This window comes from Streptomyces sp. NBC_00154, from assembly GCF_026342835.1.
Taxonomy (GTDB): Bacteria; Actinomycetota; Actinomycetes; order Streptomycetales; family Streptomycetaceae; genus Streptomyces.
Window position 1 is genome coordinate 7,434,993 of sequence record NZ_JAPEMI010000001.1, and the last position, 113,415, is coordinate 7,548,407.

Genomic DNA, 113,415 nt, shown 5'->3' on the forward strand with positions numbered 1-113,415 from the left:
TCCTCACCAAGGCCGGCTCCACTCTCCAATACCGAGAGCCCGAGGGCCTGGCGATCTACCGCACCGACGCCGGCGAGGCCCGCCTCTTCATCGGCTTCGCCACCGGCGTGGAGGGCGACCGGCGCTCCAGCATCTTCTACAAGAACGCGCTGGTCTGAGCAGTGTCCGCCCGGCGGCCGGTCGCCTGCCGCCGGGCACCAACCCCCGGTCAGACATCCCGGGCGACCGGCAGTCGTCCGAATATCTCCGTCGCGGCACCCGACGACACCGGACCTGACAACCCACTTTGCTCCTCACGGTGACGCGGACCCGACGTGACAGGGCAGAGCGCGAACGAGGGGCGCTCGAAGCACCGGGACGCGTCCCCGACAACCGTGAACGACGGCTGTGACCAGTAGACCGCCGACCGTCACCGCTCGACCCCCACCGTCCACCCTGGGTCTCGGCCGAAACCATCTTCACCAACAACGACGCCGTGCCCCGCACCTTCTGGCTGGGCGGCGTACTCGACCACGACGGGGCAGGCCAGCGCAGCGGGGTAGCCGGACACGGCACCATCACCGCGTCCGCCCCCGCGGACTTCACCCCGGCTCAACCGTGGATCGGCATGACCGGTTCGGATGCCCAGACGTACGGCCTGCTCTACAACGAGCCCGGCTTCACCGTGCCGTGATCTTGTCAGCGTAAGGGCCACCCTGATCAGTGCCTTGGGCCTGAAGCAACGGCCGGCACGCAGGAGGGAGGGCCAGTAGTCCGAAGAGCACGCGGACGCCGTGCCCTGGGTTCCGCCGGATCTCTGCGTGTGTGCCGTGAGCGATCGTTCGTCACCGGGAGACTCCGGCGCGGCTCGACGGTTTCGCGCGGAATCGCGTGCGGCCTCTGGACAACGACGCCCCATGCGGCCACGATGATGGCGACTCCATACGGTATGCAATCTACAGTGTGTGGTTGTGCAGGCGTGATGACTGCCGTCGTCGCGCAGGATGTGCGCGTGGGGGGCCGGCCCCCCACGCGACCGTGTTCCTCTCTAGCCAACCCGACGACATGACGCATCAGCGAGGTGAGGACGGCCATGGCAAAGGCACTGGAAGGCATCCGAGTTGTGGACATGACGCACGTGCAGTCCGGGCCCTCCGCTACCCAGCTTCTCGCGTGGCTCGGCGCGGACGTCATCAAGGTGGAGGCGCCGACCGGCGACATCACGCGCAAGCAGCTGCGCGACCTCCCGGACGTCGACTCCCTGTACTTCACGATGCTCAACTGCAACAAGCGGAGCATCACCCTCAACACGAAGACGGAGCGCGGCAAGGAGCTGCTGACCGAGCTGATCCGGCGCTCCGATGTGATGGTCGAGAATTTCGGGCCGGGCGCCGTCGATCGGATGGGGTTCACCTGGGAGCGCATTCAGGAGATCAACCCGAAAATCGTCTATGCCTCCATCAAGGGTTTCGGCGAAGGGCCGTACACCAACTTCAAGGCGTACGAGGTCGTCGCGCAGGCCATGGGCGGGGCGATGGCAACCACCGGGTTCGAGGACGGGCCGCCGCTCGCCACCGGCGCGCAGATCGGCGACTCGGGGACCGGCATCCATGCCGTCGCCGGCATTCTGGCTGCCCTCTTCCAGCGGGAGAACACCGGGCGTGGGCAGCGCGTGAACGTGGCCATGCAGCACGCCGTGCTCAATCTGTGCCGGGTGAAACTGCGGGATCAACAGCGGCTCGCGCACGGTCCGTTGGCCGAGTATCCGAACGAGGACTTCGGGGACGAGGTGCCACGCTCCGGGAACGCCTCCGGCGGCGGGCAGCCCGGATGGGCCGTGAGGTGCGCTCCCGGCGGGCCCAACGACTACGTGTACGTGATCGTGCAGCCGGTCGGCTGGCGGCCGCTGAGCGAGCTGATCGGGCGGCCCGAGCTGGCAGATGACCCCGAGTGGGCGACCCCGGAGGTGCGGCTCCCGAAACTCGGCAAGATGTTCCAGCTCATCGAGGAGTGGACCTCGACGCTCCCCAAGTGGGATGTCCTGCAGAAGCTCAACGCCCACAACATCCCGTGCGGCCCGATCCTCTCCACCAAGGAGATCATCGAGGACGCCTCGCTCGTCGCCAACGAGATGGTCGTCGAGGTGTCGCACCCGCAGCGCGGCTCGTTCGCCACCGTCGGATCCCCGCTCAAGCTCTCCGATTCCCCCGTCGACATCATCAGCTCGCCCCTGCTCGGCGAGCACAACGAAGAGGTCCTTGTCGGGGAACTCGGCCTAAATTACGAGGAGTTGGCCCAGTTGCGGACCGGCGGGGTGATCTGATGCCGCTCGGACCGGCCGACGGTGTGTTCGTGCGTACGTGCTGTCGCCACGGCCGCCGTCATGGCCACGCCGGTCGGCGTCGGTCGCGCGCTGCGCACCGCGTTGTGTCCCGGATCCACGGGTATCCGCACTGCGCCGCCCGTACTGACCGTATGACCTCAGACTGAGGCGTCGGCCCTCATCGTGCCCGCGGCGGCGGACCCCGTCCGCCGCCGCGGCGCGGGTGCGAGGCCGGACGGTGTGTTCTCAGGCGCCCCCTGGCACCGTCCGGCCCGCCCACCCGGCGTCATCCCACCTCGCAACGGCACAGTGGACCGGCAACGCGAAGCCATGAGTGCCACCGTGAACCCCGTCGATGACCCGTTGCACGATCGCACCAGCATGCGGTGCTCACCATCCGCGAGGTCGTCAACTTCCTTGGCCTGCAGGGCAATAAGACATCGGCAGGCCCAGGGCCGCAGTGCGCCCTACGCACGTCCATAGCAACGTGCGGAGCGACCGCGCCATCGGGATGCCGCGGCCACTATCGACGCGCGCTCAGCACGGAGATCGGCCTCACGCCGCCGAGCCTGCGCGGTCTCGACTCCGTGGAAGCGATCCGGTCCCTGCGCAAGGGGGCTCAAAGTCTTCCTCGGGGGCGAGGGCGCCTTCGTCCGAGCGGCCCCGGGCAGCGAGGTGCCTGAACTGGCCCTGCGGCGCTCCCGCATGGCGGCCCGTCTCTCCATGACGGCCGGCGGGTCGTCCTCGGGACGCGTGGCACGACGGGGTGGAACGCCGGGCTTGCGGGTTTCGGCTCGTCGGCCGTCCGACGCCGCGCGGGTCGACGGCCGCGTCCGCGTACCGCCCGGAGCCCCTGCGTTGGTGCCGCTGGGCGGCGTCGCCGACCTGAGCAACACCCCGACGCCCCAAAGGAGATCGTGGTCCGATGGGGGCCCGCGGCGGTCCGACGCGGCGTACGCGGACCTCCGCGTGACATCCGGGCGAGAAAGACGGAGTACGGCCCCTAGACAGAGCGGCGACCCGTCTACAGAATACGGTCTACTCCATATCGTATGCAAAGCCTCTGCGTGTGGAGTGGATCACTGTTCCCGTCGTCGTGGAGGGGGTCGCACATGTGGTGACGCGAAGTCAGGACTCGTGAGCGCACGCGCGCTCCGGGCCGGGCCAGGGTGCAGGGAACCCAGCCGGCCGTGGGGTGAGTCGCGGGGCGGGCTGGTCCTGACGGCACATGAGAACCGGACAGGGGGCGCTGACCAGGGTTCTGCGACGTAGGGGAAATGGCATGACGACAACTGACATCTCGTCACACATTCCGTACAGAGAGGTGACGGACCGCAACGGCCGCGTGTACCGGCTCGGTGAGACCGACCGGGACATCATGCGGAGACCGCGCTGGACCATGGTGCTCTTCCCGTGGATCGGCATGATGGGCATCAGCTCGTCGGAGTACGCGTTCACCTCCGCCGAGGAGACCCTGCACGACGCGCACTTGTGGGCCAGCGGCCACATCTTCTGGCTGATGGGGGTCTGGATCTTCTTCCAGGCAGCCGTGGCCTTCCCGGCCGGGCAGCTCCGCGAGAGCGGGAGACTGCCGGCCAGGAGCGCGATGATGCTCGGAGCGCTGGGCACCCTGCTCGGCTATCTCTCGCTGGCGTACGCACCGCATGTCATCGTCGCCTACTTCGGCTTCGGCATGTTCAGCGGCATCGGCGCCGGACTCGTCTACGCGACCTGCGTGAACATGGTCGGCAAGTGGTACCCGGAGCGCAAGGGCGGCAAGACCGGCATGGTCAACGGCGGTTTCGCCTATGGCTCGGTGCCGTTCGTGTTCCTGTTCACCTCGTACATGGATCTGTCCAACTACCAGGGTGTACTGGTCTCCGTCGGGGTCATCTGCTGTGCGGCCGTCGCGGTCGCCGGCTGGTTCTTCAAGGACCCGCCGAAGAACTGGTGGCCCCATCACGTCGATCCGCTGAAGGTCTCGGACGACCCGCGGATCGTGCGGTCGCTGGCCAAGAACCCGCCGGCGGTCAAGCAGTACACCCCGCGTGAGGCGGCCCGGACCCCGGTGCTGTGGATGATGTGGTTCTGCCTCCTGTGCACGGCGGGCATCAACATCTTCGGTATCGCCATGCAGGTGCCGTTCGGCAAGGAGATGGGGTTCGCCGGCGGCATCGTGGCCACGGCCATGTCGCTCAAGGCGATCGTGAACGGGACCGGCCGGGGTGTCATCGGCTGGATCTCCGACCGGTACGGACGCCGCAACACGCTGATCATCGTCTGTCTGGTCCTGGGATCCGCGCAGTTCGGGGTCTTCTTCTCCGGCGACATCGGCTCGATGCCGTTCTTCCTGTTCTGCTCGATGGTCTCCGGCTTCGGTGGCGGCGCCATCTTCCCGCTGTTCGCGGCGATGACCGCGGACTACTTCGGTGAGAACAACAACGCCTCGAACTACGGAATGGTCTACAGCTCGAAGCTGATCTCCGGCCTGGTCGGCTCCGGCGTCGGAGCCCTCGTGGTCGGTGCCTGGGGCTACGGCGGTGCCTTCGCCCTGGCAGGCAGCATCGGGCTCGCCTCCGCGGTACTTGCGGTGTTCCTGCGGGCACCGGGCCGGCCGAACCAGGGGGACGTCCGCACGGCCACGGGCGCGGCTGCGAGGGAGGCGCTCTGAGTAGGAGGTTCGGCCCCGCCGCGCGCGGGGCAGATCCGGGGTGTCCCCGCGCGGCGCCCCCCGTACCGGTCCGCCCGCGTTTCTGACGACCGCTTCTGGTCTCCCTTCTGTCGCCCCGGTTCGCCGGGGCGACAGCATTCTGCCCGGCTCCGTTCTGCCCGAGCATCGACCCTGAGAGGCGACCGACCATGTTGACTTCGACACCTTCCGGTGCACGCCCGTCCACCGGTTCCCCTGGCCAGGAATCGGTCATCGACTCCCTGGTGCGGGCCAACCGCGCCTACGCCGACGCGTTTCGCGACCCCGGAATGGATGCCCGTCCCGTCCTCGGAGTGGCCGTCGTGGCCTGTATGGACGCCCGAATCGACCTGCACGCCGCGCTCGGACTCGAGCTGGGGGACTGCCACACCATCCGCAATGCTGGTGGAGTGGTCACCGACGACACCATCCGCTCCCTCACCATCAGCCAGCGCGCCCTGAACACCCGAAGCATCGTCCTCATCCACCACACGGGGTGCGGCCTGCAGACGCTGACCGAGGAGTTCCGGTACGAGCTGGAGCGGGAGGTCGGGCAGCGGCCGGCCTGGGCGGTGGAGTCGTTCCAGGACGTCGACCAGGACGTACGGCAGTCGATGCGGCGAGTGCATACGTCGCCGTTCCTGCCGCATACCGACGACGTGAGGGGCTTCGTCTTCGATGTGGCGTCGGGGCTGCTGAGGGAGATCTCGGACCTCGACTGAGAGTCCTTGCATCCACGCGACTTTGCGTCGTTCGAAGGGGAGTCGGGTGGCCGGGGCCGTCCGATACGTAGCGCCGCGGGGAACAATGGCATACTGTATGCAATGCAAGCCAGTGCCTCGCCGATCCGCGATCCGCGGCCGAGGCCATCGGGACCGCCCGCCCGGGGCGGATCGGACATCGCACCTGAGGGGGCGCCCCGTGTCGTATCCCAGCGCACTGCATGACGTCCTGGACCACGTCATCGCTCCGGCCGGCAAACTGGCGTACCAGGAAGGGAAGTTCCCGCGTGCGGCGGTCACGGCGCTCGGCCGGGCCGGGCTCCTCGGGCTGACCTGTTCGGCCGAACCCACCGGTGGCGGAGCCGACTTGGCGCGAGCTGCCGAGGTGGTAGCCCGGGTCATGCCCGTGTGCCCGGCCACGGCCGCGGTGCTCCAGTCCCACTACGCGGCGGCCGCGGTGGTCGAGGCGTACGGCGGCCGGTGGCTGCGGGGTGAGGTCGCGGCCGGCCGCCACCTGTGCACCCTCGCAGTGGTGGAGGACGGCGCCGGGGGAGCGGTGCGCTCGACCGCGCGGCGTACTGGAGGCGTGGTGGCACTGCGGGCCCGCAAGCGTGATGTGGTAGCCGCAGGTGAGGCGGACAGTTATGTCTGGTCGTCTGTCGCCTCGGACGGTGGCCTGACGCTCTGGGGCGTGCCGGCCCATGCTCCCGGCCTGTTCGTTCCGGCGCGCGCCACCGGGGCACCGCTTGCCAGCGCCACGTCCACGGTGGTCGCCGACCCGGTGCGCATCCCGGCCGAGGCGATACTGGGGGCGGACGGCGAGGGTTTCAAGATTCTGTTCGGCGCCGTGCTGCCGTGGCTGCTCGAGCTGTGCGCCGTCGTCGGGTCCGGCGCGGTGCACCCCTCGCTGGGCGCGCTGGCGCGATCCGCTTCCGGGACCGCGCGCTCCGGCGACGGTCAGGCGTTCGCGGCCTCCGCCGCGATGGCTTTGCGGTAGGTGCGGGTGCGTTCGGTGTGCTTGCGCATGATCTCGCCGGCCCGCTCAGGGTCGCCCTTTGCGATGGCCTCGATGAGGCGGGCGTGTTCGTTCCAGGAGCCCTTGGAGCGGGAGTTGGCGATCGGGGTGTAGTACCAGCGCACCTTGCGCCCCACCTGTGTGATCAGCTCGGCGAGCACGTCGTTGCCGCCCACGGATGTGATGTATGTGTGCAGGGCCGTGTTCGCGGCGACCAGGCGGTCGGTCGTGCTCTCCGTCAGTGCGTCCAAGCCTTCTTGCTGGAGCTGCCACAGGCGCTCGATGTGCTCGGGCTTGGCGTGACGCGCCGCCAGTTGTGCGGAGTAGGTCTCCAACACTGTGCGGACGTCGAGGAGTTGGGTCGCCTCCTCCTGTGTGGGGGTGTGCACGAACGCGCCTTGAGCGGGCCTGAGGTCGACCCAGCCGTCCCTGTGCAGGCGCTGGAGCGCCTCGCGCACGGGCTGCCTGCTGACCCCCAGTTGCTCGGCGAGATCCGATTCGACCAGATGCTGGCCCGATTTCAGGGTGCCGCTGATGATCAGCTCTGCCAGGGCATCGGACACCGCCTGGCGCAGCGGCGCCGGGCGGGCGACGCGTCGGGCGGAGTCAGCCGTCAGGCCTTGGCGCATGGTTCTCCTGTTCCGCCCCCGAGCTCACCGAGTCGGTGGCTGTCCCGGCCGTTACCCCCGGGCGGACCGCGCGGCGGTCCATTCAGGATACAGGTTTTCGTATGCAGTGTGGTGTCCCGTGACGGCCTTGCGTGATGTCCCACCGAGGCGGAGGGTGATCGCGCATTGGATCAACGCAGCTGGCCAACAGCGGAGTTGACCGTCCTTCGAAGCAGATCGGCAGGCAACTCCATGTGGGATTCTGTATGCAAAAAGCTTGTATGCATCAGGGTTGCATGCTTCGCTAGGACTGTTTCGCCCCTTGCGCCGTGCGTGCGAGGGGAGGTCGAGGTGCCCCTGTGAACGCGAACCGTGGTGCTCGGACCGGACCCCCAGGTGCCCGTGCCCGTACCCCTTCCACGGCCCTGACGAAAGGCCGCACGACCATGAAGATCCGGACCAGTGATCCGACGGTGGAGCAGGTGGTGAGGAAGATCGCCGACGCCCATCGCGAGCAGCGTGGCGCTCTGTTGCCGATCCTCCACGCCGTGCAGGCCGAACTGGGGCATGTGCCCAAGGAGGCCGTACCGGTGCTCGCCGACGAGCTCAACCTCTCGCGGGCCGACGTGCACGGAGTGGTGAGCTTCTACCACGACTTCCGCGACGAGCCCGCGGGCCACCGTACCGTCCGAATCTGCCGCGCCGAGGCCTGCCAGGCCCAGGGCGCGGGGTATCTCGTGGAGTACGTACGGCAGATGGGGCTCACCCTGGGCCGGACCGCCGAGGACGGTTCGGTCACCGTCGAGCAGGTTTTCTGCCTCGGCAACTGCGCCCTCGGCCCCGCCGTCGAGGTGGACGGACGTATGCACGGCCGGGTGGACACGGAGCGGCTCGGCGCACTGCTCCACGGAACCGACCAGACGCGGCGCGACGGCGTCGGCGCCACGCCCGACGAAAGTGAGGCACCCCGGTCATGACCCAGCATCCCGCACAGCCCCATGTGCGGATCTACGTCCCCCGCGACTCGGCAGCCCGGTCCGTGGGCGCCGACGAGGTGGCCGCCACAATCCAACAGGCCGCCGACAGTGCCGACGTGGCCATCGATCTCGTACGCACCGGATCGCGCGGCATGCTCTGGCTCGAACCGCTCGTCGAGGTCGCCACCGAGCACGGGCGTATCGGCTACGGTCCGGTGACCCCCGACGACGTTCCCGCACTGCTCGCCGCCGGCCTGCTGGACGGCGACGAGCACCCCCTGCGCCTCGGCCCGGTGGACGAACTGCCGTGGCTGGCCCGGCAGAACCGGGTCACCTTCGCGCGCGTCGGCGTCATCGATCCGCTCGACGCCGACGACTACCTGCGCCACGGCGGTCTCACAGGGCTGCGGACCGCGCTGAAGCTCACGCCCGCCGACGTGGTCGCCGAGGTGACCGACTCGGGCCTGCGTGGGCGCGGCGGGGCGGGCTTCCCCGCAGGCATCAAATGGAAGACCGTCCTCGACTGCCCGGGCGAGCTGAAGTTCATCTGCTGCAACGCCGACGAGGGCGACAGCGGAACCTTCGCCGACCGCATGCTCATGGAGGGCGACCCGTTCCTGCTCATCGAGGGCATGACGATCGCCGCGCACGCCGTCGGCGCCCGCGAGGGCTACCTCTACATCCGGTCCGAGTACCCCGACGCGGTCGCCACGATGCGCGCCGCCATCGACATCGCCCGCGAGCGTGGCTGGCTCGGCACCTCGGTCCTCGGCACGCCGCTCGACTTCGATCTGCATGTGCGGGTCGGCGCGGGCGCGTACATCTGCGGCGAGGAGACCTCCATGCTGGAGAGCCTGGAGGGCAAGCGCGGCATGGTCCGCGCGAAGCCGCCGATCCCCGCGATCGAGGGCCTGTTCGGCAAGCCGACCGTCGTCAACAACGTCCTGACGCTTGGCACCGTACCCGTCGTCCTCGCCCAGGGCGCCAAGGCGTACCAGGAGCTCGGTGTGGAGCGCTCCCGCGGCACCCAGGTCTTCCAGCTCGGCGGCAACATCGCCCGCGGCGGCATCGTCGAGACCGCCTTCGGTATCACGCTGCGCGAACTCATCGAGGAGTACGGCGGCGGCACGCGGTCGGGCCGGCCGGTGCGCACCGCGCAGGTCGGCGGGCCGCTCGGCGCCTACCTTCCGCCCTCGTCGTTCGACCTGCCGATGGACTACGAGGCGTTCGCCGCGGCCGGGGCGATGGTCGGACACGGCGGCATCGTGGTCTTCGACGACACCGTCGACATGGCCGCCCAGGCCCGCTTCGCCATGGAGTTCTGCGCGGCCGAGTCCTGCGGCAAGTGCACCCCGTGCCGGGTCGGTTCAGTGCGCGGCGTCGAGGTGATCGACAAGATCGTGGCGGGGGAGCAGAGGGACGAGAACCTGGCACTCCTCGACGACCTGTGCGAACTGATGACCGAGGGCTCGCTGTGCGCGATGGGCGGACTGACCCCGCTGCCCGTGCGCAGCGCCCTTGCTCACTTCGCGGACGACTTCCTCGGGGAAGTCGCCGCCGACACGAGGACGAAGGGCACGGCATGACACTGCTCAAGGAACCCGATCACGGCACCCCGGAGCGACCGGGGGAGGCCACGGTGGCGCTCGAGGTGGACGGCATACCGGTGAGCGTGCCGGAGGGCACCTCGGTGATGCGTGCCGCCTCGCTCGCCGGCGTCGACATCCCCAAACTGTGTGCCACCGACTCCCTGGAGGCCTTCGGCTCCTGCCGGCTGTGCGTGGTCGAGATCGACGGCCGGCGCGGCACACCCGCCTCCTGCACCACCCCGTGCGCCGACGGTATGCAGGTGCGCACCCAGACACCCAAGGTGGAGAAACTGCGCCAGGGCGTCATGGAGCTCTACATCTCCGACCACCCGTTGGACTGTCTGACCTGCCCCGCCAACGGCGACTGCGAATTGCAGGACATGGCGGGCGTCGTCGGACTGCGCCAGGTGCGCTACGGCTACGAGGGGGAGAATCACCTCGACGCCGAGAAGGACACCAGCAACCCCTACTTCGACTTCGACGCGTCCAAGTGCATCGCCTGTTCCCGCTGCGTTCGCGCCTGCGGCGAGATCCAGGGCACATTCGCCCTGACCATCGAGGGACGCGGGTTCGACTCCAAGGTGGCGGCGGGCGCGGGGGAGTCCTTCATGGACTCCGAGTGCGTCTCCTGCGGAGCCTGCGTGCAGGCGTGCCCCACGTCCACGCTCCAGGAGAAGTCGGTCGTCGACCTCGGCATGCCCACCCGCTCGGTCCTCACCACCTGTGCGTACTGCGGCGTCGGCTGCTCCTTCAAGGCCGAACTGCGCGGCGACGAACTCGTCCGCATGGTGCCGTACAAGGACGGCGGCGCCAACGAGGGCCACGCGTGCGTCAAGGGCCGCTTCGCCTTCGGCTACGCCACGCACCCCGACCGCGTCCTCAAGCCCATGGTGCGCGAGAAGATCACGGACCCGTGGCGAGAGGTCGAGTGGGACGAGGCCATCGCCACCGTCGCGCGCCGGATGCGGGCTCTGCAGGACACGTACGGGACGGGCGCGGTCGGCGCGATCACCTCTTCGCGGTGCACGAACGAGGAGGTGTACGTCGTCCAGAAGATGGTCCGCGCCGCGTTCGGCAACAACAACGTCGACACCTGTGCTCGCGTCTGCCACTCGCCCACCGGATACGGGCTCAAGCAGACCTTCGGTGAATCCGGGGGCACCCAGGACTTCCGCTCGGTCGCCGAGGCCGACGTCATCATGGTGATCGGCGCCAACCCCACCGACGGACATCCGGTGTTCGCCTCCCGGATGAAGCGCCGGCTGCGCGAGGGCGCCCGCCTCATCGTGGTCGACCCGCGCCGCATCGACCTCGTACGCTCGCCGCACATCGAGGCCGACCACCATCTGCAACTGCGACCGAGCACCAACGTGGCCGTGGTCAACGCCATGGCGCACGTGGTGGTCACCGAGGCGCTGGTCGACCAGAACTTCGTGGCCGAGCGGTGCGAGGGCTACGAGGAATGGGCCGCGTTCGTGGCCCGCCCCGAGAACAGCCCCGAGGCCGTCGAGCCGGTCACCGGGGTCCCGGCCGACGAACTGCGCGCGGCCGCCCGGCTGTACGCGGGCGCACCCAACGGGGCGATCTACTACGGTCTGGGCGTCACCGAGCACAGCCAGGGCTCGACCATGGTCATGGGGATGGCCAACCTTGCGATGGCGTGCGGGAACATCGGCCGCGACGGCGTGGGCGTCAATCCGCTGCGCGGCCAGAACAACGTCCAGGGCTCCTGCGACATGGGCTCCTTCCCGCACGAACTGCCCGGCTACCGGCATGTCTCCGACGACGCGGTGCGCACCGTGTTCGAGGACCTGTGGGGCACCGCCCTGCTGCCTGAGCCGGGGCTTCGCATCCCCAACATGTTCGACGCGGCCATCGACGGCTCCTTCCGCGGCCTGTTCGTCCACGGCGAGGACATCGCGCAGTCCGACCCGAACCTGAAGCATGTCACCGCGGCCCTGGAGGCGATGGAACTCGTCGTCGTCCAGGACTTGTTCCTCAACGAGACCGCCAAGTTCGCGCATGTGTTCCTGCCCGGGGCGTCGTTCCTGGAGAAGGACGGCACCTTCACCAACGCGGAGCGCCGGATCAACCGGGTGCGCGCGGTGATGGCGCCGAAGGCGGGCAAGCACGAGTGGCAGATCGTCACCGAGATCGCCACCGCCATGGGGTATCCGATGGCGTACGACCACCCGAGCCAGATCATGGACGAGATCGCCGCGGTCACCCCGACCTTCGAGGGCGTCTCCTTTGCGCTGCTCGACAAGCTGGGCAGCGTCCAGTGGCCGTGCAACGCCGAGGCGCCCGATGGCACACCCGTCATGCACATCGACGAATTCGTCCGCGGCAAGGGCAAGTTCGTCGTCACCTCGTACGTGCCGACCAATGAGCGCTCCACCCGCCGCTTCCCGCTGGTGCTCACCACCGGGCGCATCCTCAGCCAGTACAACGTCGGGGCGCAGACGCGCCGCACAGGCAACGTCGCCTGGCACCCCGAGGACGTACTGGAACTGCACCCGCACGACGCGGAGGACCGCGGGATCACCGACGGTGACCTGGTCACCTTGGCCAGCCGGGTCGGCCGCACCACGCTGCGCGCCCTGGTCTCCGACCGGATGCCGACCGGAGTCGTCTACACGACCTTCCACCACCCGGTCACCGGGGCCAACGTGGTGACCACGGAGAACTCCGACTGGGCGACAAACTGCCCGGAGTACAAGGTGACGGCCGTCCAGGTCGCCCTGGCGCCGCCGGGGCATGAAAGGGCCACGGCGGCCGGCAAGGCCCCCGTGGGCGCCCTGACGGCGGGAGACTGACAAACATGGCCACCACTGAGCCGTCCGAGTGCCGCATGGCCAATGACATCGCCTTGAACCTCGCCCATCTGCCCACGGCGCAGGCGGCCACCGAACTGGCCGGACACATCGGCAGGTTCTGGGACCCGCGGATGCGCACCAGGCTCCGCGCGCTGGTGGACTCCGACGCAGCCGGCGTGCACCCGCTGGTCGTCGAGGCGGTGAAGCTGCTGCGCTGACGGTGGAGTTGAGGGTACGGCCCGCTGCGGCGTGATGCAGCGGGCCATGTCTCGTGCAGCCCCGTGGGGATCCCCCGCGGGGTCCTTCGGCATGCCCGGAACCGGCCGTCCCGTTCCGCTGCGCCGCGTAACTGCACTGCTCCCAAAGGTAGTTGGGTAATGCACTGGTCAAGCTTCATGCCGCCCCACTGGACACACGATTTCAGCACTCCATACCGTATGCAATCACCGATCAGGCTCCCTGCGCCGTGATCGGCAGGTCAGTTGTCTGCCACACCTCGCCGCGGCCCCGAACCCGCCGCGCCGAGGCCGAACCACCAGGTCACCGCCTGCACGCCGGCGGACTCCGGGATGCCGCCCCGGACCCGTGACGCGCCGACGGCGTACCCCCTACCCGCGCCCGGCAGGAGTCCGGGCGCGCACCGTGGAGGGGAGTCGCTTTCACCCACCGCACGAAGAGCAAGGCCCCAGGGGGCGCACGCCAAGCTCTTTTTCAGGCAAGGGAAGGCACACATGTCAGAAATACCGCAGGCGACTTCCTCCTCGTACCGAGAGGTCGCAGATGCCAACGGACGCGTCTACCGCGTCGGGGAGAGTGACCGCTCCATCCTGGGCAGGCCTCGGGCGTGGATGGTCTGGCTCCCGTGGATCGCGATGATGGGCGTCAGCGTTTACGAGTACGGCTACAGCTCGGCGGAGTCGACCCTCGAGCACGCCCATGGCTGGACCCTCACCGAGGCCTTCTGGATCGCCAGCATCTGGGCGGTCTTCCAGGCGGGCATCGCCTTCCCCGCGGGCAGGCTCCGGGAGACCGGAAAGCTCTCCGCCAAAACGGGCATGCTTCTCGGAGCGGTACTGTCCGGGCTCGGCTTCCTCTCCATCGCCCACGTGTCGAACCCAATCGTGGTGATACTCGGCTACTCGGTGCTCGGTGGCGCCGGCTCCGGACTTGTCTACGCGACCTGTATCAACATGGTCGGCAAGTGGTATCCGGACAACAAGGGCGCGCGGACCGGCTTTGTCAACGGTGGATTCGCCTACGGCACACTGCCGTTGATCTTCGTCTTCAGCTACTGGTTCCACGCCGACAACTACCGGTTGGTCCTCGACCTCATTGCCCTGGGCATGGTCCTCCTCGTCGGCAGCTGCGGCTTCTTCTTCCGCGACCCGCCCAAGAGCTGGTGGCCGCACGACGTGGACCCGCTCAACCGCGACGGCGGCGAGGACGCCGCACGTGTGGCGCGCAGGCTGCGCAAAAACCCGCCGGCCAAGGGGCAGTTCACCCCGATGCAGGCGATCAGGACCGGGCAGCTGCCGCTGATGTGGTTCGCCCTGGTCTGCATCGGCGGCGTCTCGCTCTTCGGCATCAACTTTCAGGTCCCCTTCGCCAAGAGCCTCGGCTTCGGGCCGCTGATCGCCGCCTCGTCAGCGGGTGTGCTCGCCGTGGTCAACGGGGTGGGCCGGGCCGCCGTGGGCTGGCTGTCGGATACCCTGGGCCGCCGGCAGACCCTGACGCTGGTCCTCGTGATCGCGGGCGTCGCGCAGTTCGGCGTGCTGTGGTCGGGGCAGGCCCACAACGAACCGCTGTTCCTTGTTTTCGCCTTCGTCAACGGCTTCGGCGGCGGCGCCTTCTACCCGCTGTTCGCGGCACTGGTCCCGGACTACTTCGGGGAGAACAACAACGCCACCAACTACGGCCTCGTCTACAGCGCCAAGCTGGTCGGCGGTGTCGGCGGCGGTGGCTTGGCCGCTTCGGTGATCAGCGCCTGGGGCTACTCGGGCGGCTACTACCTGGCAGGCGGCATCGCCTTCCTGTCGGCTCTGATCACCCTGCTGCTGCGCCAGCCCGGCCGACCCGCGGACCAGGAGCGGCCCGCCGAGCAGGCCGTCGCCGACAGCCGGGGGCTGACCAGCGCGGCGAACTGAGCGAACGCCCGGGCGCACCTTCGCGCCCGGGCCCGCAGACCGTGCGCGGGTGCGGACAGAGCGTTGGGCGGCGGCGGCAGTCGTCCGGCGAGGCGCCCGTGGCACAGGCCGGGCCGGACGGTGGGGTGCGCTCCCTGCTCCGTCCGGCCCCGGCCCATTGAGAGATTTCCATCGTGATATCCGCTGGTCAGCAGGGCTGGCGTGATGTTCCGGTGGGGTGCTGTGCTCATGCTGGTCCGGGTGAAGCTCTCACGACGTTGGCTGCCAGGTCCGGCTCCCGCTGTCGAAGCGGACCATCGATCTCGTTGCCGGTCCGATACGCCGTCGCCGTAATCAGATCCGCTCCCGTTGGCGCAAGGCCGCCCCGGCGACCAGGCGCTCATCGTGCTCGCCGTGCTCCGTCACGACCAGCGCCTGGCCGACATGGCCGGCGGTAACGATGTCTCCGCCTCCACCGTGCGCCGCTGGGTGCAGGAAGTCGTCGAACTCCTCGCCGCGCGTTCGCCACGGCTGGACCGGGAACCGAAGAAGGTCGCCCGTTCCGGCGGGGTGATGGTCCTGCTGGACTGCACCCCGATCCGCACCCGACGCCGCACCGGCAAGGACAACCGGAAGAACTACTCCGGCAAGAGCAAGGTTCATGGCCCGCTGTTTCTCCCTCTGACCGACGCCACGGCACGATGACGGACGATCTCGCACCAACGATCCCACCCCCGATCAGCACGAGCATCCCCGGCCCGGAACGTCAGGAGACGTGCGCTCGCCAGACGGAGAGGTCGCCCTCGTCCGAGTCCTCGAAGCCGACCGCGACCGGTTCGTCGCCGTCCGCCGACAGGTGGACGGTGCACTGCGTCACCTTGCCACCGGGCGGGACCATGCCACCAGACCCGTCGGACGGGCAGCCAGCGATTTCCAGTCCGTCGAGGACGAGGGCCGGCGCGCCTCCGATCTGCTGGCCGCCCTCGGTGAGCACCCGGACGCTGCTGCGGCCGAGAAGGAAGCGAACCGAACTGCCTGGTCGGCCGCGAACGCGCCGTAGCCAAGCATGGCTTCGCGAACCTCAGGACCTGGCGGATCTTGACCAAGCTCCGCATGAACGCCCGACATGCGACCACACTCCTGCGGGCCCTGCTCGTCCTGGCGAACACCGAAGTCCAACGATCACGGACGATCTCGCGCCGACGATCTCACCCCCGATCAGCACGAGCACCTCACCGGAAGATCACGCCGGCCCTGCTGACGAGCGGAAATCACGATGGCGGTTCCTCATTGCTGTGTCAGGTGTCCCATTTCAGTCGCCGCGGTCACGCCCGGGCTCGGGGTGCCGCGGTCAGTTGGCGGCAGTAGAAGTCGGTGGTCGTCCGGGTGTGATGATGCATCAGTTCCTCGGCCCGGTCGGCGTCGCCGGCCGCAATGCGGTCGATGATGTCGGCGTGCTCGTTCCACGCGTCCTTGCCGCGTGGCCGGGCGATGGGCATGTAGTACCAGCGCACCCGGCGGTCGACCTGCCGGATCAGCTCGGCGAGGATGGGGTTGCGCGCGAGCTCGGTGATGAAGCCGTGCAGCGCCGCGTTCGCCTCGACGATGCCGCGGGCGTCGTCCGCGGAGAGCGCAGCTATTCCGGCGGCCTGCAGTTCCCACAGGCGCGTGATGTCCGGACCGGTCGCATACTGTGCGGCGCCGCGCGCCGAGTGGGTTTCCAGGACGGCGCGGACGCTGAGCAGCTGGGTGGCCTCCTCGACGGTCGGGCTGTGCACGAATGCGCCCTGCGCGGGGCGCAGTTCCACCCATCCGTCGGCCTGGAGGCGCAGGAGCGCTTCGCGCACCGGTTGGCGGCTCACGCCGAGGTCCTCGGCGAGTTCGGCCTCGATCAGATGCTGGCCCGGCTGGAGTACGCCCCCCACGATCAGCTCGATCAGGACGTCGTAGACGGCCTGGCGCAGGGGCGCGGGCCTGTTGACGGGTGTCGTCACGGTGGCTGGGAAAGTGCGTGGCTCGCGCATGAGCTCCCTGGTGGTGGCGGCGGGAGGTGCTGGTGATGGAGCGGGAGAAATCGCGTACAGCATATAGGCTTCTGTATGCAATCTGGCTATATCAGGCGGGTGCGGGCTGCTCCGCCGGCCGGCGTCCGGAGCCCGCCGCCGAGCCCGGGTCACTGGCCGCCAGTTCGCGCAGGATCGCCTCCACGCTCTGCTTGGCGTCGCCGAAGAGCATGCTGCTGTTCTCCCGGAAGAACAGCGGATTCTGCACACCTGCGTACCCGGAGGCCATGGACCGCTTGAATACGACTACGTGCTCCGCCTCCCACACCCGCAGCACGGGCATCCCGGCGATGGGGCTGGCCGGATCGTCCATCGCCGACGGGTTGACGGTGTCGTTGGCGCCGATGACCAGGACCACCGAGGTGTCGGCGAAGTCGTCGTTGATCTCGTCCATCTCCAGGACGACGTCGTACGGTACGCGGGCCTCGGCAAGGAGTACGTTCATGTGGCCCGGCAGCCGTCCCGCCACGGGATGCACGCCGAAACGCACGGTCACGCCGCGCTCCCGCAGACGGCGCGTCAGCTCCGCCACCGGGTGCTGCGCCTGGGCGACCGCCATGCCGTACCCCGGGGTGATGATCACCTGCGTGGCGCCCGCCAGTGCGCTTGCGGTGTCCTCGGCGCTGATCTCCCGGTGCTCGCCCTGCTCCTGCTCGCCGCTGGGTGCGGCCTCGACGCCGAAGCCACCCGCGATGACGGAGAGGAAGGACCGGTTCATCGCCCGGCACATGATGTACGACAGGTAGGCGCCGGAGGAGCCGACCAGCGCCCCGGTGACGATGAGAAGGTTGTTGTCCAGCAGGAAGCCGGCCGCTGCGGCGGCCCAGCCCGAGTAGCTGTTGAGCATCGAGACCACGACGGGCATGTCGCCGCCGCCGATGGAGGCGACCAGATGCCAGCCCAGGACGAGCGCGAGCACGGTGACGGCGATCATCAGAGCGAGGTTCGGGCTGACGGTGAACCAGACCGTCAGGGTCAGGAACGCGAACAGGGCACCGACGTTGAGCAGGTTCTTCCCGGGCAGGGTCAGTGGCCGGGACTTGATGCGCGCGGACAGTTTCAGGAACGCGATCACGGAACCTGTGAAGGTGACCGCGCCGATGAAGATGCCGATGAACACCTCGGCGTGATGGATCCGCAGCAGCGACCCGGCCAGCTCGGTGGAGCCCGGGCGCTGTGCCTCGACCTCCAAGTAGCTGTTCCAGCCGATCAGTACGGCGGCCAGCCCGACGAGGCTGTGCAGCACGGCGATCAGTTCGGGCATCTGGGTCATCTCGACCCGGCGGGCCTGCCACAGGCCGATCGCGCCACCGATCGCGCCTGCGACGGCGATCAGCGCGATCGACTCACCGGAGACGGAGCGCCCTGCGACGACGACGGTGGCCACGAGTGCAAGCGCCATTCCCGCGACGCCGTAGGCCACCCCCGCCCGGGCGGTGTGGTGCTGGGAGAGCCCCGCCAGGCTGAAGACGAACAGCAGCGCGGCAACGATGTCGGCGGCCTGGGCCGCCGTGGATGCGTTCATCGAACTTCAGCCTTTCGAGAACATGCCGAGCATGCGACGGGTGACGGCAAACCCACCGAAGATGTTCACGGTGGTGAGCAGGATGGCCAGGAATGCCAACACGCTGATGGCCAGGGGCGGGTGGCCGATCTGGAGCAGCGCCCCGACCACCACGATCCCTGAGATCGCATTGGTCACTGACATCAGCGGGGTGTGCAGCGCGTGGTGGACCTTGCCGATCACGTAGTAGCCGATGACCACAGCGAGTGCGAACACCGTGAAGTTGGAGGCGAGTTGGGCGGGCGAGACGGCGATGAGCGCGAAGAGGGCGAGCATCCCGAGCCCGATCAGTCCGTAGCGGCCCGCGGGTGAAAGGCGCCGCGGCGGCGCCGGATCGACCGGTGTTGCCGGCGAGGCCGGGGCTTTCGCGGGCGCAGCCGAGACTGCGACGGGGGGCGGCGGCCACAGTGTCTCGCCGTCGCGCACCACGGTCACCGCCCGCTGTACGACGTCCTCGAGGTCGAGGGTCAGCTGCCCGTCCCGGCCCGGGGTGAGCAGCTTCAGCAGGTTCACCAGGTTCGTGCCGTACAGCTGTGAGGCCTGGGCGGGCAGGCGGCCCGCGAGGTCGGTGTAGCCGATGATGGTGACGCCGTTCTCGGTGACGATCGCCCGATCGCTCACCGTCCCTTCGACGTTCCCGCCTTGCGCCGCCGCCATGTCGACGATGACGCTGCCCGGTTTCATCGAGGCCACTTGATCGGCCGTGATCAGCCGGGGCGCCGGGCGCCCCGGGATCAGGGCCGTCGTGATGATGATGTCGACATCCCTGGCCTGCTCGGAGTAGATCTCGGCGGCGCGCAGGTCGTACGCCTCGGACGTGGCTCGCGCGTATCCGTCGCCCGCCGACTCCTGTTCGATCTCGACGGCCAGGAACTCTCCTCCGAGTGACCGTACTTGGTCGGCGACCTCGCCGCGCGGGTCGGTGGCCCGGACCATCGCGCCGAGGCTCCCCGCGGCTCCGATGGCCGCGAGGCCGGCCACTCCGGCGCCGGCCACCAGCACCTTCGCGGGGGGCACTTTGCCCGCTGCGGTGACCTGTCCGGTGAAGAACCGTCCGAAGGCGTGGGCCGCCTCGATGACCGCCCGGTAGCCGGCGATGTTGGCCATCGAACTGAGCACGTCCAGGGACTGGGCCCGCGAGATGCGGGGCACGGCGTCCATGGACAACGCGGTCAGCCGCCTGCTTGCGAGCTGGGTGACGAGTTCGGCGTGTTGCGCGGGGGCGAGCAGGCCGACGATCGTCGCCCCGTCCCGCAGCCGTCGCACCTCGTCGTGGGACGGCGCGTTGACCTTGAGAACGACATCGGCGTGCCAGGCGTCGTCGAGGCGCGCGCCCGCCTCGACGTACGACGCGTCGGAGAAGCCCGATGCGGTTCCGGCGCCGGTCTCGACGACGATTTCGTAGCCGAGCCCGATCAGGCGGCGGACGGTGTCCGGGGTGGCCGCCACTCTGGTCTCCCCGGAGGTCGACTCGGCGACGACGCCTATGCGTTGTGGTGGTGGCGCAGACATTGCTCTCCTTTTCTCAGGGGCCTTGCGGGTCCGTCGGTGCGCGGGGAGCGTCAGGAGCGGAGGAAGCGGGGCACCGGACAGGAGGCGCGCAGCATATTGTGTGCAGTTCGCTCGACGCCAGGGTGAATCCGGGCGGGTGGTCGGGGACATGGCGGCCGTATCGGTTCGGGTTCGAAGGGTATACACCGGGCCTGCGGACTGCATACAGTATTCAATCACAATCACTCACCCTTCTTCCCGAGAGGAGATGCCGTGAAGATTGCTGTCCTCGGAGCCGGCGCGATCGGAGCCTTCGTAGGAGCGGCCCTGCACCGGGGTGGTGCCGATGTCCACCTGATCGCCCGCGGTCCGCACCTGCAAGCCATCCGCGAGCGCGGGGTCAGGGTCATCAGCCCGCGCGGCGACTTCGTCGCCCACCCGCACGCCACCGACGACCCCACCGAGATCGGACCCGTGGACTTCGTGTTCCTCGGGCTGAAGGCACACTCCTATCCGTCCAGCGGCCCGCTGATCGAACCGCTCCTCGGCGAGCACACTGCTGTCGTCGCCGGGCAGAACGGCATCCCGTGGTGGTACTTCCACCGGCTCGCCGGCCCCTACGAGGGTCGCCGGATCGAGGCGGTGGACCCAGGCGGCGCGACCAGCAAGGTCCTCGCGCCGGAGCGGGCCGTGGGTTGCGTGGTCTACCCCGCCACCGTCATCGAGGCCCCCGGCGTGATCCGCCACCTCGAAGGCACCCGCTTCTCCATCGGTGAACCCGGCGGCGGGATCTCGGCGCGGTGCAACGCGCTGAGCGAGGCGATGATCGCGGGTGGACTGAAGTGCCCGGTGGAGCCGAACCTGCGGGACGACATCTGGATCAAGCTGATGGGCAACGTCGCGTTCAACCCGATCAGCGCGCTCACCAGGGCCACGATGGTCGAGATCTGCCAACATCCGCCGACGCGACGCCTGGTGGCCCAGCTCATGGAGGAGACGCTGGACATCGCCGCCCGGGTCGGCAGTACGCCGGACATCTCCATCGAGAAACGCCTGCGGGGTGCGGAGGGGGTCGGCGACCACAAGACGTCGATGCTCCAGGACCTGGAGGCGGGCAAGCAGCTGGAACTCGACGCCATCGTGACCGCGGTGGTGGAGATCGCCGATATCACGGGTGCCGAGGCACCCAGGCTCCGAGCGGTGCACGCGGCCACGGACCTGCTGGCGCGCCGCACCGGCACGGGATGAGACCCGGCCCGGCTCCCGCAATGACGCTGGGGGAGCCGGGCCTTCGGTGCGGGCGAGGCGCCGCCCAGGCCGCCGGGTAAGCTCGGTCAGCGCAGCCACCGCAGGCGTGTTCGACCTGGTCGGGGCGGAGACGTATGGGGTGCGGGGGACGAAGCAGGAGGCGAGCATGCTCTTCCGTCAGCTGGAGTACTTCGTGGCGGTGGCCCGGGAGAGGCACTTCGCGCGGGCAGCGGACGCCTGCTTCGTCTCGCAGCCCGCACTGTCTGTGTCGATCGCCAAACTGGAGCGCGAGCTCAACGTCACACTGATCAATCGCGGCCACAATTACCAGGGCCTGACGCCCGAAGGAGAGCGTCTGGTTGTCTGGGCCAAGCGGATCCTCGCCGAGCAGGAGGCGTTCAAGGCCGAGGTGGCTGCGGTCCAGTCGGGCATCACCGGGACGCTGCGGCTGGGCGCGGAGCCCACGGCCTCGACGACGCTCGCGCTGCCGGTGACGGCGTTCTGCACCGCGCACCCGCTGGCCAAGGTCCAGGTGCGGTCCCGCCTGTCCACCACGGAACTCATCCGGCAGCTCCGCGCATTCGAACTCGACGCGGCCATCGCCCACTTCGGTCCCGAGGACCGGGACGGGCTGCAGGTGACGCCGCTTTACGAGGAGCGGTACATGCTGCTCGCCGCCGCCGATCAGCTGCTGCCCCAGTCCGACACTCTGACCTGGGCCGAGGCGTCCCAGCTGCCGCTCGCGCTGCTCACCCCCGACATGCGGATCCGTCAGGTCATCGACGCCGCGTTCACCCGCAGCGGAGTCACCGTCATCCCGCAAGTGGAGACCGACTCCGTGGCCACCCTGTACGCGAACGTGGGCGCGGGCGCCTGCACCAGCATCGTGCCGCACACCTGGTTGCGGGCCCTGCCGGTCACCGGCCGGATGCGTGTGCTGCGGCTTGTCGAGCCGGACGCGCGGGCGCTCATCTCGGTCGCGATCCACGACGCGACGCCGGGCTCGCTCGCGGCCCGCGCGTTCATCACGGCGGCGGCCTCACTGCGTCTGGACGAGTTCTTCGACCGACCGCTGCCCGTGCCCGAACCCCTGGTCCGCTGAGCCGAGGCGGCTCCGGCCGACCCGCCCGGCGGCGATGTCACCGGGCGAAACGCAGCTGGACCGCCTGCCGGTCCAGCGCGCCCTTGGCCGTACGCGGCAGCGCCGGGACGACCTGGATCCGCTCGGGCACCTCGAAGGGGGCCAGCCGGCCCAGGCAGTACCTGACGATCTCCGCGGGCTCCGCGTCCTCCTCCTCGCGCAGCACCACCGCCGCGCCCACCCGATGCCCGTGCCGCTCGTCCGGCACCCCGAACACGGCGGCCTCGGCGACGGCGGGGCAACCGCACAGTACGTCCTCGACGTACTCGGGGGAGACCTGGTCGCCCGCCCGCGTGATCAGGTTCCTGATCCGGCCGGTGAGGAACAGGGCGCCGTCGGCGTCCAGATGCCCCAGGTCCCCGGTGCGCAGCCAGCCCCCGCCGAAACCGCGCACTGTCGCCGCCGGATCGGCGAGGTAACCCCTGGCCACGCTGGGGCCGCGCACCCAGACCTCGCCCTGCACGCCGGGCGGGCACGCCTGCCCCGACGGGTCGACGACCTGGATCCGCGTCCCGGTCGGCCTGCCCACCGAGCCGTGCTTGGACGTACCGGGCGGCGGCAGGGGTTCACTGCTCGCCTGATGGGCGGCCTCCGTCATGCCGTAGGCCGACAGCAGTGGCACCCCGAGGGTGCGCTCCAGGGCCCGCTGGGTCGCGGTATTGAGCGGAGCGCTGGAACTGCGGGCGAAGCGCAGGGGCGGTGCGAGCGGCGCGGGATGTTCGCCGGCCGAACGGTCGAGGAGGATCTCGTGGATGGCGGGCACCGCGGTGAACCAGGTGGCCCCCACCGCGCGCATGTCGTCCCAGAACGTGTCGGCCGAGAAGCGTCCCCCGGCCGGGAGCAGGACGCAGCCGCCGCCGGCGAGCGTGGCGAGCAGCGCCGCGATCAGACCGTGCGTGTGGAAGAGCGGCATGACCGCCACCGTCGCGTCCCACGGGCCCAGTTCGTACGTCGCGCACAGCACGCGCACCGCCGCGGCCACGTTCCCGTGGGTCAGCGGCACCAGGCGGGCCTGGTCCATGGTGCCGGCCGTCGACAGGATCAGGGCGTCGTCCAGGGCGAGGCCCGGCGTGGGCGTCCCGTACAGCCCGAGCGGCGCGCGCGTCGTGTCGAGCGTGACCGCACAGGGGGCGCCGGGCGCGACCTGTACCCGCACGGGCCAGGCGGCCGGCATGCCCGCGGGAGCCTCGGGCCCGCACAGCACCACCCGCGCGCCGAACGCCCCGAGCCGCGCGCCCAGTTGACCGGAAGGCAGGGCCGGATCCAACGGGGCGACAACCGCGCCGGCCCGGGCCGCACCCAATAGGGCCACGACGAACTCGACGGTGTTCGCGGCGACCAGTCCCACCGGGTCCCCGGGCCGCACCCCGGCGGCCGTCAGCCGGCGGGCCAGGTCGTCGGCGAGCGAGGCGAGGCCGGCGTACGACAGCTCGATGCGCTCCGCACCGACGACGAGGGCCCGCGAGTGCGGACGCGCCCGCACGGGCCGGGACAACAGATCGACAAGACCGGTGAGTGCGGGCGGGCGGTAGCGGTCCGGTTCACGCACGGACGCCGTGGCCACTGTGGCCATCACCGCACCTCCTCACGCCAGTTGAGGCGAACAGCCGACACAGCTGAAACGGTCGACTGCGAGCCTGCGGGCCACGACCCGTGAGAGTCCAATGCACAACCGTGAACGGCCGATAGTGGCCGACTATCACCGCAGGTGCCAGGGCCCGTTCCCGCCGTTGATAAACGTCGGTTATCGGCTGGTCGCCGTCAGGTCTTGGACGGGGCGAGGGTCCGGCGCGGAAGGTGGATCCACCAGCCGCACAGCATCACTTGCCCAAGGAGGATCTCGGACCATGACCGCCCCCTCATCACAGGAGACAGCGGCGAACGCCGACGCACCGGCCGAGCTCACCGACGGGTACCACCTGGTCGTCGACGCTCTGAAGCTGAACGACGTCGAGACCATCTACGGCGTGGTCGGCATCCCGATCACGGATCTGGCCCGGCTCGCCCAGGCCGAGGGCATCCGCTACATCGGCTTCCGCCACGAGAGCAACGCGGCCCACGCCGCGGCCGCGGCCGGTTACCTCACCAAGAAGCCGGGCATCGCTCTCACGGTGTCCGCGCCGGGGTTCCTCAACGGCCTCGTCGGCCTGGCCAACGCCACCACCAACTGCTTCCCGATGGTGCAGATCTCGGGGTCCAGCGAGCGCCATCTCGTCGACCTCAAGCAGGGCGACTACGAGGAGATGGACCAGCTCGCCGCCGCGCAGCCGTTCTGCAAGGCCGCGTACCGCATCAGCCGGGTCGAGGACATCGGCCGGGGGATCGCCCGTGCGCTGCGCACCGCCGTCTCCGGCCGGCCGGGGGGCGTCTACCTCGACATCCCGGCCGCCGTGCTCGGCTCCATCATGGACAAGGCGGAGGGCGCCAAGACCCTGAGCCGGCTGGTCGACCCGGCCCCGCGCCAGCTGCCCGCGCCCGAGGCGGTGGACCGTGCCATCGAACTCCTCGCCGGCGCCGAGCGGCCGTTGGTGGTGCTGGGCAAGGGTGCCGCCTACGCCCAGGCCGACGACAGGATCCGGGAGTTCGTCGAGTCGACCGGCATCCCGTACGTACCGATGTCGATGGCCAAGGGCCTGCTGCCCGACGACCACCCGCAGTCGGTGGCGACCGCCCGCTCCCTCGCGCTGCGCAAGGCCGACGTCGTAATGCTCGTCGGAGCGCGCCTCAACTGGCTGCTGGGGCACGGGGAGGCGCCGCAGTGGAACCCCGACGCAAAGTTCATCCAGGTCGACATCGAGCCCAGGGAGCTGGACAGTAACCAGCCGATCGCGGCGCCGCTCGTCGGCGACGTCGCATCCGTGCTCGAGGTGCTGGCCGAGCGCGCCAAGCCGGGTCAGATCTCCGCGCCCACCGCCTGGCGCGAGGAGCTCGCGGCGCGCTCCGCGCAGAATGTCGAGAAGATGGCCGGGCGTCTGGCGGCCGACCCGCACCCGATGCAGTTCATGGGCGCGCTGCGCGCCGTGCGCGACGTGCTACGCGACAACCAGCACGCGTACCTCGTCAATGAGGGTGCCAACGCCCTCGACATGGCGCGCAACGTCATCGACATGCACGTCCCGCGCCACCGCCTGGACGTCGGCACCTGGGGTGTGATGGGGATCGGCATGGGCTACGCGATCGCCGCCGCCGTGGAGACCGGCCAGCCAGTGATAGCCGTCGAGGGCGACAGCGCTTTCGGGTTCAGCGGCATGGAGCTGGAGACGATCTGCCGGTACCAGCTCCCCGTCACCACCGTGATCATGAACAACGGCGGTGTGTACCGCGGAAACGACGTCAACCCCCTCGACGACGCCCCGTCGCCCACCACCCTGATGCTGTCCGCCCGGCACGACCTCATGATCGAGGCGTTCGGCGGCAAGGGCTACCGCGCCACCACCCCCGCCGAGGTCACCGCGGCCCTCACCGAGTCGCTCGCCGCGGGCGGCCCCGCCTTGATCGACTGCGCCATCGACCCGGGCGCGGGCACGGAGAGCGGACACATCTCGCACCTCAACCCCAAGGGCATCACCGTCGGCAACATCGTGCCGTCGAAGAAGTGACCCGCCCATCGCACCCGGCAAGCCACCTCTCAACAACACCAGGCACTAACGCCGTTCGCCGCGCAACCCATCACGAGAAGGACTCAGACATGAGTGAACAGCCGCTCGCAGGCCTCAAGGTGATCGACTTCACCGGGGTCCAGGCCGGCCCCGCCTGTACGCAGATGCTCGCCTGGTTCGGCGCCGACGTCATCAAGGTCGAGCGCATCAACGGCGGCGACGTGACCCGTCAGCAGCTCAGGGACATCCCGGACATCGACGCTCTGTACTTCACCATGCTCAACTCCAACAAGCGCTCACTGGCGATCAACACCAAGACGCCTGAGGGCAAGGAGGTCATGGAGAAGCTGATCCGCGAGTCGGACATCCTCGTCGAGAACTTCGCGCCCGGAGCCATGGACCGCATGGGTCTCGGCTGGGACTACATCCACGAGCTGAACCCGCGCCTCATCTTCGGCTCGGTCAAGGGCTTCAACGACGACTCGAAGTGGAACGACCTCAAGGTCTACGAGAACGTTGCCCAGGCCGCCGGCGGCGCCGCCTCCGTCACCGGATTCTGGGACGGCCCGCCCACCATCTCCGGCTCCGCGCTGGGTGACTCCAACACCGGCATGCACCTCATGATCGGCCTGCTCACGGCGATCATCCAGCGCGACCAGACGGGGCTCGGCCAGAAGGTCTCGGTCTCCATGCAGGACGCCGTCCTCAACCTCACCCGCGTCAAGCTCCGCGACCAGCAGCGCCTGGAGAAGGTCGGCTACCTGGAGGAGTACCCGCAGTACCCGCACGGCGAGTTCGGTGACGCCGTGCCGCGCGGCGGCAACGCGGGCGGCGGCGGCCAGCCCGGCTGGATCCTCAAGTGCAAGGGCTGGGAGACCGACCCCAACGCGTACATCTACTTCACGGTCCAGGAGCAGAACTGGGCTCGTACCTGCGAGGCCATCGGCCACGCGGAGTGGAAGGACGACCCGGAGTACAGCACCGCCCGGGCGCGCCAGCCGCACATCATGGAGATCTTCGGCGAGATCGAGAAGTGGCTCGCCGACAAGACGAAGTACGAGGCCGTCGATATCCTGCGCAAGTGGGAGGTGCCGTGTGCCCCGGTCCTGTCGATGAAGGAGCTCGCCGAGGACCCCGACATGCGCAAGAGCGGCACCATCGTCGAGGTGGAGCAGAAGGAGCGCGGCACGTACCTGACGGTGGGCAGCCCGGTGAAGTTCTCCGGGTTCAAGCCGGACATCAAGGGTGCGCCGCTGCTTGGCGAACACACCGACGAGGTCCTCGCCGACCTGGGCTACGACGCGGACGCCATCCGTAAGCTGCACAAGGGTTCCGTCGTCGCCTGACGCCGTGTCCGCCTGGTGACAGGGGGACACGGGGAGGTGTCCCGCGCGCGACCAGCGTGCGGGACACCCGCGTCTACGGACCGGGAATTGCGAGGAGGGCAGGGAACCCAGGGTTCCCTGCCCTCCTCGCAATTCCTCGCGTTTCACACGGTCGTTGCGCGAACGTTCGCGTCGGCGAGGCGGCGGCGCAACTCCTTCTCCTGGGCACGGCGCGCGGTGACATCACGGATGATCGCACCGACATGTCCGGCGCCGCCCTGCGGATCCGACAGGAGGCACACGCTGAACTCGATCGACAGGCTCGACCCGTCGGCCTTGAGCGCGGGCACGGTGAGCAGGTCGCTCGCGCCGTAGCGGGTGGTGCCCTTGGCCATCGCCCCGTGGAAGCCGTCCCAGTGCGGGCGCCGGTGCCGCTCGGGGATGATCAGATCGAGACTCTGTCCGAGCGCCTCGCTCTCCTTCCACCCGAAGATCCGCTCCGAGCCGCTGTTCCAGAACTGGATGAGCCCCTCGCTGTCGACGATGACGATGCCGTCGGGCGCGTGGATGGTCATTTGCGCGAGCAGTTCGGGGTGCGGGACTGTCATGGCTCCTCCGGGTGGCGCGATGCGGGTGTACGGCCGGTCGTAAGTATACTGAATACAATCTCTCGATCGAGACGTGATTTGAGAAGTAACGAAGAGTCGCTGTCGTGCAGTTGACGAACCTGACCAAGTCGGGAACCTGGGCGTCTTGAACGAGCCCCTGGGCGCGACGAGTGCGGATCCGCTCGACGCGCAAACCGGCCAACCGGTCCCCTGCAAGGGGCCGCAGGGGACATCGCCGAGTTGGAGTCGAGTTTCCCGAGTCCCACCGCCGCTTGCCTGCCGAGCTTGACCCGCTTCGGTCGCGGCGGGATCGGGGTGGCCCCTCCTGCCGTTCGTGACTTTCGTCAGCCGAGTTTCCGCCGCAGCGGGTGGGCGGCCCCTTCGCAGCAGGAGCAGCGTGGCTCGAAGTCGAGGCCGACAGCCAGGCCGGCGCCGAGTCGGAAGCAGTACGGCTGGTTTCCAGCGCGCTGAGGGATAGCGGTTTCACGCAGGACGATGCCCCGCTGGGGCCGGCCGCCGTGACGGCCATCGACCGCGAATTCTGACCACGGGCGCCCGGGGTTGATGGTCTGCGGGACTTTGTCGGTGGTGGTTCGGCAGTGTGATGTCAGTGTGGTGGGTGTCGGGCTTCTGCTGTTCGATTTCCTGGCGTTCGTCGGAGTCGCAGCAGCCCTCATCAGCCATCGTCGTCTGACACGCTGAGGCGTGAGGTCAGTCGGCTACAGGGCCAGAGGGTCCGGATCGACAGGCCGTTGATGTCGTCGGTTGATCTTCCACAACGGTTCGCCGAACGGCTGCGCACCCTCGTCACCGATGCTCCGGGCGGGACCGGGGCGGAAGTTTCACGCCACCGAAAGCCCAGGCCGTGCAGCCATCAACCAGGGTCTGTGTGTTGTTGGCATGGTGAACTCTCTTGTCGTTGTTCGTGTTTGAGGAATCCCCACTTGTGAGCGAACGATGCCTGATGCGTGACGTGACCAGGGCCGGTTTCGGAAGCTGGGGGGCGTGTCGGTTCTGAAGGGAGGCGTTCGTCGTAGGGTGAGAGGCAGCCGAAGGAGGCCAACGGCCGAGGGAGCCATGTATGACGCGGTACCTGATCTCGTTCGATGACGGCGCGATGACCTTCCCCGAGGAGGAGTTGCCCGAGGTGGCCGAGGCCTCGCACGAGGTGGTGCGTCAGGCTCAGGACGCCGGTGTGTGGGTCTTCGGTGGTGGACTGGAAAGGCAGCAGGCGAGCGTCGTGGCCACCGACGGGACCGTCACCAGCGGACCGTACCCGGAGATCAAGGCGGTGCTCGGCGGGTTCTCGATCATCGATGTGCCCTCACGTGAGGACGCGCTGGAGTGGGCTGCCAAGATCGCTGCCGCGTGCCGCTGTGCGCAAGAGGTCCGGGAGATCATGCCCGACTCGACCGTCTGATCGAAGACGACCTGTCGCGGCTGGGGCCTGGTTCGGAAGGGGCTCGTGACCTGCGGGATCGGCATGCTGCGCGCCTGTGGGCGACGCGGTTGGGCGGCATGATCTGACGGACGAGGCGTGGGCGGTGGTCGAGGCGTTGCTGCCGGTCGCAGGATGCGGTCGTCCGGCGCGGAACCTGCGCCGGCAGGTCGACGGGATCCGGCACCGGGCCCGGCCGGGGTGCCCGTGGCGAGACGTGCCCGCCCTTCCGGGCTGGAAGGACGGGGGTTTGCGGTGGGGAGGTCACGTTCGCAGGTCGCGGTCGTCGACCAGGACGGTGCGGTGCAGGTCAACCGGAATCCACCCAACAGGGTCGGGACGGTGCTACGGATGATCGGCGATCCACCTCCATGCGGTCCACGTGCCGTGTCGCGGGCCGGGGGCGCCAGGCGTTTCACGCCCCCGGGGCTCGTCATCCGCTCGCGGCGTCCTCGGCCTCCCAGCGCAGCAGGTCGCCCGGCTGGCACTTGAGCACCTCGCAGAGCGCGGCGAGCGTCGCGAAGCGCACCGCCTTGGCGCGGCCGTTCTTGAGCACCGCCAGGTTGGCGGGCGTGATCCCTACGCGGTCCGCGAGCTCGCCCACGGACATCTTCCGCCTGGCCAGCATCACGTCGATGTCGACGGCGATCGGCATCAGATCACCTCGTCCAACTCGGCCTGCATCTTCGCCGCTTCGACATCGCGCGCGACGGCCTGGGCGAGCAGCATCCGCAGCACGAGCACCATGAGCGCGACCCCCAGGATGGCCACGCCAACCCCGCCCATGATGACGGTGACGCCCGGGTCGTCCCGCTGGCCCGGCGCATTGAGGGCCGTGACCGCGAACCACACGAGGGAAGCCGCCACGATCGCGCCGATCATGACGTCCACGTACCGGAAGGCGGTGTGGGAGAACACGGTTCCGCGTCGCACCATCGCCACCAGCCGCCATACGCAGACCAGGGCGACCTGGACCGACACCATGCCCAGGATCGTGATGATGCGCAGCGGGGTCAGCGGGAGCGACCCCTCCTCGGGGTCGGTGGCCAACGCCCACACCATTCCTGCCTGTACGAACACGGTGCCGGCGAGCATCACCACGAGCACGGCCCGCAGCGCACACACTGTCAGCTTTCCCATGACCCATCCTTCCATCGAGTTACGATGGGAATCTATCGAATATCGATAGGTGAAGCAAGAGCTGAGACGGAGGGCGGGCGGCGGTGTCGCACCGCGGCTGGACGTCGCCGCCTCCTCTCGTGGCGTGGCGTTCGCGCGAACCGTCTTGATCTTGTCGAAGCCGGCCTCGCTTGAGCGCAAATCGGACGCCATGCGATTTCGCCGAAGCCCTGGGGTTGGTGGGTGGGTTGGGGGGTGTGGTTGGTGTGTGTCTTGGTGTGTGGTGGGGGTTGATCCTTTTGGTGTGGGACCCGATAGGGTCGGTTGTGGCGCTGCGGGTTGACGTGGGTGTGTGGGGTTGTCTCGCGTTGTGTTTTGTGTGGTGTCTGGTGTGCTGTGTGTGGTGTTTGTGTGTGTTGTCTTTTTTGTTCGGTCGTTTGCTTCGAAGGATGCAGATGGAACTTGCCTCTCCGCCTTCGGCGGGGCGTGCGTTGGTTGTTTCGTATAGCTGGTGGTTGATGCCGTTGGCTTTAGGGGCTGGGACGGTCGCTGCGGTGGTCGGGGGTCCTGATCAGGTTCAGGTTCCTGCGGCGTTTGTGGGTGTGGCGGCTACTGCGGCCAGTGCTGTGTGTGTGCGTTTGTTGGTGCGTGCTCGGGGGCAGTTGCGGCGTGGTGATGAGGGTTTCCGGCGGTCGCAGGCTGAGTTGTCGCGGCAGTGGGAGCAGCATGTTGCGGGTCTGGAGGGGAGTTTCGGGGCTGAGCGGTCGGGTCTGCGTGCGGATCTGGTCGAGCAGGCCCGGGATTTCGAGGCTCGGCTTGTTGAGTTGGCGCGGGCGCATGAGGCTGGTGTGGTGGCGCAGGCGGGGGTGTGGGAGGAGCGGCTTGCTGTTCAGCGGGCTGTGGTGGGCAGGCTCGGGGATGTGTATTTGCCTGATGCGTTGAAGCGTTTGCGGGAGGGGGAGGCCATTGATGACATTTTGTTGGAGGTCGGCCGGGACGCGGATGCGGGACCGCAGTTGGGTGCGGAGTTGCGGAAGGTTCTGCGGGCTGCGTTGATCGGTGTGGAGGAGGAGTTCGACCGGTCGACGTCGGCGGAGCAGGCTGTGATCAGTATTGGCAGCCGGATTCATGTGCTGACGAGTAAGTTGCGTGGGCGGTTGCATGAGATGCAGGGTGAGCACGGGCGGTTGCCTGTGGTGGCCCGGGGTCTTATGGAGTTGGACCAGGAGATCGGTCCTGCTGACTGTCTGGCGGCCAGTGTCGGTGTGCTGGGGGGTTCGGACCGGCCGGGGCGGCAGTGGCAGGAGCCGCAGCGGCTGTTGAGTGTGGTGCGTGGTGGTATCGGCCGGATCAAGGATTTCGATCGTGTCCAGGTCCGTCATCTGCCTGAGCTGGGTGTTGATGGGGGTCTGGTGGACCACCTCACGCTGATTTTTGCGCATCTTCTGGATAATGCGGCGCGGTACTCGCCGCCGACCGAGGCTGTGGTCGTCTCGGGTAAGGAGGTGCCCAATGGGGTCGGTATTGAGATCCAGGATGCGGGCAAGGGGCTGAGCGAGGAGAAGAAGCGCGAGGCGGAGCAGTCCTTGGCGGGTACGTCGAGGGGTCCGGGTCTCGGTGGTATCTCGGAGGACGCGAATTTGGGTCTGCGTGTGGTGGGGGCCCTGGCGCGTCGTTATGGGATCCGGGTGACTTTCGCGGACTCGCCGTGGCTGGGCACGTCGGTGGTTGTGGTCGTGCCGCACAAGTTTTTCAGCCAGTTGCCTGCTGTGGTGAGCGGGCCGCCCGCGCCCGCGGCCGCGGCCCCGGCCGCGGTGGCGGTGGCGGAGCCGGTGCGCACGGTGGCGGTGGGGGCGTCTGGTGTGGTGGACACCACGCCCGGTGGGCTGCCCAGGCGCCGCAGTATTCGTAACGACCTTGTGGGACCGCAGCCCGGTGGTGCCGTCCGTGGGCAGAGCGTGGCCGCGGTGCCGCCCGATGCGTCGTTCGCGGGCCTTGCCGCGTTTGCCACGGCCGGGCGGGAAAGCGGTCCGCCGCATGAGACGGCTACGGACCGGGCCCCGGTCACGGACGGTGCCTCGGCTACGGACCGTGCCCCGGTCACGGACGGTGCCTCGGCTACGGACCGGGCCCCGGTCACGGACGGTGCCTCGGCTACGGACCGTGCCCCGGTCACGGACGGTGCCTCGGCTACGGACCGGGCCCCGGTCACGGACCGCACCCCGCCCTTGGATGGCGTCCCGGTCACAAGCAACGTCCCGGTCACCAACGCCCTGGTTACGGACCGTGCCCCGGTCATGGATGGCGTCCCGGTCACACACAACGCCCTGGTCACGGGCGGCGCCTCGGCTACGGATGGTGTCCCGGTCACGGACCGCTCCCCGGCCGCGGGCCGTGTCTCGGCCGTGGGTGGTGTCCCGGTTGTGGGTGGTGAGCGGGTTATGGATGGCGAGATGGCTGCCGTACGCGAGTTGAACGAGCACCGCACTGAAGAGAGCGACTAGTCCCATGACGCAACAGGGAACCGATGTGAGCTGGGCGCTCCGTGATCTGACGGAGAGCATCAAGGAGATTCGTTTCGCCCTCGTGGCATCGAGTGACGGTAAGGCGATCACTTCGTATGGTGCCGAGGACCCCGATGATGTGGACCGGTTCGCGGCTGTGGTCGCGGGGTTGCAGGCGTTGGCCCAGCCGGTGGCCAAGCAGTTCCCGAAGTATGCGGGGCAGCTGCGGCTCGCGATGATCGAGGTGGACGGGGGGCACTTGTTCGTGGTGCGGGCGGGTGTGGAGACGTATCTCGGGGTGCTGGCGAGGGAGGGTCTTGATCAGGGGCTTCTGGGTCATCAGATGAGGGATCTGGCCCGCAGGATGGGTGAGCTCCTTGGTACCACTGCTCGCCTGGACGAGCACTCTGGATGAGTGTTTCCCGTCGTCTAACGGACCCGTCCGGTCTTGAGCGCTACTACGTCCTTACCGGTGGCCGCAGCGGGCCGGGCGGTTTTGCGGCGAGTCTTGATGTGGCGACCCTTGTCGTTGCGCGTGCTGCTGCCGCTCCGGGTATGCAGCATGAGCACGAGGAGATCATCCGGCGCTGCCGCGATCCGTTGTCGGTGGCCGAACTGGGCGCTCATCTCGGGTTGCCGTTCAACATTCTCGCGGTGCTCCTGGCCGATCTGCTGGACGCAGGCCGCGTCGAGGCCCGTAATCCCATTCCGGCGTCAGGCGCCGGCCGCGGGCCCGACCTCGCGCTCCTTGAGGAGGTACTCAGTGGACTTCAAAGGCTTTGATCATCCCGACCAGAGGTCGGGCGGTGGCACCCGCTCGGTGAAGGTGATGATCGCCGGCGGGTTCGGCACGGGAAAGACCACCATGGTGGGGTCGGTCAGCGATATCGAGCCGCTGACGACCGAGGAGACGCTGACGCAGGCCAGTGTCGGTGTCGATAATCTGATCGGTGTGGTGGACAAGACGCAGACCACCGTCAGTCTGGATTTCGGGAAGATCGGTATCAACGACGAGTTGGTGCTTTATCTGTTCGGGACGCCGGGCCAGGAGCGGTTCTGGTTTCTGTGGAACGGTCTGTTCAAGGGGGCTCTGGGGGCGGTGGTGTTGGTGGACACGCGTCGTCTGGCGTCGAGTTTCAGGGCGATCGAGGAGATGGAGCGGCAGGACGTCCCCTTTGTTATCGCGCTGAATGTTTTCCCGGATTCCAAGGAGCATCCGATCGAGGAGATCCGTGATGCCCTGGACATCTCTGCGCACACCCCGATCGTGGCCTGCGATGCCCGGGACCGGGCGTCGAGCCGTGACGTTCTTGTCGCGCTGATACGCCATCTGAAGGAACGCTCCACCGCTGCTGCTGCTGTTGTGGAGTCTCGATGAACGACCAGCTCACCCATGGCTCCTCCGCCCCCGGTGGCTGCCCTGTCGCGCACGGCGGCGCCGGCGATCTGACCCGGCTGTACGGGCCGGACGCGGCACTGGACCCGCACGGCATCTACGGGCGGCTGCGCAAGGAGCACGGGGCGGTGGCGCCGGTACTCCTTGAGGGCGACATCCCGGCGTGGCTGGTCCTGGGCTACCGCGAGAACCGGCGGGTGCTGGACAACCCCCGCCAGTTCAGCCGGGATTCGCGTATCTGGCGGGACTGGAAGGAAGGACGTGTCGAGGCCACCTCGCCGCTGATCCCGATGCTGGGCTGGCGCCCCGACTGCGTGTCCCAGGACGGTGAGCCGCACCGCAGGCTCCGCGGGGCGGTCACCGACAATCTGCAGACCCTCGCCGGCCGCGGTATCCGCCGTCATGTCACGCACTTCGCGAACAAGCAGATCGACGCGTTCGCCGACGCGGGCGGCGCCGACCTGGTGGGCGACTACGCCGAGTACCTGCCGATGCTCGTACTGACCAGGCTGTTCGGGCTCCCGGCGGCCGAGGGGCACAACCTTGCCGTCTCCTGTGCCCAGGTCATCAAGGGCGGTGAGGGAGCTCTCGCCCACAACGACCGGATCATGGAGATCCTCGGGGAACTCGCCGAGCGCAAGCGTGCCGAGCCGGGCTCCGACTTCACCACCGGGCTGCTCGGACACGAGGCCGGCCTCGATGACGACGAGATCCTCAGCCATCTGCGCCTGGTGCTGATCACCGCGCACACCACCACCAGCAATCTGCTGGCCCGGGTGCTGCAGCTGATCCTCACCGACACCTCCCGGCTCGCGGGGCTGGTGAGCGGACAGCTCAACATCACCACGGTCGTCGAAGAGGTGATGTGGAACACCCCGCCGCTCGCCGTCCTGCCCGGGCGCTTCGCCACCGCTGACCTCGAACTCGCCGGTCACCACATCAAGGAGGGCGACCTGCTGGTGCTCGGGCTCACCGCCGGCAACCTCGACCCGGAGATCCGTCCCGATACCGGGGTCTCCATCCAGGGCAACCAGTCGCACCTCGCGTTCAGCGGCGGCGCGCACGAGTGTCCGGGCCAGAACATCGGCCAGGCCATCATCGAGACGGCCGTCGACGTCCTGGTGCACCGGCTGCCGGGACTGCGCCTGGCCGTGCCGGCCGACGACCTCACCTCGACCGCCTCCACCTGGGAGGCACGCCTGGACAGTCTCCCGGTCGAGTTCGCGGCACAGACCGCCGCCGTCTGACCCGACCACCGGTTAAGTGATCCGTCTCTGCCCGGCCGGACGTGCCGACCGGGCAGAGACGGCAGGGTCTTGTCTGATACTGCGAGCAGTTCATCGAGCGGACCCTTGCCCGCCAATTCGGCGGTGGCGGCCGGGCCTTCCTTCGATGAGGCATACCGGCCGGTGGTCGGTGCCTGCTGGTGGTTGCTGTTGATCGGGTGCTGATCAGGCTGCTGGTGGGTGATCGGTTTTTGCCCGGCCGGACGTGCCGGCCGGGCAGAGCAGGCGGGGCCTTGTCTTACACCGCGAGCAGATCGTCGAGCGAGCCCTTGCCCGCCAACTCGGCGGTGGCGGCGGGGCCTTCCTTCGACGCGGCATACCGGCCGGAGGTCAGTGCCCACTCGTAGTTGCCGTTGATCCAGTGCTGGATGGCCTCCACGCCCATCCACACCTGGACCCGCTGGTCGGAGCGGAGACCGAGTTCCTCGCACATCTCGGGTATCCGTGCCTCGAGTTCGAGGTACTCCTCGAGGCAGTCGGTGGTCATCCGGTACGCCTCCGCGGCGGCGTCCTGCCAGCTGCAGCTGCGCTCCCGGTGGAGCACGGCTATCAGGTTGTGGCCGTCCCCCCGGCGTTTCTCGCGCTCGAAGGAGTGGATGTCGTTCATGAACCCGATGGTGTCCGCGGCCAGATCCCGCATCCTGACCATCAGCTCGTGCGCCTGGACCTGCGGCGGTACCTCGAAGCCGCGGCTGCGCTCGCCCGCGTCGATGCTGTGGTGGATGCCGACCGTGCGGCGGCGGAACTCCGCGTACTCCTGCAGTCCGAGCGTTCCCGCAAGGCCCCGGGCCGCCAGGTCCACCTCTTCGGTGTGCGCCACGAGGAACCGCCCCCAGGAGGCAGCGAACCGGCTGCGCCACGTCAGGGACATGCCATCGGAGAGCTGGGCCCAGACCTCGGCCCAGGCCACGGTGATCGGGCACACCACGCGAGGTGCGGTCCCGGCGGGACGCAGCGCAGTGGCGATCAACTCCCGTGCGACCTCCGCGATACGGTCCGCACGGTCCGGACTCCCGGAGTCGAACTGATCATCGAACAGGAAGGCCAGAGAGAACCAGTTCATCAGCACGACCATGTCGTCGGCCGAGGCGTAGGGGTAGGTCCGCGCCGCTGCCTGGGGAAGGTCCCAGGACTGGTACTCCTCGAACCCGGCCTGGCTGCGCACCAGGCCCATCTCCCACACCCAGCGCAGGTGACGCTCCCGGGCGTACTGGAGATGCTCGCTCACGGGAGTCTTGAAGGGGAGGTCGAATGTGACGTCCTGCGGCATTGCCGTCCTCTCTTGCGACGATTCACAGGCCCCCGCCCCTGCGAAAGGGCGATCTGAATTGACGCCCACTGACTCGAACTGCACCTTTTGAGCCGGAAGTTGACGACTCAAGTACGTCACGAGACTGCCCAGAGCCTAAACGATCTATGCCGTGAGATCTGCAACGCATGATGCGGGTGTGACGTCGCGCGGGACGCGGCTCGGCTCACCCGGCCGCAGGTGAAGCAGGTGAAGCAGGATGCCGGGACCCGGTGCCCTCGGGCCCGGGATGCCTCGGGGGGCGCGTACGCCGGCGTCATCTGCCGGACCACCGTCGAACTCTCGGCGTGAACGACCCGGACTCCGTAACAGCCGGGACCGCCGGAAAGCAGCCAGTACCGCCACGCCCGGGAAGAGCGCGCTGCCGCGGAGCCGGAAGGCAAGGCCGCCCCGTCCCGCCCCGTCCCGGCCGGTCCCGCCCCGTCCCGTTCCGGCCGGTCCCGTTCCGGTCGGCCGATGAGGGCGGGCTCGTATGTCCGGAGTCATGGCTCCCGGGTCCAGCCCGGTTCCGGCGCAGCTGCCGTCCCGGTCAGCTCTCGAGGGCACCGTCGTTCGTCGAGGCCGGACCTGGCTCACAGACCAGGTCGGCCGGTCCTTCCGTCGCTGCGCCTTCTGGTACGCCCCCGGGTTGGAGGCCACGCGCAGTGCCCCGGGCGAAGTGCTCCCACGGCACGCTGACGGCCCAGCGGTCTTCGATCGCTTTTGGATGGGCCGTGGCGTGGCCGCGGCGCCGGTCCTGGGTGCCGCCGGTGCGCTCATCGGCACCCGTTTCCAGACCACCGTCGAGGCCCTGGCCGCCCCCTCGGTCAGCCAAGCAAATGGCCGAACGGTGCGGGCAGCAGGGCACCGGGCGCAGCGGTGTGTTGGACATCGCCCGCGGTACGAGCAGTGCGGCCGGTATCCGGCCGTGCACGGTGGCAGCCTGAGGGACAGGGAGGGTGAGGCGTGTGGTGGCGCTCCGGAGCGCTGGGGATGCTCTCGGCGTGCCGTCGGGCCGGGCAGCTGGTCGAAACTGCCCGCCTCCCTGCCCTCTGGCGCTCCGCCCCTCGGGGCCCTGAGGGGTGTGCTTCGTGTGCCGGGGGTCCCGAGGGGTGTGTTCCGTGTGCCGGGGGTCCCGAGGTGCGTGTTTTTGCCGGTGGGGCTGGATCGCGGCCGGTAGGGGGTGGGAGAGCTGAGCCGGTATTCACGTTTCCCTGGTGTGCCCATCGTTCATTGCTTTGGCTGGGGCTTCAAAGGCTGTGGTGGTCGGGCCTGTTCGGTGTTTGTCTGGGACATCGATGGTGCTTGCGGGTGGTACGTCATGGTCAGGGTGTCCGGTTTGACGGTGACGACGGCCTGCGCGCGAGGGGGGCGGGAGGTGAGTGTGAAGGAAGGCCAGGTCTGGAGGATGCTCGCCAGGATGATCTGGAGTTCGGCCCAGGCGAAGTTCTCGCCGATGCACTTGCGGCGTCCGTCGCCGAAGGCGAGGAACGAACCGCGGGCGGCGGGTGCGCGCTCGGCTGTCCAGCGGTCCGGGTCGAATGTGTCGGGGTCGGGGAAGTAGCGGGTGTCGTGCTGGTGGAGGTAGGGGCTCCACACGATGTCTGCGCCTTCGGGAATGCGGTGACCGCCGAGGTCGATGTCGCGGGCTGCGGTGCGGGTCACCATCCAGGCCGGCCCGTACTTGCGGATGGTTTCCTGCAGCACCTGGCGGGCGTAGGGGAGTTGGGGGATGTCGTCGTAGCGCAGGGGGCGGTCACCGCAGGCGGCGGTGAGTTCCTCGCGCAGGCGCCTTTGTATCTCGTCGCTCTGAGTGATCTCGTACAGTGTCCAGGCCAGGGTGGTGCCGGTGGTCTCGATCGCTCCGGTCAGCAAGGTGATGGCCTCGTCCTGCAGTTGCTGCCGCGTGAGGGGGGTCTCGGCGGTCAGAAGGGTCGTGAAGAGTCCGCCCTGGTCCTTGGTCCGGGCTGCGGCATGCGGGCACCGTTGTGCATCGGCTGAGACCGCATCGGCTGAGGGCGTGTCGGCTGAGGGTGGCCGGCCCGGGGACCGGTCGGCGTGGTGGTCGATCGCCTGGTCGATGAGAGTGCGTAGCCGTGCCACACGGTCCGCGTGCGCGCGGTTGGCGGGCAGCGGGAGGCGAGTGATCCAGGGCGGCAGGATCGTCTGCCGGATCGCCCCTTTCATGATCTCGGGCATGAGGGTGACGAACTCGCCCTCCAGATGCTCGGGGAGGTTTGCGCCGAACAGGGCGACCAGGAACGCGGAGAGGGCGACCTCGTTCATGTCCGCGTAGACGTCGCGCGGCACAACCGCAGGCCAAGCAGTGACCACGTCCCGCACTTGGCCGATCATCGCGGCGCCGCGATCGGCGATGTGGGCTTTGTTGAACATGGGTTGTATCAGGCGCCGGTTGCGTAGATGCGTATCGCCGTCGGCGACCGTGGCGAGCCCGTCACCGAAGAACATGCGCAGCGCGTCAATGATCTTGCCGCCCTTCACGAAATGCGCGGAGTCGGTCACCAGGACCTTGCGGGTCAGGGCGGGGTCGGTGACGACAAACGCGGGTGTGGGTCCGATACGTATGCGCACGACGCTGCCGTGCTCGCGCAGTGAGGTCATGAACGGCAGTGGCCGGCGGGCGAGCTGGAGAGCGTGCCCGATCAGCGGGAGGGCGCCGGGTGCGGCCGGCGTGGGGGCTGCCGGCGAGGCGGGCGAGCTCATGGGGGTTGTCGACGAGGCGGGGGTGCTCATGGGGCGGATCACTCCTTGTGGGGGTCATCGTCAAACGCCCGGACCATTCCCACGCCGCGATCATGGAATGCCGTTGGACGGAGACCTTTGCGTTACATGCACGGGTCACTCACGTGGGGTTGATGGAAATCTTCTTCGGGCAGGTCAGGGTCCTGTGCTTTCACCGCGGCACACGCGGCCGGCCCTGCTCGCGTGCTTGCGTCAGCGGCCTGCGCCAGGGCCGTGCGGAGGCGGTGTGTGCCGCCGCACCCGACAGTGGCCCCGGTCCTGGCACCGGCCCGGTCGTGCCGGTCGCCCGATGGGGGCAGTCGCCACCGCGTGGAAGGAGCAGGAGCGAGGTCTGCCGCTGAGCGCTTCGAAGCGTTGTGGCCCGCTGTCCGGCAGGGGAGGGATCACGGGCTCGGCCGACGCCGAAAGCGCCGGCCTCGGCACTTCGGTCACAAAGATCCTGCTCGGGGCGGTCCGCCGGGTCGATGGGCGAAGGGCACCCAGGCGGACTCCACCGTCCACCTGCCCCCGCGCTGGCTGCCGCCATCGTTGGCCGAGCCGGCAGCACAGCCGAACGGGGCGGCGCGGGAGACCATGTGATCGGCCCCCGCCCACCGGGCCGCCGGCTGCGGAGGCGAGAACGGGGCTCTGGCACACCTTCCGCGAGAGCGGTGGGCGAGTCTCTGCGGTTCGGCAGACTGGTGCGATGCTTAGAGAGAATGTCGTCAGGATCCAGGCGGTCCGGCTCGCCGTGACGGTCGGTGCAGTTGTTGCCGCTGGGGTCCTGCTGGCCGCTGGGGCTTTGTTGTGCCGCCGCGTGTTCCGTTGCTGCTTTCGCGAGGTCGGTCTGCGGTTCGTGAGCAAAGAGGACGGTTGGGTGGGCCCGGGGTACTTCGTCGTCACCGACGTGGTCGTTCGTGCTCTCTGCCGGCCGCCGAAGTACGTATTTTGACGGCTCGTCCTGCCCGGGCCGGCTTCGTTGTCGTGCGGCGGTGAGAAGTGCCCGTCAGGATCGCCTTGTTGGTCACAACAGGGCAACGTTGATTCGGCTGACGTGCCGGTGTGGAGCAGACTTTGTCTACTTCTTCGCCTGCTCCCGGCCAGAGGAATGATGCGCCGCATCGTCACAGCGTCCACGCTCGCAGCAGTGGGCTTGTTGAGTCTCACCGCGTGTACCGGCAGCGACGGCACAAGCCATCGGCAGCCCGGTCCGCGCGCTGCTCTCAGGTTGGGCCAGGGCGCCGACACTGCCGGCGCCGAGGGCAGGGGGACGGTGCAGATCACCCCGGATACCGTCGTCTATACCGACAGGACCAGCTTTGGCACCCCCGAGCGCGGTCTGTTCGCCGTTGTCACCTTCAAGGCCATGAATCGGGGCAAGGCCGCGGTGAAGACCACGGCCGGCAGTGGTGGCTTCAGGTGGAAGACACCCGGCGGGCATACCGTCAAGCAGGGGGAGGGGAAGGGTGCGGGAAAGATCGCTCCCGTCGGTTTCAGTGAGGGCGGCCCGACCGTGCGGCCCGACACCTACCAGGCCGAGACCGTTGCCTTCGACATCACCGCCGCCGAGAGGGGCGGCACGCTCGTCTACGTCGATGGCGACGGCGTCGCTTTTTACTGGAAGGTCCCTTCCACGAGTTCAGGGCCCGCAGTGCCTGCGCTGAGGAGCGCACTGCAGTAGCGCTCATCGCTCGGAGCCCGTTGCGGACTCGAAGCTGAGGGCACAGCGGGGATCCCGGGATTGACGGGCTGGGTCTGCGGTCGAGCAGGGCACGGTGGTCCTCCGCGCCGGCGAGGCTGCCCCGCAGGCCGTCGGCCTCGCCCGGCCGGCCTTCGCGCCCGGCCCCGGCGGTGCGGGTGATGAGGTGGCCGCGGATCTCCACCAGCCGGCCACACCGGGATGGCTCGGGGCGAAGCAGACAGCGGCGGACGCAGGCCTCTGTGAGCCGGCGACAGCCCGGTCGAACGGGCGGGAGGGAAGATCGTGATTCTCTCGGCTCGCCTCGGCGCGGGAACTACCGTTGCGAGCATGGTCGAACACGATGTTCTCAGTGCCACCCGCGAGGCCTACGACGCTGCCGCCCCCAGCTATGCGCACCTGTTTTGTGACACGCTGCGTGAGCGGCCCCTGGACCGTGCGATCTTGAGCGCCTTCGCCGAGGTCGTCAGCGCGAGTGGGGACAGCCAGGTCGCGGACCTGGGGTGTGGACCTGGCTATGTCACCGCCCATCTGCATGAGTTGGGGCTGGCGGCGTTCGGTGTCGATGCCTCTGCCGCGATGATCGAGCTGGCTCGACAGGCCTATCCGGGCCTGCGATTCGACGTGGGCTCGATGGCCGCGTTGGACATCGCCGACGGTGTGCTGGGCGGCGTGCTCTCACGTTGGTCCATCATCCACACTCCGCCGGGGGAACTCCCTTCCGTCTTCGCGGAGTTCCACCGTGTGCTGGCGCCTGGCGGCCACCTTCTGGTCGGCTTCTCGGCAAGCGATGATCCGTCTCACCCGACGCAGGTCTTCGATCACGCGGTCGTACCGGCCTATCGGTGGTCGCCTGATCACCTCGCCGCGATGCTGCGCAAGTCGGGGTTGGCCGAGGTGGCCAGGATGGTTCGCGAGCCTCAGCCCACCGACCGGCGGCAGTTCCAGGAGATTCAACTGCTCGCCCGCAAGGCCTAGCCCAGGCAGGGGCAGTGCCGGTGCGGGTGTGTCCGTAGATCACTTGGGTGATGTGCGGTGGCAGGCCGTTCATGATGGCATCGGGGACGAAGATGCGCCTTGTGCCCGCAGAGACCGTGCGCAGGTCACCGGTGTGGTGATGGAGCGGGCGTGTCGTTGCGGACCGCGTTCGCGACGCGGGCAGCCGGAGGTGTTGCATTGCGAGCCCTTCGATATGATGCGCATCACTGTCCGGGTGTCTCGGGTCGGGCATCCGCGATCATGATCGCAATGGGCACTCGTTTCCTTGGTATCGCTGATCTGGTCGAAACCCCGTCCGTGGCGGTCGTGGTCGACGTCATGCGTGCTTTCACCGTGGCTGCCTGGGCCTTTGCCCAGGGGGCGGAAAAGATCGTTCTCGCTGAGTCGCTGGACGAAGCCCTGGCGCTCAAGGCTCGCCACCCGGATTGGGTGGCACTCAAAGACGGTCCGCCCGCGCCCGGGTTCGACACCGTCAACTCCCCGGGCCTGCTGCGGTCTGTTGACGTCGGCGGACGGACCGTTGTGCAGAAAACCACGGCAGGGACGGTCGGCGCCCTCGCGGTCGAGGACGCGCCGCTGGTGCTGTGCGCCGGCTTCGTGGTGGCGGAGGCAACGGCTCAGCTCTTGCGGACGCGCAGGAGTGACAGTGTCACGTTCGTGGTCACTGGCGACGATGGGCAGGCCGATGAAGATCTGGCGTGTGCTCAGTACATCGCTCGAAGGACCACCGAGGCTGGGACGGATGCTGCTGAGTACCTCCGCCGCGCTGCCGAGTCGCGCGCCGCCGCCGAACTGGCGCAGGGGGTGCGTCAAGGAGTCCATCCTGATGACGTCGCGCTCTGTCTTGAGGCCGACCGGTTCCCCTTTGCCATGGTGGCGGCCTTGGAAGGCTCGCTCGTCCCGAATTCCTTGCGTGGATACCCCGTGCTTTGGCTCGGGGAGGAAACGCATCCTTGGCCCGGAGCTGCGAAGCGGCGGAGTCCAGGTGCGTATCCGTTCCGATCTCACGAACAGAGCTGATAGTTTGTGAGATGTGAAGACCGAGCTGGTGAAGCGGGCGTTCAAGTACCGCTTCCACCCGACGGACGAGCAGGCAGCGGAGCTGTCGCGCACGTTCGGATGTGTGCGCAAGGTCTACAACCTGGCATTGGAAGCCCGCACGGTGGCGTGGTTCCAGCGTCAGGAACGGGTGAACTAGAACGCCACGTCGGTGATGCTGACGCAGTGGAAGAAGACCGAGGAGCTGGCCTTTCTCTGCGAGGTGTCGTCGGTGCCGCTGCAGCAGACGCTGCGGCATCTGCAAGGGGCGTTCTCGAACTTCTTCGAGGGCCGGGCGAAGTACCCCCGGTTCAAGTCGAAGAAGAGGAACCGCTGCTGTGCGGAGTACACCAGGTCGGCGTTCACCTACCGAGACGGTGCGCTGACGCTCGCGAAGATGAAGAGTCCACTCGCGATCGTGTGGTCCCGGCCTCTCCCCGAGAGTGCCAAGCCGTCCATGGTGACTGTGTCCCAGGACAGTGCGGGCCGCTGGTTCGTGTCCATGCTGTGTGAAGATGCATCCGTCGGACCCCTTCCGGCCCTGGATACCGCTGTGGGCATCGACGCGGGGATCACTACTCTGGTGACGCTGTCCACCGGCGAGAAGATCACCAACCCCCGGCACGAACGCCGGGACCGCACGCGCCTGGCCAAGGCCCAGCGGGTCCTGGCGAAGAAGGAGAAGGGCTCTCGCAACCGGGACAAGGCCCGCATCAAGGTCGCCAAGGTGCACGCCCGGATCGCCGACCGGCGCCGGGACTTCCTGCACCAGCTCACCACTCGGCTCGTTCGTGAGAACCAAACGATCGTGATCGAGGACCTGACCGTCCGCAACATGGTCAAGAACAAGAGTCTGGCCCGCGCCATCTCGGACGCGGCCTGGACGGACATGCGGTCCATGCTGGAGTACAAGTGCACGTGGTACGGCAGAAACCTGGTTGCCATCGACCGCTGGTTCCCCTCCACCAAACTGTGCTCCGCATGCGGCACCGTCCTGGACAAGCTGCCGTTGAACATCCGCGAGTGGACGTGCGGCTGCGGTGCGACGCATGACCGCGACGTGAACGCGGCATGCAACATTCTGGCCGCCGGACTGGCGGTTACAGCCTGTGGAGCAGGTGTAAGACCTCAACGGGAGTCCTCCCGGACGGGGCAACCTGCTGTGAAGCAGGAACTCTTCACTGCGAAGTGAGGAATCCCCCTCGTTCAACGAGGGGGAGGATGTCAAGGTCCTGCGTCCACGCACGATGCCTTCACTGACTGACGAGGACCCGGTCCGATAACGGGTGAGGTCTGCTTTCAGCATGCGAGAGCGAGCACCCTGTCGGGTATGCGGTATCAACTGCATGTCCCGGGTGTGGTGGCGGTGCGGTAGAAATCGGCTGCGGTGACGGTGGCGGGCACGCCGAGTTCGGCGGCGACCGCAGTGATCGCGGTGGCCCCGACCGCGAGGTCGGCCTGGCCGTCGGTGGTGAAATACGGTGCGACGAACCTCTCGTAGTGGGCTCGGGCTTCGTCCGCGGTATGCCCGCCGAGGAACGTCTGGATGTGCCGCACCGTGGTGTCGGGGTCGTCGCGGATCACCTGCAGGGCGCGCCGGTGGGCTCGTACGACGGCCTGGACCGCGGGGTCGTCCGGGTGAATGCAGGTGGGGTCGACGGCCAGGCCCACGGTGGGGATCTGGAAGTGGTCGCCGACCCAGGCCAGCACCTGCCAGCCGTGCTCGGCGGCGACCGCCTCCGGTGCCATGGTGCTGCCGACCACGGCGGCGTCGATCTCGCCGTTGTGCAGCCGGCGGAGGTCCATCCCGTAGTCGCCGGGCGAGCGGACGACGGTGTGGATGTCGCGGTCCGGGTCGAGGCCGGCCCGGCGCAGCACGATCCGGGTGAAACACCCGGGTGCGGTGTGGGGGGCGTGTACCGCCAGCCGCCGGCCGGCCAGGTCGGCCAGGGAGGTCAGACCGGGGCGGGCGAGGAACCAGAACAGCGGGCGGTGGGTGTTGACATGGAGCGCGACCCAGGGGGTGCCGTCGGTCAGTCGGGACAGCAGTGCCCGGCCGAGCCCGATGGTGACGCCGCGGCGCAGCCGCTCCTCGTCCCAGGTGCAGCCGTCGCGCAGCGCGACGTGGACGCCCTCGTCGGCGTAGTAGTCCTGCTGGTCGGCGATGTAGGCGGCCAGCTCCTCGTGCAGGCCCCGCCCGACGTAGGCGAGATCGATCGTGTGCATGAATGGTTTTCCTTGATCGTGCCGCCGTCATACGCCCGCGCATGACGGCGGCGCTGCGGTCCATGGTCCCGAAGGGGGGCGGTGCGCCGGGTGCGTGCCGGACCGGGACGGTACGCACCCGGTGCGCGGGGGACAGCAGGGCGTCAGTCCATGGACATTCCGCCGTTGACCGCGGCCGTGGTGCCGGTCATGAAGGCGTTGTCCTCACCGGCGTAGAAGGCGACCGCTTGGGCGACGTCGGCCGGGTACGCCAGGCGGCCCAGGGGGGTAGCGGCCACCTGACGCTGCTTGTGCGCATCGTCGAACACGTCATCCGCCGTGCGGGACTCCACCGGGCCGGGCGCGACGACGTTGACCGTGATGCCCTGCGGGCCCAGTTCCTGGGCGACGTACCGGGCGAACTGCTCCAGTGCGGCCTTGGCCGTGCCCAGTGCGATCATGCCCTCCCGGGGCCGGCGGCTGAGACCGGTACCGAGATAGATGATGCGCCCCCAGCCCTGTCCGGTCATGGCGGGCAGGACAGCCTTCGTGACCAGGAACGCCGCATGCATCTCGGCGTCGAGCTTGCCGCCCAGTTCTTCCCACGTCATGTCCTTAAACGGCTTGACCGCATACGGGATCAGCGCGTTGTGCACCAGCACGTCAACGCCGCCCCATGCCGCCTGGACCTGCTCGACCATGCTCTGGACCGCCGCTGCCTCGCGCACATCAGCCTGCACGGCCATGGCCTGGCCGCCCGCGGCCTCGATGCCCGCCACGACCTTTTCGGCTGACTTGCCGCTGCGCAGGTAGTTGACCACCACGCGCATCCCTCGCGCGGCCAGAAGGCGCGCGGTGGCCGCACCGATTCCGCTGCCGGCGCCTGTCACCAATGCCACCCTGCCCGTTGCCCCAGTCACGGTCCCACCTCCTGCTCATCATCGCGGGCCGTCGGCATGACCGCCCCAAGCCATTCATCGTCGATCCCGGCCGGGACCTGAACATCACCCGCGTGCACCACCGCTGGGGCGCGGTCACACCCCCTGCCCCTACCCCTGCCCCGGCCGATCGCCGTCCCGAGCAGCGCGACTGCACCGTCGGAATCACGGCGGCACTGCACAAGAAGACCGATCCCGGCGACGAAATCCGAGGCACGGCGACGGGCGACCATGGCGTGACGTGCGCCGTCAGGACGGCCTGCCGCCCCGAAGACCGAGGCGCCCTGCGACGACGGCGCGACCCGGACCGGCGACCCGGGTGCGCGACCGGGGCCGCGGCGCGTTCACGGCCACGCCCGCCCCTCGTGCCGCCGTCCCGCTGTCCCTGACAGGCACGGTGCAGGATCGAGCCATGGCACGCGATGCGCACCGGCTGCGCCTGTCCGGCCCCCGGGGGGACCTGCCATGTCTAGGATGGATGTCCCTCCTGTCCCTGATTCCCCGTTCCTGCGAGGAGATCGCCGCCATGCCCGCGCGCACCGTCCTCGTCCTCCAGCACATCGAGGTCGAAAAGCCCGGACTGATCCTGGACGCGTTGGACGGCAGCGGTCTCGACATCGACATCCGGAACCTGATCGACGGGCGGGACGCCTCAGCGAGCGAACTGCCGCCTGTATCCGACCTGGCAGGACTGGTCGTGATGGGGGGTCCCATGAACGCCGATGACCTGGCAGGCCATCCGGCCCTGAAGCGGGAGCGGGAGCTGCTGGCCGACGCGCTGCGGTCCGGCACCCCGACGCTGGGCGTGTGCCTGGGAGCCCAACTCCTCGCCCGCGCCCACGGCCTGACTGTACGCACAGGTGCCGAGCTCGGCCACCCACGCGAGATCGGCTGGTCCCCGCTGTACGGCGTGGACCGTGACGATCCGGTCGTCGGCCCGCTGGCCGACGCCCCCGCCGTGCTCCACTGGCACGGCGACCGCATCGTGCCCGCTCCCGGCACTCGCGTCCTGGCCCGCACCGACACCACCCAGTGCCAGGCATTCCGGGCCGGCCCGGCCGCCTGGGGCCTCCAGTTCCACCTGGAGGTCACTCCCGGCCTTCTGGACGACTGGCTCGCCGAAACGTCCTTCGCCACCGAGGCCAGGGACGCCCTCGGCCCCGACGCCATGGCCCGGCTGCAAGCTGACGCCCGCGCAGCCGCCCCAGCCCTACGCCCGTTGGCCGAGCGGAGCCTGACCCACCTGCGGAACCTCTTCGTGGAACGCGCCAACCTCTAGACCCTTGCGCGCGAACCGCGCCAAGCCCGCCGCCGCAAGACAAGCAGGAATCTCCCGGCTTCAGCCGGCAGAGCACCTCAATGCCTGTCCTGCGACCAAGACCCGGATTCCAGGGCGTCTCGCAGCATGGCACGGGACGTGATGCCCAACTTCGGGTAGATCTGGTAAAGATGGGCGCCGACAGTCCGGTGGGAGAGGAACAGACGCTCCGCTATCTGCTTGTTGGTCAGTCCGGAAGCGGCCAGCCGGGCTGTCTCCAGCTCCTGGGGCGTGAGCGTATGCACCTTCGACATCTCGGTGCGCCGCCTGCTCCAGCCGGCGGCCCGCAGTTCCGCCTCGGCACGCTCCGCCCATGGCCGGGCCCCGAGATGCTCGAACGCGGACAGTGCGGCGCTGAGAGGCCCCCTGGATTCGATGGTCGCCCTGCTGCGCCGCAACCGCTCGCCATAGGCCAGCTGGATGCGGGCGAAGTCGAACGGCCACCGCTGCGCACCGGGAACCGCCAGGGCTTTCGCGAACAACTCGAGAGCTTCGTCGTCGGTGGCGGCGCACAGGGCGGCACAGCCCTCCGTCAGCAGGGCGTGCCGTGAAGAAATCGCGGCCACGTCGGCCTCGCGCATCGCGCGGACATGGCCGGCGGCCTCCGTCTGCCGGTCGGTCCTGACAGCCGCCTCCACCAGGTCCATCGTCACCCACAGAGCATGCGGTACGTGTGAGGCCAGACTCCCGGCCGGGCTGACGGCGTTCGCGTGCTCGTATGCGCCGGCAACGTCACCGCGTCCCAGAGCTGCCACGGCCGCGGCGTGATGGCCATGGTGCGCGGCGCAGGACGCTCCTCTGGGCACGGCCCAGCGGATGATCCGCTCGGCTGTCGCCTCCGCCTCGTCCGCCTGCCCGCGGGCGGCACCCACGATCGCCTGGACGTACAGGAAGTACCAGGCGAAGGCGGTGTAGCCGTGTGTTTCGCACAGCTGGACCCCCTCGTCGGCCAGTTGCGCCGCCTCGTCCCACATTCCGGTGAGGTAGTCGTCCAGGCACAGGTGGATCAGCCCGGACAGGTACCGGCGGGCCGGGCCGCCGTCGCGTCCCATGCGCACCACACGCCAGGCCGCTTCGCGGACGTCGCCGAGCCGGTCGAGGTAGAGGGCTGCCGTGCCGGCCCGCGTGATCTGGACGGGGTCGGTCACGCCGGCCAGTTCCGCCACGAGCTGATCGAGTTCCTCCGAGGCCGCGGCACCGGTGCGTGCCGGGTCGGAGAATGTCCTGCCCAGCGCGGACAGGATCGGCGGCGCCTTGGGCTTCAGCCGTTCCAGTGCCCGGTAGTAGGGCTGCCACAGGTCGTGCCGGGCACCGAAGAAGCAGACCAGCGCAAGCGTGTCCAGAGCGTCTACGAGCGCCTTGTCCTGGGCGTCGTACGCGTGGGTTCCCGTCTCGATGGCACAGACCAGCAGGCGGTGAGCTGTGTCGATGTCACCGTCGCCGTTCAGGAGGAGAAAGGCAGTGGCTGCCGCCGAGTGCAGGGAGCTCTTGTGATCGGGGGCCGCCTGCCTGGCCTCGTCCAGGAGCCTTTGGGCGCTGGGCAGGGCCCCGGTGGATTCGGCGCCGACGTAGGCCGCCTCGGCGAGCCGGCGGCCGCGGTCGGGGCCGGGCGGGGTGAGGTCTGCGGACCGGATCAGTGTGCGCATGCCGCCTACGGCGTCACCGCGGCGCAGAGTGATCCGGGCGGCGTGCTCCAGCAGGGCGGCCACGTTCTCGTCCGGTTCCAGGGTCGCCTCGCCCAGGTGCCAGGCCCGCCGTTCGGGCTGGTCCACCAGGACCTGGGCGAGTGCCGCGTGCACCGCACGCCGCTCGCCGCTGGTGGAGTTCCCCACCACCGCGGAACGGATGAGCGGGTGACGAAACCTCAGCCGTCGTACCTCTTCGTCGATGTGGACCAGTTGGTCACGCTCGGCGGGCGCCAGGTCGTCCAGGCCGTACCCGGCGTTCGCCTGCCGCGTGGCAGCCTGCAGCACCCCGAGATCGCCCGTGCCTTCCAGTGCGGCCACCAGGAGCAGACACTGCGACGGCCGCGGCAGAGCGGTGACCCGGGAGCCGAACACTGTCTCCAGGCGCCGGCTGAGCGGCAGCACGGCAGGGACTTCGCCGAGGATCGGACCCCGCGCCGTGGGCAACGCGGACGGCAGCTCCAGCAGAGCCAGTGGGTTGCCATGCGCCAGCGCCAGCAGGTGCCGGCGGGCGCCGGCGACCAGGTCCGGGAACCTTGTACTGACCAGGTGGACCGCCGACTCCTTGTCCAACGGCTGCAGCCGGTATTCGGTCAGGGCACCACCGTCGTACAGGCTGCGCGCTCCGGAACGCGACGCGGCCAGGAGGCTCACGCGGATGCCGGTCGTCCGTCGCGCGACGAAACCCAGTACGGCCGCACTCGCCCGATCGATCCAGGGGAGATCGTCGACGATCAGCAGAAGCGGGGTGCGGGCGGCGACCGTTCGCAGCAGGAGCAGTACGGCGTTGGAGACGATCAGCCGTTGCGGCGGTGAGCCGCTTTCGAAGCCGAGCGCGACGCGCAGGGCGTCGCGGAAGGGCGCCTGCAGTTCCCCGAGTGCGTCCTGGAATGGATAGAGGACCTGGTTGAGACCCGAGTAGCTGTAGTTCGCCTCGCACTGCACACCGGCAGCACGCAGAACCCGGGTTCCGTGCGCGTGGGCTTCCTCGGCAAGAGCGTCCAGCACTGCCGTCTTCCCGACTCCCGCGTCTCCCGACAGCAGCAATGCTCCACCCCCGGCCCCGAGGCCCAGAAGGTCACGGATCCGCCGCAGGTCACTGTCCCGGCCGACCAGGGGGCCGGCCGTACCGTGCTTGAAGGAGTCACTGCCGGTCATCACACGCTCCCATCGCAGTTCGTGGGTCAGAGGGGGGCCGGGCGAGGTGGGTTCGACGGCCGCGTGCCGCCGCGAGTCGAAGGCGGAGTACAGAGGCTGGGCGAAGGGGCGGCTCGCCGGCGAGGCCGTTGACGGTGAGCCGGCCGAGGTCGTGGGCGGCGAGAGTCAGTCCTGCCATTCGGCGGGGCCCCAGGGGCGGATGAGTATGCGCGGGGCTCCTTCAGCGGGTGCGCTGGGCCTCGTTCACCCGGCGCAGCCGGCTCATCTCCCGCCGCAGCTGGGCCGGTTCTTCCAGTTCGTCGGTGGTCAGCCGGCCATCGCACTCGCCAGCATCGGCCTCGGCCTGCCGGATCCATCCTCCCCGCACGGTCGGGATGCGGTTTCAGCCCGAGGGGTTCGCAACTGCTGGTTACACAAGCTGCTTTGGCGAGCATGGGCACGATTGAGTGAACGGTGTGACGGTCTGTGGGTATGGCTGGCGGGGTGTGCGTAATGTTCTCGGTGCGATCTGGGACGCCGGGTGTGGCGTCAGCGGTCGGGGCCCCCGTGTCACCAGCGAGATGGTTCGGGGCCTCCCCGTCGCCTCTGGCCACACTCATATGGCCAGGTCGTGAGGGATTCCGCCCACTTGGGACGGAGCGCATACGGGATATGCGTCGCCGGCCGGGACGCGAAAGCGGAGGACCAGTGCGCCCAAGACCGTTCGGGGCGTGCCGGTGAGTCAGGACTCACTCCTGCTCACTGCCCAGGAACGGTGGTTGCTTGCTCGCGGGCTTCGGTCCGGTCGTGCGGTATGTACGCACTGTTGATGTACGCATTCTTGGTCGGCGTTGCTGTGCAGCAGCCCCGCAGCGGGTCGGCGGGCGCGATGACCGCAATGCCGGAGCGCTTCAGATCCTTGACGACGCCGTTCCAGCTGGAGGAGTCCGCGAAGGAGCCGTGCACCAGCACCACCGGCGGCTTGGCGCCCGGGTGGTGAGACTCGATCTCGGTCGCCTCGGTGGCGCCGGCGGGCGTGGTGACCATCAGGGCCAGCGTTGCCGCACCGGCGGCGGTTCCGAGGGCGGCGTATGTCCGGAAAGAGTGGCTCTTGAGCTTGCGGTTCATCGGTGATCTCCCTGTCGGATGCGTCGGTGACGGCTCCGGGATGCGGACTGTCCGGCGCCACATCAAAAACCCTAGAGCGAAATTACCTCGCGTACAAGTTACAAGTGAGTGATTCGCTCGTGGGAGAGATGATGGATCATGAGCGCGACGCGCCTGACCAGCACTGCGACAAGAGCGGAGGCACTTCCTGTGACCTGGCACACCAAATCGGCAGAAAAGGGACAGCGAGGCTGTCCTTGCTCGTGGACGACCGGTTGCGCTTCACCTGCTGCGCCGCCTCCCGCACGGTGACCGGCGTGTACCGGCCACCGCTCGAGGCGGTCGACCTGACGACCCTCACGCCGCTGCCCGGAGGCCAACGGCCCTCAGCACACGCCGGCGTCGGCCGGTGACGGGCAGGGCGTTGAGGCGCCCCCCTGCGAGGAGGGTGCCGCGATGCGCGAACGCATCCTCGCCGGCCATCGGCGAGGCCGTCGGGCTCGCAACCGAGGAGATCGCCGCTGCCTGCGTCCTCCTGCGCCGGCTCGCCGTCGCCGCCCGGGGCCGTGGGGCGCCGCCTGTGCCTTCGTGCGGGCGGGCGGCATCGGTGTCCTGCCGGTCCGGTGGCCGTCCAGGAGCGGGCGCAGCGGGGGAGCGGGGGAGAAACCTGTGCCGGACGGTTCGCGCTACTCGCACATGTGCTGGTGGGCGTTGTCGCAGAGCGCAGCGTGTGGACGCACGGCGGACGCCACCGCGACGTCATCCCCTTCAGCGGCACCGGGCTCGAGAGCGGGATGTGCGTGGCCGGACCTCGGAACATCCATGCCGTAGCCCACCGCGCCGGAGCGCGGGCCGGGCGGGGGAGCGGGGGGCACGGGAGAGCCGGCGCTGAGCGGTGCGGCTCTCTCGCCGCGGGGCTCGGGGCGACGTCACCTTGGAGATGGCTCTTGCGCCGAGCAGACGTGCCCGGCGCTCAGCGAGACACGTAGCCCGGCTTCAGCGGCAGCTGCGCCGAACCTCGCGGTCCCGGCTGATGCCGGAGCGCGAGGCCGCAGGTGGCGGACCGGCGGTGGATGCTCGAGCGTGGACGGGGCGGCGATTCAGTGACGGGCGGCAGTCGGGTCAGGCTGCGGAGAGGTTGGCTGTCAGACGCTCGAGGAAGCACTTGGCATCCTCGATCTCACGAGGGCCGAAGCCGACAGCCTCCCCCATGGCGACGGGGACGGCGAGAGCGCGCTCGCGGAGCTCGGTCCCCTGCTCGGTAAGGGTGATCTGCACCGAGCGTTCGTCGCTCGCCTGGCGCTCGCGCCGGATGTACCCGTGAGCCTGCAGGCGCTTGAGCAGCGGGGTCAAGGTGCCGTAGTCGAGCTGCAAAAGCGTGCCCAGGGTCTTGATGGGGAGGGCGCCGTGCTCCCACAGCACCAGCATCACCAGGTACTGGGGATAGGTCAGATTGAGCTCCTCCAGCAGCGGGCGGTAGCGACTGGTCACCGCGCGCTGTGCTGCGTACAGGGCGAAGCACATCTGGTCCTCGAGGAGCAGGCTGACCTCGGCAGTCTCACCCTGTCCGGCACCGGTCTCGATCTTGCTCATCACGACTCCTCCTCCGCGCGAATCTTTCACGCATAGTTAGCATACTCCAAAACTTACATGCTCAACATTATATTGTGCACACTTAATAGGCGGGATCAGGCCGCGCCGGTTCTCGCCCGCCGCCGGCCCGCGAAAACAGAACTGGCCGACGGGCCGATCCCGTGCGGTGCAATCGCGGGTCAAGCTCAAGCGCAGGTCGAGCTCGAGCGCGGGTTCGAGCTCAAGTGCAGGTCGAGCTCGAGCGCGGGTCCGCTCGTCGATGGCTCGGTGCACCGCAGGCGGCCGGTGTGCGGAGTATTCCAGGATCCTGTTCGTCGGCGCGCCCTCGAGCCGGGCCGGTCGCGGCCACCCGGTGCCTGCGTGGCCCGCATCCCTCCACGCCTTCGAGGATCTTCCGGTGGATCTTCGCCCGGCTCCCGCCGTGACGGACCGGCTCGGCCGAGGACGCCGTCGCCGCAGCGGGCGAGCTCGGCATGCCGATCAGCGATGCGGGCGAGACGGTGTGCCTCCCGTCGAAACCGTGGGCCGCGTGAGAAGCGGCCCTCCGGAGCGCTGAGACTCCGGACGCCGTGTCGGCGCCGCCGGGCTCGAACCGCAGGATGACCGCCTCGCGGAAGCTTCCCCGAAGGTCCCGCACGCGCCGGCTGTACCGGCGGCCGCCCGGGGTGCACCCCGAACCCCGCCCCGGCCCCGGACTCGGTCGCGTCCGGGACGGTCGCCACCCGGCCCCGGAGGCCGGGGCTACCGCCGGATGTTCCCTTTGCCACACTCTCAGTTCTCAAGTTTTACTTGCGCACGATTTAAGTGTCAGATAGGTTTCTTGTCAGGTTGAACCGCAGGATGAGCCACCCCACCGCCCATCCCGGCCGTTCACCACAGCGAGCCGGGGCCGCACCTGTCGCCCCGAATGCCGCAATCACCAGATGAACCGGTGACGCACAGATGTGTGAAATTCACCGATGCCAAGAAACAAGGACATCCCCATGGATCTGAAGCTCGAAATGATCGTGCTGCCCGTCTCCGACATCGACCGGACCAAGGCCTTCTACGAGGCGCTGGGATTCCGCCTGGACGTCGACTACACAGCCAGTGACGACTTCCGGGTGGTCCACTTCACGCCGCCCGGCTCCGAGTGCTCGATCATCTTCGGCGAGGGCATGACCTCCACCGCCCCCGGCACGATCCAGAGCCTGTACCTCATCGTCACCGACATCGAAGAGGCCCACGCCGAGCTCACCAGCCGCGGCATCGACGTGAGCGAGGTGTTCCACGACGCCGGAGGACTCCTCCACCACGGCCACGACGTCGGAAGCGCCGTCCACGACGGCGCAGGCCAGGAGCGACGGACCGGCCCGCACCCCGAGCGCGCCTCCTACGGCTCCTACCTCACCTTCAGCGACCCGGACGGCAACGGTTGGGTGCTCCAGGAAGTGGTGAACCGGGCCCCCGGCCGCTGACACTGCATCAACCACCCAACGGTGCGACGGTCATGACCGACCCGGACCGCAGCCACCCCCTTTTTCAGGCCCTGGCCACAGCACCCGCGAAGCCGAACACCCGGACCCCGGCACCGACCCGGCACAGGACGCCGGCACCGAACCGTCAGGCGCAAAGGCGCGCCCCGGCACCAGCGGTCCGGAGAGCAGGCAACCGCATCAACCGAGCACCGCCCTGCGGATCTCCCCGGTGAAAGCGGGGGAACAGCGCGCGGTCAGGTGCCGGGCCGCCGAACCCACCTGAGTTGCTGAAGCAGTGATGAATGGAGCAGTAATGAACGAGACCACCCGTACCTACGATGTGATTGTCATCGGCGCTGGGCCGGTCGGTGAGAACGTGGCCGAGCGGGCCCGTGCTGCCGGTCTCAGTACCGTGATCGTGGAGCGTGAACTGCTCGGCGGGGAGTGCTCGTTCTGGGCCTGCGACCCCAGCAAGGCGCTGTTGCGCCCGGTGGTGGCGCGTGCCGACGCGCGCCGTGTGCCCGGGCTGGGTCAGGCGGTCGCCGGGCCGCTGGACGTCGAGGCGGTTCTCGCGCACCGCGACAAGATGTCCTCGTACTGGAAGGACGAGGACCAGGTCGACTGGCTGGACTCGGTCAACGTCGATCTCATCCGCGGCCACGGCCGCCTCACCGGCCCCAAGCAGGTGGCGGTGCAGACTCCCGACGGTGACACCGTCCGGCTGACCGCCCGGCACGCGGTGGCTGTCTCCACCGGAACGGGCGCGGCTCTGCCCCCTATCCCCGGTCTGGACACCGTTCGTCCCTGGACCAGCCGTGAGGCGACCAGTGCGGGCAAGGTCCCCGGCCGTCTGGCCGTGGTCGGCGGCGGTGTGGTGGCCGTCGAGATGGCCACCGCCTGGCAGGCGCTCGGTTCCCAGGTGACCATGCTGGTCCTCGAGGACGGGCTGCTGCAGCGGATGGAGCCGTTCGCCGGCGAGCTGGTCACGGACGGTCTGCGGGAAGCCGGTGTGGATATCCGGTTCGAAACCTCCGTGACCTCTCTGGCGCGCGAGGGCGGCGAGGTCCGAATCACCCTGGCCGACGGCGGGCATCTGGTGGCGGACGAGATCCTGCTCGCCACCGGCCGTGCTCCGCGGACCTGGGACCTGGGGCTGGAGACGATAGGTCTCACCCCGGGTGACTGGCTGAAGGTGGACGACACCTTCCGAGTGACCGACGTCGCCGACGGCTGGTTCTACGCCGTCGGCGACGTCAACCACCGCGCTCTGATGACCCACCAGGGCAAGTACCAGGCCCGGATCGCCGGCGCTGTCATCGGCGCCCGCGCCAACGGCGAACCGGTCGACGGCGCCCGGTGGGGTGCGCATGTCGCCACCGCCGACCACGTGGCCGTCCCGCAGGTCGTCTTCACCACCCCCGAGGTCGCCTCCGTCGGCCTGACCAGCCGGGAGGCCGAGCAGAGCGGGCGTCGGATCAAGGTGGTGGACTACGACCTCGCACACGTTGCGGGCGCCCACCAGTACGGTGAGGACTACCGCGGCCGGGCCCGCATGCTCATCGACACCGACCGCGACACCGTGGTGGGCGTCACCTTCGCCGGCCCCGGCGTCGGGGAACTGGTGCACTCGGCCACCATCGCCGTCGCCGGCGAGGTACCCATCGACCGGCTCTGGCACGCCGTCCCCGCCTTCCCCACCCTCGGCGAAATCTGGCTGCGACTACTGGAAACCCACCGAGGCTGAAGGCAGCCACTGCGGGACGCCCGGACCCGACCGGTGGCGCAGCTTTCCGGCGGTTCGCCGCACGGCCGTTGTTTCCCCAACGCCGGCGAGCCCAGCCGGAAAGCCCTCCGGCAGATATCGCCCGTCTGCGCCTGAGTGCGCGTGCGCCACAACTGGCCCGGGTTGAGGACCACTTGATGATGACCGAAGATCACAAAACTGTTGCCGGTCCATGGCACTGGCACCGGCGCACGGGGCGGGACCGCTGGACAGTCCCAGGACCCGCCCTGTTACGTGATCCTCTTCATGACGGCACGCGCGGTGAAGCGGCGACCCTGCTTGTCCGTCCCCTCACCACGGTGACGCCGGCGGCACTGAGCCGCATGACTGTCATGACGCCTGCCGGCGTACCGCGTCAAGTTACCTAGGAAGACGCCACCACCCCGTGCGGAATCCAGGTCACATTCCGGATTACCGATAGGGCAGCCCAAGCCCAGCATGGAAATGCGCCGGAAAGCAGGAGAGGGCCACACGGTCCCAGCGCCGGCCAGTGGGATCGACGCGTCGCGGATACGTCTGCGAACCCGTCGCCGAATCCCGCCTCACCTGCAATTCATTGAGACATCAAGGAGACCACCATGTCTGCTACCTCTGACCAGCATGCGATCCGTCCGTTCACGTTCGAGTTCCCCGAGGCGGACCTCAAGGACCTGCGGGCGCGCATCGAGGCCACGCGCTGGCCGGAGAAGGAGACCGTCGCCGACCAGTCGCAGGGCACCCAGCTCGCCACGATGCAGAAGCTGGCGCGGTACTGGGCCAAGGAGTACGACTGGCGCAAGGTCGAGGCGAAGCTGAACTCCTACCCGCAGTTCATCACCGAGATCGACGGGCTGGACATCCACTTCATCCACGTCCGCTCCAAGCACGAGAACGCTATGCCGGTGATCGTCACGCACGGCTGGCCGGGTTCGGTCATCGAGCAGCTGAAGATCATCGAGCCGCTCACCAACCCGACGGCCCACGGCGGGAAGGCCTCGGACGCCTTTGATGTGGTGATCCCGTCGATGCCTGGCTACGGGTTCTCCGGCAAGCCTTCGGAGAAGGGCTGGGGCCCGGAGCGCATCGCCCGTGCGTGGGGTGAGTTGATGAAGCGCCTGGGCTACACCAAGTACGTGGCGCAGGGCGGCGACTGGGGTGCGATCGTCACCGACCTGATGGGTGCGCAGGAGCCCGAGGGTCTGGTCGGCATCCACACCAACATGCCCAAGGTGATCCCGGCCGGCATCGACGCCGCGCTCGCCAAGGGCGAGCCGCTGCCCGAGGGTCTGTCGCTTTCCGACGAGGAGCAGGCGGCCGTCGAGCAGCTGGGCTTCGTCTACCGGCACGTCTACTACGCCTACATGATGGGTGACCGCCCGCAGTCGCTGACCGGGCTGGCGGACTCCCCGGTCGGTCTGGCGGCGTTCATGCTGGACCATGACGCGAAGAGCCTGGCGATGATCTCCCGGTCCTTCGACGGGGTGAGCGAGGGTCTGTCCCGGGACGACGTCCTGGACAACATCACGCTGTTCTGGCTGACCAACACGGCGATCTCCGCGGCCCGTCTCTACGCGGAGAACACGACCTCGTTCTTCGGTATCAACAACGTCAAGCTCCCGGTCGCGGTCAGCGCCTTCCCCGACGAGCTCTACCAGGCCCCCAAGAGCTGGACCGAGCAGGCCTACTCGAACCTCGTCCACTACAACCGGCTCCCCAAGGGCGGTCACTTCGCCGCCTGGGAGCAGCCGGAGTTCTTCGTGAACGAGGTCCGCACCGGCTTCCGCCCCATGCGCTGACCGGCCACCCTGCGCCCTACACAAGGGCCGTAGCCCGGCGGGGCGGCCAGGCGGCTCGACACCGAGCCACCCGGCCGCCCCGGGGCCCGCGGCCGCCCCGAGCGTCTTGTCCACGAGCTCACCCCGGGGGCGCCACCGGCACATCATGCGCGATCTCCCGCCGGCGCATGCGGACGCCGGAGATCACATCCCCACGCTCTGCCCCCTTTGCCGCGGCCGCCATGTCGGTGACGCAGACTCCCCACAGCACCCTTCCGCCCCGGAAGGGTGCCATCGTCATTTCCGGAGAACGCATGTCCTCGGGCAGTAGCTCTGCCCGTCGACGCCTCGTGGCTGCCGGCCATCACGGACTAAGCGAAGGGTCGGCGCAGCGGGGGAGCAGCGTCCGAACGCTTGCGAGACCTCTGGCTCGCCGGACAAGGGCGGCATCGCCGTGCCGCAGCGCTCCCGGCCGCGCTCACGGTCCGACGGCAGCCCGCACCCATCGCACCGTGACCACCTGCGTCCGGCTCGGTGACCCCGACCCGGCCGCCCCGGCCTGCACCGGCGTCGGCGGCCTTCGCCATACCGATCAGGCGTCCGAGCCGCTAAGAGCTCACCGCCGGGCAGAGGCCGCTGAACAGAGCACACGCTCGGTTGCGGTCCCGTCGAACGCGGATGGCGACACTCAAGCGCAGGCGGATCTTCCGCGATGCCCGGTGCAGCCCCGCCCCAACCGTCTCGAGCCGGCAGCCGAAGCCATTTTCACCCTGGGGGCTCATGATTCCGGCCCGCCGAGAAGACACGGCGACACGATGAGCCGTCGGGACGTGCACGGGAAGGGCCGCAAGGTCAGAATCGGGATGGAACGGACTCGCGGTCTCCCGGGAGGCCATGCCCGTAAGGCCAGAATTTCGCCGGCGGAAGGTGGACGGGCATGCAGCATTACGATCTTGTGGTTCTGGGGACGGGCAGCGGCAACATGCTGCTCGACGGGTTCGCTCATCTGCGCGTCGCCATCGTGGAACCGGACCGCTTCGGCGGCACATGTCTCAACCGGGGCTGCATCCCGAGCAAGATGTTCGTCGTCGCCGCCGACGTGGTCGAGGGCGCGCGGGCGGCGGCGCGGCTCGGCGTCAATACGACCGTTGAGCCCATCGATTGGAAGGCCATCCGCGACCGGGTGTTCCACCGTATTGATCCCCTGCACGACAGCGCGCTGAATTACCGCAGGGAAAACGGCATCGACGTGTACACCGAAGAGGGACGATTCGTCGCGCCGCGAGTGCTGCAGGTCGGAGGCGAGCAGATCACCGCTGACACGTTCATCGTCGCGGTCGGGTCACGGCCTGTGGTGCCGGACATCCCTGGACTCGACACCGTGCCGTACCACACCTCGGACACCATCATGCGGATCGACGACGTGCCCGCATCCATGGCCGTCATCGGCGGAGGGTTCATCGCGGCCGAGTTCAGCCATGTATTCGGTGCATTCGGCACGGATATCACAATCGTGCAGCGGGGGCCGCGCCTGCTGATGGCGGAGGACGAGCAGGTGTCGGCGCGGTTCACCGAACTCGCATCGCAGCGACATCGCGTACTTGTCGATGCTGCCGTCACCTCCGTCGAACAGGATGCTGACGGCGTCGCAGTCACCGTGACCTGTCCGGATGGCGACCATGTCGTGCGGGCGGCGACGCTGCTGGTGTGCGTCGGCCGACGCCCCAACAGCGACCGGCTGGACGCGGCCGCAGGCGGGCTGGAACTCGACGAACACGGCCACATCGTGACCGACAGCGCCTACCGCACGTCAGTACCGGGCGTCTGGGCGCTCGGCGACGTGGTGAACCACTTCCAGCTCAAGCACATGGCCAATGCCGAGTCGCGGCTCGTGCGGCACAACGTGCTCCATCCAAAGGACGTGCGCACGCTGCCCAACAAGGTCGCCCCGCATGCGGTCTTCACAAGCCCGCAGATCGCGAGTGTCGGACTGACCGAGCAGGAGGCACGCCGTCGCAAGATCGAATACCTGGTGAGTGTCCGTGACTACGCAGAGACCGCATACGGGTGGGCTCTGGAGGACACCACCAGCTTCGTGAAAGTCCTGGCGAACCCTGTTGACCGTACGATCCTTGGCGCGCACATCATCGGCCCGCAGGCTGCGACGCTCATTCAGCCATTGATCCAGGCGATGACGCTGGGCCTGACGGTGGACCGGATCGGCCGGGACGTGCTGTATATCCACCCTGCACTGACCGAAGCTGTCGAACAGGCCCTGCTGGACCTGTAGTCGTACGACGCAGGTTCGACGAGAGCGACGTGGGTCCGCCGTCGGACCGGTACACGCAAGGACATTCGCGCCGGCCGCCGGGTCGTATGCGCAGACGCTCCCGCGGGAGTTGCATCGCAAGTAGTCCCACGCCTGAGCGGAGCTGCGGCCCTTGGCAGTCACCTGTCGCGGGCCGCCGGGCGCCGACGGTCCCGTGCCTGCGCGCGGCGCCCTCCGTTGTCCTGGGTGGGTATCCCCGGCTTCGGCCGGGGAGGATTCACCTGAGCGGCCTCCACCCGCGAGAGCCGCGAGCACTGGCCGAAAAAGCGCTCTCCGTTCTGGCACGGATCTGGCAGTAACCGGCGAGAACCGTTCGCGAGCGTCCCAGGCTGTCCGCCTTGATGCGGGGCGACGCTACAGCGTAGTCAGACACTCAGCCTGCCGGTCGAGCGCGCGGCCAGGCCGCTGCCGGCCGACACCCGGAAGCCGGCAGCGGTCTTCGCCGGCGAGGGGTTCGGCTGAGGCGCTGGCCCAGAAGGACGTGCGCGGCAAGGCCATGAATGATGCGGCGCAGCGACACCATCGGAATCGAGGAGCAGGCGAAGGCCGCCGCGGCGGGCGCGCGGGCGCTCCTGGTCGTCCACGAAGGCACCGCGAGCCACCCGGGACAAGGGCTCCTCAGTGCGGTTCGGGTGGGTAGCCAAGGTGAGCAGGTCTGGGGGAGACCCTGAGCACGGGGAATTTTCAAAGAGTCTCATCACCCCGTTCCTGTGTCAGCGAGCGGGCGCTCAGCGCCGGGCGTGCGGTTGCCCTCGTGTGGGGGTGGCGGGACTGTGGGACACATGGCGAGTCGGTATCAAGGCGATGCGTTGCTGGTCGCTGGGCATCTGCAGATCCCCGTTCAGGCCGAGCTGATGGCCGGACCTGACGCTTGGCGCGGCAGTCTGCGCGGTGTCCCGACGAGCCGGATCTTTGACCTGCTCGACAGCGACGAGCTCCGGCTGTGTATGCCGAACGGCCAGGAGCGTCGAGTCCGCCAGGAGCCGGCCAGTCACGCTCACGAGAGTGAGTTCACGATCGTGCCGATCTCGGGCGAGGGCTGCCCGCCGTTCTAGGCGTTCTCCTGCCCCGTCCCCCTTGCTGGTGTCCCGTGCCACCGAATCCTGACCGTTTGCCGTCCTCGGATCATGACCTTGACCGGCCGCGGCCGACCGGCGTCACTGCCGTGGCCGACCGTGTTGAGGCGATTCCTCGAAGCGGCCGGTCCGAGGCACCCGCGGGCCGCGGAACGGGAGCGTCCGGCTGAGGACGAGGTTGGTGGTCGTGCTCCCGAACTGGGCCAGCTCGTCGACGATCTCCTCCAGGTGGCCCATCGAGGTGGTCGCCACTTTGAGGACGTAGCAGTCGTCCCCGGTGGTACGCAGGCACTCCAGGATCTCCGGGCGCTCCTCAAGCAGACGACGCAACGGCTCGTGCCGGGTCCCCGGCCCCGGGTATTTCAGCCGGACCACCGAGAGCACCCCGTACCCCGTCCGCTCCAGGTCCACCTCCGCCCGGTACCCCGTGATCACCTCGGCCGCCTCCAGCCGCCGCACCCGCTCCTTCGTCGCCGACGCGCTCAGGTTCACCCGCCGTGCCAGCTCCGTGAACGCGATCCGGCCCTCCCGCTGGACTTCGGCCAGGATCGCCCAGTCCGTCGCGTCAAGACTCTCGGTCATCCGCCCACAATACCGGCGGATCCACGGCCGAACCGCCTCTGGACAGGCGGGAAACCCTTCTGACGTCCGGTGCGCCCTGGCTAGGCTCGGCGGCGTGAAGATCGGAGTCAACGTCCTCAATTTCGGCCCCGGCCAGCGACCCGGGAGTCCTTCGGAGCTGGGCCCGGACCGTGGAGGGCCTGGGCTTCGACCTGCTGATGGTCTCGGACCACATCGCCATCACGCCCGACGTCGCCGAGCACTATCCAGCACCCTTCTACGAGCCCTTCACCACCCTGTCCTGGCTGGCCGGCCTCACCACCCGGGTCCGACTCGGCACGACGGTCCTCATCGCTCCCTACCGGCACCCGCTGCTCACCGCCCGGATGGCGGCCAACCTGCAGGAGCTGAGCGGCGGCCGGCTGGTCCTGGGCGTGGGAGTGGGCTGGGCACGGCAGGAATTCGCCGCCCTCGGGGTCCCGTTCGAGCGGCGTGGACAACTGACCGACGAGCACCTGCGGGACATGCGGGCAGCGTGGGCGGACACCGCCTCCTACAGCGACCGGAGAATCCCCGTGTGGGTCGGCGGCAACAGCGACGCGGGGCTGCGCCGCGCCGTGCGGCTCGGGGACGCATGGCATCCGCTGCGCTGCACCATGCCGTGGCTGCGCGAAGCCGCGGTCAGGCTGAAGGCGTTCGCGGACGAGCAACGTCTGCCCGTGCCCGCCCTGGCCCCCCGGATCGCGCTCAGACTCACCGAGGCACTGGTCGGCGGACCGGGCCGACTCGCCGGTGAGGGCACCATCGACCAGATCGTGACTCCTCCCCCTCGTAAACGAGGTGGCTTCTCACTTGACCCCACGGGGTCTCATGACGGCCAAGCCCTGACCGCTGCCGCAGCAGGATCGCAGCGTACTACGCCGCTTCGCGGCTCCGAATCTCAGGATGCGTTTCCCGCCCGGCCTGAAGGCCGGGATTCCCACGCAAGATCAGGGATGGACGACCTCGACCAGCTGCGGCTGCTGGGTGCCGAGGCCGTCGTCCTCGACCCGTACGACGGCGACCCCCGCGAGACCTGCCACCCACAGGCGGCTTGGCAAGCACTCGACACGGTGGTCGCGCACCTGCACCCACCCCTCACCAGAACGGAGCAGTCATGACCACACCCGACGACCACGCCCTCCTCCGGCGGGCCATCGCACTCGCGGCCCAGGCACGCGCGGCCGGCAACCCGCCGTTCGGCTCGCTGCTGTCGGGACCGGACGGAACGGTTCTGGCAGAGGAGCACAACACGACCCTCACCGACCAGGACATCACCGCGCACCCGGAACTGAAGCTGGCGAGGTGGGCCGCAAGAGAGCTGGACACGGCCACGGCGGCGGGAACCACGATGTACACCAGCTGCCAGCCGTGCGAGATGTGCGAGGCGGTCATCCAACAGGCGGGGCTACGGCGGGTGGTGTTCGCCCTGTCCAACGAACAGCTTCTGGACATCAGGCCGGGCAGCGGCCGGCCGCCCGTGCCGCAGAACGGCCCCGCGCTGCTCGACGAGGTGCGGGCCGTGGTCGAGGGCTACTACCGATGACCGTCTGGCACTGCGGCCGTCTCCCGGCTCCTCCTCCTGGCCGCGATGACCGCCGGCTCCTGCAACCGCCCGGTGCTGGGCCCCGGCCCTCCTCGGCCCGGATCCCGGGGCGCCGCCAGCACACGTAGTTCGAAGAGGACGCCGGGCCGGATGGCGGGCAGGGGTGCCGTCGGCGTCGACCAGGTCGGCGAGGACGCGGCGCCGCCGGTCGAGCGGCCCTGTGCTGACTCGCGCTGAAACTCCACCGACCGCATCCGCACCCCCACCGCCGACACCAAGCCCGCCCGCACCGCCCGCCTTGCACCCCACTCACCTGGAACGCCGCCCCGAGCACACCGGCCCGGCATCTCCGCAGCGCGCCGGAACGCCCTGCGTGAGACCTGGCCCCGCGGCCCGGTAGCTGCGCGGAGTCTTGTCGTAGCGGATGGCCAGGGCCCCGGCTCCTTCAACCCGGGGTCCACGCGCGCACATGCCCCCGCTGGGCCGGGCGGGCCCGATCACACCGCCTCGGGTGGGCTCGCCCCAGTGGCAGACCGCGAGGCGGGGCAGGCCCCCTGCGACATCGCATGGCATCACATGACGTCGGGTGGCGCCGCTTGGCGCCATCCGGTGCCACCCGGTGCCACTCCGTACTCCCAAAAGCGCATGAGCGCGCATGGCACCACAATCACCCAGATAGGCGCCAGTATGTTTTCGCAGGTCAGAGTAGTTACATCGGCTGGCGCCCCGCTGATGTCGCCTCGCTGCTTGCGCATGGAGCCATTGTGGTGCCACTATGGCGTCATGGACCTCACGCCGTATATCGACACCCTCCGCCGCGAACTTGCGGTGGCCGCCGAAGCCGGCGGCGACGAAGCCCGCGAGCTGGCAGAGAGGCTCACCGCTCCCCTGGAGTCGGCGACCCGGCTGACCATGCTCAATGTGCTCTCCGCCGCGATGGACGAGATCACCCGCGAACTCGCCCCCGGCTCGGTCGACGTACGGCTGCGCGGGCTCGACCCCGACTTCGTGGTGACACTGCCGCCCACCGACGGAGGCACCCCCGCGGAGCCGGCCGAGCCCGTCGAACCACTCAAGACCCCGGCCCCGGCCGACGGCGACGAGAGCGGCACCGCCCGCGTCAACCTGCGTCTGCCGGCCCACCTCAAGGCACGCGCCGAGGAGGCCGCCGGCCGCGAGGGCCTGTCGGTCAACGCGTGGCTGGTGCGCGCCGTGTCGGCCGCGGTCGACGGCGGCACCCGGCCGCGTACGACGGAGAAGACCCAGACCATCGGACAGAGCTTCACGGGCTGGGTGCGCTAGCCGCGCCCCCCGCCCGCACCACTTCACCCACACCACGTCCCACCAGCGGGGACGTCCCAAAGACCCAAGAGGACGGGACAGCCATGCCTTCTTTCGACACCCCCGAACCGATCTCGGCCACGGCGCACGTGGAGGCCGGTTCCATCCAGTTCACCGCAGGCGACCGCCTCGACACCGTCGTCGAGGTGCAACCCCGCGACCCGAAGCGGGACCAGGACGTACGGGCGGCCGGCCAGACCGAGGTCACGTACGCGAGCGGCGTACTGACGGTCAGGACACCCAAGTCCAATCTGTTCGGCCGCACCGGCACCGTCGACGTGACGGTCGAACTGCCCACGGGCTCGCGCATCGACACGACCGGCGCCTGGGTCCAGGTGCTCGGCGAGGGCCGGCTCGGCGAGGTCCGCGTGAAGACCTCGTCCGGCGACGTCCGCCTCGACACCACCGGCCCGCTGCAGCTGACCGCGTCGCACGGCTCGATCACCGTGGACCGGGTCGAGGGCATGGCCGAGATCACCACCAGCTCCGGCAGCCTGCGCGTCGGCCTCGTCGACGGCCCCGCCGTCCTGAAGAACTCGCACGGCACCACGACCGTCGGCGCCGCCACCGGCGAGCTGCGGGTGAGCGGCGCCAACGGCGACATCGAGATCCGGCGCGCCGAGGACTCGGTCACCGCCACCACCGCCCACGGCACCCTGCGCGTGGGCGACGTGGCCCGCGGCACCGTCCAGTTGGAGACCTCCTACGGCGCCATCGAGGTCGGCGTCCGCGAGGGCACGGCCGCCTGGCTCGACGTCAGCTCGGGCTCCGGCCAGGTGCGCAACACGCTCACCGCGTCCGAGACCCCGCAGAAGACCGAGGACACCGTCAAGGTCCGTGCCCGCACCCGGTACGGCAACATCGACGTCCGCCGCGCCAAGGTCTGAGCGCCTTCGCACCCCGCACCATCCTCAAACTCACTCACTTCCCCTGCTTCAGCCTTCGAACGGGAGGGTTCCATGCCTTCTTCTGTCATGCCCACATCCAGGCAGGGTGACGGTCACCCGTTGCCGGCCGCCGTCTCCACCGCCGGTCTGCGCAAGTCGTACGGCGACAAGACCGTCCTCGACGGCATCGATCTGCGCATCCCGGCCGGGTCCGTGTTCGCGCTGCTCGGGCCCAACGGCGCCGGCAAGACCACCGTCGTGAAGATCCTGTCCACGCTCATCACCGCCGACGGCGGGCAGGCCCAGGTCGCCGGCCACGACGTCGCCACGTCACCGGACGGGGTCCGGGCCGCGATCGGTGTCACCGGGCAGTTCTCCGCCGTCGACGGCCTGATCACCGGCGAGGAGAACATGCTCCTCATGGCGGACCTGCACCACCTGTCCAAGCGCGAGGGGCGGCGGGTCACCGCCGAACTGCTGGAGCGGTTCGACCTGGTGGAGGCCGCCAAGAAGCCCGCCTCCACCTACTCCGGCGGCATGAAGCGCCGCCTGGACATCGCCATGACCCTGGTCGGCGACCCGCGGATCATCTTCCTCGACGAACCCACCACCGGCCTCGACCCCCGCTCCCGCCACAACATGTGGCAGATCATCCGCGAGCTCGTCTCCGGCGGCGTCACCGTCTTCCTCACCACCCAGTACCTGGAGGAGGCCGACGAGCTCGCCGACCGCATCGCGGTACTCAACGACGGCAAGATCGCCGCCGAGGGGAGCGCCGACGAGCTGAAGCGGCTGATCCCCGGCGGCCACGTCCGGCTCCGCTTCACCGACCCGTCCGCCTACCAGACCGCCGCCTCCGCACTGCGCGAAGTCACCCGGGACGACGAGGCACTGTCCCTGACCATCCCCAGCGGCGGCAGCCAGCGCGAGCTGCGCTCCATCCTCGACTGGCTGGACTCCGCCGGCATCGAGGCCGACGAACTGACCGTGCACACCCCCGACCTCGACGACGTGTTCTTCGCCCTGACCAGCTCCAGCGTCCCCGACCAGCCCAAGGAGACTGTCCGATGAGCGCCCTCTCCCTCGCCGTCCGCGACTCGAACACGATGCTGCGGCGCAACCTGCTGCACGCGCGGCGCTACCCGTCCCTCACCCTGAACCTGCTGCTGACGCCGATCGTCCTGCTGCTGCTGTTCGTCTACGTCTTCGGCGACGTGATGAGCGCGGGCATCGGTGGTGGCGGCGCCGATCGCTCGCAGTACATCGCGTATCTCGTCCCGGGCATCCTGCTGATGACCGTCGGCGGCACCCTGGTCGGGACCGCGGTGTCCGTCTCCAACGACATGACCGAGGGCATCATCGCCCGCTTCCGCACGATGGCGATCCACCGCGGTTCCGTCCTCATCGGACACGTCATCGGCAGCGTGCTGCAGGCGGTCATCAGCGTGGTTGTTGTCGGTGCCGTCGGCGTGGCCATCGGCTTCAGGTCCACGGACGCCACGGTCCTGGAGTGGATCGCGGCGTTCGGGCTGCTCGCGCTGTTCGCCCTGGCGTTCACCTGGATCGCGGTCGCGATGGGCATGGTCAGCCCGAGCGCCGAGGCGGCCAGCAACAACGCGCTGCCGCTGGTCTTCCTGCCGCTCATCTCCAGCGCCTTCGTCCCGGTCGACGCGATGCCGGGGTGGTTCCAGCCGATCGCCGAGTACCAGCCGTTCACCCCGGCCATCGAGACCCTGCGCGGCCTGCTCCTCGGCACCGAGATCGGCAACAACGGGTGGATCACCATCGTCTGGTGCCTGGGGCTGGCCGTGCTCGGCTACTTCTGGTGCAAGTCGCTGTTCAACCGTGACCCGAAGTAGCGGGAGCAGGACCGGGCAGCAGCCTTAGCGGGCCACGGCCCCAGCTCCGTCCCACTCCAGGGCGGCGTACTCCGGCACCGCGTCGGCGTACGCCGCCCCGTCCGCGTTCTTTGCCGCCTTCTGGGCCCACGCCGCCACGGTGCTGTGATCACCCAGCGCCTGATGCGCGCGTTCTCGGAGGGCCCCCGAGATGATCACGTTGCACCAGGCCGCCGTTGCTTCGTTCAACACCCGGTGGAGTTCCCGTTGCCGAGGGTCCAAGCCTCGATGTCGCGGTAGTGGATCGGTCCGCGGCTACGGCCGACGTTGCTGCCGACCAGGTGCAGACGCTCGGCAGGCCATCGGCGCCCGGTGAAGCCGGCGAACCCTTCGGCGATTTCTCCCGCCGAGGATCGATCTCCTCGACGGGCACGGGCCAACGTCAGATGGGGGCGCAGGGGCCGATCCTCGAAGACGACCCCGCAGTTCTTGACGGCGGTACGCACATCGGCGGCGAGCAGGTGCAGCTCATCGAGGTCTCCGTCGATTCCGCTCCACAGCACCCGGTCGTCGAAGGTTCCGCTGCCGCGTAGCGCCAAACAGGGTGGCTGGTGGCCCGCTGCGAGGTCGGCGAGAGGCGGTCGCAGGAGCGGAACTGTCTCGGCCGGTAGCTCCCCGAGGAACGCCAGGGTGATGTGCCAGTCCTCGATGCGGTTCCACCGCATGTGAGGGTGTGTGTCATAGGCGGGGCGCAGCTCCCGGGCCAGTTCTTCTTTCGCGTGGTCGGGCGGGGCGAGGGCGATGAACACGCGAACGGTCGCGCGCTGAGTCTGATCGTTCACACCGGACTTCGTACCGCACCCGGGTGGTGGCTCGCACTGGGCGCCGTGCCTGTCGACATCGGCCAGATTGGAGAAGAGAGCTGGCATGTCCTGGCCGACCCCGAGGGCAACGAGTTCTGTCTCCTGCGCACGCAGCTGAAGCCCATCTGACGTCCCGCCACATCGAAACCGCGCCGTCGCGGACGGCCGCCGTGGTGGAACCCGATGTTTCCCCGAGGACGCAGCCGGCTTCGTCTCGTCGCTGTGACGATCGAGACGGCTGTCTATCCGTGGTCCGGACTTGGCTGGGCGGTGTCGGTGGAGGTTGTTCCGGGTCTGGTGTGGAGGACTTCGCGGGCCTGTTCGGCGGCGCGGGTGATGCTTTCGCTGATGAAGTCGAGGAAGCGGGCGATGTTCTCCAGGCGGGTGGCGGCGGGGGTGTGGGGGCCGAGGACGGCGACGCCTTGGCGTGCGGTTTCGACGAGCTGGTCGTTGGCCCGGGCGCTGGCGATCGTCGCCTGGTAGAAGAGTTCGTCGTCCACGACGTAGCGGTCGCGGCGGCGTTCGTCGCGTTCTCGGCGGACGAGGCTCTGGCTCTCCAGGAAGGCGATCGCCTTGGAGATGGACGCCGGGCTGACCTGGAGGCGCTGGGCGAGCTGGGACGCGGTGAGGCTGCCCGCGTCGGTGGTGAACAGGCAGGTCAGCACCCGGGCCGCCATCTTCGACAGGCCCGAAGCCATGAGGACGGTGGTGAACGTCTCCTCGTACTCGGCCACGGCCTCGGCGTCGCGCCCGTGCGCCTGGGGGACTGACTCCGGACCCTGGGAGGAGGCGGGCCTGCGCCGGTGGGCGCGGCGTTCGGTGGCGCGGTGGGCCAGGTCGGCGCGGTAGGCGGTGGGGCCGCCGTTGCGCATCACCTCACGCGTGATCGTCGAGGTCGGACGGTCGAGGCGCCGGGCGATCTCTGCGTAGGGGAGGCTGTCGGCCAGCCCCAACGCGATCTGCTGGCGTTCCTGCTGGGTGAGTCTGCCTCCCGGCATCGCGATCTCCTTGGTGATCCTTCGTGGCGGTCCCTGACCCCCCACTATAGCGTTCACTTCTCATCCATTGCAATGATCAAGACAATCGTCGTTGCGTTACCCTCAAGACCGTTGCAACAGTTTCCCGGTGTCTACCTGCATGAATGCCAATTCTATGCAACAGATACGTTGTCGGATTCTTGAAAGCAACGTAGCGTTTCCGGTGTCAGAAACAACGAGCGAGCACGGGAGAGCACGATGCAGAAGTTCGACACCCCCGCCCCGATCTCCGCCGTCCTGGACATCCCCGCCGGACGCATCCAGTTCATCGCCGCAGACCGCGCCGACACCACCGTCGAGGTCCTGCCCGCCACCCCCTCCAAGAGCCGCGACACCAAGACCGCCGAGCAGACAGCCGTCGCCTACGCCGACGGCGTCCTGCGGATCACGGCCCCGACCCCCGACAACCAGCTCTTCGGCCCCTCCGGATCCCTGGAGGTCACCGTCCAGCTGCCCGCCGGCTCCCGCATCGAGGCCAAGACCGCCGGCGCCGAGCTCCGCGGCGTCGGACGCCTCGGCGACATCGCCTTCGAAGGCGCGTACCGCCAGATCAAGATCGACGAGGCCGCGAGCGTCCGCCTCACTGCGATCGACGGCGACATCGAGATCGGCCGGCTGGGCGGCCCCGCGGAGATCAGCACCGCAAGGGGCGACATCCGGATCACCGAGGCCGTACGCGGCACGGTCGTGCTCCGCACCCGGTCCGGCAACATTTCGGTCGCCGCCGCCGCCGGCGTCTCGGCCGCCCTGGACGCCGGCACCGACTACGGCCGCGTCAGCAACGCCCTCAAGAACGATGGCACCGCCGGACTCGACATCCGCGCCACCACCTCCCGCGGCGACATCACCGCCCGCAGCCTCTAACAGGAGCACAACCAGGACGATGCTGGGCCCACCGCGATCGAGATCCCCTCGGTCGTCGCCGAGGACACGGGGCGTTTGTCCCGAGGCGCCCGCGATCCACGTACAGGGCCTGGAGAAGCAGTACAAGACGCTCTCACGCGACCAGGGGGAACACATGACGAAGAACAGCACTTCCTCGACCAGTTCGAAGTGGACCGGCATGGTGCCGGTCGACGACACCGCCCTGGCCGTCACCGACACCGGCGGTCCCGGGATCCCGGTGCTCTACCTCAACGGCCAGTTCGCCACCCAGGGCTACTGGCGGCGCGTCATCGCCGAACTGGGCACAGGGTGGCGGCACATCACCTACGACGAGCGGGCCCGCGGCAAATCGAAGCGCTCGGCGGACTATTCCTTCGAGGCAGCCGTCCGGGACGTCGATGCCGTACTCGCGGCCAGAGGTGTGGACCGGGCGCTGCTGGTGGGCTGGTCCTACGGGGCGTTCGTCGGGGCGCACTGGGCCGGCCGGAATCCGGAGCGTGCCCTGGGCGCGGTCCTGGTCGACGGCGCGTTCCCGTACGACTGGCTCGACGAGGCCATGGAGCAGCGGATCCGGAAGCTGTTTCGGCGGATGAGCTGGTTCCTGCCGCTGCTGCGCCCGACGGGCCTGGCCCCGCGGATGACCGCCGAACAGCAGGCGAACAGCAACATCGAACTCGGCAGGCTCTCCCGCGAGCGTGAGCTGGGCCCCGTGCTGGACAACATCACCGTCCCGGTGCGGTATGTGGTCGCTTCGGGGACGTCCTTCGGGAGCCGCGGTGATGAGCAGGAACGGATACGCACCAGCCTCGATGCGGTGACCGCCCGCAACCCGAACATCCAGATCGGCGCGAAGGTCGCCAGCAACCACGGTGCGATCCTCAAGAAGGACTTCCCGGCCATCGCCGAGGCCGTACGCGAGGTCGCCGCCCTCGACCGCGGTGGGCGCTGAAGACACGACCGGCGGACTGCCGGCATCCCCTCGGTGCCGGGTCCCGTCGGGCGTCCACGCAAGCGGCCCGACACTCTGCTCGGCGACCGCGGCTACGACCACGACAAGTACCGCCGCCTGGTTTGAGCACGAGGCGTCAAATCCGTGATCGCACGCCGTGGAGTTCAGACGGGGCATCCGCTGCACCATCTCCGAGAAGCGCGACCAAGTCCGCCACCGCAAGAAGCTCGGCTCACGCGGCGGTCGCCCGCCGAAGTTCGACAAGGCGCACTATCGCGAGCGTCATGCGGTGGGGTGCGGGACCAACCGCCTCAAGCGGCACCGAGCCGTAGCGACCCGGTACGACAAGCTCGCCGTCCGCTACGAAGCTACTGTGCTGGTCGCAGCCATCAATGGGTGGCTGCGACCAGCACTTTCGAAACACGCCCCAGTCGGCCCCTCAGCAGTCGGCGGTCAACGTCGCCAAGGCCGCCGGAGTGGCGGTGTCAGCCTGTCGAGCGCAGGTAAGACCGGGACTCGTCCCGGCGCAGCGCGGTGAAGCAGGAACCCACCGAGACGGTCACACGACCGTGGTAGGAATCCCCGGGCTTTAGCCCGGGGAGCGGAAGTCAAGAATGGGCAACGACCTCGCCGGCCGTGACCTGGGGAGGGCTGGGGAGCAGGGAGGCGAGGCGGTCCCGTACGAAATCCGCCGCCCGATCGGTCGACTCCTCGGCGCCGGCCGGGTCCTGGAAGACACTCGTCGAGACCATCACCCCGCCCCCGGCATCGACCCAGTAATAGGCCACGAAACCTTGGACCTGGCGAAGGAGCGGCAGGAACCCCTCGTTCACCCGGCGTCCCGCCTCGGCCGGATCGGTCACCCCTTCGTACCGCCGAACCACTGCATACATGGCTGATCTCCTGACTGGATCGCTGGGCCGCCTTCTGCGCAGACGGCATACCCGCCGCAGGACGTGCGGCGTGCGCGAACGTGCCGCAATCACCGGAAGGACCCTCATCGGTGATCCGAATGGCGGCTTTTGGCACTGCTCCGGTGCCCGCTCCACCGAACGACGGCCGCACGCCGGCATGCGACCGCATGCGATACAGGGCCTGTGGCGGGACGTGTTCACGGAGTGGTTCCCGTCGAACCCGTACCGCAGCCGCCCCGGCCACCTGCCGCCGGACAGGACCCAAGCGGACGTCACCTGCCTCGGCCGGCATCGCCCCAGCCCGCTCACCGGCGTCGACGGCTTCGTCGGAGCAGGCATTTCGCGTAGGTCGCTGCCCAGGTTGTTCCAGGCGCCGGCTTCGCCGTCGGAAGTATGATCCGCGAGCATCGCTGGTCCGTCCGGGCCGCCAAGTCCTGTGGGGGGACCATCCGATGACGTTCCGGCTGCGCGCTTTGCGCGCGCTTGTCCTACTGGCCGGCTTCTTCCAGATAGGCGTCGTTCTGCTGGCGGCCATGGCGCTGCTCGACTGGCTCCTGGTGACACGTCTGCTCACCGCGAAGGCGGCCTGGTTCGAGGGCGCGGTCCTGACCGTCACCATCCTGCTGGCATTGGCGATCCTGCGGGGCATGTTCACCTTCCTGCGAGCAGGGCGCCTTGGCCCGGTACCGCACGGAGTAGCGGTCAAGCCGGACGACCAGCCCGAGCTGTGGGAACAGGTCCGGGCCGCCGCCGAGGCGACAGGGGAACGGCCGCCGGACGAGCTGTACCTGGTTTCCGAGGTAAACGCCGGGGTCGCCGAACAGAGCCGCCTGCTGGGGCTGTTGCCCGGACGGCGCCGGATGCTCCTGGGCCTTCCCCTGCTCGCCGGTCTGACCGTCCCGCGGCTGCGCGCCGTCCTCACCCACGAGTTCGGGCACTACGGCAACCTCGACACCCGGCTCGGCGGTGTCACCATGCGCGGCCGCGAAGCGGTACTGCACACGGTGGAAATGTTCAGCGGGGGCAGCACCCAGCTGCACCAGACGATCGGCGCCCTGTACGTCAGCTATGCCCACATGTTTCTGCGGACATCGCAGTCCGTGGCCCGTCACCAGGAGCTCGCCGCCGACCGGGCGGCTGCCCAGCACGCAGGCCGTGACGCGACGGTCGCCACGCTGCGCGCCCTTCCGGTCCTCGACGCCGCCCACACCCACTACATGAACACCTACGCCGGGATAGGCGAGCCGATGGGAGCCCTGCCGCCGGTGGGCGAGGTGTACGGCGGATTCCGACGACTGCTCGCCGCCCGGCCGGGCGAACGGCTCGCCGCGCTCCCCGCCGGGCAGCGTCCCTCGCGGCCGCACCGGTACGACTCGCACCCGCCGACCGCCGAACGGGTCGCCCTGATCGAGAAGCTGCCCGCCGACGGCCGAACCGACGGCGCGGCGGACGAGCCGGCCGCGCTCACCCTGCTGCGCGATGTGGACGGGGTGTTCGCGGCAATAGAGGCGCGCACGCTGCCGCACAGGGCGGCACAGTTGCGGCGCATGAGTTGGGAGGACCTCGTCATGGCCCGCGCGGTCTTCGACGCCGAGGAATGGTCCCGGCCGCTGCTGGTCGCCGTCGCCAGGGCACTACGCTCCTCAGCGCAAGTCGCGGACGGGGCGGCACCCGCCCGAAAGGGCGCCCCGACAAGGCAGTTGGAGTACGCCGCATTGCCCGGTCTGGAGGAGGTGCTGGACGCGTTCGACCGCGGCCTGCTGTGGATGGAGGTCGCCGACCGGATGCCCAAGCCTGCCCAGGCGGCGCGGCTGACCGGCCCGTCGGCCCGTAACTTCATCCGGCCCAAGATCTTCGACGGGCTCGTCGGCATGGTCCATCTGCGCCTCGCCCGGGCCGGACAGGCCACCCCCGACATCGCCTGGTCGCAGCGGCCCGGACTCGCTCTACCGGAGGAGTGGGAAAGGGGCATGGACGGCGCCCTCGACGCGGCCGTCGCCGACACGCCCGACACCGCGCCCCTGCGCACCCTGCTCGCCGGTCTCGACCCCGTGTCCGCGTAACCACCGCTCGCAGTTGCACAGACCGCACCTGCCCCGGTGCCTGATCACGGTGTCGCTGGTCCGCTTCGGCTGGATCTTCCAGGAGATGATGAAACGCCAGATGTGCGGCCGGGCCGAACTCCCGCTCCTCCGCAAGCGCGTCCTCCTCGCCGCCACCCGCCCGCCGGCACAGCCAGTACGAGAGACATGTACCGCTTCGTCTGGACAGGCCGGTTCGGGGCGCCCTACAGTCACCGCATTCGAACGGCTGAGACCAGTCGAGACCATTCGTGAGACTTCTGCCCGGTGACGGAGTCGGCGTGGGGTGCGTGTCCCCGCTCCACGCCAGCACTGGACGGTTCCAGGTGACGACCACGGGTCGGTGAATTCCGGACACCGACGACCCCGTGTGGTCCGCCCCGCCGGGCAGCGAAAGGGCCCCGCCGTGCCGTCGGCGACCTACCGCACCCTGCTGCGCACTCCCGGCGCCGCAGCCTTCTTTCTGACCGCCGCCGTCGGCCGCGTCGGCATCGCGATGACCAGCCTCGGCATCGTCTGGCTGGTGCACGGACAGACCGACTCCTACACCGAGGCCGGTCTGGTGACCGGCGGCTTCGCCGTCGCCGAGGCTCTGGCCGGGCCGCAACTCGCCCGGCTGATCGACCGCTTCGGCCAGACCCGGGTGCTGCCACCCGCGCTGCTCGCCCACGCCGCGTCGGTAACCGCGCTGCTGACGCTGGTCGCGGGCGGCAGCCCGAGCTGGCTGATGACAGCGGGCGGGGTGCTGGTCGGCGCGACCATCCCGCAGCTCAGCGCACTGTCCGCGGCCCGCTGGTCGGCGCTGCTGCGCGGCGACCGGGCCGCGGGGCTGCCCACCGCGTTCGCACTGGAGTCGCTCAGTAACGCGCTGGGCTACCTGACCGGCCCGGCCCTGGTCAGCACTATCGGAGCGGGCGGGCATCCGGTGCTCGGCACGGTACTGGCCGCCGTGCTGGTAGTGGCCGGCGGACTGGCCTTCGCCGCGCAGCGCCGCACCTCACCGCCGCCGGTGTCCGCCTTCGCCGAACGCACTCGAGCACGCGGCTCACTGCTGCGGCCCGGATTTGCGGTGCTGGTCGGTCACAACCTCGCTATCGGCGTGTACTTCGGCGCCGTGCAGGTATCGGTGACAGCCTTCGCGGTGGAACACGGCGCGCCCGATGCAGCCGCTCCGCTGTTCGCTGTGTCGAGCTGCAGCGGCCTGCTGGCCGGCTGGCTGTACGGGCTGCGCCGGTGGCGCGCGGAGCCGCGGGTGCAACTGGCGGTGGCCACGGCCGGGCTGGCTCTTGGCAGCCTGCTGCTGTTCGCGGCCGGCTCACCGCTCGGGCTCGGGCTCGTGATTGTGTTGACCGGTGCGGCAGTCCCTCCCATCTTGGTGCTCTTCTCGGTGCTGGCCGAATCTGCCGTCCACCGGGCCGTCCTGACCCAGGCGTTCACCTGGCTGAACTCCGCCAGTGCGGCGGGCGCGGCCGGTGCAGCGGCGATCTCCGGCTGGGCAGTTGACGCATCCGGTGCGCCCGGCGGCTTTGCCGCCGCCGCAACGGCCGCCGCCGCGATGGCAGCACTGGCCGTGGCCGGCATCCGCGCACGGCAGGGTCCTGGTGGCGAAGGAGGGGAACCGCAATTGCCGCCACTCGGGAGACCAGCGGGGCCAGACGCTCAGCCGCTGTGTTGACGTTGCGCGCTCGTGAGTGAGTAACCGGACCATCTCTCCGCTGCCTGCCGGCACCCGCCGGTGATCGGAGCCGGTGGCTCGTGCCGCTCCGCCGGCGAAAGCCAGAAGGGTCCATCACGAAGGTTGCGGCACGCTGCCCTGGTTGTGTACCTGGGAGCTGACACCACTTGCCGCTCAGAGCGGGGAACGCACGGTTTCGCCGGAGGGCGATGTCTGTGAGTTCTGGCAACACCAGGGGCTTGCGGTGGGAGCCTGGGGCGCTTTGCGGGATTTGGTACGAGCCGCCTGGCGCGGTCGTACCCCGCCTACCGGCGTGTGTGCGAGCTGTTCGTGGATTCCCGCGGACCAGCGATCGCGGCGAGCTGCAGCTTGGTCTCGTCCGCGCTGCCGGGCATGGCCGTCATGATCACAATCTTGAGCTCGGAGTCACCGTCGGTCAGTATGTCGCAGTCCACGGTGACCGGACCCACCGATGGATGCTCGATCGTTTTGTGGTCCTCCCGGTGAGCGGCCACTGCGCCGCTCGCCCACAGGCCGGCGAACCGTTGGTTGCCCTCGCTCAATACGCGGATCATCTCTGCCAGGCGCGCGTCGCGCGGGAAGCGGCCGGTGGCGCGGCGCAGGTCGGACACGACGGCGGCGTCGGTGGCGTCCCGGTCCACTTCGGTCACAGGCCACAGCCCGAGGCGAACAGGACCTGCACCTACCGGGAACCTCTCGCGGGCGAAATTGCGCAGCCGCGGTGGCACCGACGAGGGATCGCCGAACAGCGCAGCCCAACTGCGGTTCCACCAGATCAGCTGCCAGTCTGCCGCGAACACGGCGACGGCGACGTCCCCGAGCCGGGTGAGGACGCGGTGAACGCCGGGTGGGATGTGGCCGGAGATCGCGCCGTCCGCCGGTGGGACGAGCTGGGCCAGCCGGTACAGATGATCCCGCTCGGCGGTGGACAGCTGAAGGGCGCGTGCCAAGGACGCCACCACCGGTGCTGAGGGCGTCGTGGCCCGGCCCTGCTCCAGGCGCACGACGTAGTCGACCGAGACACCGGCGAGGTCGGCGAGCTCCTCGCGGCGCAGGCCGACCGCACGCCGTGCCCGGCCCACCGGCAGTCCCGCGGCCGACGGGGGCAGCCGTTCCCGCCAGGTGCGGATCATCGCCCCCAGCCCGGCCCCGGGTGTCGTCGTCATGATGTCCATCGTCCCGCATCCTCGGTCATCAAGGTGATATCGAGGGTGGTACTGCTGCTCCTACTGTTGAAGCGTCCCTGGCGGGGTGTCAGGGGGCGTACGCACCATGAACGCATGACGATCATCTTCATCACCGGAGCCAACAAGGGGCTTGGCCGCGAGACGGCCCGCCGCCTCATCGAACTCGGTCACACCGTGCTGGTCGGGGCCCGCAACCCCGAGCATGGCGCGGAGGCCGCCGACACGCTCGGCGCGCGGTTCGTCCCCATCGACGTGACCGACGACGCGTCCGTCACCGTCGCGGCTGCGGATGTCGCCGAGCACGAGGGCTCGATCGACGTTCTGATCAACAACGCCGGCATCCACGGCCCCGCCGGTGATTCCAGCGCCCTCACCGGTGCCGACGCCCTCGATGTCTTCGACGTCAACCTCGCCGGTGTGGTCCGGACGACCACCGCGTTCCTGCCGCTGCTGCGCCGATCATCAGACCCGGTCATCGTCAATGTCAGCAGCGGAATGGGCTCGCTGGCCATCACCCACGACCCGTCGCGGTTCGAGTCTTCTGCCATCGCGCCGCTCTACAGCGCCTCGAAGGCGGCGCTGACGATGCTGACCACCCAATATGCCAAAGCGCTGCCGGACATCCGCATCAATGCCGCCGATCCCGGCTACACGGCGACCGACCTCAATGGCCACAGTGGCCCTCAGACCGTCACCGAAGGGACGGACGCGATCGTCGGCCTCGCAACCGAAAAGCCCGGCGCCGGCTCTGGACGGTTCGTCGACCGGACCGGCGAGATCGCCTGGTAGCGAATCAGGAAGCCACTCGGCCAGCCCCGGCGTCGCAGTGATGTTCAGCTACGGCGCCGGGGCCGGCCGGGGCTTCGGCGGCCCGGTGCACAGTGGCCGGGCCGGGGCGAACGTAGCGCTGCACGCTGCGCAGGCTCTTGTGCCCGGCCCGGCCTTGGTCGTGATCACGTTCGCGGACGGCCTCGCCGAGGCGGGGGGCCGAGGAATACCGCAGCCGGGTAGCCGCGGCCCGTCGCCGTGGTGAGTGAGCAGGATGCGGGCGCGGTCGTAACGGCATCGCCATCGCCGGCCAGGGCGGTTGGGCCCGCCACTCCCGCTCGATGCTCGGCTACATGCACCGCGAGGATTGAGTGAGACGCGTGGACTCGGTTCGTTGAGACAGACTGCACGTCTCGAGGCTAGGACTCGCTTGTTCCTGAGCCGGACCAGACACCGAGGTCGCCTCCCGGCAGAGACACGAAGCGCCATTGCGCTGGGCCCGTGACCTGCCACGCTTCGAAAGACGGATCGGATGAGCAAGTCAGGTGGTGGCCTGTGTCGAAAACGAGACGCAGGGTGCCGGACTTGAACGCGACCACCGACAGGACACTCGCTCCGAAGAGAGCAAGGGCCGCGGCCACGTCCTGCGACTCCGGATTCAGGAGTACGGACGGGCTGGCATGGACTGTCCCGTACGAGAGCCTGACTGGCGCTTCCAATGCGATTTCCCAGTCCGAGCCGACGGCCAGCACGAGCCTAAAGTCCACACTGATCTTGGTCACGCTCATCCCGCGAAGGCTTAGGACCCACCGGTCGTCGTGTTCGACGGGACTCTCTTCAGTGCTCACCACTGCACCTTGGCCGATTCGACGGTCGAGAGCCACGGGATCCCTCCCGTGCGCGGGGTGGGACGTGAGCCGCGCCAGGGCGGCGTGGCGCACCCAGGTTCACTGAGACAGAGCCCGAACGACTCGGTTCGTTGAGAAAACGACTCGATTGAGTGAGACGAGACAACGAGTCCCACGACGGCCAGCCGCTGCTCCGTGACCATCTCGGTTTTTTCGGTCAAGGTCCGCCGCACCGACGGCCAGTGGGGCACGCTCGCACGCTCCGCACCCGCACCCTCCTCGAGTACACCGTCGCGCTGTCCGAGCTGTACAACCAGTGCGTCCTCGAAGAGATCTGCACCGCTTGAACCTCGCCACCACACCATCTGGGTACTGGCGATCTGGCCCGGCCCGCCATCGGCCGGCACTACGAACACGCCCTGGGAGCGCCGGTGGGTTCGTTCCGACAGGCCGTCACAACTGTTCGGCGTCGAAGATCGTCCTTGAGTCCAGGATTCCGTCGGCGTTGTCCTCTGCCCACCGGGCCAGAGCTTGGACAATTTTCAGCAAGCTGAGCCCGCGCGTGGTGAGGGCGTAGTCGACGCGTGGGGGCTTGGTGTTGTGGACGGTCCTTGTTACGAGCCCGTCGCGCTCCAGTCTGCGCAATGTGGCGCTGAGCATCCGCTGGGTGATGGGACTGCTGAGGCGGCGCAGTTCGTTGAACCCGCGTGTGGTGTTGGTGAGCTTGCAGATCACGACTACGGACCACTTGTCGCCGATCCGTTCCAGCACGTCGCGGATGAGGTCGCGTCCTTGTTCGCACAGAGCGGGGTCTGTGTCGCCGGGATCCGTGAGCGACTGCGTCATAGCAGTAAGTATACGAGCGAAACCGGGTACCGCCGGGGAACCAGGTACGGGTCACGCCGGACCTCGCTCGGGGTGGTTCCCTCCGGGATACCTGCGCACTTCGAAGTGCCCTCTTGTCGCTTTTCGTGTGGTTCGCGAGACTCGATACCAGGTACGGAAGACGTACAAGGTATTCATTGGTTACTGCTCTAGGGGTCGTGACGTGCAAGCCGTTGGACTGTACGAGTTCGGCGAACCGGACGTACTGCAGGTTGTCGATCTACCGGATCCGCACCCCGGGCCCGGTGAGGTCCGTGTGCGCGTTCACGCAGCCGCGGTGAATCCGGCGGACGCACTGCTGCGAGCAGGTGCGCATGCGGAAAGACTCCGGGAGTTTCCGGGCCCGTATGTTCCCGGGATGGACATCGCGGGCGTGGTCGACGAGGTCGGCCCGGCGACCGGGACCGAACTTCGCGTGGGCGACCCGGTCATGGCGATGCTCATGCCCCTGGGGACTGCCGCCGGCGGCTACGCCGAGTACCGGGTACTGCCGGCCAGTTGGGTGGTTCGTGCACCAGCGGGCTTTGACCACGCGAGTGCGGCAACCCTGCCCATGAACGGACTCACCGCACTGCGGACGCTCGACCTGCTGGCCCTCCCGGCGGGATCGGTCCTCGCCGTCGTCGGGGCTGCCGGGACACTCGGTAGCTATCTGGTGCAGCTGGCCAAGCACGCGGGACTCACCGTGATAGCCGATGCAGCACCCGCCGATGAGGAACTGGTCCGCGGATTCGGCGCGGACGAGATCGTGGCCAGAGGATCCAACGTCGCCGAACATCTCCGCGCCCGGTATCCCGACGGCGTGGACGCGGTCGCCGATGTCGCGCTGCTCGGTCAACGACTGTCCGAAACCGTCCGCGACGGCGGCACCTTCGTCCGCTTCCGCAGTGCCGAGGAACCCGGCGGCTACGAGCTCGAGAACAGCGGCAGGATCACCGTGCGGACGACGTTTGTCCCCGACTACTTCGGGCGCACGGACAAGCTGAACCAGATCCGGGAACTCGCCGAGGCGGCCGTCCTCATCCCACGGGTCGCGCAGACCTATTCCCCCGTTGAGGCCGGTGACGCGCACCGCCGGATGGCGGCCGGCGGCGTCCGCGGCCGCCTCGTCGTCACCTTCTGAATCCCACCCAACTCCAAGAAAAACAGGAGCAGTCAGCAATGCCAGCACGTTTCACCAACAAGGTCGTCCTCATCACCGGCGCCACCTCCGGCATGGGCCGGGCCGCCGCCGGGCGAATCGCCGCCGAGGGCGCAAAGGTCGTCCTCGCGGCCCGTGGCAAGGAGGCCGGCGACGCGCTGGCCGCCGAACTGCGCGCCCGCGGAGCAGACGCCGTCTTCGTACCCACCGACGTGACAGCCGAGGCCGAGGTCGCGGACTTGGTCCAGCAGGTCGTCGACAGGCACGGACGCCTCGACGGGGCCTTCAACAACGTCGGCGCGGCCACCGCCGTCGGCCCGCTCACCGACATCGACAGCACGGCCTGGAACGCCGACCTGGCGCTCAACCTCAGCAGTGTCTTCTTCAGCCTGAAGTACCAGCTGCCAGTGCTGCAAGCATCCGGCGGCGGCGCGATTGTGAACAACGCCTCCAACCTCGCAATCACCGGAGCCCCCGGCATGGCCTCCTACAGCGCCGCCAAGCACGGCGTCGTCGGACTCACACGGTCGGCCGCCCTCGACGTGGCCGCTTCCGGCGTACGTATCAACGCGCTTGTCACCGGAGGCGTCGACACCCCCCTGCTCCGCAACAACATGGGCCTGCCGCCGGAAGAGGCCGTCCGCGTGGCCGGAGCGTTGCACCCGATCGGGCGGATCGCCCAGCCGGACGAGATCGCGGCGTTCGTGGCCTTTCTCCTCAGCGACGAAGCGACGTTCATCACCGGAGCCGCACTCGCCATCGACGGCGGCATGACCGCCGCATGACGGATGCCGGACGGTACTGCGGGTACGGCCGCCCACAAGGCAAGTGGCAGCACCGGCGCCGACCGCGCCCGGCTGCGATGCGCCGGCTGGTGTCAGTGGGGTGGTGTCAGTGACGGTGCGTCAAATTGACGGGTTCGTGCTGGTGGTGTGAGCGGATGACGCGGATGTCACTGACATGTGGGTGATGTCAGGCGTGGCTGTCGCTGTCGTGGGCCGGTACATCCCCGAGTACCTGACTGTCGTGGAAACGGGTGTTTCTGCTCCCTGTGGCTTGTCCGGGGGTGAGGCCGGCCACGCGTAGGCCGGTTCGGTGGCGGGGGAGCGCATGGTGGTGGGGGAGCGGGTCGGTCTGCCGGATACGGGGCGTGGGGGAGTGCGTGGGGCGGCGGTTGGCCAGTTGCTGGGGCCCCGGCCGTAGGGCCGTGAAGCCGAGCTGCTCGTAGTAGGGGCCCAGGATCGTGCGGGGCCGGCCGCAGGCATCTGCCTCCGGCCCGGCACAGTGCGTGCCGGGCCGGAGGCAGTTGGGGCCTTCCCGGCTTCGGCGCTACGCGGCGCGGCCTCGCCGGACGAGCCCGGCTGTCACGTCCAGGACGAGGAACCCGATCAGCGTGATTCCCAGAACGGGCAGTGCCCAGCCGAGGGCGGCGACGGCCGGGACGCCGATGATCAGCACCGGCAGGGGCAGCTGCCGCCACGTACCCCGTGCCGGGGCCTTGCCGAAGACCGCCGTGCGGTCGTCACGCATGGGGCGCCGCTGCCACCACATGCGGTAACCCCACACGATGACGAAGATCAGACCGAGCGCGATCAGCGCCAGCAGGATCTGGTTGGCGAGGCCGAAGAGCAGGCCCGTGTGGCCTTGGACGCCGAGCTTGCTGAGCTTGGCCAGGGCGGGATAGTCGGACCACCGGCTCTCGGCGGTGACCTCGCCCTTGGCGGGGTCGACGGCCACCTGGTCGTACTGCACCGGCCAGCGGTTATCGTCCTGAGCCACGGTCCAGGCGCTCACCGCGTCCTCGGGCGGCGTCAGCTCCACCCGGCCGCCCAGCCCGGCGTCGCGCGCCACAGCGAGGACTGCGTCGAAATCGGCGGGGTCCGTCGACGCCGAGTCGTGGCCCGTGCCGTGCCCGGCGTGCCCCGCGTGCTCGCCCTCGGTTGCCTCGGCCCCGCCGGGCAGCGTGGTGACCAGCTCGGGCGCGTGGCCCTTGGCTGCGTCCAGCAGCTGCCCGAAGTGGTCGCCGGCGTAGTGGGACCAGGTCAGGCCGGTGGCGCTGAGGAAGAACAGGCCGATAGCGAGCCACACGCCGGTGGCCGCATGCCGGCTGCGGGTACGCCGTACGCCCCGGGCGGAGCGATCGGGCAGCAGAACGCCGCGCGCCGACCTGGCGCGCTGTCCCCGGGAGCGTCCCAGCCACAGGACAAGCCCCCCTGCGACGATCACCCAGAGCCAGCTCGCGGCGACCTCCGAGTAGAGGCGGCCGGTCTCACCGAGGTGCAGATTGCGGTGCAGGTCGTCCAGCCATGTGGTGAGAGGCGTCGAGCCGTACCAGGTCGTCAGTTCGCCCTGGACCTTGGCGGTGTAGGGGTCGACGAAGACGGTGCGCTGTTTGTCGCCCAGCTCCGGCAGCGACAGCACCACCCGCGTGGTGTCCTCCGGTCCGGGCGGGGTGATCACCGAAGCCAGCGTGCCTTCCGGGTGCGCGTCCCGGGCCGCCGCGATTTGTTCCGTGAGCGGGCGCGGCCCGTTGCCGGCCTGCTCCACCCGGAGCTGGTCGCCGTAGACGAGCTGGTCGAGCTGGGGCGTGAAGGTGTAGGCCAGCCCGGTCAGCGCGGCCACGAGCAGGAAGGGGGCGACGAATACTCCGGCGTAGAAGTGCAGTCGCACGAGCAGCGCTCGTACACCCCTCCACGAACGACCTGGCTGCGAGGGGCCGGCCTCCGCGGCCGGCGACGGCCCGGTGGGGCCGGCGGCTTCCGCCACGGCCATTACGGCCTCACCGCGGTCGTCTCTCGGTGCTTGTTCCTGTGTTGAAGACATGCGTGTATCCCCAATCGGCACCCGGCGCGCAAGGGCGCGGGCGCCCGCGAAGTCAACGATTCGGTCCGCCACAAAGGCGGTACGGCGTGACACGGCTGCCGCAGCCGAAGCGCCCGAAGGGCGCCGGGCAGGCGGTGCGTGCGGGCACGCCGGACTGCGCCCGTCACCGCGACAGAGCGGGACGGACGGTCAGAAGCAGATCGCCGGCTTCGGTGGGCCCCGCCGCGTGACGCTGTGCCACAGGGCTGCCTGATGGGGCAAGCGCGAGGGGATGTGGAAGGACGCGGGGCGTGCGGGGGCGGGCGGTGTACTGACGGCGACGTGGACGCGCCAGGCCCTGTGCAGGGGAGCGAAGACGAACAGGGCCAGGGAGCGGGCGAGCTGGAAAGCCGCAGCCTCGCCGCGCCAAAGCCATAGCCCGCACAGCACTGCGGCGAGGACGTGGGCCAAGGCCATGCCGGTGGACCAGCCCCCCATGGCTGCGGAGGTCATGGGCATCGCATCCATGGCCTGATGGCCAACAGCCATCTCGCCGGTACTGGTGGGCGCGGCGGCGAAGGCCTGAGCAAGGCTGAACCAGCCGTGCAGGGCGAACTGCGCCACTACCGTGGCGCCTGTCACCGCTGAGGCACCGCGCTCACCGCGTCCGGCCACCCACCAGGCTCCGGCGGTCGTGGCGGCGAACGCATACCCCACCGCCCAACCCGGCACCGTCCGTAACATCAGGGCGTGACCAAGCCCCGCCGCCGCCACACACACGGCCGCGAACACCGCGGCACGCGCGAGGCGGAAGACGGGCCCGGACGTCACGAGCAGCAATGGTGCCATTCAACACCGAAGTGACTCCTCCCCCTCGTAAACGAGGCGGCTTCTCACTTGACCGCACTGGGTCTCATGACGGCCAAGCCCTGACCGCTGCCGAAGCAGGATCGCAGCGTACTACGCCGCTTCGCGGCTCCGGGTCTCAGGATGCGTTTCCCGCCCGGCCTGAAGGCCGGGATTCCCACGCAAGATCTGGGATGGCGACAGTGCGCCGATCCCCTCACCGTGACCGACAAGAGCCCGACACCACCACCTGCGTAACCCTCGACGGGCTCCAGCGCCTGCGCGTACCGGATGCTGTTCTCGCACCCGAGGCCACAACTTGCGCCCAACTGCGCCGGCAAGCAGGCTCCCTGACCGCCGGAAAGTCACGCACCTTCAAAAAAGGGGCGGCGCAGCCCGATCGCGATGACGGCCGTGGCGGCCCGTCAGGTACGGCTCGGTGCCGGCTCCGGCTCGGAGAGAAGCGCTGCCGCGCGGCGGGGGAGCAGCAACGGAGTCGCCAGCAGGAGCACGCCGGCCAGGCCGATGGCCGTACGCGGGCCGAGCAGGCCGCCCAGCACGCCCCAGACGGCCGTCAGGAGCGCGGTCGTGGCCTTGGTCGTCACCGCCCAGGCGGACAGTGTGCGGGCGACCCGGTCGGTCGCGGTGCGCTCGAGGCGGTAGGTGGCGCAGACGGGGTTGAAGACCCCGCAGCAGAAGATGAGCCCGAGCTCGACGCCCATCACCAGCAGCAGCCCGCCGGCGCCCGGCCCCAGGAAGGCCAGGCCGACGGGCCAGAGCGCGCGCAGCGCCCCGGCCACGACCAGGACCTGGTGCCGGCCGAACCGGGTGACGAGCGGCCGGGCCAGCCGCGAACCGAGCAGCCCGCCGATCGAGGGCGCGGCGAAGGCGAGGCCGTACTGCCACGGTGCGAACCCGAGTCGGCCGAGCATCAGGACGGCCAGCAGCGGCTGGGCGGCCATCACCAGGCCGTTGAACAAGGCGGTGTTGAAGAACAGCGGACGCAGCGTCGCGTCGGCGAGGAGGTACCGCCAGCCGTCGAGCAGGTCCCCGGCCCGCATGCGCGCGGCCTCCCGGCGCTCGGGTTGCGGCTCGTGCCCGCCCGTCGCGCGGATACCCAGGGCCGAGAGCAGGTAGCTGACCGCGTCGGCCACCACCGTCGCCACCGGACCGAGGAGCCCGATCGCCGCGCCGCCCAGCGGCGGTCCGATGATCGTGGTCGTCCAGGTCGTGGACTCGAACCGGGCGTTGGCGACGAGCAGGTCCTCGGCCGGCAGCAGCGTCTTCAGATACGCGCCGGAGGCGGCGCGGAAGGTGATGTCGGCCGCCGCGACGACGACCGAGACCAGCAGGAGCTGAAGGAACGTGAGGACGCCGAGCGCGAACGCGGCGGGGATCGTCAGCAGCGCCGCGAACCGCACCAGGTCCATCGCGATCAGCACCGGCCGCTTGCGGCGGAACTCCACCCACGGGCCGAGCGGCACCGCCACGGCCGCGCCCACCGCAGCCCCCACGCAGGAGAGCGCGGCGACCTCGGCCGGTCCGGCGTGCAGCACCTGGATGGCGATCAGCGGGAACGCGCCGAAGGCGAGCCACGTGCCGAGCGCGCTGGTCCCGTACGCTCCCCAGAGCCACCCGAACTGCGGCCCCAGCCGATGTCCGAGCAGATGTCCCAGCCGGTGCCCGCTCCTCATGCCCGACGCCCCTCGCACTCACCCTGCACAACCGATCCGCGATCGGAAGCATCAAAGCGAGCACCACAACCAGGAATCAAACAACCACAGAGCCGCCGGCCACAACCAATGGTTGTGTCCATAGGGTGTCTGCATGGATCTCGACACCGTCCGGACCTTCGTCGCCGCCGCCGACGCGGGGCAGTTCCAGGAGGCCGCCGCCGAGCTGGCGGTCACCCAGCAGGCCGTCTCCAAGCGCATCGCCGCGCTGGAGCGCACCCTCGGCGTGCGGCTGTTCACCCGCACCGCGCGCGGCGCCGAACTCACCATCGACGGGCAGGCGTTCCTGCCCCACGCACGCGAGCTGCTGCGCGTCGCCGAGCGCGCGGTCGCGTCCGTGCGCACCGGCCGCCGTCCGCTGCGCGTCGACGTGATCGCCTCGCGCGGCGCGGCGGCGGGCCTGCTGCGCGGCTTCCACCGCGCACACCCCGAGATCGACCTCGCCGTGGTGATGCTGTTCGACATCGAGACGGCCGTCGCCGCCATCCGGTCCGGTGCGATCGACGCGTCCTTCCGCGCCGTCGCCGTACCAGGCCGGCCCCTTCCCGAGGACATCGAGTCCGTCCGGGTGCTCGACGAACCGCTCCAGCTCCTCACCGGCCCCGCCCACGCGCTGGCGGGCGCCCGGTCGGTGCCCCTCACCCAGCTCACCGGGCACCGGATCTGGATGCCCGGCATCGTCCCCGGTACCGAGTGGGCCGCCTACTACGACGACCTCGTCGCCGAGTTCGGCCTCACCATCGAGGCGACCGGCCCCAACTTCGGCTCCGACGCGCTCCTGGACACCATCGCCGACACCCCGGCCCTGGCCACCTTCATGGGCGAGCACACCCGCCTCGTCTGGCCCACCGACCACGGCCTGCGCCGCATCCCGGTGACCGACCCGACGCCCGTCTACCCGCACTCGCTCCTGTGGCACCGCGACAACCCCCACCCAGCGCTGACCACCCTCCGCGCCCACCTCGCCGCCACAGCGACCGGCCACGACGCCGCCGGGACCTGGGCGCCGAGCTGGGTGATTGCGCGCTGAACGCCGCCGTGTCTTCGAGCATCGTGGCCGGATCGACGGACGGTGACAGCAGGGCGGACACCCGCAGTACAGGAATACCGCCGTACCCGGCCTACGCCCCGTACACACCCCAGCCCCCGCCCACACCGCAGCACCTGACGTTCCCGGACTCCCTGGAGTGGACTGGGCAAGGTACACCGGGGACGAGAGCCCAACGGTCACCTGCTCCCCTCACGGTGCGGGGCTGCGACGCACTCTTCTTGCGCATGCCGCACGTGAGGGAAGAGGAGCCGGGCCTCGACGGTCCCACTGAGGCATCGGCGGACCGAAGCCCGCGGCGGTGGATCGCCCATCCGATCGCAGCTCGAGCGCAGTCGCCCGGTTCACGGGTCCATGACTGGACGCACTTCCGCTTCTCGGTGAGGGAGCAGCGGGGGAGTGTTGGTGACGAGTCGGACAAGGTGTTCGGCGAGGTCGGCGTCGAGGGGGGAGCCGGTCATGAGTCGTCGGTAGAGGATGGTGCCGGCCCAAATGTCCTGAACGAGGTCGGTGTCGAGGTCGTGGGGCAGGTCGCCGCGTTGGATTCCGCGGCGCAGTGCTGCGGCGATGTTCTCGCGTTTGCGGGACAGGAAAGCCTCCCGGAACCGAGCCATGAGTTCGGGGTGGGGGAGAAGGCCGCCGGCCAGTGCGGGCAGCGAGGCGGCCATGTCCTCGTTGGCGTAGTTGTCGATGGTCATGTCGACGGCGTGGCGCAGTTCGGCGTGGGTGTCGCCCTCATCGGGGATCTCCTCGGCGCGGAAGATCTCGGCGAGCGCGTCGGCGACGAGCGCCTCCTTACTGGGCCACCAGCGGTAGATGGTCGATTTGCCGACGCCCGCGGCCGCCGCGACGGCTTCGATGGTCAGCGCCGGGTACCCCTGTCCCGACAGGACACCCCGTGTCGCGTCGAGGATCTTTGAAGCAGAACGCGGCCCGCCGGCCACCGAACCTGAGGAGAAGACGAGTGCCATGAGCAGAACGATACGTATCGTTTCACTCATGGGTCAAGGCGTGCTACCGTCGCGTTCATCGATGAAACGATACGTATCGTTTCGGTCTGTCTCTTCCCGAAGGACGTGGCATGAAGGGTTACACCGTCCCACTGTCTCCCCGTGGCATCGCGAACCTGGCGCCCGCCCCGCCGTGGCACTACGCCGGCACCGTGGTGGGCGTGGAGTTCTTCACCGACCCGGCCGCCGCCGCGGCGACTCTGCCCGAGGGTCTGACCCCCGACCCGGAGTCCGCCGGCCGCGGCGTCGCGATGTTCATCGACTGGCAGTACTCCTCCACCGGCCTGGAGTACCTGGACCCCGCACGCTCGCAGTACCGGGAGTTCTTGATCACCCTGGACGCCCGCTACAACGACACCCCCGTGGCGTGGTGCCCCTATATCTACGTCGACAACGACTCCGCCATGGCCCGTGGCTGGGTCCAGGGCTTCCCCAAGAAGCTCGGCGCCGTCCACCAGACCCGCGCCTACTCCGTCGGCGGCCCCGGCACCCCGGTCCTCGGTCCAGGCGGACAGTTCGGCGCCACCGCCTCCGCGGCCGGACAGCGCATCGCCGAAGCCAAGATCACCCTGGAACAGCCGGTCCCTGACCCCACCGCGCTGATGAACCGTCCCGTGATCAACCTCCGCCACTTCCCCCGCCTGGCCGCCGGACAGCACGACAAGCCCGCCGTCCACGAACTGGTCATGTCCGTCCTGGACAACACCGCCATCAGCGACGCCTGGGTCGGCACCGCCGACCTCGCCTTCCTCCCCGCCCACGGCGAAGAACTTGCCGACCTGCCCATCCAGCGCACCGGCAAGGGATTCCACTTCGACCTCGCCTACACCGTCACCGACCTCAAGTCCCTCGCCGACCACAGCAACTGACCACCCCACACGCCACGAGGGCCCCGCCGCCGGCCCTCACCCCGGGGTCCCTCCTGCACCACGAACCATCCCCAACGCAGCCGTGCCCCCGATGCCTTGGGGGGCACGCCCACAGCTCTCACAGCTCCCACAGCTCAGGATTCGACATGCCCATCTACACCTGCACCACCGCCCAGGGAACGCTGAGAGCCGGCGCCAAGGGCGACCTGGCCGCCGAGATCACCCGGATCCACGCCGAGGTCAATCACGTCCCGCCCGCCTACGTCAACGTGGTCTTCTCCGAACTGCCCCAGGACAGCGTCTACGTCGGTGGAGAACCCGGGGCGCCGCTCCTGATCGGCGGCTGGGCACGCCGGGGCCACCCGCAGGAGGAGACGACTCGCCTGGCACTCGAGCTGTCGGCGGCCGCTTCCCGCATCACCGGGATACCCGAACGCCGCATCCTGGTAGTGATCCAGGACAGTCCCGCGCGTTCCGCGGTCGAAGCCGGCCACGTCCTGCCCGACCCGGGGCAGGAGAAGGAATGGCTGAGACAGCACGAGGCGTAAAGCCGCGGCCGGGACGACAGCCCGTGGGTCCTTATCCGACGTAGCGTCGCCACCCGGCGGCCGGGGGACCAGAGGAACGATTCCGCGGTACCGAAACTCGATCCACTACCACCGGCAACCGCTTCCGGACGGCGGTCATGTCCCAGTTTCGGCGAGCTGCCAGGCAGTCTGCCCAGCTGTCGTTGCCGAAGACCGGATGCCGGCCGCGGTGGCCGTGATCGCTGTCGTACCGACCCTGATGGCGTGCGCGTTCGGGGCGTTTCTCGTCCACGCGTACCAGGGGCTGCGGGAGCGGCTGGGGCCATAGGTTCACCCGGCATCTCTGTGTGCAGCCGGCACAACCATCCTTGCCGCTCGGGGGTCACATCAAGTGGGAGCAAACCGCTCTCGGAGACGCAAGGGGGAAATATGGGAAGCGTGCGTAATATCACGGCTGTTGGGGCGTTAACCACACTGGTGGTGGGCGCCACGGCCGTGTTCGGCACGACCGCCTCTGCCGCACCCAACGTCACACCGCAGGGCGTCTGCGGCAGTGCCTACAAGACCGTGAACTCGGTGCCCGTCGGCTCGCTGGGCACCGTCTATCTGACGTACAACGCCTCGAACGGCAAGAACTGCGTCGCGACCATCCGCGCCAACCCGGGCACGGCCAAGGCCATGTCCACGTACATCTACGTACCCGACACCGACGAGTGGGCCGGGGACTCCGGCTACTACAAGTCGTACGCGGGGCCGGCCTACGTCTACGGCAAGGCCCACTGCGTGAGTTGGGGCGGCAACATCGCCAACGTGTACGTGTCGGTGGAAAACTCCAACTGTGCAGCGCTCAAGGAATACCGGGTCACCGAGATCCGCTGATCCGGTTCATCACCCGGCCGCGAGGTCCCGCGCCGCCGCTACCCGGAATCCGACCGCCATCCCTGATCTTGCGTGGGAATCCCGGCCTTCAGGCCGGGCGGGAAACGCATCCTGAGATTCGGAGCCGCGAAGCGGCGTAGTACGGTGCGATCCTGCTTCGGCAGCGGTCAGGGCTTGGCCGTCATGAAACCCCGTGGGGTCAAGTGAGAAGCCGCCTCGTTTACGAGGGGGAGGAGTCACACTGCTGACGGTTGCCGGGAAGGTATCCATGAGCCGCAGGCGGGGCGGGATCGGTGCGCAGCGAGTCTTGAGACACGCTTTACGCGACGCACGCAACTGCGGTCCACGCCGTTGCCGTCTGACAGGGAGTCGGGCCCGTCAGGGCTGTGGTACGAGAGAGCGGGGCACGTCGTGAGACGGCACAAGGGCGGCATAGGGATCGCACTCGTCACGGGTGTGATGCTGGTGGGCGCGAGTGCCTGCGGCGGGGGCGGCAGTCACAAGGCGAGCGGGGACGACGCAAAGGCGTCGCGCAAGCCGAGCGCGAGTGTCTCGCCGTCACCGACAAAGCCCGCGGGTCCGCCGATGCTGCTGGAGACGATCACGCCACAGACGGGAACCACGGTGGGTGTGGCCATGCCGATCTCGGTGATCTTCACGAACCCGGTCGCGGCCAAGGCGCGGGCCACGGTGGAGAAGCACATGAAGGTGAGCGCCTCGCAGCCGGTGCCCGGCGCCTGGCACTGGTTCGGCGACAAGCGCGCCGACTGGCGGCCGAAGGAGTACTGGCCCTCCGGTACAACGGTGAAGATCGACGCCGACATGAAGGGCGTCAGCAACGGCAACGGGCGTTACGGCGTGCACAGCTACACGCACACCTTCAAGATCGGTGACGACGTGCGCGCGGATGTCTCGGTGACCGGCCACACCATGAAGGTGACCCGGAACGGCAACGTGGTGCGCACCCTGTCGATCAATGCGGGCAGCGCCCAGTATCCGACGTGGAACGGCACGATGGCCGTCATTGACAAGCAGGAGAAGGTCCACATGACCTCCTGCAGCGTCGGTATCAGCTGCGACAAGGGCAACCCCAACTACTACGACCTGACGCTGCCCTGGGACGTCCACCTCACCCAGTCCGGCACATACGTGCACTACTCGACCGGCGACCCGAATCCGGGCAGCGGCAGCGCCCGCGGCTCGCACGGCTGCGTCCACCTGTCCCTGTCGGACGCCAAGTGGTTCTACGGCCAGGTGAAGCAGGGCGATCCCGTCACCATCACCGGCTCGCCCCGTGCCAAGGCGCCGGCCGACAACGGCTACGCCGCCTTCAACCTGGGATGGGACCAGTGGCTCGCGGGCAGCGCCTCCGGGGAGGGGACGACCGCGACGCTGTGACACGCTGCGGTGGCGGCGCCGGTCCACAAGAGCCCCGGAGACGGCCCAGGCGCGCCCCCGGCCGGTGGCCCGCGCGGCCGACCAGGATGCGGGCCATCCGGGCGAGGCGCCGGGCCTGTACGGCATGGTGCCCAGGGCCGTGGCGCCCCGCGGCGGATGCTGATGCCTCCCCCTGCAGGAGAGGCCCGTGAGTGATCCCAGCCCCCGAGTGACCCCGAGGCCGGCATCTCTCGCAGCAGGCGACATTCCCGCTCCCGGGGTCATCGGCATCGGACTCGCCGCGGTGCTGACGTTCGCGCTCGCTCAGGGGTCGTGGCAGTGGTTCGCCACGTTCATCGGGGTGACGCTCCTTGCAGTGATGCTCGCCTTCCAGCGACGGGCGGAGTGGGCGCCGGGCATTGGCTCGGCGTACATGCGCGGCCTGGTCGCGTACGCCCTGGTCGTCGGCCTGTGCGTGGCGATCGCACTTGCGCCCCTGCTGCAGCGCCGGGCCTGGCTGTTCCCGATGCCGGGTACACGCAGCGAGTGCGAGCTGATGGGCAGGTACGAGGCCCTCCAGGTGAAGGCCGCGCTGGGGAACCTGGCCGGCAGTGACGGTGCTGCGCTGGCGTTCGCGCAGGAGGTCCAGGCCCGCAAGGCCGTTGCCGAGTGCCTGGCGGCCACGACAACTCTGTGGCTGCCCCTGTACGGGCTGGGGGTGGCGGTGCTGGTGGGGGCGGCTACGTGGTCGCGTGATCGGGCCCGGGCCCGGCCCGGCTCCGTCGGCTGCTGAGGTTCGGGTGCGAGCCGGTGCGGCCAGTTCGCCGATGCTGCACGGGGCCAGGTTGCCCGGACTGTCCTTCAGGTGTGCCCACACGCCCTCGGCCGGGTTGAGGTCGGGCGTGTACGAGGGGAACGGAAGACCGGTCAGCCGGCTGCGGCCCGCGTACAGCTCGCGCGTCGCGGCGTCGACGCGATACGGCCGAGACCGACTTTCGCAACAGGTCCTGGGCGGGCTGGGGTGACGACGGGGTCGGTCAGTTCGACCACCACTGTTGGGGGCGTTGGGCGTGAGGGCCTGGGGACAGGACTCCGTGGCCTCGTAGGTCAGGTGAGTGCAGAGTCGGTGAGCTCCGGACGCAGGGGCGGCCGGTGTGGCAGTGCGCTCGGGGTGGGGGTGCGCAGCCCGTCGAGGGCCAGTTCGAGGTAGCGGCGCCAGGCTTGCGGCTGCGTAGCGAGCAGGGGCGCTGCTGTCTGGTGGATGCCGCCGAGCAGCAGCACGATGTCCGTTCCGGTGATGTCGCTGCGGATGGCGCCTTGTTCGCGTGCGCGAGCGGTGAGTGCCTCGACGGAGACGCAGAGTTCTGCGATCGCATCCCGCACCTCGGAGTGCTGCAGTGACGGGTGCCCGATCACTTCGCAGAAGGCGCGGTCGGCGGCCAGCGCCTCGACGCCGTGGGTCATGAACTCCCTCAGCGCCGCGGCCGCGTCGTCGGCTTCGAGGGCGCGGCCTGCCGATCCGGCGAGCCGGTCCAGCAGCCGGAGCATGATCGCTGCCAGTAGGTCTTCCTTGGTGGGGAAGTGTCGGAACACGGTGCCTTTGGCGAGGCCTGCGCGCTGGGCGATCTCGCCCATCGAGGCTTCCAGGCCGTGTTCGGCGAAGGCTGCGGCCGCGGCGTCGAGCAGGAGGCGTCGATTGCGCACCATGTCCGCCCGCTGGCCGGGAGTGGTTGTCGCTGCAGTCATCGGTGCCTCCTTCTGTTGTGCACCGTATCACAACATGACCGATGGGTCAGGTTAGCTGCTAGGGTCAACATGACCCACCGGTCATCTTCACCGGTGCCGGCTGCCCAGCACCCCTGGCGGCCCGGGCTTCGAACCACTGACTCCCCGGGAGGGAAAACGTGAGCACCACCCTGGAAGGAAAAGTCGTCCTCGTCACCGGCGCGTCCTCGGGCATCGGCCGGGCCACCGCACTCGCCTTGTCGAAGTCGGGAGCCCGGGTTGCAGTCGGAGCTCGGCGGACCGATCGACTGAAGACCCTGACGGAGGACGCCTTTGGCGAGATTCTCCTTCTCGAACTGGACGTCACCGACCGCCAGTCGGTGAATGATGCGGTCGCGGCAACCGTTGAGCACTTCGGAGCCCTCGACGTCCTCGTGAACAACGCGGGCGTCATGCTCAGCAGCCCGATCCTCGGCGCGGACACCACCGAGTGGACTCGTATGGTCGAGACCAACCTGCTCGGATCGATGTACATGGTCCACGCGGCTCTGCCCCACCTGCTTGAGACCAAGGGCTCGGTGGTGCAGGTCTCCTCGACATCGGGACGGGTGGCATCAGCCACGAGCAGCGTGTACGCGGCTACGAAGTTCGGCATCAACGCCTTCTCCGAGGCGCTACGGCAGGAGGTCACCGCGCAGGGCGTGCGCGTCGTCGTCATCGAGCCTGGATTCGTCGCGACCGAGCTCACCAGCCACATCACGGACCCGGCCATCCAGGCCGCGGCCAAGAGCATGGCCGAGTCGATGCGAACCCTCCAGCCCGAGGACATCGCCGCCGCAGTCGTCTACGCAGTCACCCAGCCCGAACGCGTCGCCGTCAACGAGATCCTGATCCGACCGACCGACCAGACCCGATGAACCTGGGGCGATCCCGCAGCCGGACCGTGCCGCGGCAGGGCTGCGGGCCGCTGCGCCGATGACCTCACATGCCCACGTCTGGCCCCGGAGGCCGCGCCGTTCCCGCTCGCGATTGCCGCACTCCCTGACCGCCCGTCGGCCGTGAGCTGGTCGCGCGCCTGGCCGGGACCCCGGCAAACCGGGCCGCGTCGATCGGGTGTCCGGTCGTGCGATGTGTGTCTGGATTGCACAGTGTTGTGGCTGTTACCGATGGGCGTGCTGCTGGATGGGTGGCTCACAAGGTGGTGCGGCAAGGCGTGCGGGGGAGCTGGAAATGGCTTGCTCCCGGCTGTGGGGCGGGTGCGTGCATCCGGCAGTCGGTGTCAGGGCCACGTCCGGGCGCGGTGTGTGATTCACGCAGTCGATAGTTACGGAAATGTCCGCATTCAGTAACGCGGACCGGTGTTGCTGTCGGCGGTGGGGGAGGTGCCGCAGGCTGTGGGTTCTCGGCCTGAAGGGCCGGGGCCCGCACCGCGCAGCATGGCCCTTGACCAGGTCCTGGGCGCCTTTACTTGAGAGGACGTCAATGTCTGCTTCCCGTACCGTCCGCCGCATTGCCGCTACCGCTCTGGCGGCCGGTTCCGTTGTCGCCGTGGTGGCGATGCCGGCTTCCGCCGACAGCAACCACGGCCACGGGTACGGCCGCCACCAGTCGTACTCCAACGTCGTCCTCGGCGACATCCAGTACGACAGCCCCGGTCGCGACGACTGGTCGAACCAGTCCCTGAACAGGGAGTGGGTGGAGGTCACCAACACCGGCCGCCGCGCGGTCGATCTGGACGGGTGGACGCTCTGGGACCGTGAGGGCAACCTGTACCGCTTCGACGACCTGCGCCTGGCGGGCCGGGCCACGGTCCGTGTCCACACCGGGCGCGGCGATGACACCCGCCGGGACGTCTACCAGGACAGCCGGGACTACATCTGGAGCAACTACGCCGACAAGGCCACCCTGCGCGACGACCACGGCCGCACCGTGGACACCCACTCCTGGGGCTACCGCCGCTGAACCGACCCCGCCACTGATTGCATCTGATCCGGCGTGCCACCACCCGCACAGGGCGGTGGCACGCCGTACGTCAGGGCGGCCCCCGCTGGGATGGCCTCGTGCCGACAATGCATGTGCACACCGGTGCCGGCGCCTGCACCGGACGCGGCAGCCCCCTCGTCCCCGGCGCCGTCGCCCTGGCCGGTGAGCCTGTGCGCTCCTTGAGCCAGGACATCTCCGGGGCAGTGAGCGGACGATGTGGTTCACGCCGACCCGCCGGTGCGGGCCCGGGCCCCGGCAACCCAGCCCTGGAGTGCAGTCGGCTGTTGGGTCAATCCGTGGGCCGGTGTGCCTGGTTCGCCTCGCGGAGAGCCGCCCAGGCGTCTGCTATGGGGCCGACGTGCCCGAGCTTGTCCGGGTTGTTCACCGTGCGGATCATCTGGATCCGCCCGTCGAGTACGTCGAGCGCCCAGGTGCTGAGAACCTGGCCGTCCCGGTCGCGGAGGATCGCACCCGGCTGGCCGTTCACCTGCTGCGGCTCCACGATGCCGGCCCCCCTGATGACCAACGGGACGAACGCCGCGAGCACCCGGACCACGTGCTCGGCACCGAGGATGACGGGCTTGAATTGCGGGGCCTTCCCGCCACTGTCACCGATCATCTGAACGTCGCCGGCCAGCAGCTCGGCCAGCCCGTCGACATCCCCTTCCCGGAAAGCGTCGAAGAACCGTTCGGCGAGCTCCTCGCGCTCCTTCCGGTCGGCTTCGAACCGGGGCCGGCCCGCTTCCATGTGACGGCGCGCCCGCACCGCGAGCTGGTGGCACGCCGCCTGCGACCGTCCCACGGCCGATGCGATCTCCGGGAAGCCGAAGGCGAACACCTCCCGCAGCACGAAGACCGCGCGCTCGAGCGGGGTGAGCCGCTCCAGCAGGAGCAGGGCTGCGATCGACAGTGAGTCCGCCAGCTCCGCCGACCGCGCCGGATCCTCGTACGGGTCGGTCAGCAGCGGTTCGGGGAGCCACGGCCCGACGTACTCCTCCCGCCGGACGCGGGCCGAGCGCAGCACGTCGATCGAGATCCGGGTGACCACGGTCGACAGGAACGCCTTGGCCGACCCGGGCTGGGCGGAGGTGGCCTGGTAGCGCAGCCAGGTCTCCTGGACCGCGTCCTCGGCCTCGCTCACACTGCCCAGGATCCGGTAGGCGATCGAGAACAGCAGCGGCCGCAGCTCCTGGAACTCTTCGGTCTTCGTCACGCCGGCTCCTCCTTGGAACGTGGCCGCCACGAGGGTGGCGCGGCTTTCCGTGGGAGGAGCCGCGCCCCTCGGTCATCAACTACCACTGCCTGTTGTTTCGCCGGCAGAGGGGCCGGCCACGTGGTGATCCGCGAAGGCGCCGTGGCCCGTGAAACACGCCGCTGTTCAGGGCCACCGTCACCAGGGCACCGAGCCGTCCTCGCTGAAGAACCCGGCGGTCGGTCCGTCTGCGCCGAGGGTAGCCAGGCGCACCACGACTGCGGCGCCCTGCGCGACCGTGAGGAAGCCGGTGTGGTTGTTGCTGTCCGTGTCGACGTAGCCGGGGGCGGCTGCGTTGACGAGAAAGCCGTCCTTGCGCAGTTCATTGGCGTACTGCACGGTCAGCGCGGTCAGCGCGCTCTTGGACGGCGAGTACGCCGCAGACGGCAGCAGTGCGGCAAAGGGGCCGTCCGGATCACTGGCGAGGGTCAGCGACGCGGCGTGACTGCTGACGTTCACGACGCGCGGCGCCGGTGACCGCCGCAACAGCGGCAGCATGGCGTTGGTCACCGCGATCACCCCGAAGACGTTGGTCTCGAACACCGCCCGGACCATGTTCAGGCCGATGGTGCTGGGGACCTGATCGTGGGCGTCTTCGGGCGAGACCTGTCCGGAGCCGGTGATGCCGGCGTTGTTGATCAGCACGTCCAGGTGGCCGAAGCGCTCCTCAACCTGCTTCGCGGCCTCGCGGACGGTGGCCTGGTCGGTGACGTCCAAGGTGACCGCGTGCGCGTCGCCGCCTGCCGCGCGCAGCGCCGCCGCTGCCTCCTCGCCGCGCCGGGGGTCTCTGGCGCCGATCAGGACCGTCATGTCCAGCGCGGCGAGTTGCTCGGCAACCCCACGGCCGATCCCCTTGTTCGCCCCGGTAATCAGCGCGACCTTCCGGTGTGTGGTCTCCTCGCTCATGACCAGCTCCTTGTTGTCGAGGTGGGTTCTTCTCAGAACCTGTCTTCGCAACCTGAGACGAGACAGCCCGGCCATCTCTGACATGCGGACAGAAAACAATGTTCTCGGTCGAGATGGTCTGGCCGGCGTCAGGCAGGACGGTCTGCTCGCCTTCGTTCGGATCACTCCGGGACTGATGATCCGGGGGTGCCGGGTGGCTCGGCCGAAGCCGTGGGAAGTCGATGACGAGCTGTGGGCGGTGATCGAGCCGCTGCTGCCCAAGGTCGAGCGTCGGACCCGGCATCCCGGTCACAAGTGGCATCCGGACCGGCTGGTGGCCGACCACCCTCGGCATCACGTGATCAGACCAGCCGTAACGCCGCCGTCTGCCGGGCCGCGCAGAACCGGTTTCGCCCGGCGGTCTACGCCGGGACAAGGACGGTAAGCCACTCCGCTTCACGTGGCCGGTACCCGTAACGATTCCTCAGCCCCGACACGATCGCCGGGACGTGGCCGGCTCCGTAGACGATGGCCACCCGGATCGGCTCGTCGCCGCGCTCCGCGTGGATCTCGCCGAGCGCGTCGAGCAACCGCTGGTCGCGCCGACCGGTCATCGCATGCCCCACAGGATCGTCGGCCATCATCTCCGCCCGCAGTGTCGACGGCAGATCCTCGACCACCAGGTCTTCGTCGAGGAAGGCGCGCGGACCGCGCAGCGCGAACACCAGGCCCATCACGGGAGCCGCGACCATGAGCAGCAAGTACATCCACCGTGGCAGTGTCTTCAGGTCCGCGATCGCCTCCGCCGCGGTCACATCCGGGTTGATGACCTGCACGGCCTCGGGAAGCAGCAGCTCTTCGCTCTGCTCCTGCAGGCCGTTGCGCCGCCGGCGTGGGGCGAACCGGTAAGCAAGCGTGAGGGCACTCACTCCGACCGACTTCCCTCGGATTCCCTCGATGACTATGAGGTCGCATTCCCTGAGCCTGATGCGGACCTGGGAGTAGAACGTCGGCGACGCCACATGCAGCATCGGGAAGATCACGAACTCAAGTGGCGTCCCTGTCCGCCTCATGGTGATCACAGCAGATCGGACGGCATACCCGGTCACCTCGATGATCTGCATGATTCCCCCGTGAACCTCGTCCGGTTTCCCTTCCACCCGTATCAGGACACGAGCCCGCCCAGGGCCGTGGTTCCCTCCGGCGCAAGCTGCTGTCGGACTACGCAGACGCTCCCGCGACACCACCCGGCCGCTGACCACCCTCGGCATCACGTGATCAAACGGCCACACCGCGAAAACGACGGATGCGGTCATCCGAAGGCGTCGACCCGGACGACGACCTGTTCGAGCCTGAGTACGTCGGCGTCGAGTACGACGACGCCTTCTACGAAGTGTTGCGCGACAGCTGCAACGCCTTCGACGAAGACGACGGATGACAGGCGTGCCCCGCGTTGGAGCGCTGCGGCGCGAGATCCCCACACCGGCGGGCGTGTAGAAATGCGGCGAACTCCTTGTTCTCTCCCACGGAGGAGGCGTTCACGCGCGGAACAGTAACGGAGGGAAAGCAAGTTGATCTGGGAGGCGACAGTGCCGACCCGAGCAACGGTTCGGCACACGCCGTCAAGTGAGCGCTGGAGCACTCCAAGAGCTGTCCCCGGCCGGCCGACGTCCGCAGTGAGTCAGGGCCGCGGTCTGGGTCGGGCGATGAGTATGGACACGTCGTCGTGGTCGTCCGGACCACGCAGTGTTTCCAGGAGCCGGTCGCAGGTTTCTTCCAGGGAAAGGTCGTGGCCGTCGAGTACGCGGAGGAGGAGGTCGAGGCGTTCGTCGATGGCGTCGCGGCGTGTTTCGACCAAGCCGTCGGTGTAGAGGACCAGTTGATCGCCGGGGCGCAAGGGCACGGTGGTCGTTTCGAAGGGGACGCCGCCGACCCCGAGGGGTGCACCGGATGGTAGGTCGAGGAGTTCGGGGGGCCCGCCTGCAGGTGTCAGTGCGGGGGGCAGGTGTCCGGCTACGGCGATTCGGCACCGGTCGCTGTGCGGGTCGTATTCGGCGTAGATGCAGGTGGCGATGTAGGGGTCCAGACCGGCGGTGATCTTGTCGAGGCGTTGCAGTACCTGGGCGGGCGGGAGGTCGAGGTCGGCCAGGGTCGCGGTGGCGGTGCGCAGGCGGCCCATCGTGGCGGCCGCATCGATGCCGCTGCCCATCACGTCGCCCACGACTAGCGCGGTCTTGTCCTCCGCGAGGGGGATGACGTCGAACCAGTCGCCACCGACCTCGGTAGAGGTGCCGGCGGGTTGGTAGCGGGTGGCGACCTCCAGATTCTCGGGTGGCGTCGGCTGGGGCAGCAGGCTGCGCTGGAGCGTCACCGCAGTGTTGCGGACGCTTTGGTGCAGGCGCGCGTTGTCGAGGGACACTGCGGTTCGGCTGGCGAGCTCATCGGCCAGGGTGACGTCGTCCGCGTTGAAGGGCAGTTGATTGCGGCCGCGCATCAGTCCCAGGACGCCGAGTGCCCGGCCCTGGGCGGCCAGCGGTATCGCGAGATATGAGTGGATGCCGACACTGGCCAGGACAGCGGCGGCTCCGGCGTCACGGGCGATGCGCGCCAGATCCCACTCGTCCACGCGAGTCACCATGATCGGCTGACCGGTCCGTACGCATTGGGTGGGCAGTCGGTCGGCGTCATAGCTGACCGGTTGGTCGGCCGTGCCGGCGGCGCCGCTCGCCTCGGCGAGGTAGGCGGCCTTCACGGCGAGGGTGCGAAAGAGCGCCGGGCCGCTGTCGGGTGCCGGGGGGCGGCGATCGTCCAGGGCGGAGTCGAGTACGTCTACGACCGCGAGGTCGGCGAGCTCGGGCACTGCGACGTCAGCCAGCTCGCGGGCGGTCTGCTTCATGTCCAAGGTGGTACCGATACGGGCGGAGCCCTCGGCGACCTGGGCCAGGCGCTGCCGGGCCTGGGCCGCCGCTGTGATCGCGCCGTGCCGATCGGTGACATCCACCACCGACGTGGCGACACCAAGAACCTGACCGTTGGGGTCCTCCAACCGGTAGACGGAGACAGACCAGGCATGATCGTTGTCAGGGTCGGCCGGGGTGCGGCCAATGGTGTACTTGTCGACCTGAGGGCGTCCGGTCTCGAGCACCTCTCGGACTGCCGCCTCGGACGCGTCGACACTGACGGAGGGCAGGACCTCGCGGAAGCCCCGGCCGAGGTGGTCCTTGGCAGACAGGCCGTGCATCCGTTCCATCGCCGGATTGACGGCCACATAGCGCAGATCGGTGTCCAGAACCTCCAGCCCGACCGGCGACTGGGCGATCAGCTGCGTGGACAACGCCAAGTCCTGCTCCACCTTGCGCAGCGTCGACGCATCGGTGGCGATACCCAGAGCGTAGAAGTCGCCCTGGTTGTCCGGCAGACGGCTGTAGCGGAATTCCACCAGCCGCGTACTGCCGTCCTTGTTCCGGACGGGAATGAGCCCGGCCCAGCTCTGGCCGGTCTCCATCGTCTGCTCGCACTTACCGGCCACCAGGTCCATGTACGGTTCGTGGACCAACAGTTGAGCCGCGTGCCGGCCCAGCACTTCCTGCGCGGAGTAGCCGAACAGCTTCTCGGCCTGCGGGCCCCACAACACGAACCGTCCGGCCGTATCCAGCGCCACCACCGCCACACCGAGCGTATCCAGCACCCCGCTCGGCAGCTCCAGCCGGAGGTCGGACGAGCCGCTGTCGGCACTGAGAGGTCCCGCTTCACTCATCCCAGGTGCTCCTTCCACCTGCCAGGGCGACACGCCAGCGCAGGCCCTGGAGCTGCAGTGCTGGGATGTTTTTCGTGCCTTTCTGGTGCTTCCATAGTCTCCTGAGACGACCGACGACGCACAGCGCCGGGCGAGGACGTGTAGTCACGGGTGTGAGTAGTTGAGGTGCAGGAAGTAGCGCCGGGATTGATCATGGTCGGTCACCGCAGCAGCCTCCCCGGGCGGGGAGCTTCCGGGAATGACCGCTATCTCGACACTGCCGTCGCCCAGCTCCGCGCCGAGGGCCACGACCTCAAGGACGGGGACGTGGCCCGTCTGTCTCCGCTGTAGGACAGCGACATCAACTTCATGGGTCGCTACCAGTTCGGTTTCGCGGCTGGTGGGCCGGGCGAGGGGCTGCGGCCCCTGCGTGATCCGGACGCGCCCGAGCTGGACGAGGACGACGACGGAGGGCAGGACTGAAACCGTCAGGAGTCGACCCGGGCGTGATGCCGGTGACCTTGACCGTCTTGGCGAACTCACGATTTCAGCTACGGACGCGAGGGCGGCGTTCCCCCTCGGTGCTGCTCGCTGTGCTGGTCAGGATCGCGCTTGCGACAACGTCGAAGAGGTGATCGGCGCGTGGCGCGAGCGAGGGTTGATCGCCGAGCCAGGCGAGCGCCGTTACCAGCGCGAACAAATCGACGCCATCGATGTCGGTCCGCGCCATGCCCGCGGCCTGGGCGCGGGTGAGGAGCCGCGCACCGGCCGCGCGCAGAGTGACGCACGAAGCGTGGAGTGCGGACTCGGTGTCTTCGATGGCGGCTGCCATCAGCACGATCGCGCCCCGATACTCAGTTGTCCACGCGACGCAGTCGCGTAGCCACGAAGCGAGAGCGTCGTCGGGCGAGCTGGACGTTTCGAGGGCGCCTGCCTTAGCGGTCAGCTCGTCGAAGCTCGTGCGGAGCAGGGCATCGAGCAGCGCCTCGCGCGTCGGGAAGTGACGCAGCAGCGTCGCGAGTCCGACATCGGCCCTGCGCGCGATGTCGCGCAGCGACACGTCGACGCCTTGCTCGGTGATGGCGGTGCCCGCTACTGCGAGCAGGTGGTCGCGGTTCTTCCTGGCGTCGGCGCGCATCTGTCCCTCTTGACTATCCGGATCAGTGGTCCATATATTCGGATCAGTGGTCCGCTTATGTGGATCGCTGATCCGAATAAGCCTATCCCGCAGCGCGGGCAGGAGAAAACCATGCCGACACACACGATGAGGGCGGTCCGGCTCCATGAGCACGGCGGCCCAGAAGTTCTGCGTCACGACGAGGTGCCGATTCCCGAGCCGGGGCCGGGTGAGGTGCTCGTTCGCGTGCACGCGGTCGGCGTCAACCCCCCCGACTGGTACCTGCGCGACGGGATGTCCAACCTGCCTGTGGAGGTGAGGCCGAAGTTCAGCCTGCCCGCGATCCCGGGGACGGACCTGTCGGGCGTCGTCGAGGCCGTCGCCGCGGATGTGGACGGCTTCTCCGTCGGTGATGAAGTCTTCGGTCTCCTTCGCTTCCCCGGCTTCGATGGCAGCACCTATGCCGAGTACGTGGCCGCGCCTGCGTCGGATCTCGCACTCAAGCCGGCCGGCATCGATCACGTGCACGCCGCCGGGGCGCCCATGTCCGGGCTCACCGCGTGGCAGTTCCTGATCGAGGTCGGACACGATCACCCCTCGGGCTTCCAGGCGGCGCAGCATCGTCCGGTGCCACTCGACGCCCGCAAGACGGTGCTCATCAACGGCGCCGCGGGCGGCGTGGGGCACTTCGCGCTGCAGCTGGCGAAATGGAAGGGTGCACGTGTCATCGCGGTGGCGTCGGGCGCGCATGAATTGTTCCTGCGCGAGCTCGGCGCCGACGAGTTCATCGACTACACCAAGAGCCGTCCTGAGGAACTCGTGCACGACGTCGACCTCGTTCTCGACGCCGTCGGCGGCCCCGCCAGCAAACGCTTCCTGCGCACGCTCAAGCGCGGCGGCTCCCAGTTCCCCGTGTTCTTCGGCGAATTCGACGAAGAAGAGAACGCGAAGCTGGGCGTGACCGTCACGGGCACCACGGTCCGCTCGAACGGCGCGCAGCTTGCCGAACTGGCACGCCTGCTCGACGCGGGCACGGTCCGCGTCGCGATCGACAGCACGTTTGCGCTCGCGGATGCTCGAGCCGCGCACGAACGCGCTGCCCGAGGGCACATCCAGGGCAAGATCGTGCTCACGGTCGCTTAGGGACGAGCCGTTTCACCGGCGCGTCCGGCGCTCGTCCGCGGGGCACCGGTGGCCATCGAGACGCCGATGCGCAGAGCTTGCGGCGCGTCGTCCGGCGACCGGGCGGCCGCGATGCTCGCTGCGGCGAACCGAGCGGACCCGTGCGGTCGGCTCGGTTCGCCGCAGCGAGATCGCCGAGACGGTCGCACCACGCCTTCGATCTTCGAGCTCCCGCCGACGACCCGCACGTCATCCCCTTTGGGCGCAACGCATCCAACGCCACGACATTCTCGGCGGACTGATCCACGAGTGCCGCGGCACTGCCCGACGAGGACGCACCGGCGAAAGGCGCAGGTCAGCGCCGGTATGGCACTTCTGGCTCCCGGTGCAGATTGTGCCTGTCTGTGGCGTGCCCCGGGGCCCTGCGGCGGAAGAACCCGCCCACTCCGGTATTCCGGACCGCCACCCCACCCACTGATACCTTTGCCGCATCCTCCTATTTCACGTTTTCCTTGCACGCAAGCTAAGCGTCGGATAGGTTTTTTCCATCAGGTTGCACAGCACCGGCCGTCTCCCCGGCCGTCGCAGCTGGCAGACCCGGCCGCCAGGGCAGTACGCACCCCCCAGCCCCGGCCGCCGTGCACCCGTTGAACCAGTGACGCACTGGACGCGTGAACACCGGCCTCAAGAAACCGTGAACACGCCTCAAGAAACAAGGACATCCCCATGGATCTGAAACTCGAAATGATCGTGCTGCCCGTCTCCGACATCGACCGGACCAAGGCCTTCTACGAGGCGCTGGGATTCCGCCTGGACGTCGACTACACAGCCAGTGACGACTTCCGGGTGGTCCACTTCACCCCGCCCGGCTCCGAGTGCTCGATCATCTTCGGCGAGGGAATGACCTCCACCGCCCCCGGCACGATCCAGAGCCTGTACCTCATCGTCACCGACATCGAAGAGGCCCACGCCGAGCTCACCAGCCGCGGCATCGACGTGAGCGAGGTGTTCCACGACGCCGGAGGGCTGTTCCATGGCCACGAGGACGGGGACGTCACCCACCGCGGTCCCGGCCAGGAGCGGCTGGCAGGCCTGCACCCCGAGCGTGCCTCCTACGGCTCCTTCCTCACCTTCAGCGACCCGGACGGCAACGGCTGGGTGCTCCAGGAAGTGACGCAGCGCCTCCCCGGCCGCTGACACCACACCACACCACACCACACCAACCAACCAACCACCCACCTGAGTTGCAGAAGCAGTGATGAATGGAGCAGTAATGAACGAGACCACCCGCACCTACGATGTGATTGTCATCGGCGCTGGGCCGGTCGGTGAGAACGTGGCCGAACGTGCCCGCGCTGCCGGTCTCAGTACCGTGATCGTGGAGCGTGAACTGCTCGGCGGGGAGTGCTCGTTCTGGGCCTGCGACCCCAGCAAGGCGCTGCTGCGCCCGGTGGTGGCGCGCGCCGACGCACGCCGCATACCCGGACTGGGTCAGGCGGTGGCCGGGCCGCTGGACGTCGAGGCGGTTCTCGCGCACCGCGACAAGATGTCCTCGTACTGGAAGGACGAGGACCAGGTCGACTGGCTGGACTCGGTCAACGTCGATCTCATCCGCGGCCACGGCCGCCTCACCGGTCCCAAGCAGGTGGCGGTGCAGACTCCCGACGGTGAGACCGTCGCCCTCACGGCCCGGCATGCGGTGGCCGTCTCCACCGGAACCGGCGCGGCGCTGCCCCCCATCCCGGGCCTGGACACCGTCCGCCCTTGGACCAGCCGTGAGGCGACCAGTGCGGGCAAGGTCCCCGGCCGTCTGGCCGTGGTCGGCGGCGGTGTGGTGGCCGTCGAGATGGCCACCGCCTGGCAGGCGCTCGGTTCCCAGGTGACCATGCTGGTCCTCGAGGACGGGCTGCTGCAGCGGATGGAGCCGTTCGCCGGCGAACTGGTCACCGACGGACTGCGCGAAGCAGGCGTCGACATCCGCTTCAACACCACCGTCACCTCCCTGGCCCGCGAGGGCGGCGAAGACGGCGAGGTGCGGATCACGCTCTCCGACGGCGGGCAGCTGGCCGCGGACGAGATCCTGTTGGCAACCGGCCGCGCCCCGCAGACCCGCGACGTCGGCCTGGAGACCGTCGGTCTCACCCCCGGCGACTGGCTGACCGTCGACGACACCTTCCGCGTCACCGGCGTCGACGGCGGCTGGTTCTACGCCGTCGGCGACGTCAACCGCCGCGCCCTGATGACGCATCAGGGCAAGTACCAGGCCCGGATCGCCGGCGCTGTCATCGGGGCCCGCGCCAACGGGGAACCGGTCGACGACACCCGGTGGGGCGCGCATGTCGCCACCGCTGACCACGTGGCCGTCCCGCAGGTCGTCTTCACCACCCCCGAGGTCGCTTCCGTCGGTCTGACCAGCCGCGAGGCCGAGCAGAGCGGGCGCCGGATCGAGGTGGTGGACTACGACCTCGCACACGTTGCGGGCGCCCACCAGTACGGCGAGGACTACCGCGGCCGGGCCCGCATGCTCATCGACACCGACCGCAACACCGTGGTGGGCGTCACCTTCGCCGGACCCGGCGTCGGGGAACTGGTGCACTCCGCCACCATCGCCGTCGCCGGCGAGGTACCCATCGACCGGCTCTGGCACGCCGTCCCCGCCTTCCCCACCCTCGGCGAAATCTGGCTGCGACTGCTGGAAACCCACCGAGGCTGAGCTTTGACCCCGCCGTTTCATCCGGGGACGGCAGCTGATGGGGCGAAAACGCGAAAGTGCCTTCCTGACCTGGGACGATGAACCTTGCTGAGGGGTTCTGCCGGTCCAGGCGGAGGGCACTTTCCACGTGCAGACCATCGGATTGCGTCCCCGGGGACGCCGATGTACCCCGGCCCCGCCCGGACACCGAGATCCCCAGCGCACGACTGTGATCGTTGCGGTCAAAGACCGCTCAGGGTAGTGATCGGCTGCCGGCCCGGCCCCTCGGCGACACCGAGGGGCCGGGCGGAGGCTCCTGACATCGTGGGGAATTACCTGATAGCCGACAGGAGCTGCGGCGCCTGGCCCGCGAGCATGGCAGCGGACAGGCTCAGCAGGAGGTCGCTCTGGAGGTAATCCGGGACGCCATCCCTGATCTTGGGTGGGAATCCCGGCCTTCAGGCCGGGCGGGAAACGCATCCTGAGATTCGGAGCCGCGAAGCGGCGTAGTACGGTGCGATCCTGCTTCGGCAGCGGTCAGGGCTTGGCCGTCATGAAACCCCGTGGGGTCAAGTGAGAAGCCGCCTCGTTTACGAGGGGGAGGAGTCACAGCGGATGCCCGAGGCGCCCCACGATTCGGGAGACAGCCAGCGCGCCGGACTGTCCGGCCCCGGCTCGGTCGCCTGTGAGTGCGGCTACGGTTTGTGCGGCATATGGCCTCCGGAGCCCTCCGCGGACAGGACCCGGTCGGGTGTATCCCCCTCCACGTCGACTGGTGCGCCTCTCCAGTTGGGCATCGCTTCGTGGTGCTGTTTATCCGTTTGGACCCTAGTAGGGCTTGGTCAGGTCGGTTGTGGTGGTGCGTGTCCTGCAGGTCCGGTGTGGCGTTGAGAGTGTGTGACTCCGGACGAGATTGCTGTGGTGCGTGGCGAGTTGGAGACGTTCGCGGCGGAGGTGTTCGAGCCGTTTGCGCGAAAGGATCAGCGCCGGTGGGGGCAGGTATATCTGCGGGGGCTGCTGACCGACGGGCAGCGTAAGTCGGTCGAGCCGATGGCCGCCCGGCTCGGGGAGGACGGCAATCGTCAGGCACTGGCCAACTTCATCACCACCAGCCCCTGGGACCCCGCGCACATCCGGGCCCAGCTCGCCTGGCGGATGGAGGAGGCGATCGGGCCGGAGGCCCTGGTCTTCGACGACACCGGGTTTTTGAAGGACGGGACCGCCTCGGCGTGTGTGTCGCGGCAGTACACCGGCACCGCGGGCAAGGTCACCAACTGCCAGGTCGGCGTCTCACTCCACCTCGCGTCCGACCACGCCTCGGCGGCGGTCAACTGGCGGCTGTTCCTGCCCGGGACATGGGATCCCGCCTCACCGAAGGCCGATGCGGGCAAGGTCGCCCGCCGTGCCGCCTGCGGCATCCCGGACGATGTCGGGCATGTGGAGAAGTGGCAGCTGGCCCTGGACATGCTCGACGAGACCCGCTCCTGGGGGATCGAGGTGCCGCTGGCCGTCGCGGACGCCGGATACGGCGATGCCGCCGCGTTCCGGCACGGACTGCAGGCCCGCGGCCTGAACTACGTGGTGGGGATCTCCCCACGCTGTCGGCCCAGCCCGCCGGCGCGGTGCCGGTGGCCGAGCCGTACTCGGGGTCCGGACGGCCGCCGGTGGCGAAGTATCCCGACAAGCCGCGGCCGGTGAAGGAGCTGGTCATCGCGGCGGGCCGGAAGGCGGCCAGGCCGGTGCAGTGGCGGGAGGGCTCCCGGCCCGGCACCGGCCGCTCGGGCCGCAAGCGGATGTACTCCCGCTTCGTGGCCTTGCGCATCCGGCCTGCCGGACGCGAGGTCCGCCAGGCCACCGACGGCCCGGAACTGCCGGAGTGCTGGCTGCTGGCCGAATGGCCCGCCGGTGAGAGCGAGCCGGTGCAGTTCTGGCTGTCCGACCTGCCCTCCGGCATGCCTCTGACCACGCTGGTCCGGCTCGCCAAACTCCGCTGGCGCATCGAACACGACTACCGGGAGATGAAACAGGCCCTGGGACTTGCCCACTTCGAGGGCCGCACCTGGAACGGCTGGCACCACCACGTCACCCTCGTCTCCGTCGCGCACGCCTTCTGCACCCTGCAACGACTGGCCCGGGCCCCAAAAGACGCGGCGCCGGCCTGAGCCTCTACCAGGTCGTCCGCGAGCTGCAGATACTCCTCGCCCTCTGGACCGGTGCCTGCCCCACCTGCCACCGCAACATACCCACACCGATACGAACCTGACCAAGCCCTACTAGGTACCCGGCCTCGGCGCCCAGGGCGGCGACGCAGGCCGCCTTGTCAGGAGGCAGAGTCCTATGAGCCGAGGCGGAGAAGCAGTCACCGGAACAGTCACGACAAAGGTCCCCGCGAGACTGGACCGCCTGCCGTGGTCGCGATGGCACTGGATGATCGTGATCGGCCTGGGCACTGTCTGGATCCTCGACGGCCTGGAAGTCACCGTCGTCGGGAACATCGCCGGCCGGCTCTCCGAAGCCGGCAGCGGCCTGCCGATCAGCAGCGCTCAGGTCACGGGCGTCGCGGCAGCGCTCTACGTGGCGGGCGCCTGCTCCGGCGCTCTCTTCTTCGGCTGGCTCACGGACCGTCACGGCCGTAAGAAGCTCTTCCTGATCACTCTCACCGTCTACCTCGCGGCGACCGCGCTCACCGCCATCTCCTTCTCCGTCTGGTGGTTCTTCCTCTTCCGCTTCCTGACCGGGTTCGGTATCGGCGGCGAGTACGCGGCCATCAACTCCGCCATCGACGAGCTGATCCCCAGCAGGTTCCGGGGCCGCGTCGACCTGATCATCAATGGCAGTTACTGGCTGGGTGCGATGGGTGGTGCTCTCCTGTCGGTCCTCGCACTCGATACCGACATCTTCCCCAAGGATGTCGGCTGGCGGCTGACGTTCGCCCTCGGCGTCGTTCTGGGACTGGTCATCCTTCTGGTACGCCGTCATGTGCCGGAAAGCCCGCGGTGGATGTTCATCCACGGACAGTCCGAGGGGGCGGAGAAGCTCGTCGACGAGGTGGAAAGGGAGATCGAGGAGGAGACGGGCCGCCCGCTCCCCGAGGCGGAGAGCGAGATCACTGTCGAACAGCGACGCAGCGTCGGCTTCATCGAGATCGGGAAGACCGTCTTCCGTGACTATCCCAAGCGTGCGACGCTCGGCTTCGCGCTCTTCGTCGGACAGGCGTTCCTCTACAACGCGATCACTTTCGGCTTCGGCTCGATCCTGGTCACGTTCTTCGACGTCTCCACCGGAACAACCGGCTACTTCTTCGCCGCCATCGCGTTCTGCAACTTCCTGGGCCCCCTGCTCCTGGGCCGTCTCTTCGACACCTGGGGCCGCCGGCCGATGATCGCGGGGACCTACATCCTCTCCGGAGCCTTGCTGTTCCTCACTGCCTGGCTGTTCGATGCCGGACGGCTCGACGCCATCACGATGACGCTGTGCTGGTGCGTCGTCCTCTTCTTCGCGTCGGCGGGTGCGAGTTCGGCCTACCTCACGGTCAGTGAGATCTTCCCGATGGAGACACGAGCCATGGCGATCGCCTTCTTCTACGCCATCGGGACGGCGACCGGCGGTATCTCCGGCCCCCTGCTCTTCGCGGGCCTGACACAGAGCGGAGTCGTCGGGGACGCCGCTCTCGCGTTCAGTGTGGGGGCGGCCCTGATGGTGATCGCGGGCCTGGTGGCCGTCTTCTTCGCAGTGGCCGCAGAACAGAAGCCGCTGGAACATATCGCTGCGCCGCTTTCGGCGGTCACGTCACAGGACCGCGCTCTGCGCCACGCAGCCGACGAGAAGAAGCCGGGGTCCCCGCCGGGCGCACCAGCGGGGTGACGCCCCCTCAGGCAGACGATCCAGCGACCCGGCGCTCGCACCTGGCTCCGTCCGCATCGTCCTGGGAACGGGTCGTCGCCGGACATCGACGGCCACGTAATTCCCCACCAGCAGCACCAACCTTCCCGCCCAAACGTTCGAGCGGAAGGTGCCGCCTCAAGCGCCTACGGCGCGGCGCTGACTCGGCTCGGTCCCACCAGCCTTCGCCGGTCTGCCGGCGCTGCACCCCTTCCAGGAAGCCCCAGGGCCTGTCCGCGGGAACCGGGGCGGCTCCGACGCCCGCGACCATCCACACGGTGCCGCGCTGCGGTCCCTGCTACGCCCTCACCATGACCAAGCGCCTCAACTGCTCCCCGCACCCGCGGGGATGGCGGGCAACCGACGAAGCCCGCCGGGCCCTTGTGCGCGCCACCGAGTTCACCTACCAGGCACGACCCAAGATCCCCGAGCAGGCCTCACGTTCCCGAACTGGGAACCCACTGCCTCGTCAGAGACGACGAACACGCCGCGAACACGCCCTAGAAGACTCATGAAGATCTTGGGTTCTGGCCCTGCCGCGTGAGCGGCAGGGCCAGACTCGTCTTGTGGCGATGGGCGAGTGGATCGGCGAGAGCGTCGGGCCGGACGTGTGGGAGACGTGTCGGGATCTGATTCCGGCTGGGAGTGTGTTCGCGTTCTTGGCCGAGCATCGAGGTCGGCTGTTTCCGGCTGAAATGTTCGCGGACATGTATCCGTCGGCGAACGGGCGGCCCAGTATGCCGCCGCAGATCCTGGCCGCCGTAATCACGCTGCAGGCCCTGCACGGGCTGTCGGACTTTGAGACGGTCCAAGAACTGCGGTGCGACCTGCGGTGGAAGGCCGCGTGCGGACTGGGCCTGCACGACATGGCGTTCGATCCGTCGCTGCTGGCCTACTTCCGCCGCCGACTGGCCCGTTCCGCCCGGCCGAACCGGGTGTTCGAGGCCGTGCGTGAGGTGGTGAAGGCAACCGGGGTCCTGAAGGGCAAGCACCGCCGGGCGCTGGACTCCACCGTGCTGGACGACGCGGTCGCCACTCAGGACACGGTCACCCAACTCATCGCCGCCGTCCGGGCAGTGATCCGCGAGGTTCCCGGTGCCGAAACGGTCGCCGCCGCCCAGTGCACCGCCCACGACTACACCGACCCGGGCAAACCGAAGATTGCCTGGAACGATGAACAGGCCCGCGCCGAGCTGGTCGACGCGCTGGTCACGGACGCGCTGCGGCTACTGGGCCACCTGCCCGACCAACAACTCGGCGAGAAAGCCGCGAACGCGGTGGGCATCCTGGCCCTGATCGCCGGCCAGGACGTCGAGCCCGCCGATGAATCCGACGGCCGCGACGGCCGCTGGCGCATTACGCGGGGCACCGCCCCAGGCCGGATGGTCTCCACCGTCGATCCGGAAGCCCGGCACGTCCACAAGACCCGCAGCCACCAGCAGGACGGCTTCAAGGCCCACTTGGCCATCGAGCCCGAGACCGGCTTATACACCGCCGTCGCCCTGCGGCCCGGCGCCGGGCCCGAGCACCACGAGGCGGCCGTCGGCCTGGACCTGCTCGCCGACGAGGACACCCCGGTGGACGCCTTCGGCGACACCGCCTACTCCACCGGCGACGCCCGCCAGGCCCTCCACAAGGCCGGGCACCAACTCTTCCTCAAACCCGCCCCGCTGCGGCCGGCCGTCCCTGGCGGCTTCACCCTCGACGACTTCACGATCGACACCACCGCCGCCACCGTGACCTGCCCCGCCGGACACACCGTCGGCCTGTCCGAGCCCGGTGGCCGACACCACCAGCGCAAGGCCACCTTCAAGGATCTGTGCACCGGATGCCCCTTGCGCCAGCGGTGCACCAAAGCCAAGGCCGGACGCATCCTGACCATCCGCCCGCACCACGACCTCCAAGCAGCCGCCCGCCACCAGGCTGCCACCGACCCCGCCTGGCAGGCCGACTACCGCCGCTGGAGACCCCCGGTCGAACGCACCGTCGCTTGGCTCGTCCACCACGGCAACCGCAAACTCCGCTACCGCGGCACCCTCAAGAACGACGCCTGGCTCCACACCCGAGCCGCCGCCCTCAACCTCCGCCGACTGATCAACCTCGGACTCACCCACACCAGCGGAGCCTGGCACCTCGCCCCGGCCAGCGCATGACCAAAGGGGCCGCCGGCCTAGCGGCCGGACAGCCCCTCACCAAGATCTTCATGAGTCTTCTAGGCCCGGAAGTCCGACCTGCGCTCGGGTGAGGCGTCAGCGAGAGCCTTCGTCACGCCGTCGACGTCGGCGCGGAGCCCGTAGACCGGGCTGCCGGGCTGCTGGCGCCAGGAGTCGTCGATGCCGCCGGCGTCGACGGTGTCGAAGCCGAGTTCATCGATCAGAGCGCGGACCCTCGCCTTGGCGGTCTCGTCGTCCGAGGCGACGGGCAGCGCGATCCGCTCGGGGTGCCCGGCCGGCCGCGGCATGGCGAGGATGTCCTGGGCGAGGGTGCCGTTGAACGCCTTGACGACCGGATGGCCGAGGTTCTGCTCGGTCCAGCGGCTCTCGGTCAGGCCGTCGTCCTCGATCGCGGCGATCCGTCCGTCGCGCTCCTTGGGGTAGTAGTTGCCGGTGTCGATGACGGCGAACCCCTCGGCCGCGCCGTCGAAGAGGCCGGAGGGCAGGCCGGGGACCCTCCTGAGCGGGATGGTCACCACG

Annotated in this window: 96 protein-coding genes and 8 pseudogenes (2 of these 104 running past the window's edge); 68 read left to right on the forward strand and 36 right to left on the reverse strand. The window is 69.0% G+C overall.

Translation table 11 applies throughout. From position 1 onward, the window contains the following. The 6 genes from OHA03_RS33370 to OHA03_RS33395 all read left to right on the forward strand — a co-directional run. Positions 1-158, forward strand: partial view of a teichoic acid biosynthesis protein C gene (locus OHA03_RS33370; RefSeq protein WP_267007401.1) — the final stretch only. 820 nt of this gene lie to the left of the window's left edge; the window shows 158 of its 978 coding nt (coding positions 821-978); its start codon lies beyond the left edge, outside the window; it ends in the stop codon at positions 156-158. A 317-nt stretch (positions 159-475) separates the two neighbouring features. Beyond that, positions 476-673: a hypothetical protein gene (locus tag OHA03_RS33375; protein WP_267007402.1), complete on the forward strand. Its 198-nt coding sequence runs from the start codon at positions 476-478 to the stop codon at positions 671-673. Between the two features lie 399 nt (positions 674-1,072). Continuing rightward, positions 1,073-2,302 (forward strand): formyl-CoA transferase, encoded by a 1,230-nt coding sequence (gene frc / locus OHA03_RS33380; RefSeq protein WP_267007403.1) that lies wholly within the window; start codon positions 1,073-1,075, stop codon positions 2,300-2,302. Positions 2,303-3,584: 1,282 nt separating this feature from the next. Continuing rightward, on the forward strand, positions 3,585-4,973 hold the full coding sequence (locus tag OHA03_RS33385; RefSeq protein WP_267007404.1) for an OFA family MFS transporter: 1,389 nt from the start codon (positions 3,585-3,587) through the stop codon (positions 4,971-4,973). Positions 4,974-5,161: 188 nt separating this feature from the next. Beyond that, positions 5,162-5,713: a carbonic anhydrase gene (locus OHA03_RS33390; protein ID WP_267007405.1), complete on the forward strand. Its 552-nt coding sequence runs from the start codon at positions 5,162-5,164 to the stop codon at positions 5,711-5,713. A 199-nt stretch (positions 5,714-5,912) separates the two neighbouring features. After that, entirely contained in the window at positions 5,913-6,710 is a 798-nt protein-coding gene (locus OHA03_RS33395; protein ID WP_267007406.1) for an acyl-CoA dehydrogenase family protein, read from the forward strand. Here the strand turns inward: OHA03_RS33395 and OHA03_RS33400 are convergent. After that, positions 6,671-7,357 (reverse strand): GntR family transcriptional regulator, encoded by a 687-nt coding sequence (locus tag OHA03_RS33400; protein ID WP_267007407.1) that lies wholly within the window; start codon positions 7,355-7,357, stop codon positions 6,671-6,673. The genes OHA03_RS33395 and OHA03_RS33400 overlap by 40 nt on opposite strands. Positions 7,358-7,782: 425 nt before the next feature. Here OHA03_RS33400 and OHA03_RS33405 point away from each other — a divergent pair, with 425 nt between their 5' ends. From OHA03_RS33405 to OHA03_RS33435, 7 genes are all read left to right on the forward strand, one after another. Then, positions 7,783-8,313: a formate dehydrogenase subunit gamma gene (locus OHA03_RS33405; RefSeq protein ID WP_267007408.1), complete on the forward strand. Its 531-nt coding sequence runs from the start codon at positions 7,783-7,785 to the stop codon at positions 8,311-8,313. Beyond that, positions 8,310-9,899: an NADH-quinone oxidoreductase subunit NuoF gene (locus OHA03_RS33410; RefSeq protein WP_267007409.1), complete on the forward strand. Its 1,590-nt coding sequence runs from the start codon at positions 8,310-8,312 to the stop codon at positions 9,897-9,899. Before OHA03_RS33405 ends, OHA03_RS33410 begins: the two co-directional genes overlap by 4 nt. Beyond that, complete coding sequence (gene fdhF, locus OHA03_RS33415; RefSeq protein ID WP_267007410.1) at positions 9,896-12,718, forward strand: formate dehydrogenase subunit alpha; 2,823 nt, start codon at positions 9,896-9,898, stop codon at positions 12,716-12,718. Before OHA03_RS33410 ends, fdhF begins: the two co-directional genes overlap by 4 nt. A gap of 5 nt (positions 12,719-12,723) precedes the next feature. Further along, positions 12,724-12,936: a formate dehydrogenase subunit delta gene (locus OHA03_RS33420; protein WP_267007411.1), complete on the forward strand. Its 213-nt coding sequence runs from the start codon at positions 12,724-12,726 to the stop codon at positions 12,934-12,936. A 513-nt stretch (positions 12,937-13,449) separates the two neighbouring features. Then, a complete protein-coding gene (locus OHA03_RS33425) occupies positions 13,450-14,862 on the forward strand; it encodes an OFA family MFS transporter (RefSeq protein WP_267007412.1) in 1,413 nt (470 codons plus the stop codon). 348 nt (positions 14,863-15,210) lie between these two features. Next, the gene (locus tag OHA03_RS33430) at positions 15,211-15,546 is read left to right on the forward strand and encodes a transposase family protein (RefSeq protein ID WP_267007413.1); all 336 of its coding nucleotides are present in this window, start codon (positions 15,211-15,213) and stop codon (positions 15,544-15,546) included. Positions 15,547-15,616: 70 nt separating this feature from the next. Then, the gene (locus tag OHA03_RS33435) at positions 15,617-15,901 is read left to right on the forward strand and encodes a hypothetical protein (RefSeq protein ID WP_267007414.1); all 285 of its coding nucleotides are present in this window, start codon (positions 15,617-15,619) and stop codon (positions 15,899-15,901) included. Positions 15,902-16,166: 265 nt separating this feature from the next. Here the strand turns inward: OHA03_RS33435 and OHA03_RS33440 are convergent, their stop codons facing one another. The 3 genes from OHA03_RS33440 to OHA03_RS33450 all read right to left on the reverse strand — a co-directional run bounded on the left by OHA03_RS33440 (position 16,167) and on the right by OHA03_RS33450 (position 19,980). Then, the gene (locus tag OHA03_RS33440) at positions 16,167-16,865 is read right to left on the reverse strand and encodes a GntR family transcriptional regulator (RefSeq protein WP_267007415.1); all 699 of its coding nucleotides are present in this window, start codon (positions 16,863-16,865) and stop codon (positions 16,167-16,169) included. Positions 16,866-16,956: 91 nt separating this feature from the next. Continuing rightward, the gene (gene pntB, locus OHA03_RS33445; protein ID WP_267007416.1) at positions 16,957-18,429 is read right to left on the reverse strand and encodes a Re/Si-specific NAD(P)(+) transhydrogenase subunit beta; all 1,473 of its coding nucleotides are present in this window, start codon (positions 18,427-18,429) and stop codon (positions 16,957-16,959) included. A 6-nt stretch (positions 18,430-18,435) separates the two neighbouring features. Next, on the reverse strand, positions 18,436-19,980 hold the full coding sequence (locus OHA03_RS33450; protein ID WP_267007417.1) for a Re/Si-specific NAD(P)(+) transhydrogenase subunit alpha: 1,545 nt from the start codon (positions 19,978-19,980) through the stop codon (positions 18,436-18,438). Between the two features lie 252 nt (positions 19,981-20,232). Between OHA03_RS33450 and OHA03_RS33455 the strand changes: the two genes are divergently transcribed. Both OHA03_RS33455 and OHA03_RS33460 read left to right on the forward strand, forming a co-directional pair. Then, positions 20,233-21,207, forward strand: coding sequence for a 2-dehydropantoate 2-reductase (locus OHA03_RS33455; protein ID WP_267007418.1), 975 nt, complete (start codon positions 20,233-20,235; stop codon positions 21,205-21,207). A 166-nt stretch (positions 21,208-21,373) separates the two neighbouring features. Then, positions 21,374-22,309, forward strand: coding sequence for a LysR family transcriptional regulator (locus OHA03_RS33460; RefSeq protein ID WP_267007419.1), 936 nt, complete (start codon positions 21,374-21,376; stop codon positions 22,307-22,309). 37 nt (positions 22,310-22,346) lie between these two features. On the opposite strand, the gene OHA03_RS33465 is transcribed toward OHA03_RS33460, so the two are convergent. Further along, on the reverse strand, positions 22,347-23,921 hold the full coding sequence (locus OHA03_RS33465) for a FadD7 family fatty acid--CoA ligase (protein WP_267007420.1): 1,575 nt from the start codon (positions 23,919-23,921) through the stop codon (positions 22,347-22,349). A 274-nt stretch (positions 23,922-24,195) separates the two neighbouring features. On the opposite strand from OHA03_RS33465, the gene oxc reads away from it, so the two are divergent. Further along, on the forward strand, positions 24,196-25,947 hold the full coding sequence (gene oxc, locus OHA03_RS33470) for an oxalyl-CoA decarboxylase (RefSeq protein WP_267007421.1): 1,752 nt from the start codon (positions 24,196-24,198) through the stop codon (positions 25,945-25,947). Positions 25,948-26,036: 89 nt separating this feature from the next. Further along, positions 26,037-27,293 carry a formyl-CoA transferase gene (gene frc / locus OHA03_RS33475; protein WP_267007422.1) on the forward strand — a complete coding sequence of 419 codons (1,257 nt, stop codon included), beginning with the start codon at positions 26,037-26,039 and terminating at the stop codon, positions 27,291-27,293. 143 nt (positions 27,294-27,436) lie between these two features. Here the strand turns inward: frc (OHA03_RS33475) and OHA03_RS33480 are convergent, their stop codons facing one another. Beyond that, positions 27,437-27,880: a PAS domain S-box protein gene (locus OHA03_RS33480; protein WP_267007423.1), complete on the reverse strand. Its 444-nt coding sequence runs from the start codon at positions 27,878-27,880 to the stop codon at positions 27,437-27,439. A gap of 1,081 nt (positions 27,881-28,961) precedes the next feature. On the opposite strand from OHA03_RS33480, the gene OHA03_RS33485 reads away from it, so the two are divergent. Further along, positions 28,962-29,300: a YciI family protein gene (locus tag OHA03_RS33485; protein ID WP_267007424.1), complete on the forward strand. Its 339-nt coding sequence runs from the start codon at positions 28,962-28,964 to the stop codon at positions 29,298-29,300. A 76-nt stretch (positions 29,301-29,376) separates the two neighbouring features. Then, entirely contained in the window at positions 29,377-29,673 is a 297-nt protein-coding gene (locus tag OHA03_RS33490; RefSeq protein WP_267007425.1) for a transposase, read from the forward strand. Positions 29,674-29,751: 78 nt separating this feature from the next. On the opposite strand, the gene OHA03_RS33495 is transcribed toward OHA03_RS33490, so the two are convergent. Then, entirely contained in the window at positions 29,752-29,973 is a 222-nt protein-coding gene (locus OHA03_RS33495) for a helix-turn-helix transcriptional regulator (protein ID WP_267007426.1), read from the reverse strand. Beyond that, positions 29,973-30,458, reverse strand: a complete 486-nt coding sequence (locus tag OHA03_RS33500) for a DUF2975 domain-containing protein (RefSeq protein WP_267007427.1) — start codon at positions 30,456-30,458, stop codon at positions 29,973-29,975. The genes OHA03_RS33495 and OHA03_RS33500 overlap by 1 nt, the downstream gene beginning before the upstream one ends. A gap of 392 nt (positions 30,459-30,850) precedes the next feature. Between OHA03_RS33500 and OHA03_RS33505 the strand changes: the two genes are divergently transcribed. The 5 genes from OHA03_RS33505 to OHA03_RS33525 are packed head-to-tail and all read left to right on the forward strand — an operon-like array spanning position 30,851 to position 35,584. After that, the gene (locus OHA03_RS33505; RefSeq protein WP_323181294.1) at positions 30,851-32,941 is read left to right on the forward strand and encodes an ATP-binding protein; all 2,091 of its coding nucleotides are present in this window, start codon (positions 30,851-30,853) and stop codon (positions 32,939-32,941) included. 4 nt (positions 32,942-32,945) lie between these two features. Continuing rightward, entirely contained in the window at positions 32,946-33,356 is a 411-nt protein-coding gene (locus tag OHA03_RS33510; RefSeq protein ID WP_323181295.1) for a roadblock/LC7 domain-containing protein, read from the forward strand. After that, the gene (locus OHA03_RS33515; RefSeq protein WP_267007429.1) at positions 33,353-33,724 is read left to right on the forward strand and encodes a DUF742 domain-containing protein; all 372 of its coding nucleotides are present in this window, start codon (positions 33,353-33,355) and stop codon (positions 33,722-33,724) included. Before OHA03_RS33510 ends, OHA03_RS33515 begins: the two co-directional genes overlap by 4 nt. Beyond that, positions 33,705-34,319 (forward strand): ATP/GTP-binding protein, encoded by a 615-nt coding sequence (locus OHA03_RS33520; RefSeq protein WP_267007430.1) that lies wholly within the window; start codon positions 33,705-33,707, stop codon positions 34,317-34,319. The genes OHA03_RS33515 and OHA03_RS33520 overlap by 20 nt, the downstream gene beginning before the upstream one ends. Beyond that, positions 34,316-35,584, forward strand: coding sequence for a cytochrome P450 (locus OHA03_RS33525; protein ID WP_267007431.1), 1,269 nt, complete (start codon positions 34,316-34,318; stop codon positions 35,582-35,584). The genes OHA03_RS33520 and OHA03_RS33525 overlap by 4 nt, the downstream gene beginning before the upstream one ends. A gap of 277 nt (positions 35,585-35,861) precedes the next feature. Here OHA03_RS33525 and OHA03_RS33530 read toward each other — a convergent pair whose 3' ends face one another. Together OHA03_RS33530 and OHA03_RS33535 are read right to left on the reverse strand one after the other, a co-directional pair. After that, positions 35,862-36,893: a 7-epi-alpha-eudesmol synthase gene (locus tag OHA03_RS33530; RefSeq protein ID WP_267007432.1), complete on the reverse strand. Its 1,032-nt coding sequence runs from the start codon at positions 36,891-36,893 to the stop codon at positions 35,862-35,864. 1,248 nt (positions 36,894-38,141) lie between these two features. After that, positions 38,142-39,665 (reverse strand): cytochrome P450, encoded by a 1,524-nt coding sequence (locus OHA03_RS33535; protein ID WP_267007433.1) that lies wholly within the window; start codon positions 39,663-39,665, stop codon positions 38,142-38,144. A gap of 1,261 nt (positions 39,666-40,926) precedes the next feature. Here OHA03_RS33535 and OHA03_RS33540 point away from each other — a divergent pair. From OHA03_RS33540 to OHA03_RS33555, 4 genes and pseudogenes are all read left to right on the forward strand, one after another. Continuing rightward, positions 40,927-41,334 (forward strand): hypothetical protein, encoded by a 408-nt coding sequence (locus tag OHA03_RS33540; protein ID WP_267007434.1) that lies wholly within the window; start codon positions 40,927-40,929, stop codon positions 41,332-41,334. Positions 41,335-41,682: 348 nt separating this feature from the next. Next, entirely contained in the window at positions 41,683-42,330 is a 648-nt protein-coding gene (locus OHA03_RS33545; RefSeq protein ID WP_267007435.1) for a class I SAM-dependent methyltransferase, read from the forward strand. Between the two features lie 270 nt (positions 42,331-42,600). Beyond that, a complete protein-coding gene (locus OHA03_RS33550) occupies positions 42,601-43,371 on the forward strand; it encodes a 2-phosphosulfolactate phosphatase (RefSeq protein ID WP_267007436.1) in 771 nt (256 codons plus the stop codon). Positions 43,372-43,384: 13 nt separating this feature from the next. Continuing rightward, positions 43,385-44,581, forward strand: a pseudogene (locus OHA03_RS33555) (RNA-guided endonuclease InsQ/TnpB family protein). A 146-nt stretch (positions 44,582-44,727) separates the two neighbouring features. On the opposite strand, the gene OHA03_RS33560 reads toward OHA03_RS33555, so the two are convergent. Together OHA03_RS33560 and OHA03_RS33565 are read right to left on the reverse strand one after the other, a co-directional pair. Continuing rightward, complete coding sequence (locus tag OHA03_RS33560; RefSeq protein WP_267007437.1) at positions 44,728-45,615, reverse strand: ABC transporter substrate-binding protein; 888 nt, start codon at positions 45,613-45,615, stop codon at positions 44,728-44,730. A 143-nt stretch (positions 45,616-45,758) separates the two neighbouring features. Continuing rightward, positions 45,759-46,514: an SDR family NAD(P)-dependent oxidoreductase gene (locus OHA03_RS33565; RefSeq protein ID WP_267007438.1), complete on the reverse strand. Its 756-nt coding sequence runs from the start codon at positions 46,512-46,514 to the stop codon at positions 45,759-45,761. A 496-nt stretch (positions 46,515-47,010) separates the two neighbouring features. On the opposite strand from OHA03_RS33565, the gene OHA03_RS33570 reads away from it, so the two are divergent. Further along, on the forward strand, positions 47,011-47,811 hold the full coding sequence (locus OHA03_RS33570) for a type 1 glutamine amidotransferase (protein WP_267007439.1): 801 nt from the start codon (positions 47,011-47,013) through the stop codon (positions 47,809-47,811). A gap of 77 nt (positions 47,812-47,888) precedes the next feature. On the opposite strand, the gene OHA03_RS33575 is transcribed toward OHA03_RS33570, so the two are convergent. The 3 genes from OHA03_RS33575 to OHA03_RS33585 all read right to left on the reverse strand — a co-directional run bounded on the left by OHA03_RS33575 (position 47,889) and on the right by OHA03_RS33585 (position 51,800). Beyond that, the gene (locus OHA03_RS33575; protein ID WP_267007440.1) at positions 47,889-50,693 is read right to left on the reverse strand and encodes a LuxR family transcriptional regulator; all 2,805 of its coding nucleotides are present in this window, start codon (positions 50,691-50,693) and stop codon (positions 47,889-47,891) included. Between the two features lie 220 nt (positions 50,694-50,913). Then, positions 50,914-51,060, reverse strand: coding sequence for a hypothetical protein (locus tag OHA03_RS33580; protein ID WP_267007441.1), 147 nt, complete (start codon positions 51,058-51,060; stop codon positions 50,914-50,916). A gap of 371 nt (positions 51,061-51,431) precedes the next feature. Further along, complete coding sequence (locus OHA03_RS33585; RefSeq protein WP_267007442.1) at positions 51,432-51,800, reverse strand: hypothetical protein; 369 nt, start codon at positions 51,798-51,800, stop codon at positions 51,432-51,434. Between the two features lie 2 nt (positions 51,801-51,802). On the opposite strand from OHA03_RS33585, the gene OHA03_RS33590 reads away from it, so the two are divergent. Further along, a complete protein-coding gene (locus OHA03_RS33590; RefSeq protein WP_267007443.1) occupies positions 51,803-52,192 on the forward strand; it encodes a hypothetical protein in 390 nt (129 codons plus the stop codon). 709 nt (positions 52,193-52,901) lie between these two features. On the opposite strand, the gene OHA03_RS33595 is transcribed toward OHA03_RS33590, so the two are convergent. Next, positions 52,902-53,372, reverse strand: coding sequence for a MarR family winged helix-turn-helix transcriptional regulator (locus OHA03_RS33595; RefSeq protein WP_267007444.1), 471 nt, complete (start codon positions 53,370-53,372; stop codon positions 52,902-52,904). Positions 53,373-54,355: 983 nt separating this feature from the next. Here OHA03_RS33595 and OHA03_RS33600 point away from each other — a divergent pair. The 5 genes from OHA03_RS33600 (at position 54,356) to OHA03_RS33620 (ending at position 61,750) form a co-directional block, all read left to right on the forward strand. After that, positions 54,356-54,829, forward strand: coding sequence for a VOC family protein (locus tag OHA03_RS33600; RefSeq protein WP_267007445.1), 474 nt, complete (start codon positions 54,356-54,358; stop codon positions 54,827-54,829). A gap of 313 nt (positions 54,830-55,142) precedes the next feature. Beyond that, positions 55,143-56,573 carry an NAD(P)/FAD-dependent oxidoreductase gene (locus OHA03_RS33605; RefSeq protein ID WP_267007446.1) on the forward strand — a complete coding sequence of 477 codons (1,431 nt, stop codon included), beginning with the start codon at positions 55,143-55,145 and terminating at the stop codon, positions 56,571-56,573. Positions 56,574-57,190: 617 nt separating this feature from the next. After that, complete coding sequence (locus OHA03_RS33610) at positions 57,191-58,387, forward strand: epoxide hydrolase family protein (protein ID WP_267007447.1); 1,197 nt, start codon at positions 57,191-57,193, stop codon at positions 58,385-58,387. 916 nt (positions 58,388-59,303) lie between these two features. Then, positions 59,304-60,656 carry a mycothione reductase gene (locus tag OHA03_RS33615; protein WP_267007448.1) on the forward strand — a complete coding sequence of 451 codons (1,353 nt, stop codon included), beginning with the start codon at positions 59,304-59,306 and terminating at the stop codon, positions 60,654-60,656. A gap of 821 nt (positions 60,657-61,477) precedes the next feature. Beyond that, positions 61,478-61,750: a hypothetical protein gene (locus tag OHA03_RS33620; protein WP_267007449.1), complete on the forward strand. Its 273-nt coding sequence runs from the start codon at positions 61,478-61,480 to the stop codon at positions 61,748-61,750. 102 nt (positions 61,751-61,852) lie between these two features. On the opposite strand, the gene OHA03_RS33625 is transcribed toward OHA03_RS33620, so the two are convergent. Then, on the reverse strand, positions 61,853-62,353 hold the full coding sequence (locus OHA03_RS33625) for an Lrp/AsnC family transcriptional regulator (RefSeq protein WP_267007450.1): 501 nt from the start codon (positions 62,351-62,353) through the stop codon (positions 61,853-61,855). Positions 62,354-62,523: 170 nt separating this feature from the next. On the opposite strand from OHA03_RS33625, the gene OHA03_RS33630 reads away from it, so the two are divergent. The 6 genes from OHA03_RS33630 (at position 62,524) to OHA03_RS33655 (ending at position 68,004) form a co-directional block, all read left to right on the forward strand. After that, complete coding sequence (locus tag OHA03_RS33630) at positions 62,524-63,492, forward strand: LLM class flavin-dependent oxidoreductase (RefSeq protein ID WP_267007451.1); 969 nt, start codon at positions 62,524-62,526, stop codon at positions 63,490-63,492. Then, on the forward strand, positions 63,489-63,917 hold the full coding sequence (locus OHA03_RS33635; protein ID WP_267007452.1) for a nucleoside deaminase: 429 nt from the start codon (positions 63,489-63,491) through the stop codon (positions 63,915-63,917). The genes OHA03_RS33630 and OHA03_RS33635 overlap by 4 nt, the downstream gene beginning before the upstream one ends. Before the next feature lie 783 nt (positions 63,918-64,700). Then, positions 64,701-65,219: a toxin-antitoxin system HicB family antitoxin gene (locus tag OHA03_RS33640; RefSeq protein WP_267007453.1), complete on the forward strand. Its 519-nt coding sequence runs from the start codon at positions 64,701-64,703 to the stop codon at positions 65,217-65,219. Positions 65,220-65,302: 83 nt separating this feature from the next. Then, entirely contained in the window at positions 65,303-66,145 is an 843-nt protein-coding gene (locus OHA03_RS33645) for a DUF4097 family beta strand repeat-containing protein (protein WP_267007454.1), read from the forward strand. Positions 66,146-66,217: 72 nt separating this feature from the next. Then, complete coding sequence (locus OHA03_RS33650; protein WP_267007455.1) at positions 66,218-67,216, forward strand: ATP-binding cassette domain-containing protein; 999 nt, start codon at positions 66,218-66,220, stop codon at positions 67,214-67,216. Next, positions 67,213-68,004, forward strand: a complete 792-nt coding sequence (locus OHA03_RS33655) for an ABC transporter permease (protein ID WP_267007456.1) — start codon at positions 67,213-67,215, stop codon at positions 68,002-68,004. Before OHA03_RS33650 ends, OHA03_RS33655 begins: the two co-directional genes overlap by 4 nt. Before the next feature lie 24 nt (positions 68,005-68,028). Here OHA03_RS33655 and OHA03_RS33660 read toward each other — a convergent pair whose 3' ends face one another. Both OHA03_RS33660 and thpR read right to left on the reverse strand, forming a co-directional pair. Continuing rightward, complete coding sequence (locus OHA03_RS33660) at positions 68,029-68,235, reverse strand: hypothetical protein (RefSeq protein ID WP_267007457.1); 207 nt, start codon at positions 68,233-68,235, stop codon at positions 68,029-68,031. Continuing rightward, positions 68,229-68,825, reverse strand: coding sequence for an RNA 2',3'-cyclic phosphodiesterase (gene thpR / locus OHA03_RS33665; RefSeq protein ID WP_267007458.1), 597 nt, complete (start codon positions 68,823-68,825; stop codon positions 68,229-68,231). The genes OHA03_RS33660 and thpR overlap by 7 nt, the downstream gene beginning before the upstream one ends. A 30-nt stretch (positions 68,826-68,855) precedes the next feature. Here thpR and OHA03_RS33670 point away from each other — a divergent pair. Further along, positions 68,856-68,975, forward strand: a pseudogene (locus tag OHA03_RS33670) (VOC family protein); the annotation flags it as partial. 113 nt (positions 68,976-69,088) lie between these two features. On the opposite strand, the gene OHA03_RS33675 reads toward OHA03_RS33670, so the two are convergent. Together OHA03_RS33675 and OHA03_RS33680 are read right to left on the reverse strand one after the other, a co-directional pair. Then, positions 69,089-69,544, reverse strand: coding sequence for a MarR family transcriptional regulator (locus OHA03_RS33675; protein WP_323181344.1), 456 nt, complete (start codon positions 69,542-69,544; stop codon positions 69,089-69,091). A 93-nt stretch (positions 69,545-69,637) separates the two neighbouring features. Further along, positions 69,638-69,844 (reverse strand): annotated as a pseudogene (locus tag OHA03_RS33680) (helix-turn-helix domain-containing protein); the annotation flags it as partial. Between the two features lie 237 nt (positions 69,845-70,081). Between OHA03_RS33680 and OHA03_RS33685 the strand changes: the two are divergent. From OHA03_RS33685 to OHA03_RS33695, 3 genes and pseudogenes are all read left to right on the forward strand, one after another. Next, the gene (locus OHA03_RS33685) at positions 70,082-70,747 is read left to right on the forward strand and encodes a DUF4097 family beta strand repeat-containing protein (protein ID WP_267007459.1); all 666 of its coding nucleotides are present in this window, start codon (positions 70,082-70,084) and stop codon (positions 70,745-70,747) included. Positions 70,748-70,901: 154 nt separating this feature from the next. Further along, the gene (locus OHA03_RS33690) at positions 70,902-71,717 is read left to right on the forward strand and encodes an alpha/beta fold hydrolase (RefSeq protein WP_267007460.1); all 816 of its coding nucleotides are present in this window, start codon (positions 70,902-70,904) and stop codon (positions 71,715-71,717) included. 446 nt (positions 71,718-72,163) lie between these two features. Then, a pseudogene (locus OHA03_RS33695) lies at positions 72,164-72,310 on the forward strand (RNA-guided endonuclease TnpB family protein); the annotation flags it as partial. 15 nt (positions 72,311-72,325) lie between these two features. Here the strand turns inward: OHA03_RS33695 and OHA03_RS33700 are convergent. Further along, positions 72,326-72,610 carry a hypothetical protein gene (locus OHA03_RS33700; protein WP_267007461.1) on the reverse strand — a complete coding sequence of 95 codons (285 nt, stop codon included), beginning with the start codon at positions 72,608-72,610 and terminating at the stop codon, positions 72,326-72,328. Between the two features lie 172 nt (positions 72,611-72,782). Between OHA03_RS33700 and OHA03_RS33705 the strand changes: the two are divergent. From OHA03_RS33705 to OHA03_RS33715, 3 genes and pseudogenes are all read left to right on the forward strand, one after another. After that, a pseudogene (locus tag OHA03_RS33705) lies at positions 72,783-72,872 on the forward strand (AraC family transcriptional regulator); the annotation flags it as partial. Between the two features lie 211 nt (positions 72,873-73,083). Further along, complete coding sequence (locus tag OHA03_RS33710) at positions 73,084-74,694, forward strand: M48 family metallopeptidase (RefSeq protein ID WP_267007462.1); 1,611 nt, start codon at positions 73,084-73,086, stop codon at positions 74,692-74,694. 424 nt (positions 74,695-75,118) lie between these two features. Beyond that, entirely contained in the window at positions 75,119-76,387 is a 1,269-nt protein-coding gene (locus tag OHA03_RS33715) for an MFS transporter (protein ID WP_267007463.1), read from the forward strand. A gap of 305 nt (positions 76,388-76,692) precedes the next feature. On the opposite strand, the gene OHA03_RS33720 is transcribed toward OHA03_RS33715, so the two are convergent. Continuing rightward, positions 76,693-77,583: a helix-turn-helix transcriptional regulator gene (locus OHA03_RS33720; RefSeq protein WP_267007464.1), complete on the reverse strand. Its 891-nt coding sequence runs from the start codon at positions 77,581-77,583 to the stop codon at positions 76,693-76,695. A 105-nt stretch (positions 77,584-77,688) separates the two neighbouring features. Between OHA03_RS33720 and OHA03_RS33725 the strand changes: the two genes are divergently transcribed. Beyond that, positions 77,689-78,384, forward strand: coding sequence for an SDR family NAD(P)-dependent oxidoreductase (locus tag OHA03_RS33725; protein WP_267007465.1), 696 nt, complete (start codon positions 77,689-77,691; stop codon positions 78,382-78,384). A gap of 398 nt (positions 78,385-78,782) precedes the next feature. Here the strand turns inward: OHA03_RS33725 and OHA03_RS33730 are convergent, their stop codons facing one another. Next, positions 78,783-79,304 carry a DUF6188 family protein gene (locus OHA03_RS33730; RefSeq protein ID WP_323181296.1) on the reverse strand — a complete coding sequence of 174 codons (522 nt, stop codon included), beginning with the start codon at positions 79,302-79,304 and terminating at the stop codon, positions 78,783-78,785. 360 nt (positions 79,305-79,664) lie between these two features. Beyond that, positions 79,665-80,057, reverse strand: coding sequence for a helix-turn-helix domain-containing protein (locus OHA03_RS33735; protein WP_267007467.1), 393 nt, complete (start codon positions 80,055-80,057; stop codon positions 79,665-79,667). A 202-nt stretch (positions 80,058-80,259) separates the two neighbouring features. Between OHA03_RS33735 and OHA03_RS33740 the strand changes: the two genes are divergently transcribed. Both OHA03_RS33740 and OHA03_RS33745 read left to right on the forward strand, forming a co-directional pair. Beyond that, a complete protein-coding gene (locus tag OHA03_RS33740) occupies positions 80,260-81,219 on the forward strand; it encodes an NADP-dependent oxidoreductase (RefSeq protein WP_267007468.1) in 960 nt (319 codons plus the stop codon). 38 nt (positions 81,220-81,257) lie between these two features. Then, positions 81,258-82,022, forward strand: a complete 765-nt coding sequence (locus OHA03_RS33745; RefSeq protein ID WP_267007469.1) for an SDR family oxidoreductase — start codon at positions 81,258-81,260, stop codon at positions 82,020-82,022. A gap of 544 nt (positions 82,023-82,566) precedes the next feature. Here the strand turns inward: OHA03_RS33745 and OHA03_RS33750 are convergent. The 3 genes from OHA03_RS33750 to OHA03_RS33760 all read right to left on the reverse strand — a co-directional run bounded on the left by OHA03_RS33750 (position 82,567) and on the right by OHA03_RS33760 (position 86,579). Continuing rightward, positions 82,567-84,060 carry a PepSY domain-containing protein gene (locus tag OHA03_RS33750; RefSeq protein ID WP_267007470.1) on the reverse strand — a complete coding sequence of 498 codons (1,494 nt, stop codon included), beginning with the start codon at positions 84,058-84,060 and terminating at the stop codon, positions 82,567-82,569. Positions 84,061-84,249: 189 nt separating this feature from the next. Further along, on the reverse strand, positions 84,250-84,870 hold the full coding sequence (locus tag OHA03_RS33755; protein WP_267007471.1) for a hypothetical protein: 621 nt from the start codon (positions 84,868-84,870) through the stop codon (positions 84,250-84,252). Between the two features lie 440 nt (positions 84,871-85,310). After that, the gene (locus OHA03_RS33760; RefSeq protein WP_267007472.1) at positions 85,311-86,579 is read right to left on the reverse strand and encodes an MFS transporter; all 1,269 of its coding nucleotides are present in this window, start codon (positions 86,577-86,579) and stop codon (positions 85,311-85,313) included. Positions 86,580-86,712: 133 nt separating this feature from the next. Between OHA03_RS33760 and OHA03_RS33765 the strand changes: the two genes are divergently transcribed. Beyond that, on the forward strand, positions 86,713-87,648 hold the full coding sequence (locus tag OHA03_RS33765; protein WP_267007473.1) for a LysR family transcriptional regulator: 936 nt from the start codon (positions 86,713-86,715) through the stop codon (positions 87,646-87,648). Between the two features lie 362 nt (positions 87,649-88,010). Here the strand turns inward: OHA03_RS33765 and OHA03_RS33770 are convergent, their stop codons facing one another. Continuing rightward, positions 88,011-88,667 carry a TetR/AcrR family transcriptional regulator gene (locus OHA03_RS33770; RefSeq protein ID WP_267007474.1) on the reverse strand — a complete coding sequence of 219 codons (657 nt, stop codon included), beginning with the start codon at positions 88,665-88,667 and terminating at the stop codon, positions 88,011-88,013. 80 nt (positions 88,668-88,747) lie between these two features. Between OHA03_RS33770 and OHA03_RS33775 the strand changes: the two genes are divergently transcribed. The 5 genes from OHA03_RS33775 to OHA03_RS33795 all read left to right on the forward strand — a co-directional run bounded on the left by OHA03_RS33775 (position 88,748) and on the right by OHA03_RS33795 (position 93,121). Further along, a complete protein-coding gene (locus OHA03_RS33775) occupies positions 88,748-89,545 on the forward strand; it encodes an acetoacetate decarboxylase family protein (RefSeq protein WP_267007475.1) in 798 nt (265 codons plus the stop codon). Between the two features lie 146 nt (positions 89,546-89,691). Further along, complete coding sequence (locus OHA03_RS33780) at positions 89,692-90,093, forward strand: tautomerase family protein (RefSeq protein ID WP_267007476.1); 402 nt, start codon at positions 89,692-89,694, stop codon at positions 90,091-90,093. Between the two features lie 408 nt (positions 90,094-90,501). Further along, positions 90,502-90,951, forward strand: coding sequence for a spore-associated protein (locus OHA03_RS33785; RefSeq protein ID WP_267007477.1), 450 nt, complete (start codon positions 90,502-90,504; stop codon positions 90,949-90,951). Positions 90,952-91,410: 459 nt separating this feature from the next. Then, the gene (locus tag OHA03_RS33790; protein WP_267008254.1) at positions 91,411-92,349 is read left to right on the forward strand and encodes a L,D-transpeptidase; all 939 of its coding nucleotides are present in this window, start codon (positions 91,411-91,413) and stop codon (positions 92,347-92,349) included. A 187-nt stretch (positions 92,350-92,536) separates the two neighbouring features. Next, positions 92,537-93,121, forward strand: a complete 585-nt coding sequence (locus OHA03_RS33795; RefSeq protein WP_267007478.1) for a hypothetical protein — start codon at positions 92,537-92,539, stop codon at positions 93,119-93,121. A 314-nt stretch (positions 93,122-93,435) separates the two neighbouring features. On the opposite strand, the gene OHA03_RS33800 is transcribed toward OHA03_RS33795, so the two are convergent. Then, the gene (locus OHA03_RS33800; protein ID WP_267007479.1) at positions 93,436-94,074 is read right to left on the reverse strand and encodes a TetR/AcrR family transcriptional regulator; all 639 of its coding nucleotides are present in this window, start codon (positions 94,072-94,074) and stop codon (positions 93,436-93,438) included. A gap of 158 nt (positions 94,075-94,232) precedes the next feature. Between OHA03_RS33800 and OHA03_RS33805 the strand changes: the two genes are divergently transcribed. Together OHA03_RS33805 and OHA03_RS33810 are read left to right on the forward strand one after the other, a co-directional pair. Beyond that, a complete protein-coding gene (locus tag OHA03_RS33805) occupies positions 94,233-94,970 on the forward strand; it encodes an SDR family NAD(P)-dependent oxidoreductase (protein WP_267007480.1) in 738 nt (245 codons plus the stop codon). 565 nt (positions 94,971-95,535) lie between these two features. After that, a complete protein-coding gene (locus OHA03_RS33810) occupies positions 95,536-96,015 on the forward strand; it encodes a lamin tail domain-containing protein (protein WP_267007481.1) in 480 nt (159 codons plus the stop codon). 310 nt (positions 96,016-96,325) lie between these two features. On the opposite strand, the gene OHA03_RS33815 is transcribed toward OHA03_RS33810, so the two are convergent. After that, on the reverse strand, positions 96,326-97,249 hold the full coding sequence (locus OHA03_RS33815; RefSeq protein WP_267007482.1) for an RNA polymerase sigma-70 factor: 924 nt from the start codon (positions 97,247-97,249) through the stop codon (positions 96,326-96,328). A gap of 177 nt (positions 97,250-97,426) precedes the next feature. Beyond that, entirely contained in the window at positions 97,427-98,194 is a 768-nt protein-coding gene (locus tag OHA03_RS33820; protein WP_267007483.1) for an SDR family NAD(P)-dependent oxidoreductase, read from the reverse strand. A gap of 193 nt (positions 98,195-98,387) precedes the next feature. On the opposite strand from OHA03_RS33820, the pseudogene OHA03_RS33825 reads away from it, so the two are divergent. Then, positions 98,388-98,489, forward strand: a pseudogene (locus OHA03_RS33825) (IS5/IS1182 family transposase); the annotation flags it as partial. Between the two features lie 106 nt (positions 98,490-98,595). Here the strand turns inward: OHA03_RS33825 and OHA03_RS33830 are convergent. Continuing rightward, complete coding sequence (locus OHA03_RS33830) at positions 98,596-99,216, reverse strand: hypothetical protein (RefSeq protein ID WP_267007484.1); 621 nt, start codon at positions 99,214-99,216, stop codon at positions 98,596-98,598. A gap of 263 nt (positions 99,217-99,479) precedes the next feature. On the opposite strand from OHA03_RS33830, the gene OHA03_RS33835 reads away from it, so the two are divergent. Next, the gene (locus OHA03_RS33835) at positions 99,480-99,611 is read left to right on the forward strand and encodes a hypothetical protein (RefSeq protein ID WP_267007485.1); all 132 of its coding nucleotides are present in this window, start codon (positions 99,480-99,482) and stop codon (positions 99,609-99,611) included. 243 nt (positions 99,612-99,854) lie between these two features. Here OHA03_RS33835 and OHA03_RS33840 read toward each other — a convergent pair whose 3' ends face one another. Next, positions 99,855-101,930: a SpoIIE family protein phosphatase gene (locus OHA03_RS33840; RefSeq protein WP_267007486.1), complete on the reverse strand. Its 2,076-nt coding sequence runs from the start codon at positions 101,928-101,930 to the stop codon at positions 99,855-99,857. 243 nt (positions 101,931-102,173) lie between these two features. On the opposite strand from OHA03_RS33840, the pseudogene OHA03_RS48075 reads away from it, so the two are divergent. Next, positions 102,174-102,392: pseudogene (locus tag OHA03_RS48075) on the forward strand (Tn3 family transposase); the annotation flags it as partial. A 64-nt stretch (positions 102,393-102,456) separates the two neighbouring features. Here OHA03_RS48075 and OHA03_RS33850 read toward each other — a convergent pair. After that, positions 102,457-103,047, reverse strand: a complete 591-nt coding sequence (locus OHA03_RS33850) for a TetR/AcrR family transcriptional regulator (RefSeq protein ID WP_267007488.1) — start codon at positions 103,045-103,047, stop codon at positions 102,457-102,459. A 111-nt stretch (positions 103,048-103,158) separates the two neighbouring features. Here OHA03_RS33850 and OHA03_RS33855 point away from each other — a divergent pair, with 111 nt between their 5' ends. From OHA03_RS33855 to OHA03_RS33885, 6 genes and pseudogenes are all read left to right on the forward strand, one after another. Further along, entirely contained in the window at positions 103,159-104,169 is a 1,011-nt protein-coding gene (locus OHA03_RS33855) for an NADP-dependent oxidoreductase (RefSeq protein ID WP_267008255.1), read from the forward strand. 705 nt (positions 104,170-104,874) lie between these two features. Continuing rightward, on the forward strand, positions 104,875-105,345 hold the full coding sequence (locus OHA03_RS33860; RefSeq protein WP_267007489.1) for a VOC family protein: 471 nt from the start codon (positions 104,875-104,877) through the stop codon (positions 105,343-105,345). Positions 105,346-105,421: 76 nt separating this feature from the next. Beyond that, the gene (locus tag OHA03_RS33865) at positions 105,422-106,861 is read left to right on the forward strand and encodes an NAD(P)/FAD-dependent oxidoreductase (protein ID WP_267007490.1); all 1,440 of its coding nucleotides are present in this window, start codon (positions 105,422-105,424) and stop codon (positions 106,859-106,861) included. A gap of 876 nt (positions 106,862-107,737) precedes the next feature. Further along, positions 107,738-109,002: pseudogene (locus OHA03_RS47885) on the forward strand (IS701 family transposase). Positions 109,003-109,177: 175 nt separating this feature from the next. Further along, a complete protein-coding gene (locus OHA03_RS33880; protein WP_267007493.1) occupies positions 109,178-110,704 on the forward strand; it encodes an MFS transporter in 1,527 nt (508 codons plus the stop codon). Between the two features lie 590 nt (positions 110,705-111,294). Further along, positions 111,295-112,875 carry an IS1182 family transposase gene (locus tag OHA03_RS33885; protein ID WP_267008256.1) on the forward strand — a complete coding sequence of 527 codons (1,581 nt, stop codon included), beginning with the start codon at positions 111,295-111,297 and terminating at the stop codon, positions 112,873-112,875. Between the two features lie 59 nt (positions 112,876-112,934). Here the strand turns inward: OHA03_RS33885 and OHA03_RS33890 are convergent, their stop codons facing one another. Then, positions 112,935-113,415: the 3' portion of an NADPH-dependent F420 reductase gene (locus OHA03_RS33890; RefSeq protein ID WP_267007494.1), read on the reverse strand. 182 nt of this gene lie beyond the right edge of the window; 481 of the gene's 663 nt are visible here — the last part of the coding sequence; its start codon lies off the right edge, out of view; its stop codon occupies positions 112,935-112,937.

Excerpts from the sequence above, each read along its gene's own strand:
- OHA03_RS33725 (WP_267007465.1), top strand. The coding sequence starts at position 77,689 with ATGACGATCATCTTCATCACCGGAGCCAACAAGGGGCTTGGCCGCGAG.
- OHA03_RS33460 (WP_267007419.1), top strand. The coding sequence starts at position 21,374 with ATGCTCTTCCGTCAGCTGGAGTACTTCGTGGCGGTGGCCCGGGAGAGG.
- OHA03_RS33485 (WP_267007424.1), top strand. The coding sequence starts at position 28,962 with ATGACGCGGTACCTGATCTCGTTCGATGACGGCGCGATGACCTTCCCC.
- OHA03_RS33525 (WP_267007431.1), top strand. The coding sequence starts at position 34,316 with ATGAACGACCAGCTCACCCATGGCTCCTCCGCCCCCGGTGGCTGCCCT.
- OHA03_RS33735 (WP_267007467.1), bottom strand. The coding sequence starts at position 80,057 with ATGACGCAGTCGCTCACGGATCCCGGCGACACAGACCCCGCTCTGTGC.
- OHA03_RS33685 (WP_267007459.1), top strand. The coding sequence starts at position 70,082 with ATGCAGAAGTTCGACACCCCCGCCCCGATCTCCGCCGTCCTGGACATC.
- frc (WP_267007422.1), top strand. The coding sequence starts at position 26,037 with ATGAGTGAACAGCCGCTCGCAGGCCTCAAGGTGATCGACTTCACCGGG.
- OHA03_RS33390 (WP_267007405.1), top strand. The coding sequence starts at position 5,162 with ATGTTGACTTCGACACCTTCCGGTGCACGCCCGTCCACCGGTTCCCCT.
- OHA03_RS33450 (WP_267007417.1), bottom strand. The coding sequence starts at position 19,980 with ATGTCTGCGCCACCACCACAACGCATAGGCGTCGTCGCCGAGTCGACC.
- OHA03_RS33535 (WP_267007433.1), bottom strand. The coding sequence starts at position 39,665 with ATGAGCACCCCCGCCTCGTCGACAACCCCCATGAGCTCGCCCGCCTCG.
- OHA03_RS33410 (WP_267007409.1), top strand. The coding sequence starts at position 8,310 with ATGACCCAGCATCCCGCACAGCCCCATGTGCGGATCTACGTCCCCCGC.
- OHA03_RS33820 (WP_267007483.1), bottom strand. The coding sequence starts at position 98,194 with ATGAGCGAGGAGACCACACACCGGAAGGTCGCGCTGATTACCGGGGCG.
- OHA03_RS33760 (WP_267007472.1), bottom strand. The coding sequence starts at position 86,579 with ATGAGGAGCGGGCACCGGCTGGGACATCTGCTCGGACATCGGCTGGGG.
- OHA03_RS33575 (WP_267007440.1), bottom strand. The coding sequence starts at position 50,693 with ATGACCGGCAGTGACTCCTTCAAGCACGGTACGGCCGGCCCCCTGGTC.
- OHA03_RS33885 (WP_267008256.1), top strand. The coding sequence starts at position 111,295 with ATGGGCGAGTGGATCGGCGAGAGCGTCGGGCCGGACGTGTGGGAGACG.
- pntB (WP_267007416.1), bottom strand. The coding sequence starts at position 18,429 with ATGAACGCATCCACGGCGGCCCAGGCCGCCGACATCGTTGCCGCGCTG.
- OHA03_RS33860 (WP_267007489.1), top strand. The coding sequence starts at position 104,875 with ATGGATCTGAAACTCGAAATGATCGTGCTGCCCGTCTCCGACATCGAC.
- OHA03_RS33650 (WP_267007455.1), top strand. The coding sequence starts at position 66,218 with ATGCCTTCTTCTGTCATGCCCACATCCAGGCAGGGTGACGGTCACCCG.
- OHA03_RS33655 (WP_267007456.1), top strand. The coding sequence starts at position 67,213 with ATGAGCGCCCTCTCCCTCGCCGTCCGCGACTCGAACACGATGCTGCGG.
- OHA03_RS33425 (WP_267007412.1), top strand. The coding sequence starts at position 13,450 with ATGTCAGAAATACCGCAGGCGACTTCCTCCTCGTACCGAGAGGTCGCA.
- OHA03_RS33405 (WP_267007408.1), top strand. The coding sequence starts at position 7,783 with ATGAAGATCCGGACCAGTGATCCGACGGTGGAGCAGGTGGTGAGGAAG.
- OHA03_RS33440 (WP_267007415.1), bottom strand. The coding sequence starts at position 16,865 with ATGCGCGAGCCACGCACTTTCCCAGCCACCGTGACGACACCCGTCAAC.
- OHA03_RS33635 (WP_267007452.1), top strand. The coding sequence starts at position 63,489 with ATGACCACACCCGACGACCACGCCCTCCTCCGGCGGGCCATCGCACTC.
- OHA03_RS33545 (WP_267007435.1), top strand. The coding sequence starts at position 41,683 with ATGGTCGAACACGATGTTCTCAGTGCCACCCGCGAGGCCTACGACGCT.
- OHA03_RS33800 (WP_267007479.1), bottom strand. The coding sequence starts at position 94,074 with ATGACTGCAGCGACAACCACTCCCGGCCAGCGGGCGGACATGGTGCGC.
- OHA03_RS33625 (WP_267007450.1), bottom strand. The coding sequence starts at position 62,353 with ATGACCGAGAGTCTTGACGCGACGGACTGGGCGATCCTGGCCGAAGTC.
- OHA03_RS33480 (WP_267007423.1), bottom strand. The coding sequence starts at position 27,880 with ATGACAGTCCCGCACCCCGAACTGCTCGCGCAAATGACCATCCACGCG.
- OHA03_RS33615 (WP_267007448.1), top strand. The coding sequence starts at position 59,304 with ATGCAGCATTACGATCTTGTGGTTCTGGGGACGGGCAGCGGCAACATG.
- OHA03_RS33770 (WP_267007474.1), bottom strand. The coding sequence starts at position 88,667 with ATGAGTGAAACGATACGTATCGTTCTGCTCATGGCACTCGTCTTCTCC.
- OHA03_RS33420 (WP_267007411.1), top strand. The coding sequence starts at position 12,724 with ATGGCCACCACTGAGCCGTCCGAGTGCCGCATGGCCAATGACATCGCC.
- OHA03_RS33880 (WP_267007493.1), top strand. The coding sequence starts at position 109,178 with ATGAGCCGAGGCGGAGAAGCAGTCACCGGAACAGTCACGACAAAGGTC.
- OHA03_RS33500 (WP_267007427.1), bottom strand. The coding sequence starts at position 30,458 with ATGGGAAAGCTGACAGTGTGTGCGCTGCGGGCCGTGCTCGTGGTGATG.
- OHA03_RS33605 (WP_267007446.1), top strand. The coding sequence starts at position 55,143 with ATGAACGAGACCACCCGTACCTACGATGTGATTGTCATCGGCGCTGGG.
- OHA03_RS33775 (WP_267007475.1), top strand. The coding sequence starts at position 88,748 with ATGAAGGGTTACACCGTCCCACTGTCTCCCCGTGGCATCGCGAACCTG.
- OHA03_RS33645 (WP_267007454.1), top strand. The coding sequence starts at position 65,303 with ATGCCTTCTTTCGACACCCCCGAACCGATCTCGGCCACGGCGCACGTG.
- OHA03_RS33700 (WP_267007461.1), bottom strand. The coding sequence starts at position 72,610 with ATGTATGCAGTGGTTCGGCGGTACGAAGGGGTGACCGATCCGGCCGAG.
- OHA03_RS33745 (WP_267007469.1), top strand. The coding sequence starts at position 81,258 with ATGCCAGCACGTTTCACCAACAAGGTCGTCCTCATCACCGGCGCCACC.
- OHA03_RS33840 (WP_267007486.1), bottom strand. The coding sequence starts at position 101,930 with ATGAGTGAAGCGGGACCTCTCAGTGCCGACAGCGGCTCGTCCGACCTC.
- OHA03_RS33585 (WP_267007442.1), bottom strand. The coding sequence starts at position 51,800 with ATGAACCGCAAGCTCAAGAGCCACTCTTTCCGGACATACGCCGCCCTC.
- OHA03_RS33640 (WP_267007453.1), top strand. The coding sequence starts at position 64,701 with ATGGACCTCACGCCGTATATCGACACCCTCCGCCGCGAACTTGCGGTG.
- OHA03_RS33850 (WP_267007488.1), bottom strand. The coding sequence starts at position 103,047 with ATGCGCGCCGACGCCAGGAAGAACCGCGACCACCTGCTCGCAGTAGCG.
- OHA03_RS33690 (WP_267007460.1), top strand. The coding sequence starts at position 70,902 with ATGACGAAGAACAGCACTTCCTCGACCAGTTCGAAGTGGACCGGCATG.
- OHA03_RS33530 (WP_267007432.1), bottom strand. The coding sequence starts at position 36,893 with ATGCCGCAGGACGTCACATTCGACCTCCCCTTCAAGACTCCCGTGAGC.
- OHA03_RS33595 (WP_267007444.1), bottom strand. The coding sequence starts at position 53,372 with ATGAGCAAGATCGAGACCGGTGCCGGACAGGGTGAGACTGCCGAGGTC.
- OHA03_RS33510 (WP_323181295.1), top strand. The coding sequence starts at position 32,946 with ATGACGCAACAGGGAACCGATGTGAGCTGGGCGCTCCGTGATCTGACG.
- OHA03_RS33495 (WP_267007426.1), bottom strand. The coding sequence starts at position 29,973 with ATGCCGATCGCCGTCGACATCGACGTGATGCTGGCCAGGCGGAAGATG.
- OHA03_RS33710 (WP_267007462.1), top strand. The coding sequence starts at position 73,084 with ATGACGTTCCGGCTGCGCGCTTTGCGCGCGCTTGTCCTACTGGCCGGC.
- OHA03_RS33400 (WP_267007407.1), bottom strand. The coding sequence starts at position 7,357 with ATGCGCCAAGGCCTGACGGCTGACTCCGCCCGACGCGTCGCCCGCCCG.
- OHA03_RS33865 (WP_267007490.1), top strand. The coding sequence starts at position 105,422 with ATGAACGAGACCACCCGCACCTACGATGTGATTGTCATCGGCGCTGGG.
- OHA03_RS33550 (WP_267007436.1), top strand. The coding sequence starts at position 42,601 with ATGGGCACTCGTTTCCTTGGTATCGCTGATCTGGTCGAAACCCCGTCC.
- OHA03_RS33785 (WP_267007477.1), top strand. The coding sequence starts at position 90,502 with ATGGGAAGCGTGCGTAATATCACGGCTGTTGGGGCGTTAACCACACTG.
- OHA03_RS33560 (WP_267007437.1), bottom strand. The coding sequence starts at position 45,615 with ATGCACACGATCGATCTCGCCTACGTCGGGCGGGGCCTGCACGAGGAG.
- OHA03_RS33835 (WP_267007485.1), top strand. The coding sequence starts at position 99,480 with ATGCGGTCATCCGAAGGCGTCGACCCGGACGACGACCTGTTCGAGCCT.
- OHA03_RS33790 (WP_267008254.1), top strand. The coding sequence starts at position 91,411 with ATGCTGGTGGGCGCGAGTGCCTGCGGCGGGGGCGGCAGTCACAAGGCG.
- fdhF (WP_267007410.1), top strand. The coding sequence starts at position 9,896 with ATGACACTGCTCAAGGAACCCGATCACGGCACCCCGGAGCGACCGGGG.
- oxc (WP_267007421.1), top strand. The coding sequence starts at position 24,196 with ATGACCGCCCCCTCATCACAGGAGACAGCGGCGAACGCCGACGCACCG.
- OHA03_RS33600 (WP_267007445.1), top strand. The coding sequence starts at position 54,356 with ATGGATCTGAAGCTCGAAATGATCGTGCTGCCCGTCTCCGACATCGAC.
- OHA03_RS33765 (WP_267007473.1), top strand. The coding sequence starts at position 86,713 with ATGGATCTCGACACCGTCCGGACCTTCGTCGCCGCCGCCGACGCGGGG.
- OHA03_RS33610 (WP_267007447.1), top strand. The coding sequence starts at position 57,191 with ATGTCTGCTACCTCTGACCAGCATGCGATCCGTCCGTTCACGTTCGAG.
- OHA03_RS33465 (WP_267007420.1), bottom strand. The coding sequence starts at position 23,921 with ATGGCCACAGTGGCCACGGCGTCCGTGCGTGAACCGGACCGCTACCGC.
- frc (WP_267007403.1), top strand. The coding sequence starts at position 1,073 with ATGGCAAAGGCACTGGAAGGCATCCGAGTTGTGGACATGACGCACGTG.
- OHA03_RS33515 (WP_267007429.1), top strand. The coding sequence starts at position 33,353 with ATGAGTGTTTCCCGTCGTCTAACGGACCCGTCCGGTCTTGAGCGCTAC.
- OHA03_RS33620 (WP_267007449.1), top strand. The coding sequence starts at position 61,478 with ATGGCGAGTCGGTATCAAGGCGATGCGTTGCTGGTCGCTGGGCATCTG.
- OHA03_RS33675 (WP_323181344.1), bottom strand. The coding sequence starts at position 69,544 with ATGGCTTCGGGCCTGTCGAAGATGGCGGCCCGGGTGCTGACCTGCCTG.
- OHA03_RS33750 (WP_267007470.1), bottom strand. The coding sequence starts at position 84,060 with ATGTCTTCAACACAGGAACAAGCACCGAGAGACGACCGCGGTGAGGCC.
- OHA03_RS33810 (WP_267007481.1), top strand. The coding sequence starts at position 95,536 with ATGTCTGCTTCCCGTACCGTCCGCCGCATTGCCGCTACCGCTCTGGCG.
- OHA03_RS33855 (WP_267008255.1), top strand. The coding sequence starts at position 103,159 with ATGCCGACACACACGATGAGGGCGGTCCGGCTCCATGAGCACGGCGGC.
- OHA03_RS33570 (WP_267007439.1), top strand. The coding sequence starts at position 47,011 with ATGTCCCTCCTGTCCCTGATTCCCCGTTCCTGCGAGGAGATCGCCGCC.
- OHA03_RS33385 (WP_267007404.1), top strand. The coding sequence starts at position 3,585 with ATGACGACAACTGACATCTCGTCACACATTCCGTACAGAGAGGTGACG.
- OHA03_RS33720 (WP_267007464.1), bottom strand. The coding sequence starts at position 77,583 with ATGGACATCATGACGACGACACCCGGGGCCGGGCTGGGGGCGATGATC.
- OHA03_RS33780 (WP_267007476.1), top strand. The coding sequence starts at position 89,692 with ATGCCCATCTACACCTGCACCACCGCCCAGGGAACGCTGAGAGCCGGC.